This is a genomic window from Anianabacter salinae (assembly GCF_019061145.1).
Lineage (GTDB): Bacteria > Pseudomonadota > Alphaproteobacteria > Rhodobacterales > Rhodobacteraceae > Anianibacter > Anianibacter salinarum.
Genome location: NZ_JAHQZS010000002.1, coordinates 395156 through 507640 on the forward strand (window position 1 = coordinate 395156; position 112485 = coordinate 507640).

Annotated in this window: 106 protein-coding genes and 3 tRNA genes (1 of these 109 running past the window's edge); 64 read left to right on the plus strand and 45 right to left on the minus strand. The window is 65.9% G+C overall.

Features of this window, described 5'->3' with window-relative positions:
• Positions 1-65 precede the first annotated feature (65 nt).
• From KTJ87_RS06515 to pgi, 6 genes are all read left to right on the plus strand, one after another.
• Positions 66-746 (plus strand): TetR/AcrR family transcriptional regulator, encoded by a 681-nt coding sequence (locus tag KTJ87_RS06515; RefSeq protein ID WP_267138293.1) that lies wholly within the window; start codon positions 66-68, stop codon positions 744-746.
• A gap of 111 nt (positions 747-857) precedes the next feature.
• A tRNA-Thr gene (locus tag KTJ87_RS06520) sits at positions 858-933 on the plus strand.
• Positions 934-1206: 273 nt separating this feature from the next.
• The gene (locus KTJ87_RS06525) at positions 1207-2157 is read left to right on the plus strand and encodes an agmatinase (RefSeq protein WP_267138294.1); all 951 of its coding nucleotides are present in this window, start codon (positions 1207-1209) and stop codon (positions 2155-2157) included.
• Positions 2158-2279: 122 nt separating this feature from the next.
• The gene (gene zwf, locus KTJ87_RS06530) at positions 2280-3734 is read left to right on the plus strand and encodes a glucose-6-phosphate dehydrogenase (RefSeq protein ID WP_267138295.1); all 1455 of its coding nucleotides are present in this window, start codon (positions 2280-2282) and stop codon (positions 3732-3734) included.
• On the plus strand, positions 3731-4405 hold the full coding sequence (gene pgl / locus KTJ87_RS06535; RefSeq protein ID WP_267138296.1) for a 6-phosphogluconolactonase: 675 nt from the start codon (positions 3731-3733) through the stop codon (positions 4403-4405). Before zwf ends, pgl begins: the two co-directional genes overlap by 4 nt.
• Positions 4406-4411: 6 nt before the next feature.
• On the plus strand, positions 4412-6031 hold the full coding sequence (pgi, locus tag KTJ87_RS06540; RefSeq protein ID WP_267138297.1) for a glucose-6-phosphate isomerase: 1620 nt from the start codon (positions 4412-4414) through the stop codon (positions 6029-6031).
• A 42-nt stretch (positions 6032-6073) separates the two neighbouring features.
• Here the strand turns inward: pgi and KTJ87_RS06545 are convergent, their stop codons facing one another.
• The 5 genes from KTJ87_RS06545 to KTJ87_RS06565 all read right to left on the minus strand — a co-directional run bounded on the left by KTJ87_RS06545 (position 6074) and on the right by KTJ87_RS06565 (position 12031).
• Positions 6074-7288: an acyl-CoA dehydrogenase gene (locus KTJ87_RS06545; protein WP_267138298.1), complete on the minus strand. Its 1215-nt coding sequence runs from the start codon at positions 7286-7288 to the stop codon at positions 6074-6076.
• A 197-nt stretch (positions 7289-7485) separates the two neighbouring features.
• Entirely contained in the window at positions 7486-8544 is a 1059-nt protein-coding gene (locus KTJ87_RS06550) for an acyl-CoA dehydrogenase family protein (protein ID WP_323371658.1), read from the minus strand.
• Between the two features lie 16 nt (positions 8545-8560).
• Positions 8561-9748 carry an acyl-CoA dehydrogenase family protein gene (locus tag KTJ87_RS06555; RefSeq protein WP_267138300.1) on the minus strand — a complete coding sequence of 396 codons (1188 nt, stop codon included), beginning with the start codon at positions 9746-9748 and terminating at the stop codon, positions 8561-8563.
• Between the two features lie 118 nt (positions 9749-9866).
• Positions 9867-9940 (minus strand) — tRNA-Gly (locus KTJ87_RS06560).
• A 45-nt stretch (positions 9941-9985) separates the two neighbouring features.
• Complete coding sequence (locus KTJ87_RS06565) at positions 9986-12031, minus strand: ASKHA domain-containing protein (RefSeq protein ID WP_267138301.1); 2046 nt, start codon at positions 12029-12031, stop codon at positions 9986-9988.
• A gap of 187 nt (positions 12032-12218) precedes the next feature.
• Here KTJ87_RS06565 and KTJ87_RS06570 point away from each other — a divergent pair, with 187 nt between their 5' ends.
• A complete protein-coding gene (locus KTJ87_RS06570) occupies positions 12219-13601 on the plus strand; it encodes an NAD-dependent succinate-semialdehyde dehydrogenase (protein WP_267138302.1) in 1383 nt (460 codons plus the stop codon).
• Positions 13602-13667: 66 nt separating this feature from the next.
• On the opposite strand, the gene KTJ87_RS06575 is transcribed toward KTJ87_RS06570, so the two are convergent.
• On the minus strand, positions 13668-14117 hold the full coding sequence (locus KTJ87_RS06575) for an iron-sulfur cluster assembly scaffold protein (RefSeq protein ID WP_267138303.1): 450 nt from the start codon (positions 14115-14117) through the stop codon (positions 13668-13670).
• Between the two features lie 64 nt (positions 14118-14181).
• Here KTJ87_RS06575 and hisI point away from each other — a divergent pair, with 64 nt between their 5' ends.
• Both hisI and KTJ87_RS06585 read left to right on the plus strand, forming a co-directional pair.
• A complete protein-coding gene (gene hisI, locus KTJ87_RS06580; RefSeq protein WP_267138304.1) occupies positions 14182-14541 on the plus strand; it encodes a phosphoribosyl-AMP cyclohydrolase in 360 nt (119 codons plus the stop codon).
• 74 nt (positions 14542-14615) lie between these two features.
• Positions 14616-15221, plus strand: coding sequence for a carboxypeptidase-like regulatory domain-containing protein (locus KTJ87_RS06585; RefSeq protein WP_267138305.1), 606 nt, complete (start codon positions 14616-14618; stop codon positions 15219-15221).
• An 18-nt stretch (positions 15222-15239) separates the two neighbouring features.
• Here KTJ87_RS06585 and gluQRS read toward each other — a convergent pair whose 3' ends face one another.
• The 6 genes from gluQRS to gyrA form a co-directional block, all read right to left on the minus strand.
• On the minus strand, positions 15240-16106 hold the full coding sequence (gluQRS, locus tag KTJ87_RS06590) for a tRNA glutamyl-Q(34) synthetase GluQRS (protein ID WP_267138306.1): 867 nt from the start codon (positions 16104-16106) through the stop codon (positions 15240-15242).
• Positions 16103-16717 carry a class I SAM-dependent DNA methyltransferase gene (locus tag KTJ87_RS06595; RefSeq protein ID WP_267138307.1) on the minus strand — a complete coding sequence of 205 codons (615 nt, stop codon included), beginning with the start codon at positions 16715-16717 and terminating at the stop codon, positions 16103-16105. Before KTJ87_RS06595 ends, gluQRS begins: the two co-directional genes overlap by 4 nt.
• 23 nt (positions 16718-16740) lie before the next feature.
• On the minus strand, positions 16741-18096 hold the full coding sequence (gene trmFO / locus KTJ87_RS06600; RefSeq protein ID WP_267138747.1) for a methylenetetrahydrofolate--tRNA-(uracil(54)-C(5))-methyltransferase (FADH(2)-oxidizing) TrmFO: 1356 nt from the start codon (positions 18094-18096) through the stop codon (positions 16741-16743).
• Positions 18097-18186: 90 nt separating this feature from the next.
• On the minus strand, positions 18187-18594 hold the full coding sequence (locus tag KTJ87_RS06605) for a DoxX family protein (protein ID WP_323371661.1): 408 nt from the start codon (positions 18592-18594) through the stop codon (positions 18187-18189).
• A 213-nt stretch (positions 18595-18807) separates the two neighbouring features.
• Positions 18808-19428 carry a hypothetical protein gene (locus KTJ87_RS06610; RefSeq protein ID WP_267138309.1) on the minus strand — a complete coding sequence of 207 codons (621 nt, stop codon included), beginning with the start codon at positions 19426-19428 and terminating at the stop codon, positions 18808-18810.
• 149 nt (positions 19429-19577) lie between these two features.
• On the minus strand, positions 19578-22352 hold the full coding sequence (gyrA, locus tag KTJ87_RS06615) for a DNA gyrase subunit A (protein WP_267138310.1): 2775 nt from the start codon (positions 22350-22352) through the stop codon (positions 19578-19580).
• Positions 22353-22549: 197 nt separating this feature from the next.
• On the opposite strand from gyrA, the gene KTJ87_RS06620 reads away from it, so the two are divergent.
• The 4 genes from KTJ87_RS06620 to KTJ87_RS06635 all read left to right on the plus strand — a co-directional run bounded on the left by KTJ87_RS06620 (position 22550) and on the right by KTJ87_RS06635 (position 24180).
• Positions 22550-22831, plus strand: coding sequence for an usg protein (locus KTJ87_RS06620; protein WP_267138311.1), 282 nt, complete (start codon positions 22550-22552; stop codon positions 22829-22831).
• A 78-nt stretch (positions 22832-22909) separates the two neighbouring features.
• Complete coding sequence (locus tag KTJ87_RS06625) at positions 22910-23233, plus strand: DUF883 family protein (RefSeq protein WP_267138312.1); 324 nt, start codon at positions 22910-22912, stop codon at positions 23231-23233.
• A 4-nt stretch (positions 23234-23237) separates the two neighbouring features.
• A complete protein-coding gene (locus tag KTJ87_RS06630) occupies positions 23238-23573 on the plus strand; it encodes a hypothetical protein (RefSeq protein ID WP_267138313.1) in 336 nt (111 codons plus the stop codon).
• The gene (locus KTJ87_RS06635) at positions 23563-24180 is read left to right on the plus strand and encodes a YqaA family protein (RefSeq protein ID WP_267138314.1); all 618 of its coding nucleotides are present in this window, start codon (positions 23563-23565) and stop codon (positions 24178-24180) included. The genes KTJ87_RS06630 and KTJ87_RS06635 overlap by 11 nt, the downstream gene beginning before the upstream one ends.
• Here the strand turns inward: KTJ87_RS06635 and KTJ87_RS06640 are convergent.
• A complete protein-coding gene (locus tag KTJ87_RS06640; protein WP_267138315.1) occupies positions 24162-24632 on the minus strand; it encodes a disulfide bond formation protein B in 471 nt (156 codons plus the stop codon). The genes KTJ87_RS06635 and KTJ87_RS06640 overlap by 19 nt on opposite strands.
• Entirely contained in the window at positions 24629-25207 is a 579-nt protein-coding gene (locus KTJ87_RS06645; RefSeq protein ID WP_267138316.1) for a YqaA family protein, read from the minus strand. The genes KTJ87_RS06640 and KTJ87_RS06645 overlap by 4 nt, the downstream gene beginning before the upstream one ends.
• A gap of 127 nt (positions 25208-25334) precedes the next feature.
• Between KTJ87_RS06645 and ypfJ the strand changes: the two genes are divergently transcribed.
• Together ypfJ and KTJ87_RS06655 are read left to right on the plus strand one after the other, a co-directional pair.
• A complete protein-coding gene (gene ypfJ / locus KTJ87_RS06650) occupies positions 25335-26183 on the plus strand; it encodes a KPN_02809 family neutral zinc metallopeptidase (protein ID WP_267138317.1) in 849 nt (282 codons plus the stop codon).
• Positions 26184-26234: 51 nt separating this feature from the next.
• A tRNA-Leu gene (locus KTJ87_RS06655) sits at positions 26235-26318 on the plus strand.
• A 112-nt stretch (positions 26319-26430) separates the two neighbouring features.
• Here the strand turns inward: KTJ87_RS06655 and KTJ87_RS06660 are convergent.
• Positions 26431-27399, minus strand: coding sequence for a DUF6635 family protein (locus tag KTJ87_RS06660; RefSeq protein ID WP_267138318.1), 969 nt, complete (start codon positions 27397-27399; stop codon positions 26431-26433).
• 320 nt (positions 27400-27719) lie between these two features.
• Here KTJ87_RS06660 and KTJ87_RS06665 point away from each other — a divergent pair, with 320 nt between their 5' ends.
• A complete protein-coding gene (locus KTJ87_RS06665) occupies positions 27720-28334 on the plus strand; it encodes a methyltransferase domain-containing protein (RefSeq protein WP_267138319.1) in 615 nt (204 codons plus the stop codon).
• Positions 28335-28365: 31 nt separating this feature from the next.
• Here KTJ87_RS06665 and arsB read toward each other — a convergent pair whose 3' ends face one another.
• The 7 genes from arsB to KTJ87_RS06700 form a co-directional block, all read right to left on the minus strand.
• Entirely contained in the window at positions 28366-29385 is a 1020-nt protein-coding gene (gene arsB, locus KTJ87_RS06670; RefSeq protein ID WP_267138320.1) for an ACR3 family arsenite efflux transporter, read from the minus strand.
• Complete coding sequence (locus tag KTJ87_RS06675) at positions 29382-29696, minus strand: ArsR/SmtB family transcription factor (protein WP_267138748.1); 315 nt, start codon at positions 29694-29696, stop codon at positions 29382-29384. Before KTJ87_RS06675 ends, arsB begins: the two co-directional genes overlap by 4 nt.
• 78 nt (positions 29697-29774) lie before the next feature.
• Positions 29775-31655: a bifunctional sugar phosphate isomerase/epimerase/4-hydroxyphenylpyruvate dioxygenase family protein gene (locus tag KTJ87_RS06680; RefSeq protein WP_267138321.1), complete on the minus strand. Its 1881-nt coding sequence runs from the start codon at positions 31653-31655 to the stop codon at positions 29775-29777.
• A 3-nt stretch (positions 31656-31658) separates the two neighbouring features.
• Positions 31659-32954, minus strand: a complete 1296-nt coding sequence (locus KTJ87_RS06685; RefSeq protein ID WP_267138322.1) for a TRAP transporter large permease — start codon at positions 32952-32954, stop codon at positions 31659-31661.
• Positions 32947-33468, minus strand: a complete 522-nt coding sequence (locus tag KTJ87_RS06690) for a TRAP transporter small permease (RefSeq protein WP_267138323.1) — start codon at positions 33466-33468, stop codon at positions 32947-32949. The genes KTJ87_RS06685 and KTJ87_RS06690 overlap by 8 nt, the downstream gene beginning before the upstream one ends.
• Before the next feature lie 93 nt (positions 33469-33561).
• The gene (dctP, locus tag KTJ87_RS06695) at positions 33562-34542 is read right to left on the minus strand and encodes a TRAP transporter substrate-binding protein DctP (RefSeq protein WP_267138324.1); all 981 of its coding nucleotides are present in this window, start codon (positions 34540-34542) and stop codon (positions 33562-33564) included.
• A 26-nt stretch (positions 34543-34568) separates the two neighbouring features.
• Positions 34569-35483, minus strand: coding sequence for a shikimate dehydrogenase (locus tag KTJ87_RS06700; RefSeq protein ID WP_267138325.1), 915 nt, complete (start codon positions 35481-35483; stop codon positions 34569-34571).
• 135 nt (positions 35484-35618) lie between these two features.
• On the opposite strand from KTJ87_RS06700, the gene KTJ87_RS06705 reads away from it, so the two are divergent.
• The 5 genes from KTJ87_RS06705 (at position 35619) to gph (ending at position 39138) form a co-directional block, all read left to right on the plus strand.
• Positions 35619-36284: a TetR/AcrR family transcriptional regulator gene (locus KTJ87_RS06705; protein WP_267138326.1), complete on the plus strand. Its 666-nt coding sequence runs from the start codon at positions 35619-35621 to the stop codon at positions 36282-36284.
• Positions 36281-37219 carry an alpha/beta hydrolase gene (locus KTJ87_RS06710; protein WP_267138327.1) on the plus strand — a complete coding sequence of 313 codons (939 nt, stop codon included), beginning with the start codon at positions 36281-36283 and terminating at the stop codon, positions 37217-37219. Before KTJ87_RS06705 ends, KTJ87_RS06710 begins: the two co-directional genes overlap by 4 nt.
• Positions 37216-37680, plus strand: coding sequence for a DUF3237 domain-containing protein (locus tag KTJ87_RS06715; RefSeq protein ID WP_267138328.1), 465 nt, complete (start codon positions 37216-37218; stop codon positions 37678-37680). The genes KTJ87_RS06710 and KTJ87_RS06715 overlap by 4 nt, the downstream gene beginning before the upstream one ends.
• An 84-nt stretch (positions 37681-37764) precedes the next feature.
• Positions 37765-38442 carry a ribulose-phosphate 3-epimerase gene (gene rpe / locus KTJ87_RS06720; RefSeq protein ID WP_267138329.1) on the plus strand — a complete coding sequence of 226 codons (678 nt, stop codon included), beginning with the start codon at positions 37765-37767 and terminating at the stop codon, positions 38440-38442.
• Between the two features lie 39 nt (positions 38443-38481).
• A complete protein-coding gene (gph, locus tag KTJ87_RS06725; RefSeq protein WP_267138330.1) occupies positions 38482-39138 on the plus strand; it encodes a phosphoglycolate phosphatase in 657 nt (218 codons plus the stop codon).
• A 9-nt stretch (positions 39139-39147) separates the two neighbouring features.
• On the opposite strand, the gene KTJ87_RS06730 is transcribed toward gph, so the two are convergent.
• The gene (locus tag KTJ87_RS06730; RefSeq protein WP_267138331.1) at positions 39148-39756 is read right to left on the minus strand and encodes a TetR/AcrR family transcriptional regulator; all 609 of its coding nucleotides are present in this window, start codon (positions 39754-39756) and stop codon (positions 39148-39150) included.
• Between the two features lie 214 nt (positions 39757-39970).
• Between KTJ87_RS06730 and KTJ87_RS06735 the strand changes: the two genes are divergently transcribed.
• The 5 genes from KTJ87_RS06735 to KTJ87_RS06755 all read left to right on the plus strand — a co-directional run bounded on the left by KTJ87_RS06735 (position 39971) and on the right by KTJ87_RS06755 (position 46526).
• Complete coding sequence (locus KTJ87_RS06735; RefSeq protein ID WP_267138332.1) at positions 39971-41569, plus strand: acyl-CoA carboxylase subunit beta; 1599 nt, start codon at positions 39971-39973, stop codon at positions 41567-41569.
• A 4-nt stretch (positions 41570-41573) separates the two neighbouring features.
• Complete coding sequence (locus tag KTJ87_RS06740) at positions 41574-43532, plus strand: acetyl/propionyl/methylcrotonyl-CoA carboxylase subunit alpha (RefSeq protein ID WP_267138333.1); 1959 nt, start codon at positions 41574-41576, stop codon at positions 43530-43532.
• A 98-nt stretch (positions 43533-43630) separates the two neighbouring features.
• The gene (locus KTJ87_RS06745) at positions 43631-44806 is read left to right on the plus strand and encodes an acyl-CoA dehydrogenase family protein (protein ID WP_267138334.1); all 1176 of its coding nucleotides are present in this window, start codon (positions 43631-43633) and stop codon (positions 44804-44806) included.
• Positions 44807-45283: 477 nt separating this feature from the next.
• Entirely contained in the window at positions 45284-45946 is a 663-nt protein-coding gene (locus KTJ87_RS06750; RefSeq protein WP_267138335.1) for a Hint domain-containing protein, read from the plus strand.
• Between the two features lie 154 nt (positions 45947-46100).
• Complete coding sequence (locus KTJ87_RS06755) at positions 46101-46526, plus strand: hypothetical protein (protein WP_267138336.1); 426 nt, start codon at positions 46101-46103, stop codon at positions 46524-46526.
• A 4-nt stretch (positions 46527-46530) separates the two neighbouring features.
• Here KTJ87_RS06755 and KTJ87_RS06760 read toward each other — a convergent pair whose 3' ends face one another.
• Positions 46531-48276, minus strand: coding sequence for a thiamine pyrophosphate-requiring protein (locus tag KTJ87_RS06760; RefSeq protein ID WP_267138337.1), 1746 nt, complete (start codon positions 48274-48276; stop codon positions 46531-46533).
• A gap of 142 nt (positions 48277-48418) precedes the next feature.
• On the opposite strand from KTJ87_RS06760, the gene KTJ87_RS06765 reads away from it, so the two are divergent.
• Complete coding sequence (locus KTJ87_RS06765) at positions 48419-49867, plus strand: aldehyde dehydrogenase (RefSeq protein ID WP_267138338.1); 1449 nt, start codon at positions 48419-48421, stop codon at positions 49865-49867.
• A gap of 80 nt (positions 49868-49947) precedes the next feature.
• Here KTJ87_RS06765 and KTJ87_RS06770 read toward each other — a convergent pair whose 3' ends face one another.
• Complete coding sequence (locus KTJ87_RS06770; RefSeq protein WP_267138339.1) at positions 49948-51345, minus strand: hypothetical protein; 1398 nt, start codon at positions 51343-51345, stop codon at positions 49948-49950.
• A gap of 118 nt (positions 51346-51463) precedes the next feature.
• Here KTJ87_RS06770 and KTJ87_RS06775 point away from each other — a divergent pair, with 118 nt between their 5' ends.
• Positions 51464-52579, plus strand: a complete 1116-nt coding sequence (locus KTJ87_RS06775; protein ID WP_267138340.1) for a 5-methyltetrahydropteroyltriglutamate--homocysteine S-methyltransferase — start codon at positions 51464-51466, stop codon at positions 52577-52579.
• 174 nt (positions 52580-52753) lie between these two features.
• On the opposite strand, the gene KTJ87_RS06780 is transcribed toward KTJ87_RS06775, so the two are convergent.
• From KTJ87_RS06780 to KTJ87_RS06790, 3 genes are read right to left on the minus strand one after another with little or no spacing between them, the layout of a single operon-like run.
• Positions 52754-53725, minus strand: coding sequence for a glucokinase (locus KTJ87_RS06780; protein WP_267138341.1), 972 nt, complete (start codon positions 53723-53725; stop codon positions 52754-52756).
• A gap of 2 nt (positions 53726-53727) precedes the next feature.
• Positions 53728-55050 (minus strand): GH1 family beta-glucosidase, encoded by a 1323-nt coding sequence (locus KTJ87_RS06785; protein ID WP_267138342.1) that lies wholly within the window; start codon positions 55048-55050, stop codon positions 53728-53730.
• Positions 55047-56099 carry a LacI family DNA-binding transcriptional regulator gene (locus KTJ87_RS06790; protein ID WP_267138749.1) on the minus strand — a complete coding sequence of 351 codons (1053 nt, stop codon included), beginning with the start codon at positions 56097-56099 and terminating at the stop codon, positions 55047-55049. Before KTJ87_RS06790 ends, KTJ87_RS06785 begins: the two co-directional genes overlap by 4 nt.
• A gap of 280 nt (positions 56100-56379) precedes the next feature.
• Between KTJ87_RS06790 and KTJ87_RS06795 the strand changes: the two genes are divergently transcribed.
• The 6 genes from KTJ87_RS06795 (at position 56380) to KTJ87_RS06820 (ending at position 63119) form a co-directional block, all read left to right on the plus strand.
• Positions 56380-57732 (plus strand): ABC transporter substrate-binding protein, encoded by a 1353-nt coding sequence (locus KTJ87_RS06795; protein ID WP_267138343.1) that lies wholly within the window; start codon positions 56380-56382, stop codon positions 57730-57732.
• 117 nt (positions 57733-57849) lie between these two features.
• Positions 57850-58830, plus strand: a complete 981-nt coding sequence (locus KTJ87_RS06800; RefSeq protein ID WP_267138344.1) for a carbohydrate ABC transporter permease — start codon at positions 57850-57852, stop codon at positions 58828-58830.
• Between the two features lie 13 nt (positions 58831-58843).
• The gene (locus tag KTJ87_RS06805) at positions 58844-59995 is read left to right on the plus strand and encodes a carbohydrate ABC transporter permease (RefSeq protein WP_267138345.1); all 1152 of its coding nucleotides are present in this window, start codon (positions 58844-58846) and stop codon (positions 59993-59995) included.
• 18 nt (positions 59996-60013) lie between these two features.
• Positions 60014-61666, plus strand: a complete 1653-nt coding sequence (locus KTJ87_RS06810; RefSeq protein ID WP_267138346.1) for an alpha-glucosidase — start codon at positions 60014-60016, stop codon at positions 61664-61666.
• 25 nt (positions 61667-61691) lie between these two features.
• Positions 61692-62783 (plus strand): ABC transporter ATP-binding protein, encoded by a 1092-nt coding sequence (locus tag KTJ87_RS06815; protein ID WP_267138347.1) that lies wholly within the window; start codon positions 61692-61694, stop codon positions 62781-62783.
• A 120-nt stretch (positions 62784-62903) separates the two neighbouring features.
• Positions 62904-63119, plus strand: coding sequence for a cold-shock protein (locus KTJ87_RS06820; protein WP_267138348.1), 216 nt, complete (start codon positions 62904-62906; stop codon positions 63117-63119).
• Here the strand turns inward: KTJ87_RS06820 and KTJ87_RS06825 are convergent, their stop codons facing one another.
• Positions 63120-63485: a hypothetical protein gene (locus tag KTJ87_RS06825; protein ID WP_267138349.1), complete on the minus strand. Its 366-nt coding sequence runs from the start codon at positions 63483-63485 to the stop codon at positions 63120-63122. It lies immediately after the preceding gene.
• Between the two features lie 371 nt (positions 63486-63856).
• Here KTJ87_RS06825 and KTJ87_RS06830 point away from each other — a divergent pair, with 371 nt between their 5' ends.
• Positions 63857-64624: an HpcH/HpaI aldolase/citrate lyase family protein gene (locus tag KTJ87_RS06830; RefSeq protein WP_267138350.1), complete on the plus strand. Its 768-nt coding sequence runs from the start codon at positions 63857-63859 to the stop codon at positions 64622-64624.
• Between the two features lie 100 nt (positions 64625-64724).
• On the opposite strand, the gene speB is transcribed toward KTJ87_RS06830, so the two are convergent.
• Positions 64725-65681, minus strand: coding sequence for an agmatinase (gene speB, locus KTJ87_RS06835; RefSeq protein ID WP_267138351.1), 957 nt, complete (start codon positions 65679-65681; stop codon positions 64725-64727).
• 127 nt (positions 65682-65808) lie between these two features.
• On the opposite strand from speB, the gene KTJ87_RS06840 reads away from it, so the two are divergent.
• From KTJ87_RS06840 to KTJ87_RS06865, 6 genes are all read left to right on the plus strand, one after another.
• Entirely contained in the window at positions 65809-66771 is a 963-nt protein-coding gene (locus KTJ87_RS06840; protein ID WP_267138352.1) for a TDT family transporter, read from the plus strand.
• A 74-nt stretch (positions 66772-66845) separates the two neighbouring features.
• On the plus strand, positions 66846-68294 hold the full coding sequence (guaB, locus tag KTJ87_RS06845; RefSeq protein WP_267138353.1) for an IMP dehydrogenase: 1449 nt from the start codon (positions 66846-66848) through the stop codon (positions 68292-68294).
• Positions 68294-69061 (plus strand): hypothetical protein, encoded by a 768-nt coding sequence (locus KTJ87_RS06850; RefSeq protein WP_267138354.1) that lies wholly within the window; start codon positions 68294-68296, stop codon positions 69059-69061. Before guaB ends, KTJ87_RS06850 begins: the two co-directional genes overlap by 1 nt.
• Positions 69051-69968 (plus strand): hypothetical protein, encoded by a 918-nt coding sequence (locus KTJ87_RS06855; RefSeq protein WP_267138355.1) that lies wholly within the window; start codon positions 69051-69053, stop codon positions 69966-69968. The genes KTJ87_RS06850 and KTJ87_RS06855 overlap by 11 nt, the downstream gene beginning before the upstream one ends.
• Positions 69965-71134, plus strand: a complete 1170-nt coding sequence (locus KTJ87_RS06860) for an RsmB/NOP family class I SAM-dependent RNA methyltransferase (protein WP_267138356.1) — start codon at positions 69965-69967, stop codon at positions 71132-71134. The genes KTJ87_RS06855 and KTJ87_RS06860 overlap by 4 nt, the downstream gene beginning before the upstream one ends.
• Positions 71135-71227: 93 nt before the next feature.
• Positions 71228-73513 (plus strand): hybrid sensor histidine kinase/response regulator, encoded by a 2286-nt coding sequence (locus KTJ87_RS06865; protein ID WP_267138357.1) that lies wholly within the window; start codon positions 71228-71230, stop codon positions 73511-73513.
• A 10-nt stretch (positions 73514-73523) separates the two neighbouring features.
• On the opposite strand, the gene KTJ87_RS06870 is transcribed toward KTJ87_RS06865, so the two are convergent.
• Positions 73524-74120, minus strand: a complete 597-nt coding sequence (locus KTJ87_RS06870) for a gamma-glutamyl kinase (RefSeq protein ID WP_267138358.1) — start codon at positions 74118-74120, stop codon at positions 73524-73526.
• Between the two features lie 193 nt (positions 74121-74313).
• Between KTJ87_RS06870 and recA the strand changes: the two genes are divergently transcribed.
• The 5 genes from recA (at position 74314) to KTJ87_RS06895 (ending at position 79606) form a co-directional block, all read left to right on the plus strand.
• Positions 74314-75390, plus strand: coding sequence for a recombinase RecA (recA, locus tag KTJ87_RS06875; RefSeq protein WP_267138359.1), 1077 nt, complete (start codon positions 74314-74316; stop codon positions 75388-75390).
• A gap of 153 nt (positions 75391-75543) precedes the next feature.
• Positions 75544-78204: an alanine--tRNA ligase gene (gene alaS / locus KTJ87_RS06880; protein ID WP_267138360.1), complete on the plus strand. Its 2661-nt coding sequence runs from the start codon at positions 75544-75546 to the stop codon at positions 78202-78204.
• Positions 78205-78495: a DUF1330 domain-containing protein gene (locus tag KTJ87_RS06885; RefSeq protein WP_267138361.1), complete on the plus strand. Its 291-nt coding sequence runs from the start codon at positions 78205-78207 to the stop codon at positions 78493-78495. It abuts the gene before it with no gap.
• A gap of 344 nt (positions 78496-78839) precedes the next feature.
• Positions 78840-79115 carry a hypothetical protein gene (locus tag KTJ87_RS06890; RefSeq protein WP_267138362.1) on the plus strand — a complete coding sequence of 92 codons (276 nt, stop codon included), beginning with the start codon at positions 78840-78842 and terminating at the stop codon, positions 79113-79115.
• 203 nt (positions 79116-79318) lie between these two features.
• Complete coding sequence (locus tag KTJ87_RS06895) at positions 79319-79606, plus strand: hypothetical protein (protein ID WP_267138363.1); 288 nt, start codon at positions 79319-79321, stop codon at positions 79604-79606.
• A gap of 27 nt (positions 79607-79633) precedes the next feature.
• On the opposite strand, the gene typA is transcribed toward KTJ87_RS06895, so the two are convergent.
• The 3 genes from typA to KTJ87_RS06910 form a co-directional block, all read right to left on the minus strand.
• Positions 79634-81454: a translational GTPase TypA gene (gene typA / locus KTJ87_RS06900; protein ID WP_267138364.1), complete on the minus strand. Its 1821-nt coding sequence runs from the start codon at positions 81452-81454 to the stop codon at positions 79634-79636.
• 105 nt (positions 81455-81559) lie between these two features.
• Positions 81560-81889 carry an SMR family transporter gene (locus KTJ87_RS06905; protein WP_267138365.1) on the minus strand — a complete coding sequence of 110 codons (330 nt, stop codon included), beginning with the start codon at positions 81887-81889 and terminating at the stop codon, positions 81560-81562.
• A gap of 10 nt (positions 81890-81899) precedes the next feature.
• Positions 81900-82517, minus strand: coding sequence for a YitT family protein (locus tag KTJ87_RS06910; RefSeq protein WP_267138750.1), 618 nt, complete (start codon positions 82515-82517; stop codon positions 81900-81902).
• 158 nt (positions 82518-82675) lie between these two features.
• Between KTJ87_RS06910 and KTJ87_RS06915 the strand changes: the two genes are divergently transcribed.
• Entirely contained in the window at positions 82676-83626 is a 951-nt protein-coding gene (locus KTJ87_RS06915; RefSeq protein ID WP_267138366.1) for a hydrogen peroxide-inducible genes activator, read from the plus strand.
• Between the two features lie 78 nt (positions 83627-83704).
• Complete coding sequence (gene lipA / locus KTJ87_RS06920; protein ID WP_267138367.1) at positions 83705-84658, plus strand: lipoyl synthase; 954 nt, start codon at positions 83705-83707, stop codon at positions 84656-84658.
• 31 nt (positions 84659-84689) lie between these two features.
• Here the strand turns inward: lipA and KTJ87_RS06925 are convergent, their stop codons facing one another.
• Positions 84690-85583 (minus strand): cytochrome c, encoded by an 894-nt coding sequence (locus tag KTJ87_RS06925; protein ID WP_267138368.1) that lies wholly within the window; start codon positions 85581-85583, stop codon positions 84690-84692.
• Positions 85584-85677: 94 nt separating this feature from the next.
• Positions 85678-86157 carry a c-type cytochrome gene (locus KTJ87_RS06930; protein WP_267138369.1) on the minus strand — a complete coding sequence of 160 codons (480 nt, stop codon included), beginning with the start codon at positions 86155-86157 and terminating at the stop codon, positions 85678-85680.
• 104 nt (positions 86158-86261) lie between these two features.
• Here KTJ87_RS06930 and KTJ87_RS06935 point away from each other — a divergent pair, with 104 nt between their 5' ends.
• Positions 86262-87128: a LysR family transcriptional regulator gene (locus tag KTJ87_RS06935; RefSeq protein WP_267138370.1), complete on the plus strand. Its 867-nt coding sequence runs from the start codon at positions 86262-86264 to the stop codon at positions 87126-87128.
• Here KTJ87_RS06935 and KTJ87_RS06940 read toward each other — a convergent pair.
• Together KTJ87_RS06940 and hpt are read right to left on the minus strand one after the other, a co-directional pair.
• The gene (locus KTJ87_RS06940) at positions 87125-87301 is read right to left on the minus strand and encodes a hypothetical protein (protein WP_267138371.1); all 177 of its coding nucleotides are present in this window, start codon (positions 87299-87301) and stop codon (positions 87125-87127) included. The two genes, KTJ87_RS06935 and KTJ87_RS06940, sit on opposite strands and share 4 nt — an antisense overlap.
• Positions 87298-87837 carry a hypoxanthine phosphoribosyltransferase gene (hpt, locus tag KTJ87_RS06945; protein WP_267138372.1) on the minus strand — a complete coding sequence of 180 codons (540 nt, stop codon included), beginning with the start codon at positions 87835-87837 and terminating at the stop codon, positions 87298-87300. The genes KTJ87_RS06940 and hpt overlap by 4 nt, the downstream gene beginning before the upstream one ends.
• Before the next feature lie 67 nt (positions 87838-87904).
• Between hpt and KTJ87_RS06950 the strand changes: the two genes are divergently transcribed.
• Positions 87905-88348, plus strand: coding sequence for a type II toxin-antitoxin system RatA family toxin (locus KTJ87_RS06950; RefSeq protein ID WP_267138373.1), 444 nt, complete (start codon positions 87905-87907; stop codon positions 88346-88348).
• A 33-nt stretch (positions 88349-88381) separates the two neighbouring features.
• Here the strand turns inward: KTJ87_RS06950 and KTJ87_RS06955 are convergent, their stop codons facing one another.
• The 4 genes from KTJ87_RS06955 to KTJ87_RS06970 form a co-directional block, all read right to left on the minus strand.
• Positions 88382-89563 carry an ammonium transporter gene (locus KTJ87_RS06955; RefSeq protein WP_267138374.1) on the minus strand — a complete coding sequence of 394 codons (1182 nt, stop codon included), beginning with the start codon at positions 89561-89563 and terminating at the stop codon, positions 88382-88384.
• 169 nt (positions 89564-89732) lie between these two features.
• The gene (locus tag KTJ87_RS06960) at positions 89733-90200 is read right to left on the minus strand and encodes a CinA family protein (RefSeq protein WP_267138375.1); all 468 of its coding nucleotides are present in this window, start codon (positions 90198-90200) and stop codon (positions 89733-89735) included.
• Positions 90197-90691 carry a phosphatidylglycerophosphatase A family protein gene (locus KTJ87_RS06965; protein WP_267138376.1) on the minus strand — a complete coding sequence of 165 codons (495 nt, stop codon included), beginning with the start codon at positions 90689-90691 and terminating at the stop codon, positions 90197-90199. The genes KTJ87_RS06960 and KTJ87_RS06965 overlap by 4 nt, the downstream gene beginning before the upstream one ends.
• Positions 90688-91818, minus strand: a complete 1131-nt coding sequence (locus KTJ87_RS06970; RefSeq protein ID WP_267138377.1) for a bifunctional 2-C-methyl-D-erythritol 4-phosphate cytidylyltransferase/2-C-methyl-D-erythritol 2,4-cyclodiphosphate synthase — start codon at positions 91816-91818, stop codon at positions 90688-90690. The genes KTJ87_RS06965 and KTJ87_RS06970 overlap by 4 nt, the downstream gene beginning before the upstream one ends.
• A 196-nt stretch (positions 91819-92014) precedes the next feature.
• Between KTJ87_RS06970 and dusB the strand changes: the two genes are divergently transcribed.
• The 11 genes from dusB (at position 92015) to KTJ87_RS07025 (ending at position 105989) form a co-directional block, all read left to right on the plus strand.
• Positions 92015-92983, plus strand: a complete 969-nt coding sequence (gene dusB, locus KTJ87_RS06975) for a tRNA dihydrouridine synthase DusB (RefSeq protein WP_267138378.1) — start codon at positions 92015-92017, stop codon at positions 92981-92983.
• Positions 92980-94056, plus strand: coding sequence for a two-component system sensor histidine kinase NtrB (locus tag KTJ87_RS06980; protein ID WP_267138379.1), 1077 nt, complete (start codon positions 92980-92982; stop codon positions 94054-94056). Before dusB ends, KTJ87_RS06980 begins: the two co-directional genes overlap by 4 nt.
• Before the next feature lie 37 nt (positions 94057-94093).
• On the plus strand, positions 94094-95464 hold the full coding sequence (locus tag KTJ87_RS06985) for a response regulator (protein WP_267138380.1): 1371 nt from the start codon (positions 94094-94096) through the stop codon (positions 95462-95464).
• A 99-nt stretch (positions 95465-95563) separates the two neighbouring features.
• Positions 95564-97828 carry a sensor histidine kinase NtrY-like gene (locus KTJ87_RS06990; protein ID WP_267138381.1) on the plus strand — a complete coding sequence of 755 codons (2265 nt, stop codon included), beginning with the start codon at positions 95564-95566 and terminating at the stop codon, positions 97826-97828.
• 16 nt (positions 97829-97844) lie between these two features.
• A complete protein-coding gene (gene ntrX / locus KTJ87_RS06995; protein WP_323371667.1) occupies positions 97845-99269 on the plus strand; it encodes a nitrogen assimilation response regulator NtrX in 1425 nt (474 codons plus the stop codon).
• Positions 99270-99425: 156 nt separating this feature from the next.
• Positions 99426-100895: a hypothetical protein gene (locus KTJ87_RS07000; RefSeq protein ID WP_267138383.1), complete on the plus strand. Its 1470-nt coding sequence runs from the start codon at positions 99426-99428 to the stop codon at positions 100893-100895.
• 97 nt (positions 100896-100992) lie between these two features.
• A complete protein-coding gene (gene trkA, locus KTJ87_RS07005; RefSeq protein WP_267138384.1) occupies positions 100993-102369 on the plus strand; it encodes a Trk system potassium transporter TrkA in 1377 nt (458 codons plus the stop codon).
• Complete coding sequence (locus tag KTJ87_RS07010) at positions 102369-103892, plus strand: TrkH family potassium uptake protein (RefSeq protein ID WP_267138385.1); 1524 nt, start codon at positions 102369-102371, stop codon at positions 103890-103892. Before trkA ends, KTJ87_RS07010 begins: the two co-directional genes overlap by 1 nt.
• A 134-nt stretch (positions 103893-104026) precedes the next feature.
• Positions 104027-104260 (plus strand): RNA chaperone Hfq, encoded by a 234-nt coding sequence (gene hfq, locus KTJ87_RS07015; protein ID WP_267138386.1) that lies wholly within the window; start codon positions 104027-104029, stop codon positions 104258-104260.
• Positions 104261-104263: 3 nt separating this feature from the next.
• Positions 104264-105538 (plus strand): GTPase HflX, encoded by a 1275-nt coding sequence (gene hflX, locus KTJ87_RS07020; RefSeq protein WP_267138387.1) that lies wholly within the window; start codon positions 104264-104266, stop codon positions 105536-105538.
• Positions 105539-105590: 52 nt separating this feature from the next.
• Positions 105591-105989: a DUF2177 family protein gene (locus KTJ87_RS07025; RefSeq protein WP_267138388.1), complete on the plus strand. Its 399-nt coding sequence runs from the start codon at positions 105591-105593 to the stop codon at positions 105987-105989.
• On the opposite strand, the gene KTJ87_RS07030 is transcribed toward KTJ87_RS07025, so the two are convergent.
• A complete protein-coding gene (locus KTJ87_RS07030; RefSeq protein ID WP_267138389.1) occupies positions 105990-108452 on the minus strand; it encodes a penicillin acylase family protein in 2463 nt (820 codons plus the stop codon).
• A gap of 87 nt (positions 108453-108539) precedes the next feature.
• Between KTJ87_RS07030 and KTJ87_RS07035 the strand changes: the two genes are divergently transcribed.
• Positions 108540-109409 carry an NAD(P)-dependent oxidoreductase gene (locus tag KTJ87_RS07035; protein ID WP_267138390.1) on the plus strand — a complete coding sequence of 290 codons (870 nt, stop codon included), beginning with the start codon at positions 108540-108542 and terminating at the stop codon, positions 109407-109409.
• Positions 109410-109579: 170 nt separating this feature from the next.
• Here KTJ87_RS07035 and KTJ87_RS07040 read toward each other — a convergent pair whose 3' ends face one another.
• The gene (locus KTJ87_RS07040) at positions 109580-110137 is read right to left on the minus strand and encodes a lipid-binding SYLF domain-containing protein (protein WP_267138391.1); all 558 of its coding nucleotides are present in this window, start codon (positions 110135-110137) and stop codon (positions 109580-109582) included.
• 128 nt (positions 110138-110265) lie between these two features.
• Entirely contained in the window at positions 110266-111273 is a 1008-nt protein-coding gene (hemB, locus tag KTJ87_RS07045) for a porphobilinogen synthase (protein ID WP_267138392.1), read from the minus strand.
• Positions 111274-111357: 84 nt separating this feature from the next.
• On the opposite strand from hemB, the gene KTJ87_RS07050 reads away from it, so the two are divergent.
• Together KTJ87_RS07050 and mfd are read left to right on the plus strand one after the other, a co-directional pair.
• The gene (locus KTJ87_RS07050) at positions 111358-111873 is read left to right on the plus strand and encodes a component of SufBCD complex (RefSeq protein ID WP_267138393.1); all 516 of its coding nucleotides are present in this window, start codon (positions 111358-111360) and stop codon (positions 111871-111873) included.
• Positions 111874-111932: 59 nt separating this feature from the next.
• Positions 111933-112485, plus strand: partial view of a transcription-repair coupling factor gene (mfd, locus tag KTJ87_RS07055; RefSeq protein ID WP_267138394.1) — the 5' end (the start) only. The gene runs 2909 nt beyond the window's last position; 553 of the gene's 3462 nt are visible here — the first part of the coding sequence; it begins with the start codon at positions 111933-111935; the stop codon falls past the right edge of the window.

Genomic DNA, 112485 nt, shown 5'->3' on the forward strand with positions numbered 1-112485 from the left:
AAGTATGAGTTCATCGGCGTATATTTTTCTTGTCGCGCCCGGGCGGGGGGCCTATCCTCGCCCGCATGCCGAACCGGAAGGACACTTCAGACAAGTCGGACGAGCCGGAGAAGGCGACCGGATGGCGCGGCTCGCGCGAGCTGTGGCTGGACGCGGCCAAGCAGGCTCTGGTTCTGTCCGGTCTCGACGCCGTCAAGATCCAGCCTCTGGCGACCGGTCTGCAGATCTCGCGCACCAGCTTTTACTGGTTCTTCAAGGACAGGACGGCGCTTCTGGACGCGCTTCTCGCGGACTGGGAGGCGCGGAACACCGGGGCTTTCGTCACCGCCTGTTCCGCCTATGCCGAGACGATCTCCGAGGCGATCCTGAACCTGATCGCGGTGTTTCACGAGGAAACCGTTTTCGAGCCGCGTCTGGACTTCGCGGTGCGCGGCTGGGCCCACCAGTCAGCCGATGTCGCCGCGCGGGTGCAGGCCGCAGACGAGATCCGGCTTGCCGCGATCCGGCAGATGTTCGAGCGCTTCGGCTTCGCCCCGGACGAGGCGGACGTGCGCGCCCGAACCGTATACCTGACCCAGATCGGCTATATCTCGATGCAGGTGCGGGAAAGCGCCGACGTCCGCATCGCCCGAGTGCCCGGATACGTCAAGACATTCTCTGGCCAGTCCCCCACGCGCAGCGAACTGGCCCGCTTTCACGCCCGGTTGCAGCAGGGCCGCAAGGCCGAGGAGGCCGGCGCGACATGAGGCCCCCGCGGTGATGTCCGGGGCGGCGGCGGCAGGTCTTGTCGAGCGAGGTGACTTGCGCTACCCACCGGAAGCGCGGTGCGGGGGAGCGGTGTTCCCGTCAGCCGCAGGGCCGGTCTAGCTCAGCTGGTAGAGCGTCTGATTTGTAATCAGAGGGTCGGGGGTTCGAGTCCCTCGACCGGCACCAATTCGAACGGCGGCGCGGCAGATCGGGATGGACTGGTCCGACCACGAAGGCGACGGCTTGGCGGGCCTCCGCTGGGGCGCCGATCCCGCTGAACCTGAAATTGGGGATATTTTGCCGGGTTGGTGGATCTTGTCACCGGGCCCGTGCGATGTGCAAGCTGAACCGGCGGGGGAGGCTCTGCCTCCCCCGGACCCCCTCCGGAGTATTTCCGGACCAAAGAGGACAGGATCGCGGGCTGGTCTGTAGCTGCCCCGATCCTTCAGGAGGCGCCAGATGACCGATGCGTTCTTTACGCCTGTTTCGGGCTTCGACCTGCCGCGGTTCGCGGGGTTGGCGACGTTCATGCGGCTGCCGCATGTGCCGCCAGGTCACGAGCGGTATTCCGAGGTCGAGGTCGGCCTGGTGGGGCTGCCCTGGGACAGCGGGACGACCAACCGGCCCGGCCCGCGTCACGGTCCGAGGCAGCTTCGCGACGCTTCGACCATGATCCGGGCGCAGAACGGGGCAACGGGGATCCGGCCGTTCGAGGTGCTGCGCTGTGCCGATCTGGGCGATGTCGGCCCCAATCCCGCAGACGTTCTGGACACGATGGACCGGATCACCGCGTTCTATGACGGGCTTGTGGCGGCGGGCATTCGGCCGCTCACGGCGGGGGGCGATCATCTGTGTTCTCTGCCGGTGCTGCGCGCGCTGGGGCGCGGCGCGCCGCTGGGGATAGTGCATTTCGACAGCCACACCGATCTGTACAGGGGATACTTCGGCGGGTCCGCCTATACTCACGGAACACCGTTCCGCCGCGCGGTCGAAGAGGGGCTTCTGGACCCGGGGCGCGTGGTGCAGATCGGCATCCGCGGCACGATGTATGACAGCGAGGACCGCGATTTCGCTGACAGCGTCGGCATCCGGGTGATCGGGATCGAGGAATATTTCCGCCGCGGGCTCAACGATGTCATGGCCGAGGCGCGGGACATCGTGGGCGAGGGGGAAACCTATGTCTCGTATGACATCGATTTCGTCGATCCCGCCTTTGCCCCCGGCACCGGAACGCCCGAAATCGGCGGGCCAGACAGTTATCAGGCGCTCGAGGTGTGCCGCCATCTCTACGGGCTCGATATCGTGGGGGCCGACATGGTCGAGGTCTCTCCGCCGTTTGATCCGACGGGCGCGACGGCTTACCTCGGGGTATCGGTGATGTTCGAGCTGCTTTGCGCCATGGCGGCGTGACCTGTGCACCCGAGATGCCGGACGAGATACTGGACGAGATACTGGACTCGGGCACGCGGCTTGGATAGATGGGCGGCGACAGTTGTCGTTACCGCTAACGGCGCCCCTTCAAGGAGGCATGAATGGTTTCGCGCATCATCCCGGTCGATCCGTTCGACTTGACCATCTTCGGCGGAACCGGCGATCTGGCCCGGCGCAAGATCCTGCCGGGCCTCTACCGCCGCTTCTGGGCCGAGCAGATGCCCGAAGATGCCCGCATCATCGGCGCCGCCCGCAGCGAGATGTCGCGCAAGGACTTTCAGGACATGGTGCGCGAGGCGCTGCTGGAATTCGTGGCGGGCGCCAAGCGTGACACGGACCGGATCGAGGCGTTTCTCGATCATATCCACTATGTCGCCATCGACGCCAAGGGCGAGGGCGGCTGGCCGGACCTCAAGGCGATGCAACGCGACGGCGTCGTGCGCGCCTTTTATTTCTCGGTGGCGCCGGGGCTGTTCGGCGATCTGGCAGAGCGGCTTCATGCACATGGCATCACCGATGACGACAGCCGGATCGTGGTCGAAAAGCCGTTTGGCCGGGATCTTGCCTCGGCACGGACGCTGAACGCCACGCTGGCCGAGCATTTCGACGAGCACCAGATTTACCGGATCGACCACTACCTCGGGAAAGAGACGGTGCAGAACCTGATGGCCGTCCGCTTCGGCAACATCCTGTTCGAGCCGCTGTGGAACGCGCAATACGTCGATCACATCCAGATCACCGTGGCCGAGACCGTCGGCGTCGGCGGGCGCGGGCAATACTACGACAAGTCCGGCGCGATGCGGGATATGATCCAGAACCACCTGATGCAGCTTCTGTGCCTTATCGCGATGGAGCCGCCGCACCAGTTCGACCCCGACGCGGTGCGCGACGAAAAGCTCAAGGTGATCCGCGCGCTCGACCCCGTCGATCCGTCGGACATCGTGCGCGGCCAGTACGGCGCGGCCAAGGGCACCAAGAGCTATCTTGAGGATGTCGAAGACAGCGGCTCGGCCACGGAAAGCTTCATCGCGATGAAGGTGCATGTGTCGAACTGGCGCTGGAAGGGCACGCCGTTCTACCTGCGCACCGGCAAGCGGCTGAGAGGGCGCGCGTCCGAGATCGCGATCATCTTCAAGAAGACGCCGCATTCCATCTTCGGCGAGCAGGAAGAACAGCGCGGCAATGCGCTGGTGATCCGGCTACAGCCGAACGAGGGGATGAACCTGCGCGTCACCATCAAGGAACCGGGGCCGGGCGGCATGCGACTTGTCGAGGTGCCGCTCGATATGTCCTTTGCCGATGCGCTTGGGCCCGAGGCTGCGGATATTCCCGACGCCTATGAGCGGCTCATCATGGACGTGATCCGCGGCAACCAGACCCTGTTCATGCGCGGCGACGAGGTCGAGGCGGCGTGGGCCTGGACCGATCCGATCATCGACGGCTGGGAGGCGCGCGGCGACCGTCCCAAGACCTACGAGCCGGGCAGCTCCGGGCCGGAGGAATCGGCGATGCTGCTGCACCGGGAGGGGCGCCGCTGGAGGGAGATCCGCGAATGAAGCTCGTCGAATACCCCGACCGCGAGATGATGATGATCGACCTCGCCAACGTGCTGGCGGGCGAGTTGCGGTCTTGTCTGTCGCGTCACGATCATGCGTCCTTTGCGGTCCCGGGGGGCACCACGCCGGGGCCGATCTTCGACACCCTGTCGGCGGTCCGGCTGGACTGGGACCGCGTGCATGTGCTGCTGACTGACGAGCGCTGGGTGCCCGAGGATCACGAGCGGTCCAACACGCGGCTTCTGCGCGAGCGTCTGTTCACCGGCGAGGCCGCGCGCGCCGTGCATGTGCCGCTTTATTCCGGGCACGAGGCGCCCGAGGACGGGCTGGACGCCTTGAGCGACGCGCTGGCGCCTGAATTGCCGCTGTCCGTCCTGTTGCTGGGCATGGGCGACGACATGCACACGGCCTCGCTGTTTCCGGGCGCCGACCGTCTGGCCGACGCGATGGCCCCCCATGCGCCGCCGCTAATGGCGATGCGCGCGCCCGGCGCGCCCGAGCCGCGCATCACCCTGACGCGTCCCGTGCTGTCGGGCGCGATGTCGACCCATATCGTCATCACCGGGCGAGCCAAGCGCGGCGCGCTGGACCGCGCGCGCGAGATCGGCGATCCCCTGCGGGCGCCCGTCTGCGCCGTGCTGGCGGACGCCACCGTTCACTGGTCGGAGTAGTCGCTGATGGATTGGACCACGCTGCAAGCCTTGCATGACAGGACGAAGGGCCGGGGCATCCTGCCGCTGTTCGACGCGGCGCGCCCTGCCGAGTTCTCGGTGCGGGCCGAGGGGATGCTGCTGGACTATTCCAAGACCAACATCGACGAGGAAACCCGCCGCGCGCTTCTGGCACTGGCCGAAGAGGCGGGCGTCGCGGACAAGCGCGACGCGATGTTCGCAGGCCATGCGATCAATGAGACCGAGGGGCGCGCGGTGCTGCACACCGCCTTGCGAAACCTGTCGGGCGCACCGGTCATGGTGGACGGCAAGGATGTGATGCCGGGCGTGCTGGCGACGCTGGACCGGATGGACGCCTTTGCGACCGCAGTGCGTGGCGGCGCGTTCCAGACGCCGGGTGGCAAGCGGATCACCGACGTTGTCAACATCGGCATCGGCGGATCCGATCTTGGCCCCGCGATGGCCACGCTGGCGCTTGCGCCCTACCATGACGGCCCGCGCTGCCATTTCGTGTCGAACGTCGACGGCGCGCATGTTGCTGACACGCTGACGGGGCTGGACCCTGCCACGACGCTGGTGATCGTCGCCTCCAAGACCTTCACCACCATCGAGACGATGACCAACGCGCAGACCGCGCGCGACTGGATCGCGGATACGGTCGGGGCGGATGCGGCGGGCGGCCATTTCGCGGCGCTGTCCTCGGCGGTGGACCGAACGGCGGCCTTCGGCATCGACGAGGCCCGGGTGTTCGACTTCGAGGACTGGGTCGGCGGGCGCTATTCGATGTGGGGTCCAATCGGCCTGTCCTTGATGATCGCCATCGGCCCGGATGATTTCCGCGACGTGCTGCGCGGCGCCGAAGCGATGGACCTGCATTTCCGCAGCGCCGAGCCGCAGCGCAACATGCCGGTGATGCTGGCGCTGGTCGGCCTCTGGCACCACCAGGTCTGCGGTTATCCGACCCGCGCCGTGCTTCCTTATGACCAGCGCCTGTCGCGGCTGGCCGCCTATTTCCAGCAGCTCGAGATGGAATCGAACGGCAAGCGCGTGTCGATGGACGGGGCCGAGCTTTCCGTCGCCTCCGGCCCTGTCGTCTGGGGCGAGCCGGGGACCAATGGACAGCACGCCTTCTACCAGCTGATCCACCAGGGCACGCAGGTCGTTCCCTGCGAATTCATGGTCGCCGCGGCCGGGCACGAGCCGCATCTGGCGCATCAGCACCGGCTGTTGCTGGCCAACTGCCTGGCGCAGTCCGAGGCGCTGATGCGCGGCCGCAGTCTTGACGAAGCACGCGCGTTGATCGCCGACCGCTTCACGGGCGAGGAGCTGGAGCGGCAGGCGCGGCACCGGGTTTTCCCCGGCAACCGCCCGTCGACAACGCTGGTCTATCCGCGCCTCACGCCGCGCGTTCTGGGGCAGATCGTGGCGCTGTATGAACACCGCGTCTTCGTCGAGGGCGCGATCCTCGGGATCAACTCCTACGACCAATGGGGGGTGGAGCTTGGCAAGGAGCTTGCCAAGGCGCTGGAGCCGGTGATCGCGGGTGACGCCTCCGCCGATGACAAGGACGGGTCGACCCGCCAGCTTGTCGCCTTCGTGCAGGATGCCGCTTCGTCCGGTGCTTGAAGGAAGGGCGGCAAGGTGCCGCCCGCCCTTGATAATCCAGGTTCAGAAAAACGCCTGAAGCCCGGTCTGCGCCCGCCCCAGAATCAGCGCATGCACGTCGTGCGTGCCCTCATAGGTGTTCACCGTCTCAAGGTTCTGCGCGTGGCGCATCACATGGTATTCGGCCATGATCCCGTTTCCGCCATGCATGTCTCGGGCGGCCCGCGCGATATCCAGCGCCTTGCCGCAGTTGTTGCGCTTGATCAGGCTGATCGCCTCGGGCGCGGCCACGCCGTCGTCCAGCATCCGGCCCACCCGCAAGGACGCCTGCAGCCCAAGCGCGATCTCGGTCTGCATGTCGGCCAGCTTTTTCTGGAACAGCTGCGTCTGCGCCAGCGGGCGCCCGAACTGCTTGCGGTCAAGGCCATACTGCCGCGCCAGATGCCAGCAGTCTTCCGCCGCACCCATCGCGCCCCAGGAGATGCCATAGCGCGCCCGGTTGAGACATCCGAACGGCCCCTTGAGACCCTCTACGTTGGGCAACAGCGCCTCCTCGCCCACCTCGACGTTAACCATCGAGATTTCGCCGGTGATCGAGGCGCGCAGCGATAACTTGCCGCCGATCTTGGGCGCCGTCAGACCGGGCGTGCCCTTGTCCAGAACGAACCCGCGGATCTTGCCACCATGCGCCTCGGACTTGGCCCAGACCACGAAGACATCCGCGATGGGGGCGTTCGAGATCCACATCTTGGCACCGTTCAGGACATAGCCGCCGTCCGTCTTCGTCGCAGTTGTCTTCATGCCGCCCGGGTCGGACCCGGCTTCGGGTTCGGTCAGGCCGAAACACCCGGTCCATTCGCCAGACGCAAGCTTCGGTAGGTACTTCTGCCGCTGAGCGTCCGAGCCGTAGGCGTGGATCGGATACATCACCAGCGACGACTGCACCGACATCATCGACCGATAGCCGGAATCCACCCGCTCGACCTCGCGCGCGACAAGCCCGTAACTGACATAGCCCGCACCGAGGCCGCCGAATTCTTCGGGAATCGTGATGCCCAGAAGGCCCATCGCGCCCATCTCGGCAAAGATCTCGGGCGCAGCGGTCTCGTTGAGATACATGTCGGTGACGCGCGGCATCAGCTTGTCCTGCGCATAGGACCGCGCGCTGGCGGCGATCATCCGCTCGTCGTCCGTCAACTGGCGGTCCATCAGGAACGGGTCGGCCCAGTCGAACCCCGCAAGCGAGGGGCCGTGCCCCATGGTCTGTCCGTCCGGCATGATCGTTCCTCCTGAGGTCTGCGCGTCCCTTGATTGAGACATAGTCCGCCGCGCGTCAACCACGACCCCGGCGCAGGGGGGGGTGCGCGGTCCCGCCCCATCTTTGGTCCGGAAATACTCTGGAGGGGGTCCGGGGGAGGCAAAGCCTCCCCCGGCTGGATCGCCCCGCAGCGCAGCGCAGCGCGGGGCGAGGGTCCTCAGACGCCGCGCGTCGCCATCACCCGCTCGAGGTGGTGGTCGGTGTCTCCAAGCTGGTGGTCGATCATCACCAGTCGCTTGGCGTAATGCGACATCTGGTATTCCCATGTCATCGCGATGCCGCCGTGCATCTGTACGCAGTCCTCGGCCACCAGTTTCGCGGTCCGGCCGATCAGGTTCTTTGCCATCGACACGCTGCGCGATTGCGCGCCGGTGCCTATCCGGCTGGCGGCGAGGATGGTGATCGACCGCGCCTGTTCGATCTCGGTTTTCATGTCGACCATGCGGTGCTGCAACGCCTGAAAGCTGCCGATGGTCGTGCCGAACTGTTTGCGGCTCTTGAGATAGTCGAGCGTGATGTCGAAACTCACGTCCATCGCGCCGACCGCTTCGGCACAAAGCGCCAGCGTCCCGGCGTCAAGCGCGTCCTGCACCGCCGCGCCAGCCTCTGCCAGCAGCAGCGTGGCAGGCGCGGCGTCAAGGAACACCTCCGCAGCGCCGCCGCCGTCGATCATGCCATAGGGCGTTACCTCGGCGTCGCTGGCCGCCACGTCGAACAAGGCCATCGTGCCGTCCAGCAGCGCCGCTACCAGGAACCGTTCCGCGACATGGCCGCCATAGACCACGGATTTGCGCCCCGACAGGCGGTATCCTTCGCCGTCCTTGCGCGCGGTGGTGGCGATGCCGGACAGATCATAGGGCGCGTCCAGCTCGCCCAGCGCGGCGGCGTGATGCACCGCGCCCGCCAACAGAGCCTCCTGATCCGCGCCCGCCGCCGCCAACAGGCGGGACGACAGCAGCGCCGCCAGCACCGGCTCGGGACAGATCGCGCGCCCCAGCGCCTCGAATACCGCCGTGATGTCAAAGCCCGCGCCGCCAAAGCCGCCCTGATCCTCGGGCGCCAGTGCCATCAGCACCCCCAGTTCGGACAATTCCGCCCAGCGCGCTGGATCGTGGAACGGCGCCTGATAGGCGGCCTTGGCCCGGTGTTCCCAGCCATACTTGCCTGCGAGGTAGCGGTTCAGCGTGTCCGACAGCATCCGCCGGTCGTCGGTCATCTCGAAATTCATCTGTTCACAGCCCCAGCATCGCTTTCGACAGGATGTTCCGCTGGATCTCGTTCGATCCGCCGAAGATCGAGATCTTGCGGTTGTTGAAATACTCCGCCGCCTCGTTGGCGAAATCCCCGGGCACCAGCGCGGCATTGCCGTCCAGATCCTCGGAGGGGAAGGGCGCGGCGGCGGGGCCGAGCGCGCGGCGTGTGAGGTCGTTCAGTGTCTGCCGGATCACGGTGCCCTTGATCTTGAGCATCGAGGATTCGAGCCCCGGCGCGCCGTTCTTCTGCGCCTCGGACAGCATCCGCAGGTTGGTGATCTTCATCGCCTCGAGGTCGATTTCGGTCTGCGCCATGCGCGCGGCGAACAGCGGCGTCTCGGCCAGCGGCCTGCCGCCCCGCGTGATCTTGCGCGCGATGATCTTCAACTGCTCGAAGGCGGCGGCCGAGAACCCGACGCCCGCGATGTTGGTGCGCTCGTGGGTCAGCAGGTATTTGGCGATGGTCCAGCCCTGATTTTCCGCGCCCACGAGGTTGGACGCGGGCACGCGCACATCGGTAAAGAACACCTCGTTCACCTCGTGTCCGCCCTCGATCAACTTGATCGGGCGCATCTCGATGCCGGGGGTATCGAGGTCGATCAGCAGAAAGCTGATGCCTTCCTGCGGCTTGCCGTCCTTTGACGTGCGCACGAGGCAGAAGATCTTGTTGGCGTGCTGGCCAAGAGTGGTCCAGGTCTTTTGGCCATTCACGACATAGTCGGCGCCGTCGCGCACCGCTGCCGTCTTCAGGCTGGCAAGGTCAGACCCGGCGCCCGGTTCGGAATAGCCCTGGCACCACCAGTCGGTGCCGTCCAGAATGCGCGGCAGGAACGACGCCTTCTGCGCCTCGCTGCCGAACTTGAGCAGCACCGGCCCCAGCATGTGCACGCCGAAGGGAACGATGCGCGGGGCGAAGGCCAGCGCGCATTCCTCTTCGAAGATGTGCCGCTCGACCGGGGTCCAGCCGGTGCCGCCGTGGTCCTTCGGCCAGGTCGAGGCCAGCCAGCCGCGCGCGTTCAGGATCGCGTGCCAGCGCACCATGTCTTCGCGGCCGAGCTCGATATTCGCGCGAACCTTGTCCGACAAGTCCTTGGGCAGGCTGTCTTTCAGGAAGGCACGCACCTCGTCCTGAAAGGCGCGTTCCGCCTCGGAATAGCTCAGGTCCATCTGATCCTCCCCCCGGATGCTGCGCCGAAAGATAGAGCACCCGAACGCCGGGCTGTCCACAGCGTCATGGCACGCGCAAGGCGCGACGTTGTGTCGTTGTCGGTCAAGCGGGGAGGGTTGGAGCGGGTGAAGGGAATCGAACCCTCGTATGCAGCTTGGGAAGCTGCCGTTCTACCATTGAACTACACCCGCACGGTCGCTCTTATGCCGTCCGGCGCGCGGCTTGGCAAGGGGCGGTCAGCCGCGCCTGCGCCTGCGCCGACCGCCGCCGTCCTCGCCACCCGAATTGAAGCTGACCTCGGGCAGGGTGACGATCTTGCGCAGCTCGACGAAGGGCGCGGTGGCGTGCGGCAGGGCGTTGGCGGCGATGAAATGCTCTTGAAAGCGCGGCTCGATGGCCGTCTCGACCTTGTGGATGTCACGCACGCGCGCCTCGATGTCGGCGCGGGCCGACCGGTTGCACAGCGCGATGCGCGCGCCGGTTCCGGCGGCATTCCCCGCGCTTGACACGCGTTCCAGCGGGCAGTCGGGGATCATCCCGAGGATCATCGCGTGTTTCGGCGAGATATGCGCGCCGAAGGCACCGGCAAGGATCACCTTGTCCACCTCGTCCACGCCCATCTCGTCCATCAACAGGCGCGCGCCCGCATAGAGCGCCGATTTCGCCAGTTGGATCGCGCGGATGTCGCCCTGGGTCACGCTGATGCGCGGGCCGCCATCCTCGCTTGCATCGTGCAGAAGATAGGAATGCGTCCTCCCCTCGGCCACGCTGCGCGGTGTGCCGGTCTGGTCGGCCGATCCGATCAGGCCCGAGGTGTCGACGATCCCCGCCGCGCGCATCTCGGCCACCGCTTCGATGATGCCCGACCCGCAGATGCCGGTGACGCCCGACGCGCCGACAGCTTCGGCAAAGCCCGCTTCGGTCGACCACAGGTCGCTGCCGATCACCTTGAAGCGCGGCTCTTTCGTCACCGGGTCGATCTCGACCCGCTCGATGGCGCCCGGGGCTGCACGCTGGCCGCTGGAAATCTGCGCGCCCTCGAAGGCCGGGCCGGTGGGCGAGGAACAGGCCAGCACCCGGCGCTTGTCGCCCAAAAGGATCTCGGCGTTGGTGCCCACGTCCACGATCAGGGTCAGCACCTCGGCCTTGTACGGTTCTTCGGACAAGGCCACGGCGGCGGCATCCGCGCCGACATGCCCCGCGATGCAGGGCAGCACGAAGACGCGCGCGGCGGGGTTGATCGCCGACAGGTCCAGTTCGCGGGCATCGAGCGACATGGAATCCGACGTGGCCAGCGCAAACGGCGCCTGCCCAAGCTCCACCGGGTCGATGCCCAGCAGCAGATGGTGCATCACCGGGTTGCAGACGAACACCGTCTCCATGATCTGCGACGGCTCGATCTCGCCCTCGGCGGCGATTTCCACCGCCAGCGTGTTGATCGCCTCGCGCACGGTGCGGGTCATCTCGGCATCACCGCCGGGGTTCATCATCGCGTAGGACACCCGGCTCATCAGGTCTTCGCCGAAGCGGATCTGGGGGTTCATCACGCCGGCCGAGGCCTTGACCTCGCCGTTGCGCAGGTCGCACAGATGCGCGGCGATGGTGGTGGACCCAAGGTCGATGGCAAGGCCGTAAAGCCGCCCCTCCCAATACCCGGGCCAAAGATCGAGGATACGCTCATGCGCGTCGGCATGGCCCTTGTGCAGCGCGGCGGTGACGGTCCACTTGCCCTTGCGCAGGGCGGGCTGGAGCTTTGACAGCACCGGCAGGTCGCAGCGCAGGCGGTCAACCTCGATCCCGTGCTGGTCGGCCAGCGCGCGCTTGAGCCGCTCCAGATCGCCGGTGGGGGAATGCATGTCGGGCTCGTCCACCTCGACGTAGTAAAGCCGCGTTGCCGGGTCCATCGTCATGACGCGCGCGCTGGCGGCCTTGCGCACCACCTGCTTGTGCACCTGGCTTTCGGGCGGCACGTCGATCACCACGTCGCCCTGCACCGTGGCCTGGCAACCAAGCCGACGTCCTGGTTTCAGGCCGCGCACCCGGTCATAGCGTTCCTCGACAGCATTCACGTCCGACAGCGCGCCGGGCTGCACCGTCACGCCGTGTTTCGAGAAATCGCCATAGCCTGGCGACACCTGGCACTTGGAACAGATGCCGCGCCCGCCGCAGACGCTGTCGAGATCGACCCCAAGCTGCCGCGCCGCCGTCAGGACGGGCGTTCCGACGGCAAAGCGTCCGCGCTTGCCGGAGGGGGTGAAGATGACGAGCGGATCCTGGGTCATGGTCGGCCTTCGATGTGGTTGGGCCGGACACTAGTGATCCGCGCGGGACATGGAAGGCCGGAATGCGGCGCCGCGCGCCTTCGCCGCGACTCTGGCCCGGTCTGACCGCCGCGACGGAAGGCGGAACAACGTCCGCGATAGCCACGTTCGCCCCGCAGCACAGCATTTCCGAACAGGAGAGTTTCCCGTGGCTGACAGACTTCACACGATCAACCCCGCGACCGGCGAGCCGATCAACAGTTACGATCTGATGTCGGACACCGAGGTGAACCGGACCATCGAGGCGGCACATGCGGCGTTCGGCACCTGGGGCGCCACCCCGGCAGCGGACCGCGCCAACGCAATCCGTTCTGTCGGCGCTGTCCTGCGCGAGCGCAAGGACGCACTTGCACGTCTGATGTCGCAGGAGATGGGCAAGCTGTTGTCGCAGTCCGAGCAAGAGATCGACCTGTGTGCCGCGATCTGCGACTGGACCGCCGAGACTGGCCCCAACGCTCTTGCGGACGAAGAGCGTGATCTAATGAACGGCGGCAAGGGCGTCATCGGCTACGCGCCGATCGGCGTGATCTACGGCATCCAGCCATGGAATTTCCCGGCGTATCAGGTCTTTCGCTATGCCATCGCCAACCTGATGTCGGGGAACACGGTGCTTCTGAAACACGCCGAAAGCGTCACCGGATCGGCGCTGTTCCTGCAAGAGGTGTTCGACGCATCGGACCTGCCCAAGGATGCCTTCAAGGTGCTGCGGATCACCCACGAGCAATCGGATAACGTCATCGCGCATGATCTGGTGCGCGGCGTGACGCTGACCGGGTCGGAGCGCGCGGGCAAGCATGTCGGCGCCGAGGCGGGCAAGCATCTCAAGAAGTCGGTGCTCGAGCTTGGGTCGAACGACGCCTATCTCGTGCTGGAGGACGCCGACATCGAAACCGCGGTCAAGCAAAGCGTCATGGGCCGGGTCTATAACAATGGCGAGACCTGCGTGGCGGCCAAACGCTTCATCGTGGTCGATGCCGTCTACGACCAGTTCAAGGAAGCGTTCGTCGCCGCCATGAACGACCTCAAGGCGGGCGATCCGATGGAGGGCGAGGCCGATATCGGCCCGATGGCGCGCGAGGACTTGCGCGATACGCTTCACCATCAGGTCCGGGCCTCTGTCGACAAGGGCGCCACGATCCTGTGCGGCGGCGAGATTCCGGACGGGCAGGGGTTCTACTACCCCGCCACGGTTCTGGGCGATGTCGCGCCCGGGATGCCCGCCTATGACGACGAATTGTTCGGTCCCGTCGCCTCGCTGATCCGGGCGACGGACGCGAAAGACGCGATGCGCATCGCCAACGACAGCCGCTTCGGCCTCGGCGGCGGCATCTTTTCCAGGGACGAGGACGCTGCGGTCAAGCTGGCGATGGAGCATTTCGACACCGGCATGGTGTTCGTCAACGGCTTCGGCCTCGCACAGCCCGACATGCCCTTTGGCGGCGTCAAGCATTCGGGCCACGGCCGCGAACACGGCGGTTTTGGCATGAAGGAGTTCGTGAACGTGAAGGCCGTCAATATCCTCGCGGCCTGAGCGTGGCGTCGTCTCGGCCCGGCACCCCGGAACGGGCCGGGGCGGCGTGCGCACTCAAGAGCAGGGTCAGGCGCAGGCGGCCTTTTCCGCCTCTGCCATTGCCTCTGCCGTCGCCTCCAGCGTCAACATGATCGACGCGTGGCGGTTCTTGTAGTCGCGGGCGGGAATCAGGACCTCAAGATCGCCGAAAGGCGCGCCAGGGGCGGGTCCGTCCGACTTGAGCATCGCCTTGAGATCGTCGCGCGCCTGTTCCACTTCGGCGCGGGTGCGCCCGATGATGCTGGCGCCGACGACCGAGGCCGAGGCCTGGCCCAGCGCGCAAGCCTTCACGTCCTGCCCAAAGCCGGTGATGCGCCCGTCCTCCATCACCACGTCCACCGTCACGGTCGATCCGCACAGCGGAGAGCGCTTCTTGACGGTCGCCTGCGGCGCCTCCAGCCGGTCCGTCAGCGGGATGTCGGTGGCCAGCGCAAGGATGCGGCCAGAATAGAGCTTGATGAGATCGGCGTCGCTCATGGCTTTCCTCTCCGGTTCCTGACGCCTAGATAGGCGCGGACATGCCATTGGGAAAGACTGTGCCATGAGCTTCGATGCCGCAACCCTGCGCTACAACGATCAAGGTCTCGTTCCCGTGATCGCGCAGGATCATGCCACCGGAGAGGTGCTGATGATGGCCTGGATGAACGCCGAGGCGGTGACGCGCACGCTTGACACGGGCCGCGTCACATATTGGTCGCGTTCGCGGCAGGCCTTCTGGATCAAGGGCGAAACCTCGGGGAATGTGCAGGAGCTGGTGGATTTGCGCGTCGATTGCGACCGCGACTGCGTTCTGGTCACCGTGCGCCAGACCGGCCCGGCCTGCCACACCGGGCGGCGCACATGCTTCTACACCGCGGTGCGCGGCGGCGATGAGGTCGAGTTGATGGCGCCGGACGCCTGATCGCAAATCCTTTGACGGACGGGCCCTGTGCTGCCATCCTGGCGCACTTTCCCTCGAAATGAAGGGGCTGCACCGTGACGGGTTTGTTCAAGGCACTGACCGTGGCCCTTGCTCTGTTCGCGGCCTGCCTTGCTGCCCCAGCGCGGGCCGACACCTTGTTCCTGTCTGGCGTGGTGCAGGACCTTGATGGCAGGCCCTTGCCGCGCCTTTCCGTCAGGGTGGTGCTTGGCAGCGATCCCGCGCCACGCCGTCCCGGCGCAGGGCGCATGATCGTCACCGATGCGCAGGGCCGCTTCACGGTGCAATCTGACGTTTCCCTGACATCGCGGCGGATCAGGCTGGACAATCCGTTCGTGCGGCACCCCTCGCAGCTACTGGAGATCGGGTTCGAGATGGACCTTCTCGGGCAGCCCGCGCTGCACTGGACCGAACTGGATTTCATCGACGGGCAGGGGCCGCTGCGCGGGATGTCGTCGTTCGTCGCAGGCAAGGACGGCGCTTTCGATGTGCCCCTCGACTTCCACGCCAGCGAGCACGCCTGGTCGATCCCGGGCGATCCGAGGGGCTTTCGCCTCAGCGATGTCGGGACGGATGTGCGTGTCGAGACATGGGACGACGGCACACCGGGGCGGCTTGAGCTGGGGCTGGTCGTCGTTCACCAGCGCTTCGAGATCAGGTGAGCCTGGCTGGCCGCGCCGTCAGGCCCCGACCATCGCCCGGATGTCCTGCGGCGATGCGCCCTCGTCGCGGTAGAGCCTGATTGCACGGGCGTCGTCGCGCTTGGCCAGGCGTTTGCCGTGATCGTCGCGGATCAGGCGGTGGTGATGGAAGCTTGGCGTGGGCAGGCCCAGTAGGCTTTGCAGCACCACATGGATCGCCGTCGCCTCGAACAGATCGCGCCCGCGCACCACATGGCTGACGTCCTGCGCCGCGTCGTCCAGCACCACCGACAGATGATAGGACGTGCCCATCTCGCGGCGCGACAGCACCACGTCGCCGACGCGGTCGATCACCGTTTGCGGCGGGATATGGACCGTGCCGGTCTCGCCATCCGGCTCGGCGCCGGTCTCGTGCCAACTCACACCCTCGGGAGCCACCTTGGCCACTGCCCGCGCCATGTCGAGCCGCAAGGCGGCATCGGTCGGCGCCGGGCCGCCGGTGTCGCGCCGCCCGCGGCAGGTGCCGGGATAGACGATGCCGTCAGGGCCGGTCAGCGGCGCGCCTTCCTGCGGGGCGCTGGCGGCCTCCAGAATGTCGCGGCGGGTGCAGGTGCAGGCGTACAGCCAACCCTCTGTCCAGAGCCGGTCAAGAGCGGCGCGGTAGACGGCCAAGCGATCCGACTGGCGCATCACCGGCGCCTCCCACCTCAGGCCGAGCCATGCGAGATCGTCGAAGATCGCGGTTTCCCATTCGGGGCGGGCGCGCTGGCGGTCGATATCCTCGATCCGCAGCAGGAACCGCCCGTCTGCGGCGCGGGCCATGTCATGGGCCAGTATCGCGGAATAGGCATGACCGAGGTGCAGCGGCCCGGTCGGCGAGGGCGCGAACCGGGTCGTGAACGTCACAGCTTTTCGAGAACGTAGACCGTCGCGCCAAGGTCGATGCCCGGAACATGCTCGCCGTGTTCCTGGAACAGGATCTTCGCCTTGCCGCTCTTGATGCAGTTGGACAGCTTGTCGGTGTAGCTTTCGTCCTGCAGCGTGTGGTCGTTGAATGAAAACGCCAGAAGCCCGCCGGGCGCAAGAATACCCATCAGCTTGTCGAAGACCGAGGCCGGGGCGGCGCCCGCGCCGATCACCCCCGCTGCAGCGACGGCGGCATAATCGCCCTGCATGCACGGCATCTTGGCGCCGTTTCCGACCTGCCGCAGCTTTCGGTAGACGCCTTTTTCGTGCGCTTCTTCCAGCATCTCGGACGACAGGTCGGCGCCGTCGATGCGGGTGAACCCTTCCGCCTTCAAAGCGGTGCCCGACAGCCCGGTGCCGCAGCCGAAGTCGAGGATCGGCAGCGACTTGTCGTCGAGGTGCTTCGCCAACGCCTTGGCGACCCGCTCGGGCGTCACATAGCCATGCTCCTGCAGATCGGCGTCGTACTTGCCCGCCCAGTCGTCATAGAGCGCGCGGGTCTCTTCGGCGGTGTCCGCCGCATAGACCTTGTCGAAATAGCTCTTGGCCATGGAACGTCTCCGGGATGCGGATATCAAGCGGCGTCGTCCTGCCGGGATTGGGCAAGCCAGTCCTGCCACGCTGCCTTGGCGCGGTCGGTGTAGGCCTTGTAGCGCGCGGGGCGATTGCGGCGCCCGCCCTTGAGGTCAACGGGCGGGAACAGGCCGAAGTTCACGTTCATCGGCTGGAACGTCTTGGCATCCGCGCCGCCGGTGATGTGGGTCACAAGCGCGCCGGTGGCCGTTTCGGGTGGCGGCGGCGTGACGGGCAGGCCCAGGATCTCGCCCGCAGCCATCCGGCCCGCCAGAAGGCCCATCGCGGCCGATTCGACATAGCCCTCGACCCCGGTGATCTGTCCGGCAAAGCGGATATGCGGCTTTGAGCGCAGGCGCATCGCACCGTCCAGCAGCGTCGGGGAATTGAGGAACGTGTTGCGGTGGATGCCGCCCAGCCGCGCGAAGCTTGCGTTCTCCAGCCCGGGAATGGTGCGCAGAACCTCGGTTTGCGCGCCGTATTTCATCTTGGTCTGGAAGCCGACGATGTTGAACAGCGTGCCCAGCTTGTTGTCGCGGCGCAGCTGAACGATGGCGTGCGCCTTGATGTCGGGCTGATGCGGGTTGGTCAGGCCGACAGGTTTCATTGGGCCGTGGCGCAGGGTTTCGCGGCCGCGTTCGGCCATCACCTCGATCGGCAGGCAGCCGTCGAAATATCCGGCAGTCTCGCCTTCGTGGAATTCGGTCTTGTCGGCGGCCAGCAGCGCGTCGATGAACGCCTCGTACTGGCCCTTGTCCATCGGGCAGTTGAGGTAGGCGGTGCGCTCTTCCTCGGTCTCGCCCTTGTCATAGCGCGACTGCATCCACGCCTTCGACATGTCGATGCTGTCGGCATAGACGATGGGCGCGATGGCGTCGAAGAAGGCCAGCGCCTCGGTTCCGGTCTCGGCGCGGATCGCTTCGGCCAGCGCGCCAGATGTCAGGGGGCCGGTGGCGATGATCCAGTGGCCGCTGTCGGGCAGCGCGTTGATCTCTCCCGCCTCGACGCTGATGCGCGGATGCGCGCGCAGCCGTTCGGTCACGCCTTCGGCAAAGGCGTCGCGGTCCACCGCCAGCGCGCCGCCTGCGGGCAGCTTGTGGCGCGTCGCCATTTCCATCAGAAGGCCGTCCGCCGCGCGCATTTCCCAATGCAAGAGGCCCACGGCGTTCTGTTCGTCGTCGTCCGAGCGGAACGAGTTGGAACACACCATCTCGGCGAACTGGCCGGTCTGGTGCGCGAAGGTGCCGACCTCGGGGCGCATTTCGTGCAGCACGACATCGACGCCCATTTGCGCCGCTTGCCAGGCCGCTTCGGACCCGGCCATGCCGCCGCCGACAATGTGAAGCTTTTCAGACATGGCGGTCATGTAGCGGTCTGCCCCGCCCATGAAAAGGGGAAGACGCATCGCGCCTTCCCCGATTTCGGATAGGTGGCGGATCAGGCCAGATCAGGCCAGGGCGTTGCCGCGCGAGCCTCCAAGCATCCGGTCGACCGAGAATGCGCCTGCGCCCGTAACGAACAGCGCAAGGTAACCGCCTGCAAGGCCAAGGTTCTTCAGGAAGCTGGTCATCTGCATCTGGTCAGCGGGGACGAAGTGATACAGCGCGCCCGACAGGACACAGAAGGCGGCGAGGCCAAGCGCCACCCAGCGGGTCTGGAAACCCGCGATCAGGGCGATGCCGCCGAGAATCTCGAACAGGACGACGGGCCAGGCCAGAGCGGCGGGAACGCCGCCCGAGGCCATGTAGCCTGCAAAGCCCTGAACATCGGCCAGTTTGCCGAAGCCTGCGACGATGAACAGAAGGCCGAGCAGGATGCGGGCGGCCAGAAGAATCAGGTTGGTGGATTGGGTCATGTGCGTCTCCATCGACGGGTTATGCGATGGGGGTCAGCTAGACTTGTGCGTGAGGGCGTGAAAGGGCCGAATTTTCACAGGCTCTGTGCGGAAAAGCGAAGTTGGCCGGGTCCGAAGACCCGGCCTGTCCGCCGCCGCCATGAGTGAACTGCTGAGCTGGACACTTCCCGAGGTTCAAAGCGGGCAGCAGCGGAGTGGGTGTGAACGCGGCGCTCAGGCGGTGCCGGGCCGCGTTCGGATCGGTTGCGTATCTTCCCACAGGTCGTGGAACAGGTTGGAAATCTCGCCCCGCTCAAGCTGCGGCTGGGCGTCCTTTTCCTCGACTTCGTCATCGTCCTCGACCTCTGCCAGCAGCGAGGCGGGCAGGCCGGACGTGTCCAGCTTGACCCTGCGCGGCGTCACGGCAGGTCGTTTGCCGAAGATCGCGGTCAGATCCAGGATCACCGGGCGGGCGGTCAGCGCGATCATCAGAAGCGCGCCGATCAGCGACACCTCGCGCCAGAGCGATTCCAGGCTGTCACCCGACCATGTGCTGCCAAAGTGAATGCCTGCAGAGGCCATGGTGAAGACGATCAGGAACAGCGCCGCCGGGCGGACGAACCGCGCCAGCATGATCAGCGACGCGGCAAGGATCACCAGAAGCTGCAGGCTTTGCGAGGCAAAGCTGTTCAGGTGACCGGGAATGAGAAAGGTATAGAGAACAGGGTCCTCGATCAGACACAGACCGACAACAACGAAATACGAGGAAATCAGAAGGCGGGTTGCAAGCAGCGCGGACCGCGACGTGCAGACGTCGCCATTGTGCGCAACCGGAGCAGGGCGGGCAGCAGACATGATTTTGTCCCGTCGTCGTAGCGCCCCCACACCTGACCTCGACAATTCACTCCAGCACCAAGGCCGGATGGTGGCCCGAAAATGGCAAAAGCGGGGCTTTTAACCCCGCTTTAACCAAACTTCCGAGATGTCTTTGCCACGATGGGCGGCTAGACCTCGCCGCCCGGCGCGTCCGGTCCGGCCTGATCGACGTCGGCGTCGGCGGTCTCATCCTCGCCCTGATCGGCGATCCAGGCGACCGACACGACCTCTTCGCCCTTTCCGGTGTTGAACACCTTGACCCCGCCCGCCCCGCGCGAGCGGAACGAGATGCCATCGACCGGCACCCGGATCGACTGGCCGGTCGAGGTCGCAAGCATGATCTGGTCGCCGGTCTCCACCGGGAAGGATGCGACAAGCGCGCCGCCCCGCATCGCGCGGTCCATTGCGGCGACACCCTGGCCGCCGCGGCCGCGCACCGGGTAGTCATGGCTCGACGACAGCTTGCCCGAGCCTTGTGCGGTAATCGTCAGGATCAGGTCCTCGGCCGCCGACATCTCGGCATAGCGGTCCTGCGGCAGCGCAACGTCCGCGACCTGGTCGTCGTCGTCGTTACCCTCGGCATCGTCGGCCATGCCCGCCACGGCGCGGCGCATCTTGAGGTAGGCGGCGCGTTCCTCTGCAGATGCCTCGAAGTGACGGATGACGGCCATCGACACGACCTTGTCACCCTTGCCCAGCCGGATGCCGCGCACGCCGGTGGAATCGCGGCCCTTGAACACGCGCACATCCGTCGTCCGGAACCGGATCGCGCGCCCGCTGGCGGTCACGAGCATCACGTCCTCGTCCTCCCCGGCGATGCGCGCATTCACGAGGAACACGCCGTCCGGTAGCTTCATCGCGATCTTGCCGTTGCGCATCACGTTGGTGAAGTCCGACAGCGCGTTGCGGCGCACGTCACCTTCGGAGGTGGCGAACACGATCTGCAACTGGTCCCACTGATCCTCGTCGCGGTCCACCGGCATGATCGCGGCGATGGAAACGCCGGTTGGAATCGGCAGGATGTTGACGATCGCCTTGCCGCGCGCCCCGCGCGCCGCCTGCGGCAGCCGCCAGGTCTTGAGCTTGTAGACCATCCCGTCGGTCGTGAAGAACAGAAGCGGCGTGTGGGTGTTCGCCACGAACAGCGATGTCACCACGTCGTCATCCTTGAGAGCGCCGCCCGACACGCCCTTGCCGCCGCGTTTCTGCGCGCGGAAGTCGGCAAGCGGCGTGCGCTTGACATAGCCGCCCTGGGTGATCGTGACGACCATGTCCTCACGCTCGATCAGGTCTTCGTCCTCCATGTCGCCGGACCAATCGACGATCTCGGTGCGGCGCGGAACGGCGAACTGGTCCTTCACCTCGCGCAATTCGTCCGAGATGATCGCCATGATCCTCTCGCGCGAGCGCAGGATGGCCAGGTAGTCCTTGATCTTCTCGGCCAGCTCGGCCAGCTCGTCCGTGACTTCCTTGACGCCGATCTGCGTCAGGCGCTGCAGCCGCAATTCAAGGATCGCGCGCGCCTGCCGTTCGGACAGGTTGTAGGTGCCGTCGTCGTTCACGGTGTGGGTCGGATCGTCGATCAGCTTGATGTAGTCGATGATCTCGCCCGCGGGCCAGCGGCGGGTCATCAGCGCCTCGCGCGCCTCGTTCGCGTCGGCAGATTGCCGGATCGTCGCGACAACCTCGTCGACGTTCGACACCGCGACGGCCAGGCCGCACAGCACATGGCTGCGCTCGCGTGCCTTGCGCAACTCGAACGCGGTGCGGTTGGCGACGACTTCCTCGCGAAAGGTGATGAAGTGGGTCAGGAACTCGCGCAGCGTCAGCTGTTCGGGCTTGCCGCCGTTCAGCGCCAGCATGTTGCAGCCGAACGACGTCTGCATCGGGGTGAAGCGGAACAGCTGGTTCAGCACCACCTCGGGCGTCGCGTCGCGCTTCAGCTCGATCACCACGCGCACGCCCACGCGGTCGGATTCGTCCTGCACCGCCGAGATGCCCTCCAGCCGCTTCTCGCGCACCAGATCGGCGATCTTCTCGATCATCGAGGCCTTGTTCACCTGATAGGGGATTTCGTCCAGCACGATGGCGAAGCGGTCCTTGCGCAACTCCTCGATGCGGGTCTTGGCGCGGATGATGACGCTGCCGCGTCCCTCGGTATAGGCCTTGCGCGCGCCCGACCGGCCAAGGATCAGCCCGCCCGTCGGGAAATCCGGGGCAGGGATGTAATCCATCAGCTGCAGCGAATCGAGATCGGGGTTTTCGATCAGCGCTAGCGTCGCGTCGATCACCTCGCCCAGATTGTGCGGCGGGATGTTGGTGGCCATGCCGACGGCGATGCCGCCCGCGCCGTTGACCAGCATGTTGGGAAAGCGCGCGGGCAGGACGGTCGGTTCAAGATCCTTGCCGTCGTAGTTGTCCTGGAACGCGACGGTTTCTTTCTCAATGTCCGCCAGCAGCGCCTGTGCGGGCTTGTCCATCCGCACTTCGGTATAGCGCATCGCAGCAGGGTTATCGCCGTCCATCGAGCCGAAATTGCCCTGACCGTCCAGCAGCGGCAGCGACATCGAGAAATCCTGCGCCATCCGCACCAGAGCGTCGTAGATCGCGCTGTCGCCGTGCGGGTGGTATTTGCCCATCACGTCGCCGACGGGGCGCGCGGATTTGCGGTAAGGCTTGTCGTGCGTGTTGCCGGTCTCGTGCATCGCATACAGGATGCGGCGGTGCACAGGTTTCAGGCCGTCGCGCAGATCGGGGATCGCGCGGCTGACGATCACGCTCATCGCGTAGTCGAGATAGGACGAGCGCATTTCCTCTTCGATGGAAATGGTGGGGCCGTCATGCGGATGCCGCTTGGGGCCGGTTTCGTCCATGTTCTCAGGGGGTTCGGGCGTATCGCTCACGTTTCGGCTCGTCCTTGTCGCGCGCTCTATATCTTGTTGTAGCGCAGTCTATCGCATCCTTCATATGGGATACAATCCTTGCCCGGAAATGCGGCAAGCAGCCACCGGGCGGGAGTGCCAACATACTGTTTTTGTTGAAAACTAAAACGGTTGGCGCATGATTTCCCGACAGGTAACAGCAAACAGGCTCAACCGCCATGACCGAAACCGAAATGCTTCTCAAGGGATACGGGCTGACCACGGCAGAGGTGTTCTACCGGATGCCCGACTATCGCAACGTGTTGAACACCTTTGTCTGGCAGGACTACGACACCGCGCCGGACCACCCCAAGCTGTTCGGCTTCATCGAATACTGGCAGGACAGGATCGAGGGGCCGCTGCATTCGGTTCGTTTCGTACACCGCAAGATGCTGGCCCCGACCGAGTGGCGGCAGGTTGTCGGCGAATACACCGTCGAGGGCGGGTTGAAACTGCATTGAAGCGGAATTGACGTCGGGAACCTTTGACGCGTCGCCCGTGTTGGCTGCCTGAACAACATCCCGTCAGGAGGGGACAGCATGGCAAAGCCAACCACGACGACCGATCAGAACGTGACCGTCGAAGACCTCAAGGCGCAGCTCGACACGCTGCGCAAGGACATCGCCGATCTGGGCAAGACCGTCGGCACCTATGGCCGCGAAAGCGCCGAGGGTGCCCGCACCCGCGCCCGGAGCGAAGCCGAGCGCCTGCGCGCCACCGGTGAGCGGCAGGCCCGCGAGATGCAGGGCTATGCCGAGGATCTTTCGCACACCGCCGCCGAACAGATCCGGCAGCAGCCGCTTGCGGCAATGGGCGTCGCGGCCGGTCTCGGCTTTCTCGCCGGCATGCTGACGCGCCGGTGACTTCATGATCGACGCCTATGTCCGAAAGGCCCAAGGTGCCGCGCGCCGCGCGGCGCTGTCGGTTTTCGCATGCGTGCTGATGCTGGTCGGTGTAATCTTTCTGGGGGTCGCCGCATGGCTTGTGCTGGTCGAGTTGCGCGATCCGACATTTGCCGCTCTGGTGATGGGCGGTGTATTCGTCGGCCTCGGCCTTGTCGTCCTGGGGATCACGTCGATGTTGAAACCACGCGTCCCGGTCGCCGCACCTCCGCCCACGAACGCTGTCACGCTGGCCGCGCTGATCGAGGCGTTCACCCTGGGTCTGGGGGCGGCGCGATCCCGCGGTCGACGTGACACCTGACAGGAGCGGTCCGCAGCAGGGCCCTGCGCGCCCGTCTCGGGCAAGTCGCATCACCGCCACGCTTCAGCGCTGGGGCGACGACCGGCGGCTGTATCCGGCGATCGCCGCGGCGTCGGTGCTGGAGAATACCGTCGTGCCGGTGCCGATCGAGATCGCGACCGTGCCGATGATGATCCACCGGCCGCGCCGCGCGCTTGGCATCGCGCTGTCGATGTGGGTCGGCGTGATGATCGCCTCGATGATCTTTTACGTCGTCGGTGCCTATGCCTTCGAGACACTCGCCCGGCCGCTGCTGTGGCGCTATGACGTTGGCGTGATCGAGGACATGCTGACGCAGGACATGGCGCTGGAACAGATGTTCTGGACGGTGTTCATGCTGTCGCTGACGCCCGCACCGATCCAGCTTGGCACGCTGGGGGCGGGGGCCATCGGGGCCAATATCCCGGTGTTCCTGTTCGCCATCGGATCGTCCCGCGCGCTGCGGTATTTCGGCGAGGCTGCGCTGGCGATCTTTCTGGGCGAGCGCATCCTTCGGGTGCCGCCGCGCTACATCTGGGGCACCGGCACGGCAGTTTTCCTTGTATGGCTCTATTTCGAGCTGACCTGACGCAGCGCGGCAGCGATCCAGATCGCGGCAAGGCCCAGCGACAGGATCGCGTTCCAGCCCGCCATGGAAATGCCTGCCATGCTCCAGGCGATGTCGTCGCAGCGCACCAGCGGCGCCGTCATGATCTGCGCCATCAGGTCTTGCGTGCTCAGGCCCGTGACGCTGCCGGAGGTGCAGGTGGTGGGGCCTTCCCACCAGCCTTGCTCGACGCCCACATGATAAAGCCCGACGCCCGCCGTCGACAGCGCCGCAAGCGCGCCGAGGCCCGCGATCCAGCGCAGGGGCAGGATCAGGCCGACGAGGCCGATCAGGATCGCCGCGCCATGGGGCCAACGCTGCCAGATGCACAGCTTGCAAGGTGCAAGGCCGCCCCAATACTGAAACGCCAGCGCCCCCAGCAGCAGCGCCGCCGACCCCGACGCGGCCAGTGCGATCAGCCCGCGCCGGGTCACAGGAACCTCACCACGGCGAACCCGCCGATCAGCAGCAGCACGAAGGCAACGAACACCAGCCCCAGCCGCCGTTCGATGAAGTCGCGGATCGGATCGCCGAACTTCCACAGCAGCGCCGCGACGATGAAGAACCGCGCGCCCCGCGCGATGATCGAGGCGATCACGAAGGTCATGAACGGCAGGCCAGTCCAGCCGGACATGATCGTGATGACCTTGTAGGGAAACGGCGTGATCCCCGCGATCAGCACCGGCCAGAAGCCGAAGTCGTTGAACCGCTGGTTGAACTCGGCCATTCGGTCGGCCTTGCCCAGCGCTTCCAGGATCGGCTGGCCCAGGCTGTCATAGAAGAACGCGCCGATTACGTAACCCAGAACGCCGCCGAGGACCGAGGACACCGTGGCGATCCCCGCGATCAGCCAGGCCCGGCGCGGCGCGGCAAGGATCATCGGGATCATCAGCAAGTCGGGCGGGATCGGGAACACCGAGCTTTCGACGAATGCCACCGCCGCCAGCGCCCAGAGCGCGTATTTCGTCTCGGCCAGCGAGATCGTCCAGTCATAAAGCCGTCTGAGCATCGGTGCCTCGCGCTACCTGTCCGCGCGCCTTACGCCACGCGCGCACGCGCCGGTCAAGATCAAGAGCGTTGTGCAGGCGCGCGGGACGGGTAAACTCTGCGCGCGGGGCAGGTTCAAGGGGCGGACGATGCGGTGGCAGGGCAGGCGGCAAAGCCGCAACATCGAGGACCGGCGCACCAGCGGCGGTGCAGGGCGCGGCGCAGGGATCGGCGGTGTCGGGCTGCTGGCGGTGCTGGCGATCGGCTACTTCCTCGGGATCGACGTCACGCCCTTGCTTCAGGGCACCGGGCAGCCGCAGACAAGCGCTGCCACGCCTCTGACCGAGGCGGACCGGCGCGCGGGCGATTTCGTCGCCGTCACGCTGGCCGACACCGAGGAGGTCTGGACAGACATCTTCCGCGACCAGTTCGGCGAGACCTATGCGCCCGCGACCCTGGTGCTGTTCAAGGGTGTCACGCAGTCGCCCTGCGGCGGGGCATCGGGCGCGACCGGCCCGTTCTACTGCCCTGCGGACAAGAAGGCCTATCTCGACACCGCGTTCTTCACGACCCTGTCCGAGCGCCTTGGCGCGTCCGGCGATTTCGCCGCTGCCTATGTCGTGGCGCACGAGATCGCGCATCATGTGCAGGCCGAGCTTGGCATCCTCGCGCAGGCCAACGCGGCGCGCGCCCGGGCGAGCGAGGCCGAGTCGAACGCAATCTCGGTGCGGATCGAGTTGCAGGCCGATTGCCTGTCGGGGGTCTGGGCCGCCCACGCCGACGCACGCTTTGACATCATGGAGCGCGGCGATCTTGGTGAGGCGCTGAACGCCGCCCGCCAGATCGGGGACGATACCTTGCAACGCAGCGCGGGCCGCGTGCCGCAGCCGCACACCTTCCAGCACGGCACGTCAGCTCAACGCGAACGCTGGTTCCGCCGCGGGTTCGACACGGGCGATGCCTCGGTCTGCGACACGTTTTCCGCCCGTCAGCTTTGATTTTCGCTCTGGACGGGCCGGGGCCTTGGGCGTTATTCGATGCGCCACTGGGCCCGAGTGGCGGAATGGTAGACGCAGGGGATTCAAAATCCCCCGCCGAAAGGCTTGTCGGTTCGAGTCCGACCTCGGGTACCAGATTGTTTCTATTGATGTTTTAATGTCTGCTGTAGGGGACTCCCCGCCTGCGGATGACCGCCACGGGGTCATTGCCCTCGCGATAACCGATCCCGGGGTGAGGCCGGTCTGGTCAGCTTCTGAACAGACGCACGGCGCTGGCGGCCGCGTCCCACAGGTCGAGGATGCGGGCATAGACGTGTTCTCGCGCGGCAAAGGGCCTGCCTGCACCTCCCGTGACGTCTGCCTCCAGCGTGTCTATCAAGCGTCCAAGGCGCCTGTGATGGATGCCAAGGCGGCTTTGCACCGGATCGGCAATGACGCCCGCAAACGCGGTGAAGACAGAGCCAAGCATGATCAGGCCCGCCACGGACGCGCCGATCAGCCACGGCGCGGCACGGACGCCCAGCACACCATACCACACCCCGCCCAGCGTCTGGCCCAGCGGGAACGACGCGATCGCCTGGCTGCGGGAAATCGAGCTTGCCACGTCCGGCGCCATCGAGATCAGGCCCGGCGTGAGCGCCTGGAAGACCAGCGCGCCGATCACGAGGATACACAGCGTCGTCGTCATCTCGGCAACGGCGGACCTTGTGCTGGCGTAGGTGCCCAGCGTTCCGGCGATCCGCTGGCCAAGGGCTTCAGCGGCTGCGGCGCTTGGGCGCTGGCGGATCATCTCGCGCAGCTGCGGGGCGGCAAGGATGGCGCGGGGCAGGGCAGAGGGGTCGCGCAAGGCGGCCTCTGGTCCAAGAGGGATGCCCAGAAGATCGCGCGCGACCAGCACCTCGACCCGCCGCGCGACCGAGGTGCGCAGCAGGATGCGCCGCCGGTCGAGCCAGTCTGCGGCGCCGCGCAGTCCCGCGCGGCGGACAAGAAAGGCGGCGAGCCGGGTCAGAACGAGGATCGGCGACAGAAGGACGTTCAGCGGCGCCTTGAGGATATCCCAGCCAAGCGCGGCGCCGTGCAGCCGAAGGGTGCCCGGCCAGGTGAAATGACGCGCCACGAACCCGTCGACCATGTCCCGGCGTCCCGCGAAAAAATCGCGCCCCGCCAGAGGCCCTGTGTCGCCCTCGTCCGGCGCGTGGCCCGAAGATCTGCCCATCACGGTGCCCAACGATCCTAGTTTCTCGACCTTGTGCTGCGCGAACGGGGCCCGTTCGGCACGTCGCCTTCGGTCAGGCGGGTATCGACGCGGTGTTGCGCCTTGTGGCAGGTCGTCAGGGAAAGCTACGACTGCAAGGCCCCCGGCGGGGTTTCTTTTTGCGCGGTCTGCCAAGGCGCCGAGCACAGCGCGCCGCCGCGATTGAGATTGCGCGCGATCCGCCGGATAAGAAGGCGTCCTGCCTCCGGCGGAGACGCGGTCGTGCAATTCGGGAATGCCAGCAAGATGAGCCATGTGACGCGCTGTCCGCCAGGGACGCCATGACAAGCTGGCTTCACGAGGAGCGGCTGAAGGCCATGCTGGACGTGGTAGAGGCAAGCGGCGCGCGGCGGGTGCTCGACCTTGGGTGCGGCGACGGCGACATGTTCGTTCGGCTCGCCGCCGATCCGCGCTATACGGAACTTGTCGGGGTGGATATCTGCCGGGCCTCGCTTGACCGGCTGCGCAGCAGGCTGGCCGCCGCGAAAGCCGGGGCGTGCCGCATCGATCTGCGCGAGGCGTCGATGACCGACCCCGCGCCCGATCTTGCGGGCTTTGACTGCGCGATTCTTGTCGAGACGATCGAGCATCTTGCCCCCGGCGATCTGTCGCGGCTGGAACAGGCGCTGTTCCGCAAGATGCGCCCGCGCCTTGCCGTGATCTCGACGCCGAACGCGGATTTCAACCGGCTGCTCGGGGTGCCGCCCGGCAGGATGCGGCATCCGGGACACCGTTTCGAATGGGGCCGCGCGCAGTTTCGGCACTGGTGCGCGCGCGTGGCCGGGGCGGCTGGCTATTCCGTCCGCGTCGAGGATATCGCCGGGCAGCACCCCGATTTCGGGGGGGCCAGCCAGATGGCGGTTTTCGGACTGGATGCACGCGCCACGGGCCAATGATGCCGTCCGGCGCTACTTGCCGTGCTCCCACTCATGCCGGGAAACGTGCGCGGGTGCGGTTCGCGACGGCGACAAGGCTCAGCATCACCGGCACCTCGACCAGCACGCCAACCACCGTCGCCAAAGCCGCGCCGGAGTTCAGGCCGAACAACCCGATCGCCACCGCTACCGCGAGTTCGAAGAAGTTCGAGGTTCCGATCAACGCGCAGGGCGCGGCAATCCGGTGCGGCACACCCCAGAGAAAGGCGGCGCCATAGCCCAGCGCGAAGATGCCGTAGGACTGGATGAGGATCGGCACCGCGATCAGCACGATCAGCAGCGGCTGTGCCAGAATCACTGGCCCCTGAAAGCCGAACAGCAGCACGACGGTCAGCAGCAGGCCCAGCACGGAGGCGGGCTTGATCCGGGCCGTGAAGGCGTCGACCGCTCCTGCGCCGCCCCGCGCGATCAATGCCCGCCGTGTCAGCATGCCGGCGATCAGAGGGATCACGATGTAGAGGACGACGGACAGGATCAGCGTCTCCCACGGGACGTTGATGTTGGTCACGCCCAGCAGGAAGGCCACGATCGGGGCAAAGGCCACCACCATGATCAGATCGTTCACCGACACTTGCACCAGCGTGTAGTTCGGATCGCCCCTGGTCAGCTGCGACCAGATAAAGACCATCGCGGTGCAGGGTGCGGCACCCAAGAGGATCAGGCCCGCGATGTATTCGGGGGCGCGGGCAGGGTCGATCAGCCCGGCGAAGACGTGGTTGAAGAACAGCACCGCCAGCGCCGCCATGGTGAAGGGCTTTATCAGCCAGTTGATCGCCAGCGTGATTATCAGGCCCTTGGGGCGCTGCCCCACCGCCTTGAGCGAGCCGAGATCCACCGCGATCATCATCGGATAGACCATCGCCCAGATCAGGACGGCGACGACGAAGTTGACCGAGGCATATTCCAGCCCCGCCAGCGCACCGAACAGCCCCGGTGCCGTGGTGCCCAAGGCCAGCCCCGCAAGGATGCACAAGCCGACCCAAAGCGACAGCCAGCGTTCAAAGAGGCTCATGGCGTTTCCTTATCGTCAGGGAGACAGCAGTTTGCGCCTTCGGGCGGCGTCAGCGCCCCTATGAAGGTCGCAAGCGGGGCAAAGGCGTCCGGGTTCAGCGCGTAGCAGGTGCGCGGCCCCGAAATCTCGCCGGTGATGACGCCAGCGGCCTTCAGGATGCGCAGATGCTCGGACACCGTGGATTGCGCCAGTCCGACAGCGCCGACGATGTCGCCGCCGATGCAGCCGGGCGTGGCCAGCAAGAGCCGCAGGATGCGAAGGCGCGCGGGATGCGCCAGCGCCTTTGCCAGTTCGGCGATGTGGATGTCCATGTCTGGCACGCCCGCCCCTCATTCGTGGATCGTCGATAGGCGATGTAATGGACCGGCACAATGCCCGATGCGGCCGGATCAGGCGCGCGGCATCCCCTTGCGCCGCCCGGCGCGCTTTTGCGCGGCGATGCGGAACGGCGCGTTGGGGGCGCCGTACCCGCCATAGGCGCCGGTGCGCTGAACGATCTCGATAAAGATGCCGCCCGGCAGGGTGACGGAGTAAAGCTGAAAGAACGCGCCCCGGTCGTCCGCGTCATAGAGGATGTTCGCCGCGCGCATGCGTGCCAGCAGGTCGGCGGGCAGATCGAACCGCGCAGTCAGATCGCTGTAGTAATTCTCTGGCATCGCCAGCCCTTCGAACCCGCGCGCCCTGAGCACGCGCGCAGTCTCGAGGATGTCGTCCGTCGACAGCGCGATATGCTGGACGGATGAACCGAAAGACTCCGCAAGGAAACTGCCCGCGAAGGTGCGGTGGGTGTCTGCGCCGTTCAGCGTCACCCGAAGTTGACCGCCCGGCGCCTCTACCGCCTGGCTGCGCACCAGCCCATCGGGATCGACGACATCGACCATGGGGGATTTGCGCATGTCGAACAGCGCCGTGTAGAACAGCGTCCAGCTTAGCATCTCGGAGTAGGACATCGTCTGCGCGACATGGTCGATCCGGGTCAGGCCCGCGCCGCTGTCCGCGTGGTCCAGCGGGAGGAACTCTTCGTCCCAGACCGTCTCGGCGCCCGGATCGAGGAAATGCAGCACCGACCCCGACAGGCCTCGAATCGCCGGGATATCCCGCTCGCCGGGGCCAAGCGGCTGGCCGAAGGGTTCAAGCCCAAGGGCAGCCGCCCGCGTGACGGTATCGGCGGCAGACGCAACGCCAAGGCCGATATCGCACACGCAGGTGCCCCGCGCGTTCCAGCTGTGGGCGGCGTGTCCGACGTCATCGCGGTTCAGAACGATGCGGATGTCGCCTTGGGTGAACAAGTCGATCGCCTTGTTGCGGTGGCGCGCGGCGTGGCTGAAGCCCAGCGCAGTCAGGGCATTCGCCAGGCGTTCCGCCTCGTCGCCCCGGGCGGCGAACTCGACAAAGGACACGCCGGTCGGGGCGACACGCGCGGGCAGCGCAGGCAATGTCAGGCAGGACTGCGGCTCGGCACGCTTCACGTCGTCCATCAGCGCCACGAGCGAGCGATGACCGTCCTCGGCGATGATCCGGGCGTTCCCGCCGCGAAACTGGTCGTTGAAGATCTCGAGGCTGATCGGCCCGTCATAGCCGGTGGCCATGACGGAGCGCATGAAGCGGGTGATGTCCAGATCGCCCTCGCCGGGCATGTTGCGAAAGTGGCGCGACCAATACAGCAGGTCCATGTCGATCAGCGGCGCATCGGCAAGTTGGACAAAGAAGATGCGGTCGCCCGGGATCGCGCGGATCGTCTCGGGATCAAGCCCGCGCCCGAGCGTGTGAAAGCTGTCGAGGATCAGGCCGACATTCGGATGGTCGGCGCGTCGCACGATCTCCCAGGCGTTGCGGTGGTCGTCGATGTGCCGCCCCCAGGCGAGGGCCTCGTACCCCACGCGCAGCCCGCGCTCGCTTGCGATCTCGCCCAGCGCGGCAAGATCGTCGGCGGCCCGGTCGATCCCGCCCAGCGATTGGGGGTGCACCGACGAGCAGATCAGCATGAGGTCCGTTCCAAGCTCGGCCATGGTGTCGAACTTGTGCCGCGCCCGGTCGAACGCCTTGGATCGCAGCGGCTCTGGCAGGCATTCGAAATCCCGGAACGGCTGGAACAGCATGACGTCCAGCCCGGCGTCGCGGACCAGTTGGCCGATCTGGCGGGGGCTGCGGGCATCGGCGATGAAATCCTGCTCGAAGATCTCGATGCCGTCGAACCCGGCTGCTGCGATCGCCTCGATCTTTTCCTCGAGGTTGCCTGAAATCGAAACGGTGGCGATGCCGGTGCGCATGCGTCAGCCCCCGTAGCCCAGAAGGCGCGGCAGGAAGAGAACGAAGTCCGGCACGAAGGTGATGATTACCAGGGCCCCGAGCAGGGCAACGATGAACGGCCAGACCTCGCGGATGACGCGGCCAATGGGCTCTTTGGTGATGTTGGATACGATGAACAGCAGCAGGCCATAGGGCGGCGTGATCAGGCCGAGCATCGCGTTGACGACGACGATGACGCCGAAATGCAGCAGGTCGATTCCCATCGCCTCGACCGCCGGGATCAGGATCGGGACAATGATAAGCAGGATGGCGCCGCCTTCCAGAACGCAGCCCAGCAGCAGGATCAGCACGTTTATGGCGATCAGGAACCCGGCCTGGCTGAGATCGAGGCCGGAGATCAGGACCGAGATCGACCGCGCCAGCTGTTCCCGCGCGATGACGTATTCAAAGGTCAGCGCGCCTGCGATCAGCACGCCTACCGATGCGGTGGACCGCGCGCTGTTCAGAAGCGCGGTATAAAGTTGCTTGATCGACACCGAGCGGTAGAACAGCACCGAGATCACCAGCGCATAGAGCGCCGCGACGGCAGCCGCCTCGGTCGGGCTCATCACGCCCGAATAGATGCCGCCAAGCAGGATCACCGGCAGCATCAGGGCCGGGACCGCGTTGAAGGTCAGGCGCGGCAGTTCCGCCAGACTGACCGACTCGTCGGTCGGAAAGCCCCGGCGGCGGGCGATGAAGTAGTTCATCACCGCCATCATCAGCGCCATGAGCAGCCCCGGCAAAAGCCCCGCCGCGAACAGGAAGCCGACGGATTGGTCCGAGACCAGCGCATAAAGCACCATCGGGATCGACGGCGGGATGATCGGCCCCACCGTCGCCGTCGCCGCAGTGATCGCGGCGGCATAGGCGGGGGGATACTTGCCGTCCTTGGTCATCAGGTTGATGATGATCTTGCCCATGCCCACCGCATCGGCCACGGCCGAGCCGGACATCCCCGAGAAGATCACCGAGGACACCACGTTGACGTGGCCCAGCCCGCCCCGGAACCGCCCGACCAGCGCCTGGCAGAAGCGCAGCAGCCGGTCCGACAGCGAGCCGACATTCATGATGTCGGCGGCCAGGATGAACAGCGGGATCGCCAGCAGCGTGTAGCCGTTGAACAGCCCTTGCAACATCGACTCGGTCGCCAGCGAAGGGTCGAGACCGCGCAGGATGAGATACAGGAACGAGCCGCTCATCACCGCCAGCCCGACGGACAGCCCGGTGACCGTCAGGGCCACGATCAGGGCAATGGACAGCGTGAAGGGATCAAGCATGATCGTGATGCTCCGGGGCAGAGGCGGCGCTGGCCCAGGGGCCGCGGCCCATCAGGCCGTTCCAGGCGGTCAGAAGCGCACGCAGGATGACCGACAGGGCAAAGCCCATGTAGATCGAGAAGACCAGGTTGAACGGCCAGCGCATGTAGGCAGTGCGCTCGCGCGCCATGAAGTCGATGTAGTCCCAGGCGGCGGGCAGCGTGTAGGCGAAGATGCCCGCGCAGCCGAGGCCCGCGAAGACGTCGAAGGCCCGGCGGACGGGCCGCGGCACGGCGAGATAGACGATATCGAGACGGATCACGTCCTCGTCCCGCACCACGAAGGCATAGCCGAACAGGATGCACCACACCCACGAAATGGTGACCCATTCGATCGTCCAGCCGACCGACCAGCCAAGGACATATCGAAAGACGATCTGCAGGATGAACGCGACGAACATCGACGCGAGCAGCAGCGCGAGGACGTTCTCGCAGCGGCGGGCAAGCCAGTCGACCAAGGGTCTGGCACGGTCCATTCGGGGGTCCTCCTGTCGGGTGAGGGGGCGGGCGCGAAGAGCGGCCGGTTCGGGCCGCGCGGCGATGCCCCGCGGCCCTGTGTCGTGGCGGCCCTAGTTGCCGACCGCCTGAATCTGCTCGACCAGGCCTTCGGGCCAGTCGGCGGAATACTTCGAGTCCCGATAGACCGCGAGCACATGCTCCTGGAAGGCTGCAAGATCGGGCATGTAGACGTCGACGCCGTTCGCCGCCATGTCCTCGGACAGCGATTGCTCCAGCGACAGGGTTTCAGCGTCGACGGCGTCCTGGAACCGGTCGGCGCATTCCAAGGTCTTGGCCTGCTGGTCCTCGGTCATGCCGTTCCACGTCTCGAGCGAGATGGTGAACAGGTTCGACGCCATCAGGTGCGAGGTTGTGCCGATATGCGTTAGCACCTCGTCGAACTTCATCGACCGCGTGGCCGGAAAGCCGTTGTCCTGGCCGTCGATCTGCCCGGTCTGAAGCGCGGTGTAGACCTCGGTGAAGGGCACCGGAACGGGGGTTGCGCCCATCGCCTCGCCCACGAATTGCCAGCCCTCTCCGGGCGGCATGCGCAGCTGCACGCCGTTCAGATCCTCGGGTGTCATGATCCGCTCTTCGCCGACATAGCCGATGTGCCGCGCGCCGATGTAGGGCCAGGCGAGGACCTTCACGCCTGCGGCGTCCTCGATCTCTTGCTCCAGGGCGTCCAGAACGTCGCCGTCATAGACCGCCCGCATGTGCTCGTAATCGCGGAACAGGAACGGCGTGCCCAGCACGCTGGTCGCGGGAACCTGATTGTAGAAGTCGAAGATCGCGAGGTTGCCCATGTCGAGGTTGCCGCGCTGCATCGCGGTCAGCTCGGTGCCCTGTTCGAACAGCGTTGCGCCGTGGTGCGGCTCGAATTCAAAGCCATCGCCAAGGCAGCCGCCGAACTCGGACGCCAGCAACTCGGACCGGATGTCGCTTGCAGGCACCGTGTCCGAGTAGAGCAGAGTTACGGTGTCCTGCGCCGAGGCGGCCCCGGCGAGGGTCAGGCCCATGAAAAGGGCCAAGGTCGAAGTGGTAGAACGCATCTGGTTTCCTCCCTGTTGCGTGTTGGTCAGCCGCCGTTTGCGGCGTCGGTCTCGATGAAGGCCTCGAAGGTGGCCCACATCCGTTTGGGGTCCGGCGCGAGGCCGGTGAACAGCTCGAAGGCCCGGACAGCCTGGAACACCGCCATCCCCGATCCCGCCAGCGTGCGGCAGCCGCGCGCGCGCGCCGCCGCCAGAAGCTCGGTTTCCAGTGGGAAATATACGATGTCGGCGACCCAGTGCCGGGGCTCCAATAGCGCCGTGTCGATGGCGGTGCCCGGCAGCTTGGCCATGCCCATCGGCGTCGCGTTCACGATGCCGTCCGCGCGTTTGGCCGCCGCAGCAAGATCGGCGACAGGTTCCGCGTGCGCCGCGCCGTCGGCCAGGATGTCCGCTGCAAGTGCCTGTGCGGCGCCCCGGTCGCTGTCGGCAATGAGAAGCCGCTGCGCACCCACGGCGCACAGGGCATGTGCGACGGCCGCGCCCGCGCCGCCCGCGCCCAGCAACAGGACCGTGTCCAATGCCGCGCCGGGAAGGCCGCGTTTCCACCCTTCGGCGAACCCCCAAAGGTCGGTGTTGTGGCCGTATCGCCGCCCGCCACGGAACACGATGGTGTTCACCGCGCCAACACGCCGCGCCGCGTCCGACAACTCGTCGAGATGCGCGATAACGGCCTTCTTGTAAGGGAAGGTGACGTTCAGTCCTGCCAGCCCCTCGGCCTCTGCGCGGGCCAGCAGCGCGGCGACCTGGGCGTCGTCCTGAGGCAGAACGTCGGTGTCCCAAAGCTCGTAAGTCAGGGCAAGGCCCTGTGCGTCCCCCTCGGCCCGGTGCATCGCGGGGGTGCGGGATTTCTGGATGCCGCGGCCGATCAGCGCGACGCGAACAGACCCAAGGCCGGGCGCCTGCGCGCTGCCCGTCCCGGCGCTGTCGATGCGCATGGCCATCTGCTGATCCTCCCTCGCCGACGACTCGCCGGTTCCTTGCCGCACAATGTTCGCAGCGGTTAATTGCTGTCAACACTTTTAACTGTTCAGTTAAATCGGGCCATGCTACCCATTCCCCGAGGAAGGGAGAGTGCTGTGAACAAGCCTTTGGTGCCGAACGAAAAAAAGAAGCAGAACTGGAAGCAGAATCCCGAAGCGGTGAAGTCGGACATCCTGCGGATCGCGACCGAACTGTTCGCGGCGAACGGTCTGTCGGGCACCCGGATCGATGAAATCGCGGCGCGAACCGAAACCTCCAAGCGGATGATCTACTACTACTTCGGCGACAAGGAAGGCCTCTATGCCCGCGTGCTGGAAGCCGCCTATGCGAAGGTCCGCGAAGGCGAGAAAAAGCTGAACCTCGAAGGATTGACCGCCGCCGACGCACTGGCCGAACTAGTCTCCTTCACCTTCGACCACCACCGCAAATCCCCGGAATTCATTCGGATGGTGATGATCGAGAACATCCACCATGCCCAATATCTGAAACGCTCCGAGGTGATCCGCACGGTCAACGTCGCCGCGATCGACCGGCTGGCCGAGATCATCCGCCGCGGAGAAGCCGAAGGCGCCTTCCGTCCCGGTCTCGATCCGGTGGCGCTGCACTGGCAGATCAGCGCGCTGAGTTTCTTCAACGTCTCGAACCGGCCGACCTTCTCGGCGCTGTTCGGCCCCGGCCTGTTCGGGCCCGAAGGCCAGAATGCGCTGCGCGGGCAGGCCGTCGACATGATCCTGTCACATGTGAAGGTAAACGACCCATGAACCCCGATCTAGAACCTTTCCTGACCACCTGGGCCGAGAAATGGACGCGGGTGCCGCCCGGCGCGACCCCGGCCGACCGTCGCACCGCGTTCGAGGGCATCGCGCGAGAGATGCGCCTGCCGACCCCCGATTCCGTGGACACTGACGCCGAGCACTGGATCGACAGCCCCGCCGGACAGGTCCGCGTCCGGGTCTTTCGGCACAAGGACGGCGGCGTGCAACCCTGCCTGATCTACATGCACGGCGGCGCCTGGATGCAGGGCAGCCCCGAGACGCATTGGGACATAACCGCGCGCATTGCCGACTGGAACCGCCAGACGGTCATCAGCGTGGACTATGCCAAGGCGCCCGAGCGTCCGTTTCCCGCCGCCTTCGATCAGTGCGTCGCCGTGGCGCGCTGGGTCCATGCCTCGGCGGCGGGCCTCGGCGTCGATCCGGCGCGCATTGCCATCGGCGGGGACAGCGCGGGCGGCAACCTTGCGGCAGCGGTTGCCCTGGACCTGCGCGGCGAGGATCTGTTCAACGCGCAACTGCTGATTTACCCGGCCTGCGATTTCGATGCCTCGCGTCCGTCCTACTCCGAGAACGCCGAAGGCCCGATCGTGCGCGCCGCCGACATGGAGCGGGTGAATGCCATGTATTCCGGAAACCCCGCGCTGCTTTCGACCGATCCGCGCCTTGCACCGCTCGTGGCCAAGGACCATTCCGGCCTTCCGCCCGCCTATATCGCCGTGGCCGAGTTTGACCCCTTGCGCGACAGCGGCCTTGCCTATGCCGAGGCACTGGAGGCGGCGGGGGTTCCGGTCACACTCGACCGCGGACCGGGGCTGATCCACGGCTATCTGCGGGCGATGGAGTATTGCCCTGCGTCCGAGGCGTCGCTTCGCGCGATGTCGGCGTGGCTGGCGGATACGCCTGCAATGGCGCAGGCATGACACCGCCCGAGCCGAAACTCGACTTCGTCTTCCGCATCGAGGCGGACATCGACAAGCCCCGGTCCGCAGGCAAGAACCCTGTGGGCGAGCGGCTTCACATCCCGATCACCGGCGGGCGGGTCAGCGGGCCGCGCCTGTCCGCGCGCGTGCTTCCGGGTGGATCGGACTGGCCGGTGATCGGCCCCGACGGCAATTCCCGCATCGAGGCGCATTACTCGATCGAAGCCGACGACGGCACGCTGATCTATGTGCGAAACATGGGGTTGCGGGTGTCCTCTGGCGCTGCGCTCGACAAGATCCGTGCCGGAGAACCCGTTGGCCCCGGCGAATTCTACATGCGCACCGCGCCCACGTTCGATGCGCCCGACGGGCCGCACGCCTGGCTGCGCGAGCGTCTGTTCGTCTGTTCGCTATGGCCCGCGCCGTCCTCGGTCTGCGTGGATGTCTACCAAGTGCTCTAGCGGGCAGGGCGCCTGTGCCGCGCGGGGGCTTGACGCGGGCCCTGCACCGGCGGCACATCCGCCCAAAGCAGAAGGGACCGCACCATGACATTCGACCGCCGCGTTAAGATCGCGCCGTCCATCCTGTCCGCCGATTTCGCGAACTTCGGCGCCGAGATCCGCGCCATCGAGGATCAGGGCGCCGATTGGGTGCATGTCGATGTCATGGACAACCACTTCGTCCCGAACCTGACTTTCGGGCCGCCCGCGGTAAAGGCGTTCCGGCGCCATGTGAAGACGGTGATGGACGTGCACCTGATGATCGCGCCGGTGGACCCCTTCATCGAGGCCTATGCCGAAGCGGGCGCGGACATCCTGACCGCGCATGTCGAGGCCGGCCCGCACATCCACCGCACGCTTCAGGCGATCCGGGGGGCCGGGATGAAGGCGGGCGTCGCGCTCAACCCCGGCACGCCAGCCGAGGCGGTCGCGCATGTGCTGGATATGGCCGATCTGGTTTGCGTGATGACGGTGAACCCCGGCTTTGGCGGGCAGAAGTTCATCGACATGACCGCCAAGGTCCGCGCCCTGCGCGCGATGATCGGCGACCGCCCGGTGCATATCGAGATCGACGGCGGTGTCGATACCGTGACCGCGCCTCTGGTGGTCGCGGCGGGGGCGGACGTGCTGGTGGCGGGGTCGGCGGTGTTCAAGGGCGGATCGGTCGAGGCGCCCGAGGTCTACGGGCAGAACATCGCGGCGATCCGCAAGGCGGCAGGCTGATGGCGCTGCGATGACCGGCGGCAATGACGGGTCCGCGTGATGGCTGCCATCGTCTTCGATCTGGACGGCACGCTGATCGACAGCGCGCCCGACATCTGCGGCATCGCCAATGCGTTGCTGGACCGCGTGGGCCGCGCGCCGATCACCCTGGCCGAGACGCGGGATTTCATCGGCAATGGCGCGGGCGTCTTCGTGGCGCGCCTGCGCGCGGCGCGGGATCTGCCGGACGCCGACCATGACCGGCTGCTGGCCGAATTCATCCGCCGCTATGACGACGCGGTTCATCTGACGCGGCCTTATCCCGGAGTGGAAGAGGCGCTTTCGGCGCTGCTCCGGGCGGGCCACGTCCTGGGCATCTGCACCAACAAGCCGATCCGGCCGACGCGCGTAGTGTTGCGGCACCTTGGATTTGAGCGGTTCTTCGAGACCGTCCTCGGCGGTGACAGCCTGCCGGTGCACAAGCCCGACCCGGCGCCGCTTTGCGCCGTGTTCGAGGCGTTGCCACAGGCGCCCGAGATCTACGTCGGCGACAGCGAGGTCGATGCCGAAACGGCACGGCGCGCCGGGGTGCCGTTCCTTCTGTTCACCGAAGGCTATCGCAAATGCCCGGTCGACCAGATGCCGCACGCCGCCGCGTTCTCGGACTTCGCCGCCTTGCCCGGCCTCGTGGCACGCCAGGTGTCCGTGGACGTGTGACCAGCACCGTCAATCCTGGCCTGCACCCATGAACGCGATGCGAAAGAAACTGTTTGCCATCTCTTCGGGGCCGACGCCATTTTGCAGCGGCCATTCCAGTGTCCAGTTCATCATTCCGATGATCGCGAATTTCAGCGTGTGCAGGTCGATGTCGGGGGCGATGGCTCCGGCCTGTTGCGCCTCGGACAGAAGGCGCGCCCAGACCGCATCGTAACCCGCGCGCGTGCTGCGCAGCCGGTGGCGGATGTCGGCGGGAACATGCGCGAAGCAGCGGATATGGGCCGAACCATAGTCGCTTTTGTCATGCAGGGTGCGCAGATGGACCTCCATCGCGATCCGCACCCGGTCGAGCGGGGGCGATCCCGACGCAGCTTGCAGCGCGTCCAGCACCGAGGCTTCGACGCGCTTCACCCCTTCGGTCATGATCTCTTCGACCAGGGCGTCCTTGCCGTCGAAGTGATAGTAGAGCGAGCCCGCCTTCATGTCGCAGGCCTGCGCGATGTCGCGCAGGGACGTGGCGCCATAGCCCTGCCGCACCAGAAGCCCTGCCGTCCGGTCCAGGATCATCCGGCGCGAGACATCCCTCAACCGCTCGTCGGGCTTGCGGGTCACGGGCATCGATCAAGTCTCCCTTGCAGCACCGGTCTTCCTTAGTCCGGCGTCTTGCCATGAGGCAAGATGCAGAGGGAGTGCTGCTGCCCCGGGTCACATCGGTCATTGACCGGATGCACGGGAAGAAATTATAACAAGTGTTAGGTAAAAGGGGCGCTTGTGGAACCAAGCCGCCCGCCCGGAGGACCGTAGTGAATTCTGACTCCCTCAGGGGCCACGCATGGCGGTGATCGGATCGCCTCTGGCCAACGCCGAGGACCCTCGCCAGCGGGCCGCCGAATATGCTGCGCTGATCGACGATCTGCGCGGCAAGCTGGCCTGGGCACGGGCGGGCGGCGGCGCGCGGATGATCGCGCGGCACCATGACCGCGCCAAGATCCTCGTCCGTGACCGGATCGACCTGCTGATCGACCCCGGCACAGCGTTTCTTGAACTCACGCCGCTGGCCGGCTGGGGCCTGTATGACGGCAAGCTGGCGTCAGCGGGCATCGTCACGGGGATCGGCACGGTGCGCGGCACCGCCTGCATGATCATCGCCAACGACGCCACGGTGAAGGGCGGCTCGTTCCACCGCGAGACCGTCAAGAAGCATATCCGAGCGCAGGACATCGCGGCGCAGAACCGTCTGCCCTGCCTCTACCTTGTCGATTGCGGCGGGGCGAACCTGAACCAGATGGAAGAAGTCTTCTACGACGAGACCCATTTCGGCGGCACCTTTCACCGGCAATGCACGATGTCGGCGCAAGGCATCCCGCAACTGGCGGCGGTGTTCGGCGAATGCACGGCGGGCGGGGCCTATATTCCTGCGCTGTGCGACGAGTTCATCATGGTCGAGGGGCAGGCGTCGATCCACCTTGGCGGCCCGCAGATCGTGAAGGCCGCGATCTCGGAAGTCGTGGACCGTCACGATCTTGGCGGCGCGGCGCTGCATTCGCGGCAATCGGGCGTCTCTGACCATATCGTGCCCGATGAACACGCGGCGCTTGGTCGGCTGCGCGACATGGTGGGCAGCCTTGGTTATGCCCAGCCCTTCGCACCGGGGCGCGCGGCGTCTGTGCCTCCCCGCCTTGATGCTGGCGAGATCCCGTCCATCGTCGGCACCGATCTGTCGCGTCCCTTCGATCAGCGCGAAGTGATCGCGCGCATTGTCGACGGCAGCGATTTCCACGAATTCAAACCGGAATGGGGCGACACCATCGTCTGCGGCACCGCCCGGATCGAAGGCTTTGCCGTCGGGATCATCGCCAACAACGGCGTGATGTTCGCCGAGGCCTGCCTCAAGGCCACGCATTTCATCGAGCTGTGCGACCAGCGTGGCACACCGATCCTTTTTCTGCAGAACACCACCGGGTTCATGGTGGGCCGTGACGCGGAACTCGGCGGCATCTCGAAGCACTCGGCCAAGCTGGTCTACGCAATGTCCAACACCCGCGTGCCGCGCCTGACGGTGATTACCGGCAGCTCTTACGGCGCGGGCAATTACGGCATGTCCGGCCGGGGATTCCGCCCGCATTTCATGTTCATGTGGCCGAACGCGCGGCTGGGCGGGATGAACCCCGATGTCGGCTCTTCGGTGCTGATGGACCTGCGCCGCGCCTCGATCTCGCGCGGCGAGGCAAGCAGCGACGAGCTGGCCGAGCATGAACAGAAACTGCGGCAGATGTTCGAGGAAAAGTCCGATCCCTATTTCTGCACCGCGCGCATTTTCGACGACGGCATCATCGATCCGCGCGACACGCGGCGGGTGCTGGGGCTGTGCCTGTCGGTGGTGAACCTGCGCCCCGAAGTGCGGGCACATCGTCCCGTCTACAGGATGTAAGCCCGTGCCCGTGACCGCCACAGAGTTCCTGACCGCACCGCGCCCGATCCGCCGCGTCCTGATCGCCAACCGGGGCGAGATCGCCTGCCGGGTCATTGCGACGTGCCGCAGGCTAGGCCTGACCTCGATCGCGGTATATTCCGAGGCGGACGCGCAGGCGCGCCATGTGCGCATGGCGGACGAGGCCATCGCGATCGGCCCGGCGGCTCCGGCGCAAAGCTATCTGTCGATCGACCGGATCATCGCGGCGGCTGTGGCGACGGATGCGGATGCGCTGCACCCCGGCTATGGGTTTCTGTCCGAGAACGCGGAGTTCGTCCGCGCGGTGGTCAAGGCGGGCGTGATCTTTGTCGGCCCCGATGCCGAAGCTGTTGAAAGCATGGGGTCAAAGATCATGGCCCGAGGCCTTGCCGAAAAGGCGGGCGTGCCGCTGGTCCCCGGCTATTCCGACAGGGACGCGGCCGACGCGGACCTGGCCCGCGCGGCCAGGGACATCGGCTATCCGGTTCTGGTCAAGGCCAGCGCGGGCGGTGGCGGGCGGGGGATGCGCCGTGTGATGCAGCCGGGGGACCTGACGGACGCGCTGAAATCTGCACGGGCCGAGGCTCGGGGCGCATTTGGCGACGAGGCGGTCTTCATCGAAAAGCTGGTGCAGAACCCTCGCCATCTTGAGGTGCAGGTCTTTGGCGATGGACAGGGCGGCGCGCTGCATTTCCACGAACGCGACTGCTCGGTCCAGCGCAACCACCAGAAGATCATCGAGGAAGCGCCTGCGCCGAACCTGCCGGACGCCGTGCGCGAGGCGCTGTTCGCCCATGCGCTCAACCTGACCTCGGCGATCCGCTATGCGGGGGCGGGCACGGTGGAATTCATCTTGGCTGCGGGCGACAGCCAGCCCTATTTCCTCGAGATGAACACGCGGTTGCAGGTCGAGCACCCGGTGACAGAGGAAATCTGCGGTGTGGACCTTGTGGAATGGCAGCTTCGGCAGGCCGCCGGTCTGCCCTTGCCGCTTGTCCAGTCGCAGATCCGCCCTCGTGGCCATGCGATCGAGCTGCGCCTGAACGCCGAGCGGCCAGAGGCGGATTTCCTGCCTGACACCGGACGGATCGACGTCCTGTCCGCCGGGCCGGGCCTGCGGTTCGAGACCGGGTTCGAGGACGGCGACACGGTATCCAGCCACTACGATTCGATGATCGCCAAGCTGATCGCCCACGGCGCGGACCGCGATGCAGCTTTGAAGCGGTTGCGTGCGGGGCTGGACGGAACGCGGCTTTCTGGCGTGGGGACCAACCTTGGCCTGCTGCGCGACTGCCTGGATGCGCCCGCCTTTGCGCGCGGCGAGGCGACGACCGGGTTTCTGGAGGATACCTTTCCCGGCGGATGGGCGCCCGTTGCGGGGACCTTGCTGCGTCTGAGGGGCCATGTTGCGCTTGCCTCGCTGGGGAAGGGGGACGACCCGCTGTCGCGCCGTGACGGATTTCGCGTTGGCGGGGCCGACGTGCCGGGGCGCGCAATGCTCAAGGTCGAGGACGGGTATGGCAGCGCCGAGATAAGCCTGACCTTCGGGCAGCCGCCCGAGGTGGGGCAGGATGGTCGCAGCGAGGCGCTTGACGCATCCGTCACGGTCACGCGCCACGGCGATCATGTCAGCGCGACGCTGCGCGGGCTGTCGATCATGGCGATCGTGCGTCCGCTGGCCGAAGCACGGATCGAGGACCGCACCGACCTGCACGCCGAAGGTGTCGTGATCGCCCCGCTGACCGGCCTTGTCACCGAGGTGCGCGTAGCGACCGGAGACCGGGTGCAGGCCGGGCAGACGCTGGCGGTGATGGAAGCGATGAAGCTGGTCCATGCGCTGACCGCGCCCGTCTCGGGCCGCGTCGCCCGCGTCGACGTCGCGCCCGGCCAGTCCGTGACCCAGAAGACGATCCTGATCGAGCTGGACATGGACGACACCTGATGACCGTGCTTGGGCAGGGAAAATTCGACGCAACGGCCCTCCCGGTCGCCGCTGCCGCCGGGATCACCGGCCAGACCACCATTTGACAGGAGCGACACATGCCCGACTTCTCCCCCTTTGACAGCGGCGCCCGCAGCCCGGTTTTCTTCGACGAAACCCTCGTCATGCTGCGCGACCAGATCCGCCGCTTCGTCGAGACCGAGATCAAGCCTCACGCCGACGCCTGGGAGACCGAGGGCGCGACGCCCCGCGCGCTGCTGCGCAAGATGGGAGACCTCGGTTTCTTCGGCATCCGCTATCCCGAGGCGCTTGGCGGCTCGGACCTCGACCAGCGGGCAACGGTTGTCTGGGCCGAAGAACTTGGCCGCTCGACCTATTCGGGCGTCGCGATCACTGCGCTGGTGCACACCGACATGGCATCGGTCCACATCTTCAACGCAGGAACCGACGCGCAAAAATCAAAGTGGTTGCCGCGCTGTATCGCGGGCGAGGCGATCTCGGCGGTGGCGGTGACGGAACCCGGCGCGGGATCGGACGTGAAGGGCATCGCCACGCGGGCGCGCAGGGACGGGGACGATTACGTCCTGAACGGCGCCAAGATGTTCATCACCAACGGGGTCCATGCCGACGTCTACTGCGTCGCCGCCAAGACCGACCCCGAGGCGCGGCCGTCGCAATCCGTCACGATGTTCCTTGTCGAAAAAGGCATGCCCGGTTTCACGGTGTCCCGGCCGCTGGACAAGCATGGCTGGCGGTCCTCTGACACCGCCGAGTTGAGCTTTCGGGATGTCCGGGTTCCTGCCGAGAACGTGCTGGGCCGGGAAGGCGGCGGCTTCTACGAGATCATGAAGAATTTCCAGAACGAGCGTCTTGTGATCGGGGCGATGGCGATGGGCGAGGCGCAGGCGGCGCTGGAATTGACGGTCGAGCATGTGCGGGGCCGCATCGCCTTTGGCGCACCGCTTTGGGAAAAGCAGGGTATCCGCCAGCGGCTTGCCATGTTGTCGGCGCGCGTCGAGGCGTGCCGCCAGTTCATCTATTCCACCGCGTCCCGCGCGGCAGCGGGCGAGGATGTCGTGCGCGAGGTGTCGATGATAAAGGCGCTGGCGGGCGAGCTGGTCAACGACGTGATGTATGACTGCCTGCAATTCCACGGCGGCATGGGCTTTATGCGCGAAAGCACGATCGAACGGATGACCCGCGACGCAAGGGTGCAAAGCATCGGCGGCGGCGCGACAGAGGTGATGCTGGAAGAAGTCGCGAAACGGATGTGACGATCCGGCAGGATCACGGTCCGTGCCGGTGGATGACGAAGGGCGAAGCGGCGCCACGCCCCGAATCGGGCGAGCAATCGGCCGACGTTGCGTAAACGGGCGGTTTGCGAGAACAATGAAACGATCGTTCCCCTTGGGGCTGCAGGACGGAAACAGTTTCGAAGGGCATCAAGGCGTTACCTTGCGTCAGACGCCTCACCTGCAAGGTCGGGCATTGTTTCGACTACGGGAACGAAATTGCCGCCTTGGCACCCGTTTTGCCCCCTTTTTGCCGTGTTTGGAGGCCGTTTTCCCGCCTCGCACGCAGCGGTAGGGTGAAACGGGAAACAAATCAGCCTGTTAAGCACGGCTCCTTCAAAGCGAAATCATGGCATATTTCTGTTCCAGGGCTTTGGCCGCAGCGCGGCATGTGCAATAACGACTTTGCGAGTGGGGGCTCGCATCGGCCTGGCCGAGATACAGGGTGACGAAACTGCCATGACGGAACCTCGGATCGATCTCCTTGCCAAGCGGCGTGCGCGCCGCCTTGTACGGCAGGATGACGCCAGCACCACGCCGTGCTTCACGCCGGGCACCGGGATCACCACGCCCCGTGGCCTGATCGCTGCAGAAGAATTGGGCGTCGGCGACCGTGTTCTGACCCGCGACAACGGCATCCAGACGATCCGTTGGGTGGGGTCCAAGGAAATTCGCCTGCCCGAGATCGAAAGCTACCCGCACCTGCGCCCCGTCCTGATCCAGAAGGACGCGTTCGGCCCGGGCCTTCCGATGAAGGACACGCTGGTCAGCCCCAATCACCGGATGCTCATCACTGGCGATCATGCCGCCAACACGTTCGGCGAGCGTGAAGTTCTGGTGTCCGCCAAGCACCTCGTCGGCACGGCAGGCGTGAGCGAGGCGCAGGTTCTGGGCACCACCTACATCCACTTCATGTTCGAGCATCACGAGGTCGTCCTTGCCAACGGCGCCTGGAGCGAAAGCTTTCAGCCGGGCGATCATTCGCTCAAGGGCCTTGGTTCGGAACAGCGGGCGGAAATCCTGTCGCTGTTCCCCGAACTGGCGACCGACGCCGGGCGTGACAATTATCTTGCGGCCCGCCGGGTGCTGTCGGGCGGCGAGGCCCGGCGCCTGATGCGCTAGAGATCCAGTTTGCAGTGGCCGGGCAACCGGCCCGGATGCGGCCCGCTGATGTCCCTCGGCGGGCCGTTTTCGTTTGCTGCGCGCAAGGCGAGGCGCTGGACAGCGGGCCGGGCGAGCGGCACAGTCTGTGCAAGGCAAGCTTTTGGAGGCGGCGATGGACAAGGCACCCTGGTATCACTGGCCCGTGGCGGTCGTGGCGCTGGTCTGGACCGCGATCGGGGCGGCGGATTACACGCTGACGCAATATGGCGCGGAGTTCTACCTGCGCAGCTTCACCCCCGACCAGATCGCGTATTACCGCAACCTGCCGCTGTGGATCGACGGGCTTTGGGCCATCGGGGTCTGGGCGGGCCTCCTCGGTGCGATCCTGATGTTCACCCGCTCATCGCTGGCAGCGCTGGTGCTGGGCGTGTCCGTGGTCTCGCTGGTGCTGGCGGCAGGCTGGCTTCTGACATTGGCAGAGCCAAGCCTGTGGACCATAGCGGGCGGACAGGCGGCGACCGTGATGATCGTCACCATCGCGGTGATGGCCTGCATCTACCTCTACGCGCGGCAGATGCATGTTGAGGGCGTGCTGTAGCCGTCTACCCCGTCGGCAGGGTCTTCACTTCCAGCAGCGCGTGGCGTTTCTCGACCGTGACCACCCGGATCGCCTCGGCCAGCGCCGCGTCGACGTCGTGGGCGTCCCGCACAACGCGGGTCCAGGCGCGGCTGGCCTGCGCGGTCAGCGTGAAATCGGGCGACGGCGACAGCGAGGTCAGCGGCATCCGGTTGGCCCGCGCTGCGTAGCCGTTGGGATAAAGCTCTTTCACCGACTTGCGCACCGCACCCCATTCCTCGTTGTTCAGCACGCAGATCAGCACCGGAAGCTCCAGCGCCTCGGCGATCTGGTGGCACACCGTTGGATTGGCGAACATGTAGCTGCCATCGCCCATCGTGGCGACGCAGAGGCGATCCCGGTCGGCCAGTTGCGCGCCGAGCGACGCAGGCAAGGACCAGCCAAGCCCGCCAGAATGCGGCTCCTGGAAAAAGCTGCGATGATCTTCGCGCGCCATCATGCCCAGCATCGTGCCAAGTTCCGAGAACACGCTCGCATCGCGGCCCTTGAGCGCTTCGCCCAGACGGTAGCTGAACCATTCCTTGGTGATGCCTTGCGCATTGCGCGCGGCTGCCTGCCAACGCATGCCCTTGCGCGTCGCCTCGGACTGCTCGGCCACGGAGCGGCGCCGTTCGCCGATCTTGCGAAGGTTGCGGGGCAGGGCGGCCATCGCCTCGATCAGCGCGGGGATGGTCGTGCTGGTCTCGCCCGCGATGGACACGTCCGACCGGAAGTTCCGCACCGGCGTGCGCGAGAAGATCGGGTCGGGGCCGATGTTGATGACCTTGGCGGCCGGGTTGATCGGATGCTCGTCCGGCCACCACGGGGCCAGGCAGTCGAGCACGACGACCACGTCCGCCTTGTCGAGGAACTTCTTCGGGTTCGGACCGATGGCGCAAGGATGCTCAGTGGACAGCGTCAGGTGCGTGGCCCACCACGAACAGACCGGGATGCCCCAGTCTTCCACCCAGTCGGCGAAGGCGGCGAAGGTTTCCGCATCGCCCGCGCCGCGCTGCGCGATAATCAGCGGGCGCTCGGCAATCGCCAGCATCTCGGCGGCGCGTGCGATGTCGGAGGCATGAGGCGCACCCCGTACCGGGGCCATGCGCGGCGCGTCCAGCAGCGCGCTGGCGTCGATTTCCTCGCACAGCGTCTCACGCGGGAGAGACAGGTATACGGGGCCCTTCGGAGTCGAATTGGCGATCGCCCAGCCCCGGTCGAGCATGTCGTTCACCTGCTCGGGGAAGCGCAGCTCATAGTCCCACTTGACGCTTTCGCGCACGAGGCCGGCCTGGTCCATCATCTCTTGCCCCCAGGCGATGGGGACGGTGCGCGCGCCGAACCGGTCCTTTTCGGTCGTCGGCGTGCGCCCGGACATCAGGATCATCGGGATATGTTCGCACGCCGCGTTGATCGCGCCGATGACCCCGTTCGCCAAGCCGACATTGGTGTGCAGCATCACCGCCTGGCTCTTGCCGGTCATCAGGTAATAGCCATGCGCCATGCCCATGGCGGCGTGTTCATGCGGGATCACCACGGCGTCGGGCAGGTCGATCCCCTTGGCGGCAGCTTCGGCCAGGCCTTCGATGATCGGGGGGAAATCGGTGCCGGAGTTGGTAAACACGTAGTCAACGCCAAGCGCCTTGAGCCGGGTGAAGATCGCTCCGCCTGCCGTCATGCGGCTTGTGCCTGCGCCCGTCGATGTCTCGCCCTGCACGCTGGTATCCTTCATGGCGGCTCCCCCCTTTGGTTTCCGGTCCATAAACAGTGAATCTAGTTCAATTCTATGGCAAACACACGGAAATTAATGAACATTGTCAAATGATGCCGACGCACCATCTGTGCGGGAAACAACGGCGAACGGAGGAACCCCAATGTCGACCATCGACCTGCTAATCGGCGGCGAAAAGAGTGCCGCGCACGGACAGAAGAGCTTTGAGCGCAAGGATCCCGTCACCGGCGAGGTCGCGACCACCGCCGCCGCAGCAACAACCGCAGATGTCGACCGCGCGGTCGAGGCTGCGGCCAAGGCGTTCATCGACTGGTCCGAGACCGGCCCGTCCAAACGCCGCGAGATCCTGATGGAAGCCGCGGACGTGATGGAAGAAAAGACCTCGGAATTCATCGAGGTCGGCATCGCGGAAACCGGCGCGACAGGCCCCTGGATCGGCTTTAACGTGTCCTTCGCGGCCAAGATCCTGCGCGAAGCGGCCGCCATGACCACCCAGATCAAGGGCGAAGTCGTGCCGTCCGACAAGCCCGGCAACCTTGCCATGGCCTATCGCCAGCCCGTCGGCGTGCTGGTCGGCATGGCGCCGTGGAATGCGCCCGTGATTCTGGGCACCCGCGCCGTCGCCATGCCCATCGCATGCGGCAACACCATCGTGCTGAAAGCGTCCGAGATGTGCCCCAGGCTGCACATGATGATCGCGGAATGCCTTGAAGAGGCGGGCCTGCCCAAGGGCGTCATCAACGTCGTCACGCACTCGGCCGAGGATGCACCAGAGGTCGTCGCGCGGCTGATCGAGCATCCCAAGGTGAAGCGGATCAACTTCACCGGCTCCACCCGCGTCGGCAAGATCATCGCACAAACCGCCGCACGACACCTCAAGCCGGTGCTGCTGGAGCTGGGCGGCAAGGCGCCGCAGGTGATCCTGGACGACGCCGATATCGACGCTGCCGTGAATGCCGCAGCCTTTGGCGCGTTCATGAACCAGGGCCAGATCTGCATGTCGACCGAGCGCATCATCGTCGATGCCAAGGTCGCGGACGAATTCGTCGAGAAGTTCGGCAAGAAGGCTGCCGGTCTGCCTTATGGCAACCCGCGCGATCAGGTGGTTCTGGGATCGGTCATCGACCGCAAGACCATCGACAAGGTGGACGATCTGATAAACGACGCGCTGTCCAAGGGGGCGACGCTTGTCACCGGCGGCGTTGAAGAGGGCACGATCATGCCCGCCACGATCATCGACAACGTCACGCAGGACATGAAGTTGTTCCGCGACGAAAGCTTTGGCCCGGTCGTCTGCATCATCCGCGCCTCCGACACCGATCACGCGGTCGATCTGGCGAATGACACCGAATACGGGCTGTCGGCCTCGGTGTTCGGCAGCGACATCCGCCGCGCGATGGCGGTGGCCAAACGGATCGAAAGCGGCATCTGCCACATTAACGGCCCGACCGTGCATGACGAGGCGCAAATGCCCTTTGGCGGCGTGAAATCTTCAGGCTATGGCCGGTTTGGTGGCAGCGCCGGGGTGAACGAATTCACCGAACTGCGCTGGATCACCATCGAGGACCCGAACCAGCACTATCCGTTCTGATCGACAGACCCGCGCCGCGGTTCACGCGGCGCGGGAGCTTTGCCTTACAAGGCATTGGTATGGTTGCGAAACGCGAACGGTCAAAGCAGCGTCAGAACGGATGCCCAGATCGAATACAGCACGCCCATGATGAGCGCGAACCAGCCATTCCAGACCAGCCCGGCGTGGCGGGCCGACACTCCCGCAAAGCCGCCGACCAGCAACGTGGTGGCGGTGAAGGGGCTGGTCATGCCCGAAATCGCCCAGCCGCCGGTGATCGCGACGACATAGGCGATGGGCGAGACCTCGATCGCTTCAGGCGCCGGCAGCGCCGGAATGAACAGCGTCACCGCAAGGATCGGGTTCATCCCGATCTGGCCGGTCAGCGGGATCAGCCAGACCAGCGCGGTCAGGATCACCCAGGGCGGCAGGCGGCCGAGGTCAATGCCACTGGCCTCGATCAGCGGCGTCAGCAGGACCGAGCCAAGCGACCCGATGAAGCCCGCCATCATCAACAGCACCAGTTCCCTGCGGTAGGCGGGCAGGTCGTGAAACAGGTAGCGCCCGGACCGCTGGGCCAGCGCCCGCAGCGGCGCCGTCTTTGCTTGCAGCATGACCCAGACGCCCGCGATTGCAGGCACCACGAACATGACAATGTTGAACGGGCGCAGGCCGGTTGCCGATTGCAGGACGATCACCAGAACGGCCAGGATGCCAAGCAGCGCCAGAAGCGGCAGCAGAACCGACCAGCCGTCGCTGCGCGTGTAGATCGCAGGCGCAATCCCCGTCAGTCGCGGCTTGAAGATCTGGTCCAGCGCATAGCCCACCCCGGCAAAGGCGATCCCTGAGGCAAGACAATAGGGCGCAGCATCCGCCCAGTTGGCGCCGGGGATCACCGTCGTTGAAATAGCGATGGCAAAGCCCAACGGCGACCAGGGCAGGGTCGAGATGAACCCGCGCTGGATCGCCAGCAGCATCCGCTTGAGCCGCAGCCTGCGCCGTTCGGGTTCCGGCTCGTCCCTGGTCGAGGCGGTGGCAAGTGACCCCAGCAGCGCGATGGCGCCATAGTTCAGCAAGAGCGCAAACATCTGCCCGCCCAGCGTCAGGGCAAGATACCGCCGCCCCGGCGGCTGGGCAGCCAGAAACCGCCCGGCCCGCGTGATGGAGGGCGAGGTGTCGGCGGCAAAGCGCAAGGAGGTCAGCGCGGTGAAGAAAGCGGCGATGAAGGCCGCACGCTCCAGCGCTGTCTCGATGGCGCCGAGCGGGTCCTGGCCCCAGACCTCGGCCCCGACGATCAGCGCGACGCCGACGCCTAGAAAGATGCGCCCCGTCCCGCCCACCGTGACCGACAAGACGGCCAACACCACCAGCGACAGCGCCGCGCCGATGGGTCCGGCCAGATGCCATATGTCGAAAGCATCGGCGACGACCGCCACGGTGATGCCGAGGAACAGAAGGCCCGAGACTCGGTCGAGGCTGGAACGGATCGCGTCCTTCATGGCTCACTCATCGGGGCAGGGCCTCACGGCTTGTCGCACACCGTATCCCTCTATAACAATCCACGAATAGAACAATGCCCGCGCCGTCAGGGCCGGGCACAAGGGAAGAGGAAACCCCATGAGCGACATCACCCCGCCGTTCCGCGCCGACCACGTCGGCAGCTTGCTGCGCCCGCAAAGCGTGATCGACGCGCGCCGGAAGTTCCATACCGAAAAGAGCATCTCGGCCGCCGACCTTAAAGCCGCCGAGGACGCCGCGATCCCCGAGATCATCAAGATGCAGGAAGACGTCGGCCTCAAGGCCGTCACCGACGGCGAGACGCGCCGGTCCTTCTGGCACTACGACTTCATGGGCATGCTGACCGGGCTCGATCTGGACGAGCGCGACGAGGGCGTGCAGTTCGCAGGCGTCAAGTTGCGCCCGATCTTCCCGACGATCACCGACAAGCTGGATTTCCCGGACGATCACCCGATGCTGGATCACTTCAAGTTCGTCAAGGAACACACGGGCGTCGTTCCTAAAATCTCGATCCCCGGCCCGTCCTGCTGCCATTTCCGCACCGCCAAGGACGACATCCACGTCGCCGAATACCGCGAGGACCCGCAAGCGATGTTCGACGATCTTGCGGCGACCTACCGCAAGGCCGTGGCAAAGTTCTACGAGGCGGGCTGCCGCTATCTGCAGATGGACGACATCTTCTTCGCCTACCTGTGCGATCCCAAGCACCGCGCCGACAAGCAGGCCGCCGGGCAGGACCCGGACTGGCTGATCGAGCGCTATTCCTGGATGATGCGCGAAGCGATCAAGGACCGCCCCGACGACATGGTCATCGGCATGCACATGTGCCGCGGCAACTTCCGCTCCACCCACGCCGCCGAAGGCGCCTATGACCAGGCGGCAGAGGCGATCTTTTCCACCGGTGTCGACATCTTCTTCATGGAGTACGACACCGAGCGCGCGGGCGGGCTGGAGCCTTTGGGGCTGCTCCCGAAGGGCAAACAGCGGATCCTGCCGGGCTTCATCACCACCAAAACCGCCGATCTGGAGGACATGGACTGGCTGAAGTCGAAATTCGACGAGGCGTCGAAGTTCGTCGATCTCGACCAACTGGGCATCGCGCCGCAGTGCGGCTTCGCCTCGACCGAGGAAGGCAATGCGATCACCATGGACGACCAGAAGCGCAAGCTGGAGCTGGTGGTCAAGACCGCAGAAGCGATCTGGGGCGGCGTCTGAGGCGCCACGCCCTTGCGGTTTCGCCTGACGGCGACCCGCCGGGGGAGGCGCTGCCTCCCCCGGACCCCCTCCGGAGTATTTTCGGACCAAAGATGGGAATTGTGCAGTAATTCAGCTGTATGGCCGTGCTGAAATGGCCGCATTGGTTTGAAATGGACAAGCCTTGTGGAGCGATCAGGCGCTTCCCGACAGGTGAGCGGCGCAGCCTGTCAGAGCGGCGTAGTCGTCTTCCACGCAGTCCACGCTGAAATTCTGCATGAACCCTGCAAAGCGGCCCTTGTCGCGAAACGCGTCCTTGAAGCCGAAACGGTCGAGATGCGGCGCCATCGCCCGCGCCATGCCGCCGACAAGGTAGAGACCGCCGAAGGGCAGGTGGATCAGCGCGAGATTGCCCGCGACGGTGCCGAGGATGCGGGTGAACAGGCGCGCGGCCTCTTCCGCGCGCGGGTCGTCGCCCGAGGCGAGCGCGGTCATGATCTCGGTCGAGGAGCGTTCGGAGGGATCGCCCGCCTCGTGACCGAGCCAGTGATAGACCCGTTCCAGCCCGCGCCCGGACAGCACGTCCTCGACCGCCGGGAAGCCGTGGGCGGTTTCGACGAACTGGCACAGGCGCAACTCGGCCTCGGTGCGGATCGGCATGTTGGCATGGCCCGCCTCGGAGGCGGCGACGTAGCGCCCGGCGGCGGTTTCGTGCACCGGGGCGGCGTTGAAACCGGTGCCGACGCCGATCACCAGCTTGTCGCCCGCCGCGCCGTCCGGGCCGGGCACCACCGAGCGGATGTTGCCGGGCGCGATGCGGCCGATGGCATGGCCCTGCGCCTGCAGGTCGTTGAGGATGCCGACGGTCTCGGCGCGGGTGGCGCGCGCGAGTGTGCTGCCGTCGATCGTCCAGTCGAGGTTGGTCATGTTGGCGACGCCGCCGCGCACCGGCCCTGCCGCCGCGACACAGGCGCCGCTGCAGTCCACCGCGCCCTCGTCGGCGAAATACTGGCGGATCACCGATTCGAGGCCCGGATGGTCGGCGTTCTTGTAGCGGCGGATCGTTTCTGTCAGCAGGCTGGGCCCGTCACACAGGGCGACGCGCGTGTTGGTGCCGCCGATGTCGGCGACAAGCGCGTATCGGTCGGGTTGTCGGGCATCGGTCATGGTCACGCTTTCGCCAGGGCACGGGCGAGGGCGTGATAGGATGCTTTCGGGGTCCTTGTGAAGGTGTCGAAATCGACATGGATCAGGCCAAAGCGCTTCTCGTAGCCGAAAGCCCATTCGTAGTTGTCCAGCAGCGACCAGTAGAAGAAGCCCTTGAGCGGCACGCCTTCGGCAATGGCGCGGCGGGCGGCGCCAAGGTGGTCGGCGATGAAATCCTCGCGGCGCGGGTCGGCGATGGCGCCGCCCGTGAGCACGTCGTCCAGCGGCATGCCGTTTTCGGTGACGTAAAGCGGCGTGTCGCCGGTGTGGTCGCGGTGAAGGCGGGTCAGGAAATGATGCAGGCCGTCGGGATACACCTCCCATCCCATGGAGTTCTTCGGCAGCGGGCCGTCGATCATGCGGATGTGCGGCCAGGGCAGGGTGGCATCGTGGGTGACGATGCAGCGGGTGTAGTAGTTGACCCCGAACCAGTCGAGCGGGGCAGCGATGGTGGCCACGTCGTCCTGCCAGCCTTGCGGCATGTGGGGGCCCAGCCCCTCGAGCACCGCGTCCGGGTAGGTGCCTGCGGTGAAGGCCTCTACGAACCAGCGGTTGTAGATCGCGTCTCGCAAGGTGGCGGCGGCGGCGTCGGCCTTGCCGGGGCCGGCCTCGGCGAATTCGAAGTTGCACACCACGCCGAGATTGCCCTGTCCCTGCGCGCGCAGCGCCTGCATCCCAAGGCCATGAGCAAGGCAGACATGGTGCATGGCGCGCGCAGTGGCGCGGATGTCGCGCAGGCCGGGGGCGTGGTGACCCTCGAAATGCGACAGCCAGGACACGCACCACGGCTCGTTGAGGGTGGCGAGCGAGGCCAGCCGGTCGCCGATGCGGTCCGCGACGACGCCAGCGAAATCGGCAAAGCGCAGCGCGGTGTCGCGGTTGGCCCAGCCGCCCTTGTCGGCCAGCGTAGAGGGCAGTTCCCAATGGTAGAGCGTGGCAAAGGGGGCCAGCCCGCGCGCAAGGCAGCCATCGACAAGACGGTCGTAGAAATCGAGCCCCTCGGGGTTCACCGTGACGCCATCCGGCATCACCCGCGCCCAGCTGGTCGAGAAGCGGTAGGCGTCGAGGTTGGCGGCGGCGATCAGGTCAAGATCTTCTGGCCAGCGGTGATAGTGATCGCACGCATGCGCGCCATCCTCGGCCCGCACGACGTTGCCGGGGGTTGCGGCGAAGCTGTCCCAATGGGTCGGCCCGGCGCCGCCGTTGGCATGGCCCTCGATCTGGTAGGCGGCGGTGGCGGCCCCGAAGACAAAATCGTCAGGGAACTGGGAACGGACGGGAATCATGGGTGGCCTTTCGTGGGGGCAGGGCCGGTCGGGGCGGGACCGGTGGAGGTTCCGACCATCAGGTCGGCTTCGAGCAGGGTGTGACGTTCGCCGCGCGCGCCGTCGCGGATCGCCTCGATCAGCATCTCGGCGCACAGGCGCCCGGCATGCCGCACGGAAGAACGCACGGCGGTGAAGATCGGCAGCTCGGCCCCATTGCGCAGGTAGGACAGATCGTCGTCATGGGTCACAAGTGACACATCGCGGCCCAGCTTCAACCCGTGTTCCTCAACCGCGCGGCGCACACCGATGGCGACGATCAGGGACGAGGTGACGAAGGCCGTCGCAGGCTGGTCGAGCGCCAGCATCGCCATGGCCGAGCGGTAGCCGTGCATCTCGGTCATCTCTTCGCCGGCGATCAGTCGCGGGTCGGACGGCACGTCGCGGGCGCGCAGGGCGGCAATATAGCCCTCGCGGCGGCGTTCGGCGAAATCCATCAGGTCGAGGCCGTTGACCAGCCCGATCCGGCGATGCCCGAGGTCGAGAAGAAAGGCGGTGGCCCGTTCAAAGGCGCGGCGGTTGTTCACGTCGACCCAGTTGTAGGGCTGGTCCACGTTCGAGGCGCGGCCATGCACCACGAAGGGCAGGCCAAGGTCATGCAGCAGCGCGATCCTGCGGTCGTCGAGCCGCGGCGCGTGCACGATGATGCCGTCGACCGACCCCTTCGACGCCAGATCGCGGTAGACGTCTTCCTGGTCACGGTCGGCGACGAGGCTGAGCACCATGTCATAGCCGTGGCGCAGATACGCCTCGCCCGCGCCGGACACGAAGTCTGCGAAGACGGGGTTCACCATCTCGTGCCGGTCCGACACCGGGATGACGTGGCCGATGGCCATGGCGCGCCCGGTTGCCAGCCGCTGCGCGCGGGCGTTCGGTTGGTAGTTGTGCTTGCGCGCGGCCGATTGCACCCGCTCGCGGGTTGCTTCGGCAACTTCCGGGTAGCCGTTCAGTGCCCGGCTGACCGTCGTGGGCGATAACCCAAGCGTATGTGCCAGTTCCTTGAGGTTCATCGTCCAGCTTTTCAAACCGCTTTGAATCAGCCGCAAGATAGACGTCCCGATGCGCCGTCGTCAAAGCGGAGTTTCGCTGCACTGCGTCATTGCTGTTGCAGAAAAATCCAATGAAATAAACAGCCTTTGCGATGTGGATGATTGACAGGCCGCGCGGAATCGCGGACGGTCCACGCGTCCAAAGCGCTTTGAGACCGACTCGGGGCGCGGGCGCGATGACACGTCACGACACAAGTTTCTTACGCTCCGTCACGAGGGCGGAGACAATGGGAGGATACCGATGAGACACGCAGCTTACGCGAGCGTTGCCGTTCTGGCGCTGACGGCCGGGATGGCCGCCGCGCAGGACATGAAATTCCCGGTGGGCGAGGGTGGCTTCAACTGGGACAGCTACACCAGCTTTGCCGATGCGCACGACTATTCCGGCCAGTCGCTCACGATCACCGGTCCCTGGACCGGGCTCGACAAGGAACTCGTCGACAGCGTGATCGCCTATTTCGAGGAAGCCACCGGCGCGGATGTGGAATACTCGGGCTCGGACAGCTTCGAGAACGATTTCGTCATCGCGGCAGAGGCGAATTCCGCCCCCGACATGGCGGTCTTCCCGCAGCCGGGCCTTGCCGCCGACATGGCGCAGCGGGGCTTTCTGCAGCCGCTGGGTGAAGACACCGCCGACTGGGTCCGCGAGAACTATGCCGCCGGTCAGTCCTGGGTCGATCTGGGCACCTATGCCGGACCCGACGGCAACGACGCGCTTTATGGCTTCTTCTACAAGATCGACGTGAAATCGCTGGTCTGGTACGTCCCCGAGGCGTTCGAGGAAGCTGGCTACGAGGTTCCCCAGACGATGGAAGACCTCAAGGCGCTGACCGACCAGATCGTCGCCGACGGCGGAACGCCCTGGTGCATCGGCCTGGGATCGGGTGCCGCCACCGGCTGGCCCGCGACGGACTGGGTCGAGGACATGATGCTGCGCACGGCAGAGCCTTCGGTCTATGACCAGTGGGTTGCGAACGAGATCCCGTTCGACGATCCGCAGGTGGTGAACGCGATCAGCGAATTCGGCTGGTTCGCGAAGACCGACGCGTATGTCAACGGCGGCGCGACGGCGGTGGCCAGCACCGACTTCCGCGACAGCCCGGCCGGTCTCTTCTCGTTCCCGCCGGAATGCTACATGCACCGCCAGGCGTCGTTCATCCCGACGTTCTTCCCCGAGGGAACGCAGGTCGGCACCGACGCCGATTTCTTCTACTTCCCGGCCTATGAGGGCGAAGACCTTGGCCAGCCGGTTCTGGGGGCGGGCACGCTGTTCGCCTCGACCACCGACAGCGAAGTGTCGAAGGGCTTTGTGGAGTTCCTGAAGACCCCGATCGCGCATGAAATCTGGATGGCACAGTCGGGCTTCCTGACGCCCTTCACCGGCGTCAACCCGGACATGTATGCCAACGACACCCTGCGCGGCCTGGGCGAAATCCTGACCAACGCCACGACCTTCCGCTTCGACGGCTCCGACCTGATGCCGGGCGAAATCGGCGCGGGCGCGTTCTGGACCGGCATGGTGGACTTCGTCACCGGCGTCGAGGCCGAGACCGTGGCGAGCCAGATCCAGGACCGCTGGGACGCGATCCGCTAGGATCATTGGGCAGGGGCGGCAACGCCCCGCCTTGCGACATCGAGACGGCCGCGCGGCAGGGTCGCGCGGCCGTCCGGGGACAGGACACACGGACTGGCACGGGGAGGGGAGCGAGGGATGCATCCGCTATTTCAAGGCATCATCACCATCATCATCGGCGTTGGCGGCTGCGTAGGCTATTTCTACGCCTCCAACCTGGTCCTGGACAAAGTCATCTATCCGGCGCGGGGCGCGAACATCTCGCGCAACATCCGCCGCGCGAACGAAGTGCGCCCCTGGCTGTTCCTGTTCCCGGCAATCTTCGTTCTGGGCCTCTATCTGGTCTATCCGGTGATAGGGTCGTTCTGGCGCTCTCTGTTCAACCGCTCGGGCGATGATTTCATCGGTCTTGGCAACTACATCACGCTGTTCGGATCGGACGAGTTCCAGACGGCGGTGTTCAACAACATCCTCTGGGCCATCGTGGTGCCCGCAGGCGCGACGTTTATCGGGCTTGTCGCAGCACAACTGACCGACCGGCTAAGCTGGGGCAACATCGCGAAATCGCTGATCTTCATGCCGATGGCGATCTCGTTCGTGGGTGCGTCGCTGATCTGGAAATTCGTCTACGCATTCGACACCGACATCGGCCTTATCAATGCGATCATCGTGGGCCTGTTCGGCGGCGAACCCGTGGACGTGCTGCAAATCCCGTTCTGGAACAACTTTTTCCTGATGTTCATCTTGATCTGGATCCAGACCGGCTTTGCCATGGTGATCCTGTCGGCGGCCCTGCGCGGCATCCCCGAGGAAACCATCGAGGCCGCGATCATCGACGGCGCCAACCCGTTCCAGATCTTCTTCAAGATCAAGGTGCCGCAGATCATGGGCACCATCGTGGTGGTCTGGACGACGATCACCATCCTCGTGCTCAAGGTCTTCGACATCGTCTACACGATGACCGGCGGCAACTTCGGCACCGAGATCCTGCCCAGTTACATGATGACCTTCATGTTCCGCGACGACGGGCGGGCGACGGCGGTGGCTATCGTCATCATGGTGATTGTCACCCCGGTGATGGTCTGGAACATCATGCAATCGCGCAAAGAACTGCGCTGAGGGGGGCGGGAAAATGGACAATATCGCAGGACAGAAATCCAGCCTTTCGATCGTCACGCACCTGTCGGTGCTGCTGCTGGTGCTGATCTGGCTGGTGCCGACCGTGGGGCTGTTCGTCTCGTCGTTCCGCGACCGCGACCAGATCTCGGCCTCGGGCTGGTGGGAGGCGCCGTTTCCCGTCGAGTTGACGGCGCGCGGCCGCACCGGAGCGCAAGGAACGCCCGAGGGCGACATGTTCGTCGTCACCGGAAATATCTTCGATGACGAGGAAGCAAGCTCGTTCTTCGGCGCCGATCCCGGCGATGTCGTCGCTTTCGGCACGCGCGGCTCGAACCCGACCGAGTTTCCGGTCGGCGAAACCGTCGATCTGGGCGACGGCGAGACGCTAACCGTGAACGGCGATGGCAGTTACCGATGGGTCACGCCCGAAGACCCCGGCGATCGCGGGCAACGCGTCTATTTCGCCGCCGAGAGTCCACCGAAATTCACGCTCGACAATTACGAGAACGTGCTGACCGCCGACAACATGGACCGCGCGTTCATCAACACCATGATCGTCACGATCCCGGCCACGATCATTCCGATCCTCGTGGCGGCCTTCGCGGCCTATGCGCTCGCCTGGATGGAGTTTCCGGGGCGCGGACTTTTGATCGCGCTGATCGTCGGACTTCTGGTGGTGCCGCTGCAACTGGCGCTGGTGCCGATGCTGAATTTCCACAATGCCATCGGTGTGGGGCAAAGTTTCGTCGGCATCTGGTTTGCGCACACGGCCTTCGGGATGCCGCTCGCGGTGTATCTCTTGCGAAATTACATGGTCGGGTTGCCGCGCGACATCATCGAATGCGCCAAGGTTGACGGGGCGACGGATTTCCAGGTGTTCACCAAGATTGTCCTGCCGCTGAGCTTCCCGGCGCTGGCTGCGTTCTCGATCTTCCAGTTCCTGTGGACGTGGAACGATCTTCTGGTCGCCAAGGTGTTCCTGCCCACGAACGACACCGCCAAGGTGATGACGGTCAAGATCGCCGACGATCTTCTGGGCTCGCGCGGGGGCGATTGGGGCATTCTGGCGACGGCGGCCTTCGTGTCGATTGCGGTGCCGCTCGTTGTGTTCTTCGCCATGCAGCGCTACCTCGTCCGCGGCCTCTTGGCCGGGTCGGTGAAATAACGGAAAAAAGTGTCTGACATGAGCGCATTAGCTGAGCTTCAGCCAGAATCGAAGCCGCAGGTGGACAAGGACTGGTGGCGCGGCGCGGTGATCTACCAGATCTACCCCCGCAGCTATCAGGATACCAACGGCGACGGGATCGGCGATCTGCCGGGGATCACCCGGCGGCTGCCCTACATCGCCTCGCTGGGGGTGGATGCGATCTGGGTGTCGCCGTTCTTTACCTCGCCGATGCGTGATTTCGGCTATGACGTGTCCGATTACTGCGACGTTGATCCGATGTTCGGCACGCTGGCCGATTTCGACGCGATGATCGCGGAATCGCACCGTCTTGGTCTCAAGGTGATGATCGACCTGGTGCTGTCGCACACCTCGAACGATCATCCGTGGTTCCAGGACTCGTCGTCCAGCCGCGAGGCGGACAAGGCCGACTGGTATGTCTGGGCCGATCCAAAGCCGGACGGCACGCCGCCCAACAACTGGCTGTCGATCTTCGGCGGCTCGGCCTGGGAATGGGACCCCGGCAGGCTTCAATACTACCTGCACAATTTCCTGCGCACCCAGCCCGACCTGAACTTTCATTGCCCTGCCGTGCAGGACGCGCTGCTGGACGTAGCGCGGTTCTGGTTGGAAAGGGGCTGCGACGGCTTCCGCCTCGATACCGTGAACTTCTATGTCCACGACAAGCAGTTGCGGGACAATCCGCCGCTTGCGGTGGAAGAACGCAATGACACCACCGCCCCCGCGGTGAACCCCTACAACTACCAGAACCACCTGTTCGACAAGACCCAGCCCGAGAACCTGCAGTTCCTCGAACGGCTGCGCGCCGTGATGGACGAGTACGGGGCAACGACATCGGTGGGCGAGGTCGGCGAAGGGCAGCGCGGCTTTGAGGTGCAGGCGGAATACACCGAGGGCGATCACCGGCTGCACATGTGCTATGGCTTCGACTTCCTGGCGCCCGACAAGCCGTCAAGCCACAAGGTCGTCGCGGTGCTGGACCGCTTCAACACCGAGGCGCCGGGAAGCTGGGCCTGCTGGGCGTTCTCGAACCATGACGTGATGCGACACGCCTCGCGCTGGTCGCTGGACGAGGGCATGTTGCGGGCGCTGACGGTGCTGCAACTGTGTCTGCGTGGGTCGGTCTGCCTGTATCAGGGCGAAGAGCTTGGCCTGCCCGAAGCGGACGTGGCCTATGAAGACCTGCAAGACCCCTATGGCATCCAGTTCTGGCCCGAGTTCAAGGGCCGCGACGGCTGCCGCACGCCCATCGTGTGGGAAGCCGCCATGCCGCACGGCGGGTTCTCGGACGCCGCGCCCTGGCTGCCGGTAGACCCGCGCCACCTGCCGCTGGCGGTCGACCGCCAAGAGGATGATCCCGGCTCGATGCTGCATCACTACCGCAGGACCATCGCGTTCCGCAGGGCGCACCGCGTCCTGCAGAAAGGCGAAGTGGAGGGCATGACGGACAATGGCAGCGTTCTGACCTTTGTGCGCCGCGACGGCGACAGCGCGATCTTCTGCGCCTTCAACCTTGGCCCCGAGATGGCCGAGGTGCAGATGCCCGAAGGCACATGGCGCGCGACAGCGGCAGAGCTTGGCGCCATCGCGCCGGACGAGGGGATGACAAGATTGCCGGCGGGCACGTTCTGTCTGGCGCAGTCGGCATGACAACAAGAATGGGAGGGGAGACACCATGGCGAACCTGAAACTCACCGACGTGGGCAAGGCCTATGGCGGCACGGTCGAGGTGCTCAAGCACATCGACCTCGACATCCAGACCGGAGAGCTTGTGGTGTTCGTCGGCCCCTCTGGCTGCGGCAAGTCCACGCTTCTGCGGATGATCGCGGGGCTGGAAAAGATCACGACGGGGACGCTGGAAATCGACGGTCAGGTCGTGAACGATGTGCCGCCCGCACAGCGCGGCATCGCCATGGTGTTCCAGTCCTACGCGCTTTATCCGCACATGACCGTGCGCGACAACATGAGCTTCGCCCTCAAGATCGCCAAGAAGTCCAAGGACGAGATCGACGCCGCCGTGAACAAGGCCGCCAAGATCCTCCAGCTTGAACCCTATCTGGACCGCCTGCCCAAGGCGCTGTCGGGCGGCCAGCGCCAGCGTGTCGCCATCGGGCGGTCCATCGTGCGCGATCCCAAGGTGTATCTCTTCGACGAGCCGCTGTCGAACCTTGACGCGGCGCTGCGCGTCGCCACCCGGATCGAGATTGCGCAGCTGAAAGAGTCGATGCCGGATTCGACGATGATCTACGTCACCCACGACCAGGTCGAGGCGATGACGCTGGCCAGCCGGATCGTGGTGCTGGCGAACAAGGGCATCGCCCAGGTCGGCACTCCGCTGGAGCTGTATGAAAAGCCGCAGAACGAATTCGTCGCGCAGTTCATCGGCTCGCCCGCGATGAACCTTCTACCGGGCGAGATCACTGCCACCGGCGCGACAACGACCGTCAAGCTGGAGGGCGGCGGCACGGCGAAATCGACGGTGCCGACCAAGGACAGCGACATGGGCATGAAGGTGAACATCGGGGTGCGGCCCGAGGACATGGTCAGCACCGACGGCGAATTCATCTATTCCTCGACCGTGGATTACGTCGAGGCCCTGGGCGAGGTGACGCTGCTGTATTTCGAGCCCGACGCCGACCGAGACACGATCCTTGCCAAGCTGCCGGGGATCCATACCGGCCTGCGCGGGTCTTCCGTCAAGCTGACCGCCGAGCCGTCGAAAGTGCACCTGTTCAACAACGGCAACTCGCTGCTTTACAGGCAGTGATCCGCCCACGCAGGAGTGTGCGGATTTGAATCGCCTTCGGCTTTGAGGTCAACTATCGCTGGTTGTGGATATTTCGCGCGTGTCTTTTGGCCCGCGCCCTGGCGATATGGATAAGGTGCCATGCCCCGCGGTGTCATCAAATGGTTCGACAGTGTGCGTGGTTACGGTTTTGTCGTGACGGACGGCGGTTCCCAGGAATTGTACCTGAGCTGGAACGCGATGGTGCAGTCCGGCCTCTCGCATGTCGAAGACGGCCAGCACGTCGATGTCACCATCGGCCCAAGGGCCGATGGCAAGGACGCCGTCGCATCGCTCAGCTTGTGCTCGCCCGAGTGATCAGGGGCCAACGCCCATTTCGCGCAGCACTGGCTCTACATCCCGCCGCAATCTGAATGTGCAGCGGTCGATGTCGTATTCGGTAAGCATGCCGCAAAGGAAATGATCCTCGATCTCCTCGGTCGGAACCGAGGGGGACAGAATATCGCGGCGTTTCTTGCACAGGGCACCCAGATGCGTGTGCCACATGGTGCCGCGCCATCCGCAATAGGACGACAGATCGCGCGAGGTCGAACCTGGATGTCGCATCACGGCAAGGATCACCTTTTCCTCGCTCTCGGACAGCGGCCTGGCGTGGAACGCAAGACGCACCCGGTCGGCCCTCGAGGCGGCGACGGGCAGGGGAACTGCCGTTTCCGCCTGCATCGGAACGTCCTTGGTCCGCGCCGCAAATGGCAGCCGGAGCCGGGATTTGAGACTGGATCTGGAACTCGTACGACCTGAGTAGCCACCAAGGTGGCTTTCTATTGCTGCCATTGTTTTGCCCCAACCGATTTTTCTTGGTCTTGTCGGCAGGTTTCCGCCGAATTGCGGCGCGAATGTGGCCGCGCCGGTGCCCGATTCGGCGTGGCGATGCAGGTGTTGCAGGCAAGACTCGCCAAGTTTCCCGCTATGGGCGAGCGGCGCCCCTTCAATGAGCGGCACCGCCTGCGCGATCCGGGGAACATCTGCGCCTTGTGATGCCCCCGCGCTTTGCCTAGCGTCGCCCCGATACCGCATCCAGGGAGAAACGCACGATGCCTGCACCCAAGAACCTCCTCAAGGCGGCGCTGCTGCGCGGCGATATCCAGGTCGGTGTCTGGCTGGGCCTTGGTAGCGGCGCGGTCGCGGAAATGGCGGCGGGCGCGGGGTTCGACTGGTGCCTGATCGACGCCGAGCACAGCCCCAACGTGCTGCCGACGATCGGCGAGCAACTGCGTTCGATGAACGGACGGGGCACTAGCGCGATCCTCCGCGTGCCGGTCTGCGAGGACTGGGTAATCAAGCAGATGCTCGATCTCGGGGTGCAAACCCTGCTGGTGCCGATGGTGCATGACGGTGCGCTTGCCGCCAAGGCGGTGGCCGCGACGCGCTATCCGCCGGACGGCGTGCGCGGCGTCGGCGCGGCGCTGGCGCGGGCGTCGGACTATTCCGGCATCCCTGATTACACGTCGACGGCCAACGCCGAGATCTGCGTGATCGTGCAGGCCGAAAGCCGCGCCTCGCTGGACAACATCGACGCCATCGCCGGAACGGCGGGCGTGGACGCGGTGTTCATCGGCCCCGCCGACCTGGCGGCTGACATGGGCCATCTGGGCAACCCTGCGCACCCAGAGGTGCAAGGCGCCATCGACCACATGATCGCGCGCATCCGTGCCGCCGGGAAGGTCGCGGGCACGCTGACCTTCGATCCCGCGCAGGTGCCGGGGATCCTCGCGAAGGGGGTGACATTCCTGGGGGTCGGCAGCGACGTGACCACGCTGGCGCGCGGATTGCGGTCGCTTGCCGCGGAGGTCAGGGGGTAGGCGGGGGAACGCCCCGGCGCGGGCATCGAGCCCGCTTGGGGCGTGCGAGATGTTCCCTCTCGCGCTCTCCCGAGTGTTTCGGGACCAAAGATGAGGCGCGTCAGAGACCGCGCGCGTGGAAGATGAAGCCCAGAAGGTTGAGCAGAAGCTGGGCCGCCAGGATCGCGGTCACGCCGCCGGGATCGTAGTCGGGCGCGACCTCGACCAGGTCGATGCCGACGATCTCGTGGTCGCGCGCGAGGATCTGCAACAGCTCCAGCACCTCGTAGTAAAGAAACCCGCCGTGGCTTGGCGTGCCGGTGCCGGGCGCGATGGAGGGGCAGAAGGCGTCGATGTCGATGGTCAGGTAGAGCGGCGCGGCGGCGGGCACGCGGGCGGCGGTGGCGGCGGGACCGAGCGCGCGCATCTGCCGGACCGACAGGATGTCGCTGCCCATTGCGCGCGCCGCATCATAGCCGTCCCGCGCCGTCGAGGACACGTTGCGGATGCCGATCTGCGTCAGGCCGGTGACCCAGGACTTTTCGGCGGCGCGGCGCATCGGGTTGCCGTGGCCGCGCGTGACCCCGTGGCGGACATCCACGAAATCGAGATGCGCGTCGATCTGGACGATGTGGAACGGCGCGCGGCCCTCATAGGCTTCGATGCAGGGGATGTTGACCGAGTGATCGCCGCCGATGGTCACAGGCAGGCCGCCCGCACCGAGGATCGCCTCGACCCCGGCGCGGATATTGGCGTGGCTCTGCGCGGTGTCGGTGTGGATGATGTCTGCGTCGCCCGCATCGACGATCCGCACGCCCGGGCCAAGGTAGACAGCGTCATCCTCGTGGTCGTAGGCGCCCGCATGGCCAAAGCTGAACAGCGTCGAAGCCTCGCGCAGGGCACGGGGGCCGAAGCGCGCGCCGGGGCGATATTGCGTGCCGCCATCGAAGGGTGCGCCAAGGATCACCGCATGGGCGTCCAGCGCAGCCCAATCGGTCACGATGGGAAACTTGCCGAAGGACGCGATGCCGGTGAAGGGCAGGTTCAAACGCCCGGTCTCGTAGCTGTTGGCGGTCATGCGCAACTTTCTGCTGGGACAGGTGCGGGTGAGGGTGGGGCAGGGCGCCGCGGCGGGCAAGCCCGATTCCGCTCGCGGTGCGCACGCAGATATGCCAATCGGGGAATGTATGCAGCGAGGGATGGACATGGCCATGCACACGCCGTTCTGGAAGCGCACGCCGCCCGCTGTGTTTGCGCCGATCTTCGGGCTGTTCGGCCTTGGGCTCGCGTGGCGCGCGGGGCTTGCGCTGACCGGGCTTCCGGGGGCACCGGCCGAGATGCTGCTTGGCGCGGTGACGCTGCTCTGGCTGGCGGCGGCGCTGTGCTATGGCGCAAAGGCGGCCGCCCGCCCCGGCGTCGTCGCCGAGGATCTGCGGGTCGTGCCGGGGCGCGCGGGGCTTGCGGCGATGTCGCTGGGCGGCGCGCTGCTGGCGAGCGTGGCCGTTCCCTATGACGCAAGGCTTGCGGGCGCGCTGATGTGGCTGGCGCTTGGCGGTCACGCGGCGCTGGCGGTCCTGATGATCCGGGTTCTGCTGGCAGGCCCGCCGGAGCAGCGGCAGGTAACGCCTGCCTGGCATCTGTCCTTTGTCGGCTTCATCGTCAGCGCCTTCTGCGCGGCGCAGCTCGGGCAGGCGCGCCTTGCGCTGGGGGTCCTCGTGCTTACGGCGGGGCTTGCCGCGGTCATCTATGCCGTCAGCCTGCGCCAGCTGATGCGCCATGATCCGCCGCCGCCGCTGCGCCCGCTGCTGGCGATCCATCTGGCGCCGGTGTCGCTGTTCGGCAGCGTGCTGGTGCTGCTGGATCATCCGGGGCTGGCGCAGGTTTTTGGCGGCGCCGCGATGGCGGTGCTTGGCGTCTTGCTGTGGCGCGCCCGTTACCTGACAGCGGCGGGATTCTCGCCGCTCTGGGGTGCGTTCACCTTTCCGCTGGCGGCCTTCGCGGGGCTGTGTCTTCAACTTGGCTTTCGGACCGGCAATGATCTGTGGTCGGTCGCCGGGCTGGTGACGCTTGCAGCGGCCTCTGCGCTGATCCCGTGGATCGCGGCGCGGGTGCTGGGGATGTGGATCAAGGGCACGCTGGCGGCAAAGACCGGCGCCGCCATCGCCTGAGCCTTTCGGCTTTTCATTCCCCCGATCCCGTGAAATAGGGAAGCGCCAACCGAACCCTCCCAAGGAGCCGTCCCATGGAGATTCGCGAGGCGCTCACCTTCGACGATGTCCTTCTGCAACCTGCCGCGTCCAGCGTCCTGCCGTCCACGGCAGATACGCGCACCTGGCTGACCCGCTCGATCGCGATGAACATCCCGCTGCTCAGTTCGGCGATGGACACCGTGACCGAGGCGCGCATGGCCATCGCCATGGCGCAGGCGGGCGGCATCGGCGTGGTGCACCGCAACCTGACCATCGAGGAACAGGCGCGGGAAGTCCGCCGCGTAAAGCGCTTCGAGAGCGGCATCGTCTACAACCCGGTGACCCTGACCCCCGACCAGACGCTGGCCGACGCCAAGGCGCTGATCGAGCGCTACGGCTTCAGCGGCTTTCCCGTCATCGACAAGGACCGCCGCGTCGTCGGCATCGTCACCAACCGCGACATGCGCTTTGCCGAACGCGACGACACGCCGGTGCGGGTGATGATGACTTCGCAGAACCTTGCCATCCTGACCGAACCCGCCGACCGTGAAGAGGCGAAAAGCCTGATGAAGGCGCGCCGGATCGAGAAGCTGCTTGTCACCGACCGTGAGGGGCGGCTGACCGGGCTTCTGACGCTCAAGGACAGCGAGAAGGCGGTTGTGAACCCCAATGCCTGCAAGGACGAGCTTGGCCGCCTGCGCGTCGCGGCGGCCACCACGGTCGGCGATGCAGGCTTCGAGCGGTCCGAGGCGCTGGTCGATGCAGGCTGCGACGTGATCGTGATCGACACCGCGCACGGCCATTCCGAGGGCGTCGCCATCGCCGTGGAACGGGCCAAACGGATCTCCAACGAGGTGCAGGTGATCGCGGGCAATGTCGCCACCGGCGAGGCGACGCGCGCGCTGATCGGGGCGGGCGCGGATGCGGTCAAGGTCGGCATCGGGCCGGGGTCGATCTGCACCACGCGGGTCGTCGCGGGCGTCGGCGTGCCGCAACTGACGGCGATCATGGACTGCGCGGCGGCTGCGGGCGACGTGCCCGTGATCGCGGATGGCGGCATCAAGTTCTCGGGCGACTTCGCCAAGGCCATCGCGGCGGGGGCGTCCTGCGCCATGGTCGGCTCGATGATCGCGGGCACGGACGAAAGCCCGGGCGAGGTGATCCTCTACCAGGGCCGGTCGTTCAAGTCGTATCGCGGCATGGGCTCGATGGCGGCGATGGCGCGCGGCTCGGCCGACCGCTATTTCCAGAAGGACGCCGCCAGCGACAAGCTGGTGCCCGAAGGCATCGAAGGCCAGGTTCCGTACAAGGGCACCGCTGGCACGGTCATCCACCAGCTTGTCGGCGGCCTGCGCGCGGCGATGGGCTATACCGGCTGCGCCACGGTGGAGGAGATGCGGCGCAACTGCAACTTCGTCCGGATCACCGGCGCGGGTCTTGCCGAGAGCCATGTGCATGACGTGCAGATCACCCGCGAAAGCCCGAATTACCGGGCATTCTGATGCGCCGCGCCGCGCGGGCGGGGGGCGCCGTTCTGGCGGTGCTGTGCCTTCTGGCCGCTGCCCGCGCGCTCATGCCCCTGGGCGACCGCGCGCTGGTGCCGCTGGGCGTGCTGGCCGCCGTGACGGCCGCGGGGCTGTGGCGCACGGCCGCGTTGCGGCGCGGGGCGCTGGCGGACGCCGTGCTGCGCCCCGGATCGCGCCTGCGCTGGATGCTGGCCGGGCGGCTTGGGTCGGGGCTGGTTGCGCTTGGCGCCACGACGCTTGCCGTTCCCCTGCTGGCGTACCAGTTGGCCACGCTGCGCCCAGCCGAGCCGCTGCTGATCGCTGGAACGACGGTGCTGGCGGCGCTGATCTTCCTTTGGTTTGAAAATCGGCTGCGGCAAGAGGCCCGGCCCAGGCTAGCCCCTGCCTTGGCCGCGCGCCCGTCCGCTGTCTGCGCGGCGCTGGTCATGGTTCCGGTCTATGCATGGGCCGGTTGGGCGGTCTGGCCCTTGCCGGACTGGATCGCGGGCGGCATCCTTGCCACGCTGGACGGCGCGCTGCAGACCTTGCCGATGCGCGACGGGCTTCTGCACGGTCTTTGCGCCTTCCTCCTGTCCGCCGAGGCTTCGGGGCTTTGGCTTTTGGGGCAGCTCGATTTTGCAGCCGGTCCGAGCGTGCTTATCTTGCTGCGGCAGGCGCTGGTCGGCCTGGCGCTGGCTGAGGTGACTGTCGCCGCGCTGGTGCTGGCGATGGGTTTGGGCCGGGAGGACGGGAATGAAGGCTGATCGGGCAAGGCGGCGCTGGCGCATCGCGGGGCTTGCAGTCGCGGCGGCATTTGCCGTGTTCGCGGCGCTGTGGCTGATCCCCTACACGCCGCCGCCCGAGCGCGCCGAGACACTGGTTGCGCAGGCCGTCGCCGCCGCCACGCTCGAGGCAGAAACCGCGCTGGAGGCCGAACTGGCACCGGTCTTCGCACCCGTGCACGCAGCGGTGCCCGCCTATCTCGACTTTCACTATTCGGTCTTCGGGCAGTACACCGAGTTGCTGGCGGCCTTGGCGGAATGGAGCGACGCGGACGCCCTGTCGCCGCTCGAACACCGCCTGTTCGAAGGCTACGACGCCCGGCTGGACGCGGCAACGGACCGGCTGTCGCTGCTTCAGTCAGAGGCCTTCGAGGCACATCTGTCGGACGCGCTGAGACAAGAGGCCGGGTGGCGTCCGGTCAGTCCCGTCATTGCGCGCAGCGTCGAGCGGACGCTGGACCGCACGCGCATGACCTTGCCGCTTGCGGCGGCGGGGGGCATTGGCGGCGGCGCCATCGCCGCGCGGCTGGTGAGCCGCTCGATGATGCGTCTGGTGCAGAAGCAGGCGGCGAAGGTCGCGGCGCGCGGGGCGGGCGTGGGTGGCGGCGCAGCGGCTGGGGCTGCGGCGGGGACGCTGCTTGGCCCTGTCGGCACGGTCGTCGGCGGTGTCATCGGCGGCGCGGCGTCTTATCTGGTGCTGGACCATGCAGGCGTGAAACTGGATGAAATGTTCACGCGCAACAGCTTCGAAGCGGAACTTCATGCAATGATCGAAGAGGTGCAGGCAACCGTGTCGTCTGATCTGGCCGAGACCCTCACAGCGCGTGGACAGGATCTTGGCGGGCGGACCTTGCAAGCGATGCATGCGGGCCGGAGCGCGGGCCTGTGACCCCCGCCGCCCGCATCGCCGCCGCGATCGAGATCATTGATCGCTGGCACGCCGGTGAGCCTGCGGAAAAGGCGCTGACCACATGGGGGCGCACGCACCGTTTCGCGGGGTCCAAGGACCGTGCGGCGATCCGCGACCACGTCTTCGACGTGCTGCGCCGCGCCCGGTCCACCGCGCAGGGCGGTAAAGGGAATACGGGGCGGGCGCAGATGATCGGGCTGCTGCGGCAGGCTGGCATCGATCCGGCCGAGATGTTCACCGGCGAGGGGCACGCGCCGCCGCCGCTGTCCCCAGAGGAAATCGTGCCGCCCGGCAAGGCCAGCGATGCCGAGAGCCTTGACTGGCCCGACTGGCTGATGCCCGAGGCGCAGCGCAGTCTTGGCGACGATCTTGCGCCGGTGCTGGAAGCGCTGCGGCACCGCGCGCCGATCACCCTGCGCGTGAATGCCGCCCGCATGGGCCGGGACACGCTCGCCCGCCATCTTGCGTCAGGCGGGATCGAAACCGCGCCGAACGCGCTGTCCCCGACAGCGCTTGATGTGTTGTCCGGCGCGCGCGGGCTCTCGCAGCATCCGGCCTTTCTGCAAGGCGCCTTCGAGATGCAGGACGCGGCCAGCCAGGCGGTGGTCGATCTGATCCCGGTGCAGCCGGGGGCGCGCATCCTCGACTATTGTGCGGGCGGCGGTGGCAAGACGCTGGCACTTGCCGCCCGCACCGGAGAGGTCGTTGACGCTCATGATGCCGACCCGCGCCGGATGAGCGATCTGCCCTCCCGGGCAGCGCGCGCGGATGCCGTGATCCGGGTTCAACAGACTGACGCAATATCAACAGGTTACGACGTTATCCTCATGGATGTTCCCTGTTCGGGGTCCGGCGCATGGCGCCGCGCGCCCGAGGGGAAGTGGTCCCTTGACGCGCCGCGCCTACGGACGCTGAACGACATTCAGGACAGCATTCTGGATCGCTGCGCCGGGCTGCTGGCCCCCGGCGGCAGGCTGATCTACGCGACCTGCTCGCTGCTGCGGTGCGAGAACGAAGACCGCGTCGACGCTTTCCTTGCGCGCCATCCGGGATGGTCCGTGCCGTTGCAGCGACGTTTCTCGGTGCTCGAGGGCGGCGATGGTTTCTTCACGGCCCATCTGGTGCAGCATCAGGCTGCGCTGTAGTCCCGATATACAGCTTTAGGTAGATTTCACCGCTTAAGCGCGTATTAACTACTTTGCGCGACCTTTTCGCACGGGTGTCGCAGCGGAGGCAGCGTGACGGAATCGACCTTCATCGGGCAGGACGCACGGCCCGCGCCGGTGGGCCCGATGGCCGTGCTTCTGGCGGCGGCGATCGCCGCTGCTGGCCTTGCGGTCGTGACGGATGGTGCGGTGCGCGCGCTTTGCACCGGACTGGCGGTTTCCCTTGTCGCATCCATCCTGTGGATCGCCGCCCGCGACCGGTTGCAGCGCCTGCAGGACCGGCGCGATCTGCAAAGCCTCTTGCGGATCGCGGCCTTGGGTTTTGATCCGCTGGTCCTGACCGACATCGATGGGCACATCTGCCATGCCAATGCACCGGCGCGAGATGCCTTTGGCGAGATCGAGAATACGCCCTTGTCACAGGTGCTTGGCACGCGTTTCGCAACACCGGGTGGCACCTTGCGGGGCATGATGGCCTCGGCCACCGGGGCGGGCACGGCCACGCATGAAATCCTTGCGGCAGAAAGCCATCTGCGCCTGTCGGTGCTGGCCTCTGGCGCGCGGTTCCTGTGGCGTCTGGAACTGATCGGCGCCGTGACGGCGCCCGAGGCGGACACGCCGCTGGCGGGGCTGTGCGGGTTGACGGCGGATGACAGCGGCCGGATCATGGTCGCGAACGCCGCGCTGCGCCGGGTCTCGCCGACGCTGCCGGACACGCTGGCCGACCTTGTGATCGACCCGCCTTTCCGCAGCGGCGACGTGCATCTTGTCCGCCTCGGGGCACAGGGCGTGCCCTGCCGGATCATGCCGGTGGCAGAATCGAACACTGGGACCAGCTATGTCCTTGTGCCTGCGGCCACGGTGAAAAGCGACTGGACCGTTCTCGATTCCCTGCCGATTCCGGTGATACGGCTTTGGCCCGATGGCCTTGTGATCTCTGCCAATGCGGCGGCCGTGGCCCTGTTCGACCCCGGCACGCCATGGCCCGGCCGCTTCCCCGATCTGGTCGAGGGGCTTGGCCGCCCGATCGAGGAATGGCTGCGTGATGTGACCGAAGGGCGCGGCGCCGGACAGCCGCAGGTCTTGCGCGCGCGCACGGAAAAAGCGGACCAGTTCCTGCAGGTGACCTTGCGCCCCTACGAGGCCGAAGAGGGGCGCGCGCTGCTGGCCGTGCTGACCGACGCGACAGAGCTGAAATCGCTTGAGGCGCAATTCGTCCAGAGCCAGAAGATGCAGGCGATCGGGCAGCTTGCGGGCGGAGTCGCCCATGATTTCAACAACTTGCTGACCGCGATCAGCGGGCACTGCGACCTCTTGCTGGTGAACCGCGACGCGGGTGATCCCGAATTCGGCGACCTCATGCAGATCAGCCACAATGCGAACCGCGCCGCCAGCCTGGTGCGACAGCTTCTGGCGTTCTCTCGCACCCAAACGCTGGAGTTGGCCGCGCTGGACCTGCGCGACACGCTGGCCGAGATGGCGCATCTGCTGAACCGCTTGGTGGGAGAGCGGATTCAACTGGTCCAACGCCACGACCCCGCGCTGGCACTGATCCGCGGCGACCAGCGGCAGGTGGAACAGGTGCTGATGAACCTGGTCGTGAATGCGCGCGATGCGATGCCGGACGGCGGCGAGATCCGGATCGAGACGGCGATGCGGCGATTGACCCAAGCCATGACGCGCAACCGGGCGACGGTGACGCCCGGCGACTATGTGACTGTCACGGTGTCCGACGAGGGCGTCGGCATTCCGCCCGACAGGCTGGACCAGATCTTCGAGCCGTTCTTTACCACCAAGCGCCCGGGCGAGGGCACAGGGCTTGGCCTGTCCACCGCCTATGGCATCGTCAAGCAATTGGGCGGGTTCATCTTTTGCGACAGCATCGTCGGTTCCGGCACCAGGTTTACCCTGTATTTCGGCGCCCATTGCGAAGCGGCGGCGCCTGCCGCGCCCACGGTCGTTCCGGCGCGCTCACCCTTGGATGTTCCCGACCGGGCGGGCGTCGTGCTGCTGGTCGAGGATGAGGCGCCGGTGCGCGCCTTTGCGGCCCGGGCACTCAGGATGCACGGGCATGTCGTGCTCGAGGCCGGCAATGCCGAAGATGCGCTCAAGCTGCTGGACGATCCGGCGATGGCCATCGACGTCTTCGTGACCGACGTGGTGATGCCCGGCCTCGATGGTCCGGCCTGGGTCAAGCGCGCCCTGCGCGCGCGGCCGGACACGCGCGTGATCTTCGTCTCGGGCTATTCCGAGGAAACCGTCTCGCGCCAGCGCGCTGAGATTGCGGGATCGGTGTTCCTGCCCAAGCCGTTCTCACTCACTCAGCTGACCGAGGCCGTGGCGCAGCAAATCACCTGAACAGCAGCGGCTATAGTCCCGCCTGTGCGTAGAATTCGAACTCTAGCGCGGCCTCGTCCCGCAACCGTCGCTGCAACTCGCGCGACAGCGACAGCTCCATCGGGGGCGAGGCGTTGAGCCGCTTGAACTCCAGCTTGCGCGCCAGACGTTCCTCGAGAAACCCGTGCAGGGCGCCGGGATCCTCGTAGCGGAACAGACGGTCCACACCCGGCTGCCCGGTCCCGTCATCAAGAAACTTGGCCTGGCTCCCGACCTGGGCGAAGGACGGGCGCTTGGGCTCGAGATACGCCGCGACGAAGGCATCGAAACTGATCCCTGCAGTCGAGTTCTTCTGCCCGTCAAGCTCGGGCCGGGCGCGATACCGATACCAGCTCCCCAGCCAGCTGACCGGCTCGCGCATGATCGCGATCGTTTCGAAGTCGGGTCCGCCGCACGCCTCGAAATAGGGCTTCAGGAACCGCCGGTAGCGATACACCGGCGTGTGCTTGACGATGGGCGGATCGGTGATCGCCACGCCCGCCACCGGACGCAGCGCCATCTCGATTGATGTCGTGCCGGTCTTGGGGACCGCAAAGAACACCAGTTTCTCGGCCCAGAAGACCAACATCGCACCACTCCCGATCCTGCCGCCCCGGCTTTGTAGACGCTTGGTAACGCGCTGTTAAGCATCCTTGGCCAAAGTGGTGGACAGGAAATGAACGATTGCAATGTTCACGTTTTGACCCAATAAACATGGGAACAAGAGGCGAACATGAGCATCATTGCAGCCCCACGGCGCGCGTGAAATAAGGACAAGACAAATGGCAACGGCAGACCTTCTTTCCATGAATGACAAGCGCAATACCGACAAGCAGAAGGCGCTGGATTCGGCGCTCGCACAGATCGAACGCCAGTTCGGCAAGGGCTCGATCATGCGCCTTGGCGGAGAGAATGCGATTCCCGATATCGAGTCCACTTCGACCGGGTCGCTGGGGCTCGACATCGCGCTTGGCATCGGCGGTCTGCCCAAGGGCCGGATCATCGAGATTTACGGCCCTGAATCCTCGGGCAAGACCACGCTGACGCTGCATGCGGTCGCCGAGGAGCAGAAAAAGGGCGGCGTCTGCGCCTTCGTTGACGCGGAACACGCGCTTGATCCGCAGTATGCCAAGAAGCTGGGCGTGAACCTGGAAGAATTGCTGATCTCGCAGCCCGACACCGGCGAACAGGCACTGGAGATTGTCGATACCCTCGTGCGCTCGGGCGCGGTCAACATGGTGGTGGTCGATTCGGTTGCCGCCCTCACGCCGAAATCGGAACTCGAAGGCGACATGGGCGACAGCTCGGTCGGCGTGCACGCCCGCCTGATGAGTCAGGCGATGCGCAAGCTCACCGGCTCGATCAGCAGGTCGGGCTGCATGGTGATCTTCATCAACCAGATCCGCATGAAGATCGGCGTCATGTTCGGCTCGCCCGAGACGACGACGGGCGGCAACGCGCTCAAGTTCTATTCCTCGGTGCGTCTCGACATCCGCCGCATCGGTGCGATCAAGGACCGTGACGAGGTTGTCGGTAACGCCACCCGCGTGAAGGTCGTCAAGAACAAGGTCGCACCGCCGTTCAAGCAGGTCGAATTCGACATCATGTATGGCGAAGGCATCTCGAAGACGGGCGAATTGCTGGATCTCGGCGTGAAGGCGGGGGTCGTGGACAAGTCCGGGGCCTGGTTCTCGTACGGCGATGAACGGATCGGGCAGGGGCGCGAGAACGCCAAGATCTTCCTCAAGGAGAACGCCGCGATGGCGATCGAGATCGAGGACAAGATCCGCGCCGCGCACGGGCTCGATTTCCACATGGATGAGGGCGACAGCCAGTCCGACGATGTCATGGAAGGCTAGCCGGCCGCCATTCCTGCCAGTCGCAACAAGGCATCGCCGAAAGGCGGTGCCCTTTGCACATCGTGCATCGACGCACCGCCCGCGCGCCGGTCGCTGGACACCCCTGTTTCCCGGCGATAGACGGAACCGAACCCCTTTTCGGACGCCGGACCCATGCCCAGCCTTAACGACATCCGCTCGACCTTCCTCGACTACTTTGAAACGAACGGGCACACGGTGGTGCCCTCGTCGCCGCTGGTGCCGCGCAATGACCCGACGCTCATGTTCACCAACTCTGGCATGGTGCAGTTCAAGAACTGCTTCACCGGGGTGGAAAAGCGCGACTATGTCCGCGCCACATCCTCGCAGAAGTGCGTCCGTGCGGGCGGCAAGCACAACGATCTCGACAACGTCGGTTACACGGCGCGTCACCACACCTTCTTCGAGATGCTCGGCAACTTTTCGTTTGGCGACTATTTCAAGACCGAGGCGATCCCGTTCGCGTGGGAACTGCTGACCAAGGGCTTCGGCATCGACGCCTCGAAGCTGCTGACGACCGTTTACCACACCGACGACGAAGCGTTCGAGATCTGGAAGAAGGTCGGCGTGCCCGAGGACCGGATCATCCGCATCGCCACTTCGGACAATTTCTGGCAGATGGGCCCGACCGGACCCTGCGGCCCCTGCACCGAGATTTTCTACGACCACGGCGATCACATCTGGGGCGGCCCCCCCGGCAGCAAGGACGAGGACGGCGACCGCTTCATCGAGATCTGGAACGTCGTCTTCATGCAGAACGAGCAGTTCGAGGATGGCTCGATGCGCGCCCTCGACATGCAGTCGATCGACACCGGCATGGGGCTGGAACGGATCGGCGCGCTGCTTCAGGGAAAGCACGACAATTACGACACCGACCTGATGCGCGCGCTGATCGAGGCGTCAGCGCATGCGTCGAGCGTCGATCCCGACGGACCGCAGAACGTGCATCACCGGGTGATCGCCGATCATTTGCGTTCAACCTCGTTCCTGATCGCGGACGGTGTGATGCCGTCGAACGAGGGGCGCGGCTATGTGCTGCGCCGGATCATGCGCCGCGCGATGCGGCACGCGCACATGCTGGGTGCCGCCGACCCGATGATGCACCGGCTGGTGCCCGCGCTGGTGACGCAGATGGGGCAGGCCTATCCCGAACTTGTCCGCGCCAAGGCGCTGATCGAGGAAACGCTGCGGTCCGAGGAAACCCGGTTCCGGCAGACTCTCGACCGCGGGCTCAAGCTGCTGGACGAAGAGCTTGGCAGCCTGCCCGAAGGTGCGGCGCTGCCCGGCGAGGCGGCGTTCAAGCTGTACGACACCTATGGCTTCCCGCTCGATCTGACGCAGGACGCGCTGCGCGAGCGCGGCCGCGAGGTGAACATCGCTGGTTTCGACGCCGCGATGTCCGAGCAGAAGGCCAAGGCCCGCGCGGCCTGGTCCGGATCGGGCGAAGCGGCGGACGCCGCGATCTGGTTCGAGCTGGCGGAAAAACATGGTCCGACGGAGTTCCTGGGGTACGACACCGAAACCGCCGAGGCGCAGGTGCTGGCCGTCGTGCAAGACGGGGCAGCGATCGACGCCGCCAACGCAGGCGACACGGTGCAGATCGTGGTCAACCAAACGCCGTTCTACGGCGAATCTGGCGGCCAGGTCGGTGACACGGGCCTCTTGACGACCGAGGGCGGCGCGGCGCGCATCACCGACACCCGCAAGGTCGCGGGCGTGTTCATCCATTTCGCCGAGGTCACCGAAGGCCGCATCGCCAAGGGCACGGGCGCGCGGCTGGCCGTGGACCACGACCGCCGCACGATGATCCGCGCCAACCATTCCGCGACGCACCTGCTGCACGAGGCGCTGCGCGTCGCGCTTGGCGATCATGTCGCGCAGCGCGGCTCGCTGAATGCGCCCGACCGGCTGAGGTTCGACTTCAGCCATGCCAAGGCCCTGTCGGCGGACGAGATTGCGCAGGTCGAGCGGGAGGTCAACGCCTTTATCCGCCAGAACACGCCGGTCGAGACTCGGATCATGACACCCGACGACGCCCGCGCGATCGGCGCGCAGGCGCTGTTCGGCGAGAAATACGGCGACGAGGTGCGGGTGGTGTCGATGGGCACCGCGGACACCGGCGAGGGCGCGGACGGGCAGACCTATTCGATCGAGTTGTGCGGCGGCACCCACGTGACGCGCACCGGCGACATCGGCGCCTTCGCCCTGACATCCGAAGCCGCGTCCTCGTCCGGGGTGCGCCGGATCGAGGCGCTGACCGGGGCTGCGGCGTTGGCGGAACTACGGGGCCGCGATGCTGCGCTGTCCGAGATCGAGGCGTTGCTGAAATCCGACAAGGCCAGCGTTGTCGAGCGGGTTCGCGCGCTGATGGACGAGCGCAAGGCGCTGGCGAACGAAGTCGGCCAGCTCAGGCGCGAGCTGGCCATGGCGGGCGGCGCGGGGCAGGGCGCGGCCGTCCCTGAAGCCAGAGAGATTGGCGGCGTGCGGTTCCTGGCGCAGGTGATGAACGGCGTCTCGGGCAAGGACCTGCCCGCGCTGATCGATGCGCAGAAGGCGCGGATCGGCTCGGGCGCGATTCTTCTGATCGCCGAGGCGGACGGCAAGGCTGCGGTGGCGGCGGGCGTGACCGACGACATGACCGGCAGCGTCAGCGCGGTCGATCTGGTCAAGGCCGCCGTGGCGGAACTGGGCGGCAAGGGCGGCGGCGGGCGTGCAGACATGGCGCAGGGCGGTGCGAAAAGCGCCGAGAATGCAGCGGCGGCCATCGCGGCGGCCGAGAAGGTACTGGAGGGATAGATGAGCGCGCTTTGGATCGCCCATGTGCATGTGAACGACGAAGAGGCCTATGGCCGCTACGCCAAACTGGCCACCGGGGCCATCGCGGCCCATGGCGGCGTGTTCCTGGCGCGCGGCGGGCGCTATGTGCAGCTAGAGGGCAACGACCGGCCTCGCAACGTGGTGGCCCGGTTCCCGTCGGTCGAGGCGGCGGTGGAGTGCTACAACTCGGACGCCTACCAGGAGGCGCTGAGCCACGCGCGCGGCGCGTCCGAGCGTGACCTGATGGTGGTCGAAGAGATCGGCGACTGAACCGGACTGGCCGGGCGGGGAGGATCAGCCCTCTTTACGTGCCAAAACCGGTGTCGAAATCAAGGCAGCGATACGATTGATTCTGTTCGCAAAGCAGACGGCCCATTGCGATCTGCAAACGATCCCAAGCATTTTCCACGACTGTTTCCGCTGCGCAACCAATGCCTTGTGGTCTTCACGGCGGCCACGCGCCGATGTGATGCTCATTGACCACACGTCACCTTCATTTGTGCAGAAAAACTCCCCTTATCCGGGAATTGGCCGGTCTGGACGCGATGAAGGTCTAGGGATTTCAAAAAGCATCATGGTAAATTCAGGACGCTGTTAGGGTAACGGAGGTTCCTATGAAAACTATCCTTTTTGCTGCCGCTGCTGCGGTTTCTTTTGCCGCTCCCGCCGTCGCGTGGGAAGGCCGGACTGTCGCGTGCTTCGACAAGGTTTGGGTCGGTCCGACCTACACCACGTCGAAGAAGCTCGTGATGGCTCCGCACGACGAGTACAAGCACACCGCAAAAGGTGTCGAGCTTGTGCGCTACGACGCGGTTTACCGCGAGTACAAGCACAAGGTGTCCGACGGACACTGGGTGATGAAAGAAGTTCCCTGCGCCTGCAACTGCTGAGACCCTGACAGCCCCGGCAACGGGGCAGGGTTTCCAGGCCTGGAAACGAATGACGCGAGGGGAGGTCCCCTCGCGTTTTTCGTTGCAGATCAGCCAGCGCGGATGACCCCGCGCGCCGTTTACCCTAATTTTGCCGATTTTCCCTGACATGAGGTGTCAAGGCGGGGCCCGTGTGCCTGCCCGGACAGTGTTGGAGCGTGAAGATGAAATCAGTTTTCCTTGCCACGGCATTCTGCCTTGCCACCACAGGCATGGCGTCTGCACTGACGCCCACGCCCGACATGGGGCGGACGGTGGCCTGCTTTGACAAGGTCTGGATCGCGCCCACCTACACCGTCACCAAGGAACTGGTTCAGCCGAAAAAGCGGGTCTACGTCAAGCGGCGCGGCCTGATCGAGCTGGTCGAGTACGCCGCCATCTACCGCGAGATCAAGACGCTCAAGGAAGACGGGCACTGGGTGCTGAGGCAGATCGCCTGCAAGAAGAAATAGGGGCCCCGAAGGGCCCCGTTTCCGACTTCAGGCGCTGGCGCGCGACTGCCGCTTGCGCTCGTGCGGGTCGAGGAACCGCTTGCGCAGGCGGATCGCGTTCGGCGTCACCTCGACCAACTCGTCGTCGTCGATGTAGGCGATCGCCTGTTCCAGCGACAGGGTGATCGGCGTGGTCAGGCGCACCGCCTCGTCCGTGCCCGAAGCGCGCACGTTGGTCAGCTGCTTGCCCTTCAGCGGGTTCACCTCGAGATCATTGTCGCGGCTGTGCTCGCCGATGATCATGCCAGTGTAGACGGCTTCCTGCGCGCCGATGAAGAACCGGCCGCGATCCTCGAGCTTCCACAGAGCATAGGACACCGACACGCCGTTCTCCATCGAGATCAGCACGCCCGCGCGGCGGCCGGGGATCGAGCCGCGGAACGGCGCCCATTCGTGGAACACCCGGTTCAGAACGCCGCTGCCGCGCGTGTCGGTCAGGAATTCGCCCTGGTAGCCGATCAAGCCGCGCGACGGGACATGCGCGATGATCCGCGTCTTGCCGGCGCCCGCAGGCTTCATCTCGACCAGGTCGCCCTTGCGCGGACCGGTGATCTTTTCGATCACGGCGCCGGTGTATTCGTCGTCGACGTCGATGGTGACCTCTTCGATGGGCTCCATCCGTTGGCCGTCCACATCGCGGAACAGCACCTGCGGGCGCGAGATCGACAGCTCGAACCCTTCGCGGCGCATGTTCTCGATCAACACGCCCATCTGCAATTCGCCGCGGCCCGCGACCTCGAAGGCTTCGCCGCCGGGGGTGTCGGTGACGCGGATCGCGACGTTCGTTTCGGCCTCTTTCATCAGGCGGTCGCGAATGACGCGGCTTTGCACCTTCTTGCCGTCACGGCCCGCAAGGGGCGAATCGTTGATCCCGAAGGTCACGGTGATCGTCGGCGGGTCGATGGGCTGCGCGGGGATCGATTCGGTCACCGAGGGATCGGCCAGCGTGTCGGCCACGGTCGCCTTGGTCATGCCCGCAAGCGTGATGATGTCGCCTGCCGTCGCTTCGTCGATGGCGGTCTGAGACAGGCCGCGGAAAGCGAGGATCTTGGACACGCGGAACTGTTCGATCCGGTCGCCATTGCGCGCCAGCGCGTTCAGGGTGGCGCCCGCCTTGATGGTGCCCGCCTCGACACGGCCCGTCAGGATGCGGCCGATGAACGGGTCAGCGCCCAGGGTGGTCGCCAGCATCCGGAACGGCTCGTCCTTCTGCGCGATCTGCGCCGGGGCGGGGACGTGGCGGATGACCAGATCAAACAGCGCCGTCAGGTCCTTGCGCGGGCCGTTCAACTCGACATCGGCCCAGCCGTTGCGGCCCGACGCGTAGAGCACCGGGAAATCAAGCTGGTCATCGTTGGCGCCAAGGGCCGCGAACAGGTCGAACACCTCGTTCAGGGCGCGGTCGGGTTCGGCGTCGTGCTTGTCCACCTTGTTCAGCACCACGATGGGCCGCAGGCCAAGCGCCAGCGCCTTCGAGGTGACGAATTTCGTCTGCGGCATCGGGCCTTCGGCGGCATCCACCAAAAGAACGACACCGTCGACCATGGACAGGATGCGCTCGACCTCGCCGCCGAAATCGGCGTGGCCGGGGGTGTCGACGATGTTGATCCGGGTGTCGCCGACTTCGACGCTCGTGCACTTGGCAAGGATCGTGATGCCGCGCTCGCGTTCCAGATCGTTGGAATCCATCGCCCGTTCGGACACCGTCTGGTTGTCGCGGAACGCGCCCGATTGCTTGAGAAGTTCGTCCACCAGCGTCGTCTTGCCGTGGTCGACGTGCGCGATGATTGCGATATTTCGCAGGTCCATTTGGTCAGCCTTTTTCGGAGTTGCCGCGCCCTTACTATGCAGGCGCAGAAAAGGCCAGTGAAAAGGCGCGGCGCTGCCTGAAACGTGACGGCGCGGGCGCGCCGTTCAATGCCGGGCCGAGGCCGAGAACAGGTGGATCACCAGGATCCCGCCAAGGATCATCGCCATTCCAAGCACCGCAGGCAGGTCCAGCTTTTGCCCGAAGATGATGTAGCCGATGATTGCGATCAGCACGATCCCGAGGCCGGACCAGATCGCATAGACGATGCCCACCGGCATGAACCGAAGCGCCCCGGCCAGCAGCCAGAACGAACAGGCATAGGCGACCACGACGATCAGGGACGGCACCAGCCGGGTGAATTGCTGGCTGGCTTGCAGCGCGGTCGTGCCGATCGTCTCGGTGACGATGGCCAGGAACAGGTAGACGTAGGGCACTGGGGCGGCCTCACTTGGCGATATAGCGGTCGCGGCGATGGTTGATCGCGATTATCAGGTTCAGCACCACCGCGCCCAGAAGCGAATAAAGCACGATCTCGGCCGGGAAAAGCAGGAAGGCGACCAGAAACAGGCAACCGTCAAAAATCAGTTGCGTCAACCCGGCCGGAAACCCCGCCTTGTCCTGCAGGTAAAGCGCAAGGATGCCGATGCCGCCAAGGCTCGCGCCGTGACGGAACAGCGACAGCAGGCCGACCCCGGCGGTGATGCCGAACAGGATCGCGGCGACGGCGGGGTTCAGTCGCTCGATTGCCAGCACCATCGGCATCAGTTCCACGAACCCCGACATCAGGCAGACCGAGGCAAAGCTCTTGACGGTAAAGGTCCATCCCATGCGCTGCACCGCGAGGATGTAGAACGGCATGTTGAGCGCAAGGAACGCGATCCCGAAGGACAGCGGCGTCAGGTAGGCCGCGATCAGCGCAAGACCGGCGATCTGCCCGGTGATGAGGCCCGGATGGCTGAGGATCTGGATCGACAGCGCGACAAGCGCGGTGCCGATCAGGATGCCTTGCACATCCTCCCAGCGGGTGTGGCGGTCTGCGGGGGGTGTGTCGAGGATCAGCATGGCGCAATAATACGCTGCGGTGCGGCACAAGCCAGACTGGATGCCGCCTGGCGGAGGGCATTTGTGCGTCATGCCCATCAGGAAGGCACCTTGTCTTGGCGGCATGTGGCGCGATAGGCTGAGCGGGTGCAATCACTCCGTTTCGATAAGCGCCGCTTATGCCGCTGACCCTGCGCCAGATGACCTATTTCGTCGCCCTCGCCGATGCGGGCACGTTTCGCGCGGCGGCGGCCCGGGTGCATATTTCGCAGCCCGCGCTGTCGCTGCAGATCAAGGAGATGGAAGAGACACTTGGCGCCCGGCTGGTCGAGCGCCTGCCGCGCGACATCCGCCTGACGCGCGCGGGGCAGGAGGTTCTGACACGCTGCCGCGCCATCCTGTCGGACGTGCGCGATCTTGAACAGGCTGTCCGCCTGCAATCGGGCCTGTCGGGGCGGCTGATGCTGGGGGTGATTCCCACCGTCGCGCCGTATCTGCTGCCGCTGGCGTTGACCCGCATCCGGGCGCAGGATCTCACGCTGGAGCTGCGGGTGCGCGAGGCGCAGACGGACAGGCTTCTGGACGAATTGCGGCGCGGCGCGCTCGACGCCGTAGTAATGGCGCTTCCGGTGCCGGGGCAGGGGCTGGTCGCGCGGCCTTTGGGAGAAGACCATTTCCTGCTGGCCGGATCACCGAGCCGGGTCGCGCATCTGCGGGCGCGGGCGCAGGCGCTGGTGCCCGCAGGCATCGCACCGGACCAGCTATTGCTGCTGGACGAGGGGCATTGCCTTGCCGATCAGGCACTTGAGGTGTGCGGGATCGGCAGCCGGGGGCAGGTAGACTTGGGCGCATCATCCCTGTCCACGCTGTGCGGCCTCGTGGCCGAGGGGTTCGGCCTGACGCTTCTGCCTGAGATCGCAGTGCGGACCGAGGCGGCGGCTGCGCCGGGGCTGTCGCTGGTGCGCTTCGATGCGCCCGAACCCCGGCGCACGCTGGCGCTGGTGCGCCGCGAGACGACGGTGGACGGTTGGGCCGAGGATCTGGCGCGGCTGCTGGAGGGGGCGGTCGCGGACCTGACCGGCGCCGCCCGTGCGCTCGTCGGGCCTGCGACCCCTGCGCCCTCCGCATGACCGCGATGCAACGCCACGCCGCCCTTGGCCCCCCGCGCCGAAAGCGTTATGTGACAGGGAATTGCGAAAGGTGACCCGATGCCCCGCGACCTGAAGATCCCCGACCAGCGCCACCCCGAAAAGGCGCACCGCGCTGAAACCGCCGCGCTGAAGAAACCCGACTGGATTCGCGTGAAGGCCCCCGGATCGAGCGGCTACAAGGCGACGCGCGACGTGGTGAAGGAACACGGGCTGGTCACCGTCTGCGAAGAGGCGGGTTGCCCCAACGTCGGCGAATGCTGGTCGCAGGGCCACGCCACCATGATGATCATGGGCGAGATCTGCACCCGCGGCTGCACCTTCTGCAACGTCGCCACCGGGCGCCCCGACGCGCTTGACGTGTTCGAGCCGGGGCGCGTCGCGGATGCGGTCAAGAAGCTGGGGCTGAACCACGTCGTCATCACATCTGTCGACCGCGACGATCTGGACGACGGCGGCGCCGAGCACTTCGCCATGACGATCCGCGCGATCCGGCGGCAGGCGCCCGGCACCACGATCGAGATCCTGACGCCGGATTTCCTGAAATGCGCCCCCGAAGTGCTGGAAGCCGTCGTCGCGGCGAAACCGGATGTCTTCAATCACAATCTTGAAACCGTGCCGGGCCTCTACCCCGAAGTGCGCCCCGGCGCGCGGTATTTCCATTCGCTGCGCCTTTTGCAGCGGGTCAAGGAACTGGACCCGGCGATGTTCACCAAGTCGGGCATCATGGTTGGCCTTGGCGAGACGCGGCCCCAGGTGCATCAGGTGATGGACGACATGCGCGCGGCGGGCGTCGATTTCCTGACCATCGGCCAGTACCTGCAACCCACCCGCAAGCACCACGCCGTCGAGGCCTACATCACCCCCGAGGAATTCGCAGGGTATGAGAAGGCCGCATACGGCAAGGGTTTCCTGATGGTGTCCGCCACGCCGCTGACCCGGTCAAGCTATCACGCGGGCGACGATTTCGCGCAGCTGCGCGCGGCACGGATGCAGAAACTCGGGCGCGCGTAGGGCGGGACTTGTCCCGCCGCCCCCGGTTTGCCTATTCGCCGCCCACCGCCGGAACGGCCTTGAGATAGGCAGCGACCGCCGCGCGGTCGGCTGCGTCCAGCTTGGCGAAGTTGTCGACCACGGCCACCATGTGCCCGCCGACCGTGTCGAACTCGGGCGTGAAGCCCGAGGACAGGTATTCCGCGATCTCGCCCTCTGACCAGTCCAGGCCGCCCGGCGTGATGTTGGGGATCGTGCCGCGCCCGGTCGGGTTCGGCGCGCCGCCCAGCCACGCCGCCATGTCCGGCCCGCCCAGCGCGTTGCGCGCCGTGTGGCATTCGCCGCAGTGGCCCAGCGCTTCGGCCAGGTAGCGCCCGCGCGCCTGATCTTGCGTCAGAACGCCGTCCAGCACCCATCCATCCCGCGCGAACAGCAGTTTCCAGCCGCCAAGGCTGCGCCGGATGTTGAAGGGAAACCCGACGTCATGGGGCCGCGACGGCGTATCGATCGCAGGCAGCGTCTGCATGTAGGCGTGGAGCGATACGATGTCCGATGTCTCGGCCCGCGCGTAGGATGTGTAGGGGAAGGCCGGGTAATAGTGATCGCCCGAAGGCGAGACGCCGTTCTGCACCGCGTTCACCAGATCAAGCGCTGACCAGCCGCCTATCCCCGCCTCGGAGGGCGAGATGTTGGGGGCGTAGAAGGTGCCGAAGTCCGTGGCAAAGGCCTGGCCGCCCGCCAGTTCCAGTTTGGCTTCGCCGGCCGCTTCGGGGGCAGAGTGGCACGACGCGCAGCCGCTCGCGTTGAACACCCATTCGCCGCGCGCCACGTCCGGCTCGATCCCGGCCAGGGCGGTAGCATTCGCCGATTTCGGCGCGGTGACGATCCAGAAGACGCCGAGCCCAAGAACGGCAAGGACGCAAAGGGCAACAAGGGCACGGCGCATGTCGGCGGCTCCGGTTAAGGGACGGTTGCGCAAAGACTAGCGGGCCGGGCGCGCTCTGGCGACCCCGGCCCGCTGACGTTTCTGCGACAGCCGGTCAGTCGGACTGGCGGTAGTCCTCGTGGCAGGCGCCGCAGGCGCCGCCGATGCCGCGCATCGCACCCTGCACACCTTCAAGGCTGCCTGCCGCGGCCTGCATCGCGGCGGCCGCGTCGGTCAGGGCGACCTGCTTGGCCTCGAAATCTTCCATGTTCTCCCAAATCGCGGGAAGCGCCTTGGACCCGTCGATCTCGCCCACGGCGGTGCCGGGCACCCAGTAGGTCGTCTGCGGCAGCGCCGAGACGGCATGCAGGTTGTCGGCAGCGGTCTGCGCCAGCGCGGCGTCGAACGGGATGTTGCCCTGCGCCATGCCGCCGAGAATGCCGAGATTATGGGCATAGACCTGCATGTGCGCCTTGCGGCCCTTGGTGGCGGCATCTGCCGGAACAGCGCTGCCGGAATGGCTTGCCGCGAAGGCCGTGCTTGCGGCCACGACGCCGGCGGTCAGTGTCAGAACGAATTTCCGTGTGAAAGTCATTTTTATCGGGTCCCTGTCTGGTTTGGGCTCGGTTCGCCACAATAGAGTTTAGCGGCGGTCCGTTCAAAGACGAGTCCCGATTTACGCGGTGGAGCGGTGACAATATGCACAAGGACAACTGGGACGATCTGAGGTTCTTGCTAGCGGTCGCCGAAACCGGATCGGTCTCGTCGGCGGCGCGGCAGCTTGGCGTCAATCACGCGACGGTCCTGCGGCGCATCTCGGCGCTGGAAACCCGGCTTGGATCGGCGATCTTCGAGAAGACGGCGCAGGGCTATTCGGTGCCGCCCGACCGTGCCGCCGTAGTCGAGGCCGCGCGCGCCGCGCAGGCGGCGATGCTGGACGTGGGTGCGATCCTGCGCGGCACGCGGGCGCCGATTTCGGGGCGGGTGCGCATCACCTCGACCGACAGCCTGTGCCAGACCGTGCTGCCGCCGATGGCGCAGCGGTTGCAGTCGGAATCGCGCGACCTGAAGGTCGAGCTTCTGTCGTCCAACACCCACCTCAACCTCGCGCGCCTCCATGCCGACATCACGGTGCGGCCCGCGATGAAGCTGGCCGACGATCTGGTCGGGGAACAGGTCGGCGAGATGGGATTTGGCGTCTACGCCGCGCCCGGTGCGCCCGAGGCATGGCTTGGGGTGTCGGGGCCGCTGTCGCGCAGCGCGGTTGCCGCGTGGATCGAGGACGCAGTATCGCGCGGCGCCGTGGCGGGCGTGGCCGACAGCTTTGTCACCCTGCGCGAGATGGCCGCCGCCGGGATGGGGCGCAGCGTGCTGCCCGCGATCGTGGGAGAGGGCGACGCCCGCCTGCGCCGCCTGCCGGGTGCAATGCCCGAGTTTCGCGTGCCGCTGTGGGTGGCCAGCCATTCCGACATGGCCGACGCACCGCGCCTGCGCACGATCCGCGCGCGGCTGGTCGAGGCGTTCGCAGAGCACGCCAGCGCCCTTGCGGGACCGGGTGACGCCTAGAACAGGCGCCCGCTGCGTCCGTTCACCGTCAGCCAGTTCGGCCAGCCGACGTAGCGTTCGACCACGAACAGCGCGATGCAGAGGCCGATGATCGCCAGCACGAAGATCACCTTCTTCATTGAGGGCGGATTGCGCGCCCAGAGCGATGCCTTCACCAGCCAGCGCGGGTTCATTCCACGAACCGCACCTTGCCGATGAACGGCAGGTTCCGGTTGCGCTGCGCATAGTCGATGCCATAGCCGACAACGAATTCGTCGGGGATCTCGAACCCGGTCCAGTCGGCCTTGATGTCCACCTCGCGGCGCGACGGCTTGTCCAGAAGCGCGATGGTCCGAAGGCGCGCGGGATCGCGGCTTTCGAGGAACCGCACCACATGCGACAGCGTGAATCCTGTGTCGACGATATCCTCGACCACCAGCACGTCGCGGCCCGCGATCTCGCCGCGCAGGTCCTTCAGGATGCGCACCTCGCGGCTTGATTCCATGCCGTCGCCGTAAGACGACGCCTCAAGGAAATCGACCTCGACGTTCAGGTCCAGCTCTCGGACGAGGTCCGCGATGAACACGAAGGACCCTCGCAAGAGGCCGACGACCACCAGCTTTTCGGTGCCCGAGAAAGCGGCTTCGATATCCTTTGCAAGCGCCTCGATCCGCGCTGCGATGGACTTGGCCGAGATCATCTCGTCGATGACATAATCGGTGCGCGGCATCTCTTCCCCTTGAATTCGCGGGCGCACTCTATGACATCAGGCTGCGTTGTCACCAGCGAAAGACGGTATGCCGACACATTCTGAAACCCGGGTGCTGCCTTACACGGCGGACCAGATGTATGCGCTTGTCGCCGATGTGGCGAGCTATCCGAAATTCCTGCCGTGGTGCGCCGCCGCGCGCATCCGCGACACGCGTGACGAGGGCGCCTGTACCGTGCTCGAGGCCGATCTCGTGATCTCGTTCAAGGTGTTCCGCGAGAAGTTCGGCAGCCGCGTGACGCTGTGGCCCGCCGATCGGCGGATCGACACCGAATACCTGGACGGGCCGTTCCGCCACATGAAATCCAACTGGGGTTTCAAGGACGTGGAAGGCGGCTGCGAAGTGACGTTCTACGTCGATTTCGAGTTCCGCAACCGGGTGCTTCAGGGCGTGATCGGCGTGGTGTTCAACGACGCGATGCAGCGCGTGGTCCGCGCGTTCGAGCGGCGCGCGGCCGAACTGTACGGCTGACGCGCGCGCCGGGGTCGGGCGCGCGCGCTTGGTTCAGGTGGTCAGATCGTACGCCCGCTCGCCGTGCTGGGTGATGTCCAGCCCCGATGTCTCGGTCTCGGCATCGACGCGGAACCCCACGACCAGCGCGCACAGCTTCACCAGCACGAAGGTCACGACCACGGTGAAGACGCCGACGATGGCCAGCGCGCCCAGTTGCGACGCCCAGGCGCCCTGTCCGAACACCGCGATCATCAGCGTGCCAAAGATGCCGCCGACGCCGTGGACCGCGAAGACATCGAGCGTGTCGTCGATGTGCAGACGGTTGCGCACAAGGTTCACCGCCTCCTGGCAGAGGATGCCCGCGACGCCGCCGATGATCAGCGCCGCGACCGGGCCGACAAAGCCGCTGGCGGGGGTGATCGAGGCAAGCCCCGCGATGGTGCCGGTGACGATGCCCACCAGAGACGCCTTGCCGTATTTCAGCTTTTCCCACAGCGCCCAGGTCAGCGACGCCGTCGCCGCCGAGATATGCGTGACGGTCAGTGCCATTGCCGCGCCGCCGTCCGCTGCAAGCTGCGAGCCGCCGTTGAAGCCGAACCAGCCGACCCACAGCATCGCCGCGCCGATCATCACGAAGCCGGGGTTGTGCGGCGGCTTGCTGCGGTCGCGCCGCGCGCCCAGCATCACCGCGATCACCAGCGCGGCCAGGCCCGCCGTCTCGTGCACCACGATGCCGCCCGCGAAGTCCCGCGCGCCTGTGGCCCCAAGGATGCCGCCATCCGCCAGGATGCCGCCGCCCCAGATCCAGTGGACGACCGGCGCGTAACACAGCAGCATCCACAGCCCCGAGAACAGCATCACGAAGCCAAAGCTGATGCGCTCGACATAGGCGCCGACGATCAGCGCGGGGGTGATGATCGCAAACGTCATCTGGAACGCGAAGAACAGGACTTCGGGCAGGGTGCCCGAGACGCTATCGGCGGTGACGCCGATCAGGAACATCTTGCCCAGCCCGCCCCAAAGCCCGCTGTCGCCCGGCCCGAAGGCGATCGAATAGCCGAACGCCAGCCACAGCACGCTCATCAGGCAAGCAATGGCATAGCAGTGCATGAAGACGCTCAGTACGTTGCGCGACCGCACGAGGCCGCCATAGAACAGGGCAAGCCCCGGCAGCGTCATGAACAGCACAAGCGCAGTTGCAACGATGATCCAGGCGGTGTCCGCTCCGACCATGATCCCCTCCCTCAGGTTCCGATTTGGCCGGGTTCAACAGGGAATTGACCGCACGGAAAAGCGGCAAGGGCCATTTCTGGCGCCCATGTCCTGTGCGTTTCGCGAAATGGCGCGGCAAGTTGCACGTATTCGGGCGATATGCCTGATTTGAGGGCGCTTTGAGTCTGGCTCAGCCGAGCGTTTGCGCCAGTAGCGCCAGCGCGTGGTCGCGGCTGGCGGTGCGCACGCGGTCCCGGCCGAGGGCGCCGAATTCCTGTGTCTCGACGCGTGTAGGCTGGCCTGTCAGTGCGAGGCCGAAGCAGACGCGCCCCTCGGGCTTGTGTTCGGACCCGCCCGGCCCGGCGATTCCCGTGATCGACACGGCAAGCTGCGCGCGGGAGTGCAGTAACGCGCCTTCCGCCATCTCGCGCGCGACCTCTTCGGACACCGCCCCGTGTGCGTCCAGGGTGGCGGGCAGGACGCCCAGCATCTCGGTCTTGGCGGCGTTGGAATAGGTGACGAAGCCCCTTTCGAACACGTCGGACGATCCGGCGATATCGGTCAGCGCTACGGCGACCATCCCGCCGGTGCAGCTTTCGGCGGTGGCGATCCTGACGCCCGCCGCGCGCGCCAGTTCCAGAACCTTCGTCGCCGTCATGCTCCCATTCCCGCGTGTGCGATGGCGGCGGCGAGGGCAACGACGACCGCCGCCATTGCCCCGGCGATCAGGTCATCGACCATGACGCCCCAGGGGCCGCCCTTGCGGTCCGCCCAGCCGACCGGGCCGGGCTTCCAGATGTCGAACAGGCGGAACAACAGGAATGCGCCGATCCAGCCAGGGTAGGGGAACAGCCACGCCGGGGCACCCGCGAACCACAGGCCCGCCGACAGCGGAAACAGCGCGATCCACTGGCCCGCCACCTCGTCGATCACGATCTCGGACGGATCGTCGTTCTCGGCGCCGCGGGTTTCCTCGCGCACCGCCCACCAGCCAAGCGGGATCACCACCACGGTCGCCGCCAGCAGCAGCGGAAAGCCCCCAAGCCCGTGCAGACCCCAGGCCAGAAGGACGGCGACGGCAGACCCGAACGTGCCGGGCGCAAAACCGATGCGGCCGACGCCGAAGACGGTGGCGATCAGCCCGGTCATTCCGACACCAGCGTGACGGTCGCCAGCGCGGCGATGCCTTCTTCGCGGCCGGTAAAGCCCAGCCGTTCGGACGTCGTTGCCTTGACGCTGACCCGTCCCGGCGCAAGCCCCATAATCATGGACAATTCCTTTTGCATTTCAATGGCATGTGGCCCGATCTTGGGGCGCTCGCAGATCAGTGTCACATCGGCGTTGGATACCGCGTAGCCTCGATCTGCGGCCAGTTTCACCGCATGATCCAGAAAGATGCGGCTGTCGGCGCCCTTCCACTGCGGATCGCTGGGGGGGAAATGGCGCCCGATGTCGCCCTCGGCGAGCGCGCCATAAATCGCATCGGTCAGCGCGTGCATCCCGACATCGGCGTCCGAATGGCCCTGTAGCCCGCGATCATGCGGCACCTTCAGCCCGCACAGAACGACATGATCGCCCTCTCCAAAGCGGTGCACGTCGAAGCCGTTGCCAAGGCGAATGTCCATGTCCGTTCCCATCATCTGTGCGGCGCGGGCGAAATCCTCGGGCGCCGTGATCTTCATGTTGCGCTCGTCGCCCGGCAGGATGGCGACAGACAGTCCCGCCGCGCGGGCAACCTCGACATCGTCCGCCGCGCCGCCGGGGGCGGCCCGGTGCGCCGCCAGAATCGGCTCGAACCGGAAACCCTGCGGTGTCTGCGCACGAAACAGGCCCTCACGGCTTGCGGTGCCGTTCACCAACCCGCCATGGCCGCGCCAGAGCGCATCGGTGACGGGCAGGGCGGGCGCCGCGCCCTCGTGCGCATCCAGCGCGGCGATCACATCCGTGATCGTCTCAGGACGCACCAGCGGGCGGGCGACATCGTGGATCAGCACCTTGGTCACGCCGCGCCCCGTCAACGCCTCAAGCCCCGCACGGACCGAGGCGTCGCGGCTCGCGCCGCCCGGAACCACAATGATATCAGGCCAGTCCGCCGCACGCTTCATGTCCTCTAGGTGCAGCACAAGAACGATCGGACCGATGCCGGGAACCGCGCGAAAGGCGTCCAGCGTCCAGGCCGCGACCATGCGTCCCTTGAGGATCTGCCATTGCTTTGGCACATCCCCGCCCGCACGGGTGCCGCGCCCCGCTGCGACGATCACGGCTGCTGTTGTCATGCGCCCCTCCGGCCTTGGCTTTGTCTATGGGCTGTCGCGTTGCGTGACAATGGGCGTGAAATTCCCGGGCATTCCGCCTAAAAAGTGGGCAATTGCAGTTTTTCGCGCATCTGGCCGTGTCGTTGATTTGCCATTCCGCCGCGCAGGCACTAGCTCAACCCTTAAGTGCACAAGGTTTAATCGTTTGACCAAGCAAGTGGCAAGACTTCCGCCAGACCCTCCGGTCCTGCTGGCCCCGATGGCCGGGATCACCGACCTGCCGTTCCGCACGCTCGTCGCCGGCTTTGGCGCCGGGATGGTCGTCAGCGAGATGGTCGCCAGCCAGGAGATGGTGCAGGCCAAGCCGGGCGTGCGCGAACGCGCAGAACTTGGCTTTGGTGTCTCGGGCACCGCCGTGCAGCTTGCCGGGCGCGACGCCGAATGGATGGCGCGCGCCGCGCGCATGGTCGAGGACAACGGCGCCGCCGTGATCGACATCAACATGGGATGTCCCGCCAAGAAGGTCGTGGGCGGGCTGTCCGGCTCGGCGCTGATGCGCGATCTGGACCACGCGCTGACGCTGATCGACGCGGTTGTGGCGGCTGTGCAGGTTCCGGTGACGCTCAAGACCCGGCTGGGCTGGGACGACGACTGCCTGAACGCCGCCGAACTTGCCCGGCGCGCCGAGGCTGCGGGCATTGCGATGATCACGATCCACGGCCGCACGCGCTGCCAGTTCTACAAGGGCCGCGCCGACTGGGGGGCGATCCGCGCGGTAAAGGACGCCGTGCGCATCCCCGTGATCGCCAATGGCGACATCTGCACCGCACAGGATGCGCGCGAGGCGCTGCGCCTGTCGGGCGCCGACGGCGTGATGATCGGGCGGGGCGCGCAAGGCACGCCCTGGCGGCTGGCCGAGATTGCCCACGCCCTGCACGGCACGCCCGCGCCGGTGATCCCTGTGGGCGCCGCATTCGCCGACATGGTCGCGGGCCACTATGAGGCCAGCCTGTCGTTCTATGGCGCCGCGCTTGGCGCCAAGGTGATCCGCAAGCACCTGGGGTGGTACATGGATCATGCGGGCACGGAGGGCGATCTGCGCCGCCGGGTTCTAACCGCCGCACCGGCGGACGTCCCGGCGCTGTTGCCCGAGGCGCTTGGCTCTTGCGAAAGGCTTGCGGCATGAGCGCGCTCGAGTCCGCGATCTGGTCGTCGCTGCCGATGCCCAGCTTCCTGATCGACGCCGAGGACCGGATCGTCGACGCCAATCCTGCGGCGGAGCAGTTCCTGAACTTGTCCCGCAAGGCGTTGGCGGACTCGCCGTTCTTCGACCGGCTGGCCATCGACGCGCCGCTGGACGAGGCGTTCCGCCGGGTGCGCGTCGATCAGGGTGCGCTGTTCATCAACTTTGTCGACGTCTCGGGCGGCAACGCGCCTCCGGTCCAGTGCAACATCCAGATCGCGCCCTTGCAGGGTATTCCGGGCCATGTGCTTGTCACCGTCGAGCCGCGCGAGCTGGCGCAGCGTCTTGGCAGGGCGATGTCAGTGAAATCGGCGGCGAAATCGGCCATCGGCATGGCCGAGATGCTGGCGCACGAGATCAAGAACCCGCTCGCCGGGATCACCGGCGCAGCGCAGCTTCTGTCGATGAACCTGTCGAACGGCGACCGCGAGATGACCGACCTGATCGTCGCCGAAAGCCGCCGGATCGTGGTGCTGCTCGACCAGGTCGAACAGTTCGGCAACCTGCGCCCACCGGAGCGCAAGGTTCTGAACATCCACGACCTTCTGGACCGCGCGCGAAAGTCGGCGATGGTCGGGTTTGCCGCGAACATGCGCATCATCGAGGATTACGACCCCTCGCTGCCGTCGACCCATGTGGACGGTGACCAGATCATCCAGGTGTTCCTGAACCTGCTCAAGAACGCGGCCGAAGCGTCGGGCTCCAAGGGCGGGACGATCCGCCTGCACACCTTCTACGATATGTCGCTGCGCCTGCGTTCGGCCGATGGCACGCCGCTGCGCCTGCCGCTGCAGGTCGAGATCATCGACGACGGCCCTGGCCTTCCGCCCGCGATCGCCGCCGACGTGTTCGAGCCCTTCGTTTCGGGGCGCGAGAACGGCACCGGCCTTGGCCTTGCGCTGGTGTCCAAGATCATCTCGGACCACGACGGCTGGATCAGCGTCGATTCCGTGCCGGGGCGCACCGCCTTTCGCCTCTCGCTTCCGCAAGCCCCCAAAGAGGATCACGGCGCATGACGCGGTCCCTTGAACTCAGAATTATGGAGAGCCCACCATGGACGGCACCGTTCTAGTCGCCGATGACGACCGCACGATCCGCACGGTCCTGACACAGGCTCTGACGCGGGCGGGATGCAAGGTGCACGCGACATCCTCGATGGTGACGCTGATGCGCTGGGTCGAAGAGGGCAAGGGCGACCTTGTGATCTCGGACGTTATCATGCCCGACGGCAACGGGCTGGAGGCCTTGCCGAAGATCGCCGAACAACGCCCGGGCCTGCCGGTGATTGTCATCTCGGCGCAGAACACGATCATGACGGCGATCCAGGCGGCCGAAAAGGAAGCCTACGACTACCTGCCCAAGCCGTTCGATCTGCCCGACCTGATGAAACGCGCCGCCCGCGCGCTTGAGGTCAAGCGCCGGGCGCCGGTGGCGCGCACAAAACCCGAAGGCACCGGCGAGCAGGATGACTTGCCGCTGGTCGGGCGCACGACCGCGATGCAGGCGCTTTACCGGCTGGTGGCGCGGGTGATGAACACCGATCTGCCCGCGCTGATCACCGGCGAATCGGGCACCGGCAAATCCCTGATCGCCCGCGCCATCCATGATTTCAGTGACCGCCGGTCGCTGCCGTTCGTCGTGGGAACCGGCGCAGACCTTGCGACGATGGACGGGCCATCCACGCTGATAAGCCGGTCGCGCAACGGCTCGCTTCTGTTCGACGAGATCGGCGATCTGGATCTCGAGGCGCAGGCGCGGATCGTGCGGATGCTCGACAGCTTTACCGACAACGCGCCGCGCGTGATGGCCACGTCGCAGTCGGACCTGACGCACCGGATGGAACAGGGGCTGTTCCGGCAGGACCTGTATTACCGCCTGTCCGGCGTGACCGTGCATGTCCCGTCCTTGCGCGAACGGGTCGACGACATTCCGCTTCTGGCGCAGCATTTCCTTGCCCGCGCCGAACGCGACGGGCTGTTCCTGCGCCGCTTCGGCGAGGACGCGATGGACCTTGTGCGCGCCTACAGCTGGCCCGGCAACGTGCGGCAACTGGAAAACACCGTTCGGCGGCTGGTCGTCACCTCGCCCGAGGAAATCATCACCCGGTCCGAGGTCGATTCGGTTCTGGGCAACCAGCCCGCGATGGAGCCGTTGCAGGGCGGGGGCGAGGGCGAGAAGCTGTCGGCGTCGGTGGCCAAGCACCTGCGGCGCTATTTCGACCTTCATGGCGGCGTGTTGCCGCCGCCTGGCCTGTATCAGCGCATCCTCAAGGAAGTGGAAATGCCGCTGATCGAGATCGCGCTGGACGCCACGGGCGGAAATCAGGCGAAATGCGCCGATTTGCTGGGCATTAACCGCAATACGCTTCGCAAAAAGATCACAGACCTCGATATTCAGGTGACACGCCGCCGCAAGTTGATGTAAAAGCGCAACATAAGAGTGGCAAATCGGCACTAAGCGCCGGAGCCACCGATGGCGGTAACGCCGCGAGTGAGCGGTGCTTGGTAAAAGGTTGTCCCCACCATGCGCGCAGCGATGCGAGGCATGAGCCTTGAACAATTCATGCGGTTGCGGCGAACCCGCCGGGTGCAGACTGCGGCGACGCTTGGCCTGATCATTCTGGGCCCGGTGCTTGCCGTTTCGACGTATCTGGTGTTCGGCCCGCTCGACCAGGGCGCGTCGTCGATGGGCCTGCGGCTCGTGCTGCTGGCCGACCTTGTCTACGTGATCGTGGTCGCCGCGCTTGTGCTTCAGCGCATCGCCGAGATGATCTCGGCCCGCCGCGCGCATTCCGCCGGATCGCGTCTGCACCTGCGGCTAACCGGCGCCTTCACCGGGATCGCGGTGATGCCGACGATCCTGGTGGCGATCTTTGCCGTCTTGACCGTGAACGTCGGCCTTGAAGGGTGGTTTTCCGACCGTGTGCGCGAGGTGGTGCGCACGTCGCTCGCCGCCGCGCAGGCGTATGAGCAGGAACACCGCACCGACCTGTCCACCGATGCCGACGCCCTGGCGGGGTTCCTGGAGGATCAGCGCCGAGCGAATTTCATCCTGTCCGATGGCCAGCTTCGGCAGGAGCTTACGCAAGGGCAGCAACTTATCCAGCGCGGGCTGAGTGAGGCTTACGTGATCGACGGCACCGGCGAGATCCGGGCGCGGGGCGAGCGGTCGTATCTGTTCGGGTTCGAGCAGCCCGACCCGGAGGCGATAGCTCAGGCGCGCGCGGGCGAAACGGTCATCATCGAGGATTGGGACAACAACGAGTTCCGCGCTCTGACGCCATTGGACGGGTTCCTTGACCGGTTCCTCTATGTCAGCCGGTCGGTCGATGGCGATCTTCTGGCGCTGCTGGACGACACGCAGAAAACCGTCGGCCTCTATACCCAGCTTGAAAGCGAGCGGGGGCGCATCCTGTTCGAGTTCGGGCTTCTGTATATCGGCTTTGCGGTGATCCTGATCCTTGCGGCGATCTGGCTGGGGCTGTGGTTCGCCGAGCGACTTTCGCGCCCCGTGGGCCGCCTTGCGGGCGCAGTGCAACGGGTCGGCGCGGGCGATCTTGAAGTGCAGCTCAAGGAAGAGCAGGGCGATGACGAGATCGCCATGCTGGGCCGCATCTTCAACCAGATGACACGGCAGCTGAAGGCGCAGCGCGACGCGCTTCTGGACACCAACGCGCAGGTGGAACGGCGGCGGCGGCTGTTCGATTCGGTGCTGTCGTCGGTCACCTCCGGGGTCATCGGCCTTGACGCACAGGGGCAACTGACCTTCGTGAACCGCTCTGCCGAGAAACTGCTGGGCCTGCCGCCGACTGCGGGGGCGACGCAGACGCTGTCGCTGTCGGTGCCCGAATTCGTGCCGCTGTTCGACCGCCTGCGCGCCAGCCGGGCCGAGGTCGCGCAAGAGGAAATCCGCCTTGGCCGTTCGGGCAAGCTGGAGAACCTTCTGGTGCGCATCGCCACGCGCCGCAACGAGGATGGCCACCCCGAAGGCTATGTGATCGCCTTTGACGACGTGACTGATCTGGTGACCGCACAGCGTATGGCGGCGTGGGGCGATGTCGCCCGCCGCATCGCGCACGAGATCAAGAACCCGCTGACCCCGATCCAGTTGTCTGCCGAACGGCTCAAGCGCAAGTTCGCGCCCAAGGTCGGCGACGAGGCGGACACGCTGATCCAGTATACCGACGTGATTATCCGCCAGACCGGCGACCTGCGGCGGATCGTCGACGAATTCTCGAAATTCGCCCGGATGCCGGAACCCGACCGGCGCGTGAACGACCTGACCAAGCTGCTCGAGGATGCGGTCGTTCTTCAGGAAGAGGCGATGCCGGGTGTGGCCGTGTCGCTGGTGCGCACGGTGCCCGATGTCACCGCCGAGATCGACGCGACGATGATGAACCAGGCCCTGACGAACCTCATAAAGAACGCGGGCGAGGCGATCGAGTCGCTGCACGAGGCAGGTGCCGCCCCCGAAGATCACGAGGGTGAGGTTCGAGTGGCGATGGAACAGGCCGACACCGGCGTTATCATCACCATTTCGGACAACGGCATCGGCCTGCCCGAAGACCGCGCGCGGCTGTTCGAGCCCTACGTGACGACGCGCGAAAAGGGCACCGGCCTTGGCCTGCCCATCGTCAAGAAGATCATCGAGGAACATGGCGGCACGCTGATCCTGACTGATGCGGACCCCTTTACCCCCGGCGCGCGTCGCGGCGCACGGGCGGAAATCAGGCTGCCTGCCGCGATTGCGGCGGGACGGCAAGACGCGACAGACAAGTTGGCGGTATGAGACGAGGAGCGATGTGATGGGCGATATTCTGATCGTGGACGACGAGCGGGACATCCGCGAGTTGATCGGCGACATTCTCGAGGACGAGGGTTATGCCACGCGCCTTGCGGCCAACGCCGAAGAGTGCATGGACGCCATCGGCGTCGAGGCGCCCGCACTGATGATCCTCGATATCTGGCTCAAGGACAGCCACATGGACGGCATCGACATCCTCAAGGCCGTCAAGCGCGAACACCCCGGCATCCCCATCGTCATCATCTCGGGGCATGGCAACATCGAGATCGCCGTCGCCGCGATCAAACAGGGGGCCTATGACTTCATCGAAAAGCCGTTCAACATCGACCAGCTTCTGGTGGTGATCCGCCGCGCCATGGAAACCTCGCGCCTGCGCCGCGAGAACCTGGAACTGCGCCGCAAGGACGTGGCCTCGGCCGAGATGATCGGCGCTTCCGCAGCGTTCAAGTCGCTGAAGGGCCAGCTCGACAAGGTGACGAAATCCAATGGCCGGGTGATGCTGACCGGCCCTGCAGGCTGCGGCAAGGAAGTCGCCGCGCGCTATATCCACGCCAATTCGGGCCGCGCGGAGCGTCCGTTCATCGTGGTCAATTCCGCCACCGTGGAACCCGACCGCATGGAAGAGGTGCTGTTCGGCCGCGAAGGCACCGAACGGGGTATCGAGCCGGGGCTTCTGGAACAGGCGGACGGCGGCGTCCTTTACCTCGACGAGGTCGCGGACATGCCGCTGGGCACCCAGTCCAAGCTTTTGCGCGTGCTGGTTGAACAGCAATTCCAGCGCGTTGGCGGCAGCGACAAGGTGCGCGTGGACCTGCGCGTTGTTTCCTCGACCAACAAGAACCTCGAGGCCGAGATCGCCGAGGGCCGGTTCCGGCAGGAGCTTTTCCACCGTCTGAACGTCGTGCCGATCAGCGTCCCTTCGCTTGAGGAACGACGCGAGGATATCCCGGTGCTGGCGGAACATTTCATCAGCAACTTCAACAAGACCCAAGGGTTGCCCCTGCGCGATGTCGGCGACGAGGCGATTGCCCTGTTGCAGACGATGGTCTGGCCGGGGAACGTCCGTCAGCTCAAGAACGTGATCGAGCGGGTGCTGATCCTTGGCGACGGCACCGGACCCATCGGCGCGGATGAGCTGCCCGAGACCGGCAATCAGGGCAACGCCGAAGAAGGCCGCGTGATCCTGTCGGGCAGTCTTGCCACGCTGCCCCTGCGCGAGGCGCGCGAGTTGTTTGAACGCGAATATCTGCTGACCCAGATCAACCGGTTTGGCGGCAACATCAGCCGAACGGCGTCTTTCGTCGGCATGGAACGCTCGGCGCTGCACCGAAAGCTGAAATCGCTGGGCGTCGTCACCTCGAACCGCACCGGCGGCCGCGTCGCCTATGTCGAGGATGACGAGGAAGACGAACGCCAGAGCGCATGATCCCGTCGGCCTGTCTTGAAGGTCCGCCCCTAAAATCACTTTGCCTTCAACCCGGTCCGTGCCAGACATGAGCAGGGGTTGACGCAGCGTAATCATTTTCTCCCGTGCATTGTGCCGCCCGCGTGGGCTCTGCCCACATCAAACGGAGCACCGGTCATGGACGGGGAAGACACGCTGAAGACAGCCAAGGAAGGGTTCGACGTCGCCAAGGAGGTGACCGGCAAGCTTGACGACTGGGCCGAAGAAGCCGACAAGCTGGCCAAGGCGGGCGAGGATCTGAACAAGGTTCAAACCCTGCTGCAGGGCGTCACCGCCTTCGGCAAACTGTCCGCCGGACTTGGCGTTGCGTCGGCGGGCCTTGGGATCATCCTTGGCTTTGTCGGTGGTCCCAGCCCGGAAGAGCAGATCATGAACATGATCAGCAAGCTGTCGGGCAAGATCGACACGCTGTCACATCACATTGACGACGCTTTCGACCGGTTGACGGCCCATGGCGACAAGGTGAATGCGGGCGATCTGGCGCTTGGCCCGACGGACCTGTTGCGCGACTTGCGCCAGCATATCGCCGACCTGACACACCCCGTCAACGCGGGCGACCGCGACGCGCTGGAACAGGTGTTTCTGGCCGACAAGTACCGGCCCGGCAACATCGAGGACCAGGTGATGCACCTTGTCCGGCGCCTGACCAGCGACGACCCGGCGGAGAACATCCTCAAGGCGCTGAACGCGGCCACCCGGGGCGATGCGCCGCAGGTGCTGGGTTGCGGGCTGGGGATCGTGTCGCTCGCCGTCTTCGCGCCGCTGGCCTATGCGGCGGTAAACGCCGCACGGCACAAGAACGACCCAAGCGAAGACCTGATGTCGGCCACCGGGATAGCGGCACTGTTCGATGGCCAGATCGCCGCGCTGCGCGATGCCGTCGCCGCCGAGGTGCAGGATTGCCACGCCAGGGCGGATGCGAACATCGAGGACAAGGTGCGCAAGGACATCGTGCCAAAGCTGGACGTGTCCGACTATCAAAAGGCCGCCGACGCGATGATGGCGCAGCTGCAGGACCATTGGCCGTGGATGCGCTTTGCCGTGATCGTCTATGCGCCGGTCGAAGGCTTCGACAACCACGGCGTTGTCGGCGGGGCGCACCGGCTGGACCTGTTCCGCTCGACTTGCCTGGACGGCGCAAGCGCCAACATCATCGTCGCATGGACGGATGGCGCATCGCCGCCGGGGCGACTGGTGACGGATTACGTCGTGAGGATCGCAACGCACTATCCAAGGTTCGAGACGGCTCTTCTGTCGGTCGAGGACTTTGAAAAAGCGCGCTATCCCAACCCCACTTTTATCGGCATTTCCCAAATCTCCGGAGAGGGAACCGAAGTGATGTCGCAAAACGACAGCCGGGCGTTTCTCGATGACTTCGAGGCGCAGGGCTACGGCACGAGCCTGTTGTTCCTGCTGCGCAACAGCTTCATGGGCGTGCCGCTGCACAAGAGCTGGGGCTCTGCGATCTCGCGCAATGTCACATCCATGGCCATGCGGAACAACTGGGACACTCTCAACGACGAGGAAAAGGCAGGCGGCGCAGACAGGATTGCGCACCCCTACGCCTATTACCTCGCACGGCTCTGACGGCGCGGGGGCGCGCAACCCGCCGCAGCGGCCTGCGTTGACCCCCGCCGCGCCTTCTGCCATCGGTTAGGTTCGGCAACGGCGGGACAAGAGTGCCATGAAGGTCATCATCTGCGGCGCGGGTCAGGTCGGCTGGCAGATCGCGCGGCACCTGTCAGGTGAACGCAACGACGTCACCGTCGTCGACAACAACGCCGATCTCGTGCGCCGCGCCACCGATACGCTGGACGTGCAGGGCATCGCCGGGCACGCAAGCTATCCGGATGTGCTGGACCGCGCGGGTGCGCGCGACGCCGACATGATCATCGCCGCGACCCATTCGGACGAGGTGAACATGGTCACCTGCCAGGTGGCCCATTCGGTGTTTGCCGTGCCGCGCAAGATCGCGCGGCTGCGGGCACAAAGCTATCTCACGGCGATATATTCTGACCTTTACCGGCGCGAGCACATGCCGATCGACGTGGTCATCAGCCCAGAGCGCGAGGTGGCCAAGGCCGCGCTGCGCCGTCTGGCCGCGCCGGTGGCCTTTGATACCGAGACCTTTCTCGAAGGGCAGGGCCAGTTGATGGGCATCGTCCTGGAAGAGGATTGCCCGGTCCTGAACACGCCGCTTCGGCAGTTGACCGACCTGTTCTCAACCCTGCGCGCCATCGTGGTGGGCGTGCGGCGTGAGGGCAGGCTGTTCGCGCCCGAAGCCGGCGACCAGCTGTTTCAGGGCGATCAGGTCTATGTCTTTTCGCACAAGGACGACACCGGCCGCACTCTCGAGATCTTCGGCAAGGCGAACAAGCGTCAGGACCGCGTGGTGATCCTTGGCGGCGGCAACGTCGGACTTGCAGTGGCCACCGCGCTTGAATCGCGGACCGAGCGCATCCGCGCCAAGGTGATCGAGAAGAACCGCGCCTGCGCCGAACACGCCGCGGACGCGCTGGAACGGACCATCGTGCTGCACGGCGACGGGATGAACGCCGATCTTCTGGCCGAGGCGAACATCGACCGCGCCGACGCGATCCTGTGCGTGACTGACGACGACAAGACCAACCTTCTGGCCGCTGTCCGGGCGAAATCGGCGGGCTGCCGCATGGCGATCTGCCTGATCAACGATCCCACGCTTGTCGGGCTGATGGGACCGCTCGACATCGACGCCTACATCAACCCGCGCCAGACCACGGTCAGCTCCATCCTGCGCCACATCCGCCACGGGCGGGTGCGCAACATCTATTCCATCGGCGACGCCGAGGCCGAGGTGATCGAGGCGCAGGTTCTTTCGACCTCGCCGATTTCCGGCAAGCTGGTGCGCGACACCGATTTTCCCGAAGGCGTGCTGCTGGGCGGCATCCTGAAGGACGGCAAGTACGTCAAGCCCACGGGCAGCACCCGCATCGAGGAAGGCGACGTGATCGCGCTGTTCGCGATGGCTGCCGACGTGCCCGAGGTCGAGCGCCTGCTGCAGGTCTCGATCGACTTCTTCTGATGCTGGCGCGGATCCTTGGCCTTCCGCTGATCGTCATCCTGATCGGGATCGCGTCGCTGTCGATGGCCGTGCCCGCGCTGGTGGCCCTTGGCGCGGGCGACCGGGGCGACGCGGTGTCCTTTGGCTTTGGCCTTGTGGTGTTCTCGGCGCTGAGCGTGCTTCTGGCCATCGCCACCTGGAACCACGAGACCGACCGCCCCGCGCGCAGCTACCTTCTGTCTCTGCTCGCGGCCTTTACCGTTCTGCCGCTGGTCCTGGCGGTGCCATTTCACGATGCCGTCGGCAACACCGGCTTTTTCAACGCTTACTGGGAGATGCTGTCGTCGCTGACCACGACCGGCGCGACGCTGTATCCCGATCCGGCGCGGCTGTCGGCGACCGAGCATCTGTGGCGCGGGCTTGTGGCCTGGCAGGGCGGATTCCTGTTCTGGATCACGGCGGTGGCGATCCTGGCGCCGATGAACCTTGGCGGCTTCGAGGTGCTGTCTCCGGCAGAGGCGGGGCAGGGCGCCACCGCGCAGTCCGGGCCGATCACCTCTGTCGCAAGCGGATCGCAGCGGCTGCAAGGCTACAGCGTGCAGCTTCTTCCGGTCTATGTGGGGCTGACGCTGGCGCTTTGGGTGTCGCTTGTCGTGCTGGGCGATCCGCCGCTTGTGGCTGCGATCCATGCCATGTCGACGATGTCCACCTCTGGCATCTCGCCCATCGGCGGGGCGGATACCGCGGTGTCCGGCGTGCGCGGCGAAGTCGTGATCTTCATCTTCCTGTTCTTCGCCATCTCACGCCAGACCTTCACCCGCGACCGCCCGGAACGCGGGTTCGTGCGCCTTGCCACCGATCCCGAGTTCCGCATGGGCCTTGGCTGCGCCGTCGCGGTGCCGGCGTTCCTGTTCCTGCGCCACTGGTTCGGCGCGATCGAGGGGCCGGGCGACACCGACCTCGGCACCGCGCTCAACGCGCTCTGGGGCAGCATCTTTACGGTGATGTCATTCCTGTCGACCACAGGGTTCGTGTCATCCGAATGGGGCGAGGCGCAGGTCTGGTCGGGGTTCCGCACGCCGGGCCTTCTGCTGATGGGGCTGGCGCTGATCGGCGGCGGCGTCGCGACCACGGCGGGCGGGGTCAAGCTGCTGCGGGTCTATGCGCTGTATTCCCACGGGCTGCGCGAGCTGGAGAAACTGGTCCTGCCGAACTCGGTCGGGGGCAGCGGCCCACAGGCCCGGCGCATCCGGCGGCAGGGCGCCTATGTGGCGTGGATCTTCTTCATGCTCTTCGCGATGTCCATCGCCGTCATAATGCTGGCGCTGTCGATGACCGGCATCGCCTTCGAGCCCGCCGTGATCCTGACCATCGCCAGCCTTTCGACGACCGGCCCGCTGATCGAGGTGGCGGGCGGCGGCACGCTGACCTTCGCCACCCTTGGCGATGCGGCCAAGGCGATCCTTGCCGCCGCGATGGTGCTGGGACGGCTTGAAACGCTTGCGATCATCGCCATTCTCAACCCAGAGTTCTGGAGGCGCTGAGCCTTCCTTTTAACCCGCAAGGGTAACGGGCTGATTTTGGGACTGGAATCTTGCGATTCTCATGCCCATACTTGATAAGGGACTGCCCGGGGCATAGAGCCTTACAGACAGAGCAAGAAAAAAGGCAAAACCTGATGGCCTCTGACAAGCAAAATTTGCAAGACGCATTTCTGAACCACGTCCGGAAAACCAAGGTTCCGGTCACGATTTTCCTGATCAACGGCGTCAAGTTGCAGGGCGTCATTACATGGTTCGACAATTTTTGCGTGCTTCTGCGCCGCGACGGCCAATCGCAGCTTGTCTACAAGCACGCGATCTCGACGATCATGCCGTCGCAACCGATCAACCTGTATGACGGTGAAGACTAGATCTTGGAGACGACCGAACAGGAAGACACCCGCGCCTGGGTTCTCCACCCCGACATCCGCAGCGACCGTGAGCGGAAGGATGCCAAGCCCGCCCTGGACGAGGCCATCGCGCTTGCCCATGCGCTGCCCGGACTTTCCGTCGGCGGCGGCGAGATCGTGCGCCTGCCCAAGGCGCATCCCGGCAAGCTGTTCGGCAAGGGCAAGCTGGCCGAACTCGCCGAGCGGTTCCACGAGGACGAGGTCGAGCTGGTCGTGATCGACGGGCCGGTGACGCCCGTGCAGCAGCGCAATCTCGAAAAGGAATGGAAGCTGAAGGTGCTCGACCGCACCGGGCTGATCCTTGAAATCTTCTCGGACCGTGCCCGCACCCGCGAGGGCGTGCTTCAGGTCGAGATGGCGCACCTGAGCTATCAGCGCACCCGGCTGGTGCGGGCGTGGACCCACCTTGAACGCCAGCGCGGCGGGCTTGGCTTTGTCGGTGGCCCCGGCGAGACTCAGATCGAGGCGGACCGCCGCGCCATTGACGATCAGCTGACCCGCCTCAAGCGCCAGTTGGACAAGGTCGTGCGCACGCGCGAATTGCACCGCGCCGCCCGCGCCAAGGTGCCGTTCCCCATCGTCGCGCTGGTCGGCTACACCAACGCCGGGAAATCAACGCTGTTCAACCGGCTGACCGGGGCGGACGTTTTCGCCAAGGACATGCTGTTCGCCACGCTCGACCCGACGATGCGCCGCGTTGTTTTGCCGACGGGTGCCGAGGTGATCCTGTCGGACACCGTGGGTTTCATCTCGAACCTGCCGACGCAGCTTGTCGCCGCCTTCCGCGCCACGCTGGAAGAGGTGCTCGAGGCCGATCTGATCCTGCATGTCCGCGACATCGCGCATCCCGACACCGAGGCGCAGGCCAAGGACGTCGAAGCCATCCTGCATGACCTTGGCGTCAGCAAGGACACCGAGGTGATCGAGGTCTGGAATAAGGTCGATCTTGTGGATCCGGACCACCGGCAGGCCTTACAGACGCTCGCCGATCGCACCGAGGGCGTCTTTACCATGTCCGCGCTGACCGGCGAGGGCGTGGCGCCGCTGATGACGGCGGTCTCGGATACGCTCGATTCCGAACGCAGCGAACGGGTGCTGCAGCTTGACTATTCCGATGGCAAGCGCCGCGCCTGGCTGCACCAGGAAGGCATCGTGACCGCCGAGACAGAGCGCGAGGGCGGCTTTGACATCACCGTGCGCTGGACTGCCCGGCAAGAGAAAAACTACCGCGACCTCTAGCGGCGCGTGCCTGATGCACTAGCTCGCACTTGGTAGCGCAGCCGGAGTCCCCATGTCCCTTGTCGTCCTGTATCTCGTATCCGCCGTGGTCTTTCTTGTCGTCGACGCCATCGGCCTGACCGTCCTTCTGAAGCCCTTGTTCGAGCGCAATCTGGGCGACATGCTGCTGGACGATGTCAAATTGGCCCCGGCAGCGGTGTTCTACCTGTTCTATGTCGCCGCGCTGACCTGGCTGGTGACATGGCCGATGCTGAACGACGCGCCGCTGTGGCGGATCGCGCTGAACGCGGCGATCTTCGGGGCTGCGGCCTATGGCACCTACGAGTTCACCAATCTTGCCACCTTGCGCAACTGGACCTGGCAGATGGTCGCCACAGACGTGACCTGGGGCACGCTCCTGACGGCGGGGTCGGCGACGGCCGGCGTGCTGGCCGCCCGCGCCATCGGCTGATCAGTTCGCGGGCTCCAGCCGCGTGATCCCGACCGCAGCCGCCCGCGCCAGATCGGGATCGAGCGACATCGGGATATACTCGCCGCGCCGCCAGATTTCGCCCAGATCGTCATAGTGACGGCTGAGCGGGTGTCCCGACTGCCCGGTCGAGACGACAAAGACGGAACTGTCGGGATCGGCGAAGTCATACACGCCTCGATACCCCGCGCCGTGCACGTTGAGAAACGGGTTCGGGCCGGTGCCAATGGTGCGTCCGCGCAAAAGCGTGTTGTCCCCCCCCGAGGTGGACTGGCGGATGTTCACAAACCATTTCAGCACCGGTGTTTCGCCCAGCACCTGATGGTCATGCGTTGCCTGGTGGGCGTCGCCCCAGCGCAGCGATTCCAGCGCGGTGCCATAGGTCTCGTCGATCCAGACCAGCGCATCGTCCAGCGCCAGCCGTGCGATGTCGGTGCAGGTCTCGTCGGGGCCGGACTGGATCACGTCGCACCAGATCGCCGCTCCGTCCACGTCGCGGAACACCCGTTCGATGAACACCGGATCGGCGTGGGTATATTCGCGCGCGAGCGGCCCAAGCTCGTCCTGGATCAGACGGTCCTGCAAGGCGCGCAGCCAGGCCGCATAGATCAGCGGCTCGGGCAGATGTTCGTTCATCTCGCCGTTCCACTCGGCCAGCAGCGCCAGCGCGCGCTGGCGCAGGCGTTCGGGCGTGCCATCCGGCGCTGCCTCGTCGGTGAACCACAGATCGCGCGCGATCAGCGGCAGCAAGGAGCGCGCGGTGAACGACACGGTATCAAGCTGCGCCTCGATAAAGCTTTCGCGGGTGTGCACCTCTCGCGTCTGCATCAGGCGGCGCAGGCGCTGTATGCGCTGTGTGTCGCCCCACTCGAACGAGACGTGCAGCGGAAACGGCCGGTCGATCATCTTGTTGTTGGTGTTGGCGACGATGCCGCCCTCTGGGTCCATGAACTGCGGATTGGCGGCGGTCGGCAGATAACCGTCCCAACGGTTCTCGGGCCGCCATCCGGCAGAAGGCAGGCGGCCTTGGGTCTGGTGCTGGGCGCTGCGACGGGGCATCGCGCCGATCACCTTCATCGCCACGCCGTCCGCATCGGCAAGTGTTAGGTTCTGGCTGGGCGCGATGTATCCAGCGGTCGCACGCAGCGCCTCGCGCCGGTCGGCGGCCTGCATCAACGCCATCGCGGCGCTCATCGAGGTGTCGTCGCGGTCGAGCGCTGTCCATCCCAGCGACACGGCATGCCCCTCGGGCGTGATCGTGCCCAGCTTGTAGTGATAGCCCGGCAGGACCGGGCCGTTGACCGTGCGCCGCAACCGGATCGTCACCGGGTCCTGCCCGGCAACGCGGATGATGGATGAGGTGACATCCATGTCGGCCCAGCCGTCCGGTGTCAGGTACTGGTCGGGATCGTCCGGGTTCAGACGCTCGATGAACAGGTCCTGATCGTCGAGATAGGACGAGGTCAGCCCCCAGCCCAACCGCGCGCTGCGGCCCAGCAGCACCAGCGGCATCCCCGGAACGGTGCCGCCGATGACACCGCCCGATTTCAGCTCGATCCGCGCGAGATACCAGATCGCTGGGGCGGAAAAGCCGAGGTGCGGATCGTTCGCCAAAAGCGTGCCGCCCGTCGCCGCGCGGGAGGGCGCGGCGGCCCAGGCGTTTGACGCGCCCGCAAGGCCGCGGGCCGGGAAGGGGGACAGCGGATCGTCCGGCATCGGTTCGACGTCCGCGAAGACCGGGGCACCCGGGAACAGCGAGGCGAAATCGGGCAGCGCGGCAATGCCGTCCCCCGGAGCATCCGGCAACACGTCGGCCACGCGGTTCTCGGGCAGCACGAAGGAGGTGCGCGCGCGCAGCACTTCCTCTTCGAGATGGCCGGACAATTGCAACGCCATCAGCTTGATGATGGCGATGGAATCCGCCGGCTGCCAGGGAGCTACCGCGTTGTCGAACAGAAAGAATTCAGGCGCGCCGCGCCCGGCCGCCTCTTCGTTGACGCGGCGCAGCCAGGCGTTGACCCCGGCGGCATAGGCCTTCAGCGCATCGGCGGTGTAGGTGTCCTGATCCTCGAGCGAGGCGACGGCGGCGCCGTAGGGATCGAGCCTACGGATCAACTCGTCCAGTCGCAGCGTGCGGTCCCCGAACAGCTCGCTCAGGCGGCCCTGCACGGTGCGGCGCATCATCATCATTTGCCACAGGCGGTCCTGCGCATGGGCAAATCCAAGGCCGTAGTAGACGTCGTTGTCGGTCGCTCCGAAGACATGCGGGACGTTGGCGTTGTCGCGCACGATCTCGACCGGGCCGGTGATGCCCTGCACCCGGTGCGCGGCGCTGTAATCGGGCAGCGACCGCGCGGCCAGCAGATAGATCACGAAGACCGCAGCCAGGCCCAGCACCGCCAGAACCGTGAAGATGCGCAAGAGCCAGCGAAAGGTAAGTGCCATCGATTCCCCTTGGACGCGGTTGACCGCATCCGTGAGCTCGTTAGTTAGCGGTGACAGACATCAGACACAACGGCGATGGGGGAAGACATGGCACAGGTCGCGTTTCTGGGATTGGGCGTGATGGGTTATCCGATGGCGGGCCATCTGGCGAAGGCCGGGCACAGCGTCACGGCCTACAACCGCACCGCCTACAAGGCCGAGGACTGGGCGCGCGTGCATGGCGGCGGCCATGCGCCGACCCCGCGCGAGGCGGCGGAAGGCGCCGCGTTCGTGATGTCTTGCGTCGGCAACGACGACGACTTGCGGTCGGTCTGCCTTGGCGAGGACGGCGCGTTTGCAGGGATGGCCGAGGGCGCGGTCTTTGTCGATCACACGACGGTGTCGGCAGAGGTCACGCGCGAGCTGTATGAGGCGGCGCGCGAGGCCGGGATAGGCTATGTCGACGCGCCGATCTCGGGCGGGCAGGCGGGCGCACAGAACGGCGCGCTGTCGGTGATGTGCGGCGGCGATGCCGAAGTGTTCGACCGCGCCGCGCCGGTGATCGACGCCTATGCCAAGATCTGCCGCCGGATCGGCGGATCGGGCGCGGGCCAGATGACCAAGATGTGCAACCAGATCGCCATCGCCGGGCTGGTCCAGGGCCTGTCCGAAGCGCTGCATTTCGCCCAGAAGGCGGGTCTTGACGTTGCGGCAGTGGTCGAGGTCATCAGCCAGGGCGCGGCCGGGTCCTGGCAGATGTCGAACCGCCACCAGACGATGCTGGACGATCATTTCGAGCATGGCTTTGCGGTGGACTGGATGCGCAAGGATCTTGGCATCTGCCTCGATGCGGCGGACGAGGTCGGCGCGAGCCTGCCGGTCACGGCGCTGGTCGACCAGTTCTACAAGGACGTGCAGCGCATGGGCGGCGGGCGCTGGGACACCTCCTCGCTGATCCGGCGGTTGAACGCAGACTGAAAGCGCCCGGTTTCGCCGCGCTTGCGCGCGGCGACCGGCTGGGGGCTCTGCCCCCAGACCCCCGGAGGTATTTGGGGACCAAAGATGACGGGGGCTGTTCGATATGTGCCGGAGCTGGGGATGAATTGGCAGTCTGGCTCAGGTGCAATGTCGTATTTGTATAGCAGAGTCTAGGGAATGATGCGGGCGTACTTGGTGCCGCGCAGCGATGCGCCGACCAGAAGGCCGACCTGACCGAAGACCACAGCGACGACAGGTGCCAGCGAGGTCGTGGTGTCGGCGACGATCGCGCCGCCATCGTCCTTGACGGCGTATTCAAGGTCGGCGCCCGCGGTCCATCCATCCGAGAAGCGGAAATCGCGCAGCGCGTTGTCGGTCATGAAAAACAAGACATGCGCCGATTGTTGCGCGCCGATCTGCAGCCCGAAGCTGCCCGAGGTCGCCGAGTAGTAATCCACCGTCGCGCCGCCGATCCGAAGCGCGCCGCGGCCATAGCTGCCGCCCGCGAAGAAGCCTGCCTTGGTGACAAGCGGCATCACCAGTTGGCCGACGGACTTGTCGCGCAGTTGTGTCGTGGCCGGGTAGGTGGTGTAGAGGTAGTTCAGCGTCTGGTCGACGCGGGCGTCGATGGTGGCCGAACCGTTCGATCCGACGCCGTTGCCGCAAGCGGCAAGCGCGGCGGTGCTGCCAAGCCCGGCGAGGATGGCGCGGCGGGTGTGCTGTGTCATGGGACTGCCCTTCGTATCGATATGCCTCGGGTGCCGCCCTTGTTTCGTCCGGGCGGTCATGCGCAGGGTATAGACGAGGCGCGCCAGCCTGTCATTGCAAAATGGACCGGCAGAGCGCGGCGGGCGGCTTACCGCCAGCCCGCATTCAGCCGTTTTGCCGCCTCGGGTGCGAAATAGGTCAGGATCCCGTCGCAGCCGGCGCGCTTGAAGCCCAGAAGGCTTTCCATCATCACCTTTTCGCCGTCGAGCCAGCCGTTGCCGATGGCGGCCTGCAGCATCGCGTATTCGCCAGACACCTGATAGGCATAGGTCGGCACCGCGAAACGCTCTTTCACCCGGCGGCAGACGTCGAGATAGGGCATTCCGGGCTTGACCATCACCATGTCGGCGCCCTCGGCCAGATCGCGAGCGACAAGGCGCAGCGCCTCGTCGGTGTTGCCGGGGTCCATCTGGTAGGTCTTCTTGTCGCCCTTGAGCGCGCCCGACGCGCCGACCGCATCGCGGAAGGGCCCGTAAAAGCTGGAGGCGAACTTGGCCGCGTAGGACAGGATCGTGGTGTTCTGGAAGCCCGCGCCTTCCAGACCTGCCCGCATCGCGGCGATGCGGCCGTCCATCATGTCGGACGGTCCGATGATGTCGGCGCCCGCCGCCGCCTGCGCCACGGTCATCCTGACCAGCGCCTCGACGGTCTCGTCGTTCACGATGATGCCGTCCCGCACGATGCCGTCATGGCCGTTGATGTTGTAGGGATCGAGTGCGACGTCTGTCATGATCGCGATACCAGGAACCGCCGCCTTGATCGCGCGGGTGGCGCGGTTCGACAGGTTGTTCTCGTCCCAGGCTTCCTCGCACAGTTCGGTCTTGCGCGCGGGATCGACGTAGGGAAACAGGCAGATCACCGGAATGCCAAGGCCTGCCGCCATTTCCGCCGCGCGCACCGCCCGGTCGATGGTCAGGCGCTGGATGCCGGGCATCGAGGGGATGTCGTAGGCGTCGTTCTCGCCTTCCATCACGAAGATCGGCCAGATCAGGTCATCCACGGTCAGGGTATGCTCGCGCATCAGGCGGCGCAGTTCCGGACGCGCGCGCATCCGGCGGAAGCGGGCGGCGGGGAAGGGGGCGGGCGTGTCCGTCATGTCTTGGGCCTTTTCAACTGCAGCTTAAACGGGATACAGGGTTTTCGCGACTTCTCAAGGCCCCCGGCACAAGCAGGCTGCGCATTGGACATCTACACAACCATCTTCGAGGTGATCGACTTCCGGTCCTTCTCGAACCTTTGGTACTGGATCGCGCTGGCCGTTCTGTGGTCGACGACGACGCATTGGGTGCTGGGCGTGCCATTCGATCTTATCACCCGGGCGCGGCGGATCGGCGGCGAGGCCGAGGAAGACCTGATCGCCATCGTGCGCGTCAACGTGAACCGCATTCTCTATGTCGGCGACGTGCTGGGGGTTTATGTCACGGCGGGCAGCTGCGCGCTTCTGGCGATGCTGGCGGTGCTGGGCTTCGGCTATGCGGTCGAGTTCGCGCAGGCGCTGTTCCTGATGATGTTCCCCATGTCCCTGGTCGGGCTGCTGAGCGTGCGCACCGCGCGGATCATCCGGGCCGAAGACGGCGCGCAGCTTTACAAGCGGCTGAACCGGCACCGTCATGCCGTGCGCGCGATCGGGATGCTGTCGATCTTCGTCACCGGCATGTGGGGCATGTACCAGAACCTGTCGGTCGGCGCGCTGTAGCCGGGCCTGCGGGTGCGATGCCGGTTGACACCGCCCCCTGCGTCGTTACCTGAGCGCAAATGTCCTCCCCTTCCCATATCACCGTCGGCGGCGCGCCCGAGGGCTTTGATGCCCGGCTGCTGGCCGAGGAACTGCACAAGACCGGCAAGCCGGTCGTGCATGTCGCCCGTGACGACAAGCGCCTTGCCGCGATGGCCGCCGCGCTGGAATTCTTCGCGCCGCATGTGACGGTGATCCGGTTTCCCGGCTGGGATTGCCTGCCCTATGACCGGATGTCGCCCAACCCCGAGATTGCGGCGGCGCGGATGGCGACGCTCGCGGGGCTGGCAGCGGGCATTCCGGGACCGTTCATCCTGCTCACGACGCTGAACGCCGCGACCCAGCGCGTGCCCGCGCGGGACGTTGTGCGCGGCGCCAGTTTCGCCGCGCGGGTGGGTGACCGGATCGACGAGAGCGCGCTGCGGCATTTTCTGGTGCGCATGGGGTTCACCCAGACCCCCACGGTGATGGAACCCGGGGACTATGCGGTGCGCGGCGGCATCATCGACATCTATCCGCCGGGGCACAGCGGGCCGGTGCGGCTTGATCTGTTCGGCGACGTGCTGGACGGCG

What these genes read in the sequence shown, in the direction of transcription:
- KTJ87_RS06575 (WP_267138303.1), bottom strand. Translation starts at nt 14,117, where the DNA reads ATGAGCGACGCCGATCTCATCAAGCTCTATTCTGGCCGCATCCTTGCG.
- alaS (WP_267138360.1), top strand. Translation starts at nt 75,544, where the DNA reads ATGCCCAGCCTTAACGACATCCGCTCGACCTTCCTCGACTACTTTGAA.
- trmFO (WP_267138747.1), bottom strand. Translation starts at nt 18,096, where the DNA reads ATGTCTGAAAAGCTTCACATTGTCGGCGGCGGCATGGCCGGGTCCGAA.
- KTJ87_RS06915 (WP_267138366.1), top strand. Translation starts at nt 82,676, where the DNA reads ATGCCGCTGACCCTGCGCCAGATGACCTATTTCGTCGCCCTCGCCGAT.
- KTJ87_RS06965 (WP_267138376.1), bottom strand. Translation starts at nt 90,691, where the DNA reads ATGACCGGGCTGATCGCCACCGTCTTCGGCGTCGGCCGCATCGGTTTT.
- KTJ87_RS06840 (WP_267138352.1), top strand. Translation starts at nt 65,809, where the DNA reads ATGGCCATGCACACGCCGTTCTGGAAGCGCACGCCGCCCGCTGTGTTT.
- dctP (WP_267138324.1), bottom strand. Translation starts at nt 34,542, where the DNA reads ATGCGTTCTACCACTTCGACCTTGGCCCTTTTCATGGGCCTGACCCTC.
- KTJ87_RS06660 (WP_267138318.1), bottom strand. Translation starts at nt 27,399, where the DNA reads ATGGGCAGATCTTCGGGCCACGCGCCGGACGAGGGCGACACAGGGCCT.
- KTJ87_RS06985 (WP_267138380.1), top strand. Translation starts at nt 94,094, where the DNA reads ATGGACGGCACCGTTCTAGTCGCCGATGACGACCGCACGATCCGCACG.
- ntrX (WP_323371667.1), top strand. Translation starts at nt 97,845, where the DNA reads ATGGGCGATATTCTGATCGTGGACGACGAGCGGGACATCCGCGAGTTG.
- KTJ87_RS07000 (WP_267138383.1), top strand. Translation starts at nt 99,426, where the DNA reads ATGGACGGGGAAGACACGCTGAAGACAGCCAAGGAAGGGTTCGACGTC.
- KTJ87_RS07035 (WP_267138390.1), top strand. Translation starts at nt 108,540, where the DNA reads ATGGCACAGGTCGCGTTTCTGGGATTGGGCGTGATGGGTTATCCGATG.
- KTJ87_RS06850 (WP_267138354.1), top strand. Translation starts at nt 68,294, where the DNA reads ATGCGCCGCGCCGCGCGGGCGGGGGGCGCCGTTCTGGCGGTGCTGTGC.
- KTJ87_RS06700 (WP_267138325.1), bottom strand. Translation starts at nt 35,483, where the DNA reads ATGGCCATGCGCATCGACAGCGCCGGGACGGGCAGCGCGCAGGCGCCC.
- lipA (WP_267138367.1), top strand. Translation starts at nt 83,705, where the DNA reads ATGCCCCGCGACCTGAAGATCCCCGACCAGCGCCACCCCGAAAAGGCG.
- KTJ87_RS06665 (WP_267138319.1), top strand. Translation starts at nt 27,720, where the DNA reads ATGACAAGCTGGCTTCACGAGGAGCGGCTGAAGGCCATGCTGGACGTG.
- KTJ87_RS06745 (WP_267138334.1), top strand. Translation starts at nt 43,631, where the DNA reads ATGCCCGACTTCTCCCCCTTTGACAGCGGCGCCCGCAGCCCGGTTTTC.
- KTJ87_RS06645 (WP_267138316.1), bottom strand. Translation starts at nt 25,207, where the DNA reads ATGCTCAGACGGCTTTATGACTGGACGATCTCGCTGGCCGAGACGAAA.
- KTJ87_RS06980 (WP_267138379.1), top strand. Translation starts at nt 92,980, where the DNA reads ATGAGCGCGCTCGAGTCCGCGATCTGGTCGTCGCTGCCGATGCCCAGC.
- recA (WP_267138359.1), top strand. Translation starts at nt 74,314, where the DNA reads ATGGCAACGGCAGACCTTCTTTCCATGAATGACAAGCGCAATACCGAC.
- KTJ87_RS06960 (WP_267138375.1), bottom strand. Translation starts at nt 90,200, where the DNA reads ATGACGGCGACGAAGGTTCTGGAACTGGCGCGCGCGGCGGGCGTCAGG.
- KTJ87_RS06780 (WP_267138341.1), bottom strand. Translation starts at nt 53,725, where the DNA reads ATGACCGATGCCCGACAACCCGACCGATACGCGCTTGTCGCCGACATC.
- KTJ87_RS07030 (WP_267138389.1), bottom strand. Translation starts at nt 108,452, where the DNA reads ATGGCACTTACCTTTCGCTGGCTCTTGCGCATCTTCACGGTTCTGGCG.
- KTJ87_RS06555 (WP_267138300.1), bottom strand. Translation starts at nt 9,748, where the DNA reads ATGGACCTGAGCTATTCCGAGGCGGAACGCGCCTTTCAGGACGAGGTG.
- KTJ87_RS06805 (WP_267138345.1), top strand. Translation starts at nt 58,844, where the DNA reads ATGGACAATATCGCAGGACAGAAATCCAGCCTTTCGATCGTCACGCAC.
- KTJ87_RS06795 (WP_267138343.1), top strand. Translation starts at nt 56,380, where the DNA reads ATGAGACACGCAGCTTACGCGAGCGTTGCCGTTCTGGCGCTGACGGCC.
- KTJ87_RS06525 (WP_267138294.1), top strand. Translation starts at nt 1,207, where the DNA reads ATGACCGATGCGTTCTTTACGCCTGTTTCGGGCTTCGACCTGCCGCGG.
- guaB (WP_267138353.1), top strand. Translation starts at nt 66,846, where the DNA reads ATGGAGATTCGCGAGGCGCTCACCTTCGACGATGTCCTTCTGCAACCT.
- typA (WP_267138364.1), bottom strand. Translation starts at nt 81,454, where the DNA reads ATGGACCTGCGAAATATCGCAATCATCGCGCACGTCGACCACGGCAAG.
- KTJ87_RS06515 (WP_267138293.1), top strand. Translation starts at nt 66, where the DNA reads ATGCCGAACCGGAAGGACACTTCAGACAAGTCGGACGAGCCGGAGAAG.
- KTJ87_RS06620 (WP_267138311.1), top strand. Translation starts at nt 22,550, where the DNA reads ATGACCGAAACCGAAATGCTTCTCAAGGGATACGGGCTGACCACGGCA.
- KTJ87_RS06710 (WP_267138327.1), top strand. Translation starts at nt 36,281, where the DNA reads ATGAACCCCGATCTAGAACCTTTCCTGACCACCTGGGCCGAGAAATGG.
- zwf (WP_267138295.1), top strand. Translation starts at nt 2,280, where the DNA reads ATGGTTTCGCGCATCATCCCGGTCGATCCGTTCGACTTGACCATCTTC.
- KTJ87_RS06545 (WP_267138298.1), bottom strand. Translation starts at nt 7,288, where the DNA reads ATGCCGGACGGACAGACCATGGGGCACGGCCCCTCGCTTGCGGGGTTC.
- hisI (WP_267138304.1), top strand. Translation starts at nt 14,182, where the DNA reads ATGAGCTTCGATGCCGCAACCCTGCGCTACAACGATCAAGGTCTCGTT.
- KTJ87_RS06715 (WP_267138328.1), top strand. Translation starts at nt 37,216, where the DNA reads ATGACACCGCCCGAGCCGAAACTCGACTTCGTCTTCCGCATCGAGGCG.
- hfq (WP_267138386.1), top strand. Translation starts at nt 104,027, where the DNA reads ATGGCCTCTGACAAGCAAAATTTGCAAGACGCATTTCTGAACCACGTC.
- KTJ87_RS06690 (WP_267138323.1), bottom strand. Translation starts at nt 33,468, where the DNA reads ATGGACCGTGCCAGACCCTTGGTCGACTGGCTTGCCCGCCGCTGCGAG.
- hpt (WP_267138372.1), bottom strand. Translation starts at nt 87,837, where the DNA reads ATGCCGCGCACCGATTATGTCATCGACGAGATGATCTCGGCCAAGTCC.
- KTJ87_RS06685 (WP_267138322.1), bottom strand. Translation starts at nt 32,954, where the DNA reads ATGCTTGATCCCTTCACGCTGTCCATTGCCCTGATCGTGGCCCTGACG.
- KTJ87_RS07010 (WP_267138385.1), top strand. Translation starts at nt 102,369, where the DNA reads ATGCTGGCGCGGATCCTTGGCCTTCCGCTGATCGTCATCCTGATCGGG.
- KTJ87_RS06770 (WP_267138339.1), bottom strand. Translation starts at nt 51,345, where the DNA reads ATGAAGGACGCGATCCGTTCCAGCCTCGACCGAGTCTCGGGCCTTCTG.
- KTJ87_RS06930 (WP_267138369.1), bottom strand. Translation starts at nt 86,157, where the DNA reads ATGACTTTCACACGGAAATTCGTTCTGACACTGACCGCCGGCGTCGTG.
- KTJ87_RS06810 (WP_267138346.1), top strand. Translation starts at nt 60,014, where the DNA reads ATGAGCGCATTAGCTGAGCTTCAGCCAGAATCGAAGCCGCAGGTGGAC.
- KTJ87_RS06630 (WP_267138313.1), top strand. Translation starts at nt 23,238, where the DNA reads ATGATCGACGCCTATGTCCGAAAGGCCCAAGGTGCCGCGCGCCGCGCG.
- arsB (WP_267138320.1), bottom strand. Translation starts at nt 29,385, where the DNA reads ATGAGCCTCTTTGAACGCTGGCTGTCGCTTTGGGTCGGCTTGTGCATC.
- KTJ87_RS06935 (WP_267138370.1), top strand. Translation starts at nt 86,262, where the DNA reads ATGCACAAGGACAACTGGGACGATCTGAGGTTCTTGCTAGCGGTCGCC.
- KTJ87_RS06605 (WP_323371661.1), bottom strand. Translation starts at nt 18,594, where the DNA reads ATGACCCAATCCACCAACCTGATTCTTCTGGCCGCCCGCATCCTGCTC.
- KTJ87_RS06565 (WP_267138301.1), bottom strand. Translation starts at nt 12,031, where the DNA reads ATGACCCAGGATCCGCTCGTCATCTTCACCCCCTCCGGCAAGCGCGGA.
- trkA (WP_267138384.1), top strand. Translation starts at nt 100,993, where the DNA reads ATGAAGGTCATCATCTGCGGCGCGGGTCAGGTCGGCTGGCAGATCGCG.
- KTJ87_RS06990 (WP_267138381.1), top strand. Translation starts at nt 95,564, where the DNA reads ATGCGCGCAGCGATGCGAGGCATGAGCCTTGAACAATTCATGCGGTTG.
- KTJ87_RS06730 (WP_267138331.1), bottom strand. Translation starts at nt 39,756, where the DNA reads ATGCCCGTGACCCGCAAGCCCGACGAGCGGTTGAGGGATGTCTCGCGC.
- KTJ87_RS06775 (WP_267138340.1), top strand. Translation starts at nt 51,464, where the DNA reads ATGAGCGACATCACCCCGCCGTTCCGCGCCGACCACGTCGGCAGCTTG.
- KTJ87_RS06825 (WP_267138349.1), bottom strand. Translation starts at nt 63,485, where the DNA reads ATGCAGGCGGAAACGGCAGTTCCCCTGCCCGTCGCCGCCTCGAGGGCC.
- KTJ87_RS06820 (WP_267138348.1), top strand. Translation starts at nt 62,904, where the DNA reads ATGCCCCGCGGTGTCATCAAATGGTTCGACAGTGTGCGTGGTTACGGT.
- KTJ87_RS06895 (WP_267138363.1), top strand. Translation starts at nt 79,319, where the DNA reads ATGAAATCAGTTTTCCTTGCCACGGCATTCTGCCTTGCCACCACAGGC.
- KTJ87_RS06955 (WP_267138374.1), bottom strand. Translation starts at nt 89,563, where the DNA reads ATGGTCGGAGCGGACACCGCCTGGATCATCGTTGCAACTGCGCTTGTG.
- KTJ87_RS06735 (WP_267138332.1), top strand. Translation starts at nt 39,971, where the DNA reads ATGGCGGTGATCGGATCGCCTCTGGCCAACGCCGAGGACCCTCGCCAG.
- pgi (WP_267138297.1), top strand. Translation starts at nt 4,412, where the DNA reads ATGGATTGGACCACGCTGCAAGCCTTGCATGACAGGACGAAGGGCCGG.
- KTJ87_RS06785 (WP_267138342.1), bottom strand. Translation starts at nt 55,050, where the DNA reads ATGATTCCCGTCCGTTCCCAGTTCCCTGACGATTTTGTCTTCGGGGCC.
- KTJ87_RS06890 (WP_267138362.1), top strand. Translation starts at nt 78,840, where the DNA reads ATGAAAACTATCCTTTTTGCTGCCGCTGCTGCGGTTTCTTTTGCCGCT.
- KTJ87_RS06765 (WP_267138338.1), top strand. Translation starts at nt 48,419, where the DNA reads ATGTCGACCATCGACCTGCTAATCGGCGGCGAAAAGAGTGCCGCGCAC.
- rpe (WP_267138329.1), top strand. Translation starts at nt 37,765, where the DNA reads ATGACATTCGACCGCCGCGTTAAGATCGCGCCGTCCATCCTGTCCGCC.
- KTJ87_RS06760 (WP_267138337.1), bottom strand. Translation starts at nt 48,276, where the DNA reads ATGAAGGATACCAGCGTGCAGGGCGAGACATCGACGGGCGCAGGCACA.
- KTJ87_RS06950 (WP_267138373.1), top strand. Translation starts at nt 87,905, where the DNA reads ATGCCGACACATTCTGAAACCCGGGTGCTGCCTTACACGGCGGACCAG.
- KTJ87_RS06830 (WP_267138350.1), top strand. Translation starts at nt 63,857, where the DNA reads ATGCCTGCACCCAAGAACCTCCTCAAGGCGGCGCTGCTGCGCGGCGAT.
- speB (WP_267138351.1), bottom strand. Translation starts at nt 65,681, where the DNA reads ATGACCGCCAACAGCTACGAGACCGGGCGTTTGAACCTGCCCTTCACC.
- gph (WP_267138330.1), top strand. Translation starts at nt 38,482, where the DNA reads ATGGCTGCCATCGTCTTCGATCTGGACGGCACGCTGATCGACAGCGCG.
- KTJ87_RS06925 (WP_267138368.1), bottom strand. Translation starts at nt 85,583, where the DNA reads ATGCGCCGTGCCCTTGTTGCCCTTTGCGTCCTTGCCGTTCTTGGGCTC.
- KTJ87_RS06790 (WP_267138749.1), bottom strand. Translation starts at nt 56,099, where the DNA reads ATGAACCTCAAGGAACTGGCACATACGCTTGGGTTATCGCCCACGACG.
- KTJ87_RS06680 (WP_267138321.1), bottom strand. Translation starts at nt 31,655, where the DNA reads ATGCGCACCGGCATCGCCACCGTTTCGATTTCAGGCAACCTCGAGGAA.
- KTJ87_RS06750 (WP_267138335.1), top strand. Translation starts at nt 45,284, where the DNA reads ATGACGGAACCTCGGATCGATCTCCTTGCCAAGCGGCGTGCGCGCCGC.
- KTJ87_RS06800 (WP_267138344.1), top strand. Translation starts at nt 57,850, where the DNA reads ATGCATCCGCTATTTCAAGGCATCATCACCATCATCATCGGCGTTGGC.
- KTJ87_RS06855 (WP_267138355.1), top strand. Translation starts at nt 69,051, where the DNA reads ATGAAGGCTGATCGGGCAAGGCGGCGCTGGCGCATCGCGGGGCTTGCA.
- KTJ87_RS06885 (WP_267138361.1), top strand. Translation starts at nt 78,205, where the DNA reads ATGAGCGCGCTTTGGATCGCCCATGTGCATGTGAACGACGAAGAGGCC.
- ypfJ (WP_267138317.1), top strand. Translation starts at nt 25,335, where the DNA reads ATGCGGTGGCAGGGCAGGCGGCAAAGCCGCAACATCGAGGACCGGCGC.
- hemB (WP_267138392.1), bottom strand. Translation starts at nt 111,273, where the DNA reads ATGACGGACACGCCCGCCCCCTTCCCCGCCGCCCGCTTCCGCCGGATG.
- KTJ87_RS06970 (WP_267138377.1), bottom strand. Translation starts at nt 91,818, where the DNA reads ATGACAACAGCAGCCGTGATCGTCGCAGCGGGGCGCGGCACCCGTGCG.
- KTJ87_RS06940 (WP_267138371.1), bottom strand. Translation starts at nt 87,301, where the DNA reads ATGAACCCGCGCTGGCTGGTGAAGGCATCGCTCTGGGCGCGCAATCCG.
- KTJ87_RS06870 (WP_267138358.1), bottom strand. Translation starts at nt 74,120, where the DNA reads ATGTTGGTCTTCTGGGCCGAGAAACTGGTGTTCTTTGCGGTCCCCAAG.
- KTJ87_RS06910 (WP_267138750.1), bottom strand. Translation starts at nt 82,517, where the DNA reads ATGCTGATCCTCGACACACCCCCCGCAGACCGCCACACCCGCTGGGAG.
- KTJ87_RS06815 (WP_267138347.1), top strand. Translation starts at nt 61,692, where the DNA reads ATGGCGAACCTGAAACTCACCGACGTGGGCAAGGCCTATGGCGGCACG.
- KTJ87_RS06610 (WP_267138309.1), bottom strand. Translation starts at nt 19,428, where the DNA reads ATGTCTGCTGCCCGCCCTGCTCCGGTTGCGCACAATGGCGACGTCTGC.
- KTJ87_RS06755 (WP_267138336.1), top strand. Translation starts at nt 46,101, where the DNA reads ATGGACAAGGCACCCTGGTATCACTGGCCCGTGGCGGTCGTGGCGCTG.
- KTJ87_RS06675 (WP_267138748.1), bottom strand. Translation starts at nt 29,696, where the DNA reads ATGGACATCCACATCGCCGAACTGGCAAAGGCGCTGGCGCATCCCGCG.
- KTJ87_RS06550 (WP_323371658.1), bottom strand. Translation starts at nt 8,544, where the DNA reads ATGACCGACGACCGGCGGATGCTGTCGGACACGCTGAACCGCTACCTC.
- KTJ87_RS07025 (WP_267138388.1), top strand. Translation starts at nt 105,591, where the DNA reads ATGTCCCTTGTCGTCCTGTATCTCGTATCCGCCGTGGTCTTTCTTGTC.
- KTJ87_RS07040 (WP_267138391.1), bottom strand. Translation starts at nt 110,137, where the DNA reads ATGACACAGCACACCCGCCGCGCCATCCTCGCCGGGCTTGGCAGCACC.
- KTJ87_RS06595 (WP_267138307.1), bottom strand. Translation starts at nt 16,717, where the DNA reads ATGGCCAAGAGCTATTTCGACAAGGTCTATGCGGCGGACACCGCCGAA.
- KTJ87_RS06625 (WP_267138312.1), top strand. Translation starts at nt 22,910, where the DNA reads ATGGCAAAGCCAACCACGACGACCGATCAGAACGTGACCGTCGAAGAC.
- pgl (WP_267138296.1), top strand. Translation starts at nt 3,731, where the DNA reads ATGAAGCTCGTCGAATACCCCGACCGCGAGATGATGATGATCGACCTC.